Below are 113,500 nucleotides of genomic sequence, written 5' to 3' on the forward strand. Positions count from 1 at the left end.
CATTACATCCATTACTACAATCACGAACGCATCAAACTGACACTAAAAGGCCTGAGCCCTGTTCAGTACAGGGCCCAGGCCTTAAACGCCGGCTAAGTGAATCGTCCAACTTTATGGGGTCAGTTCACTGGCTGCTTTGGGTCGATTGCAGTCATTCGCCCAGCTTGTCGCATTCACGCATCTCATCAGGCACCCATTAGCCTTTCGCACCACCTTGTAACTCTAGGTAACCCAGATCCCGTCGTACCACAACCCCGCCAAAAGGCTGTCAGCGATCTCTTACAAGACCGCGTCGTTCATAATTTCCCCTTTCCACATCATTTGTTATGTTATAACCTTTGCCTCCGTTTCAGGAGATCGTCATGTCACACCGTCACCGGCACCGCCCCGATGGGCCGTGCCATTTTTCGTTGATGTCGCTGGGCGCCGGGCGGCGCGTGTTGCTGGCGCTGTTGCCGCTGGCCATGCTGTGGCTCGTCGCGGGCTGGGCTGCCGGGGTGTTCGGTTGATGGGGCAGTGGAGAACAGAGGCGCTGGATGAGCCCAACACCCTGCTGACGCTGGAAGCGTTATCGCTGGCGCAGGGCAACCGCATGGTGCTGGAGGGTATCGAGGGTCATTTCGAGGCCGGCACCATTACCGCGTTGGTGGGTGCCAACGGGGCCGGCAAGAGCACGCTGGTCCAGGGGATCATGGGCGAGCTGCGCCCCGTCAGCGGTCGGGTTCACTGTCGGGTACCCAATGCCCGGCGCGCCTGGCTGCCGCAGCAGCTGGCGCTGGACCTGACCTTCCCGATGAGCGTCGAGGAGCTGGTGATGAGCGGCTGCTGGCCGACCCACGGCAGTTTCAAGCGCTACGGCCCGACGGGGTACCGTCGCGGCCAGGCGGTGATGCAGCGCCTGGGCCTGCAGGCGTTCGAACATCGCCCGCTGGGCGAGCTTTCCGGCGGCCAGCGCCAGCGCGCCCTGCTCGGCCGTACCTTGATGCAGGAAGCCCAGTTGCTGCTGCTGGACGAACCGTTCGCCAATGTCGATGCCGCCACCGTCGAGGTGCTGATCGAGGTACTGCAGGACATGGCGGCCAAGGGCGCGGCGATCATCATCGTGCTGCACGATCACGATCAGATGACCCGGCTGGCCGATCGGATCCTACATCTGGAACGCGGGCATGGCACCTGGTCGACGCCCGCCCGGGTCGGCGGCTCCCCCTCCACGGCGGAGACGCTGGCATGATCGACTGGCTGTTCTCTCCGTTGATCGATTTCGGCTTCATGCGCCGCGCGCTGGTGGCCGGCCTGGCACTGTCGCTGGTGGCGCCGCCGCTGGGGGTTTTCCTCACCCTGCGCGGCATGAGCCTGGTCGGCGACGCCATGGCCCACGCCGTGCTGCCCGGCGTGGCGGTGGGTTTCCTGCTGGCCGGGTTCTCGCTGCCGGCGATGAGCTTTGGCGGCCTGATCGCCGGGCTGTTGGTGGCAGGGCTGGCGGGCAGCGTGTCGCGCCTGACCGGCCATCGCGAAGACTCCGCCATCGCCAGCTTCTACCTGATCTCGCTCGCCGCCGGGGTGATGTTGATCTCGATGCGCGGCAGCAGCGTCGATCTGACCCACGTGCTGTTCGGCTCGATCCTGGCGGTGGACAGTACCGCGCTGTGGCTGATCGTCAGCGTGTCGAGCCTGACCCTGATCGTGCTCGCCGCGATCTTCCGCATCCTAGTGGTGGAGTGCCTCGACCCGCTGTTCCTGCGCGGCCAGGGCATTCGCGGCGGCGCCGTGCATGGCCTGTTCCTGGGCTTGATGGTGCTCAACCTGACGGCCGGCTTTCAGACGCTGGGTACCCTGATGGCGGTCGGCCTGATGATGCTGCCGGCAACGGCGGCGCGCTTCTGGTCGAAACGCCTCGAGGGCCTGATGGGGCTGGCCATCGCCATCGGCATGATCTCGAGCGTGGGAGGCCTGCTGCTCTCCTATCACGCCGGCCTGCCCTCCGGCCCCTGCATCATTCTGCTCGCCGGCATCATCTATCTGTTTTCCGCGCTGTTCGGGCGGTACCACAGCGTCTTTGCCCGCTGGCGCCGACGCGTGGAGCCGATACTGCCGCCGGACGCCCACGGCTAACGCGGCACTCCACCCTTCAACTCCACACAAGGAATGCAAGATGTCCCGCCAATCGATCTCTTCCGCGCTGCTCAAGGGCCTCATCGCCGGTGGCCTGAGCGTCGCCGCCCTGTCACCGATCTACGCCCAGGCGGATCCGCTCAAGGTCGTCACCAGCTTCAGCATCCTCGACGATATGGTCGAAACCATCGGCGCCGACCATGTCTCGGTCACCTCGCTGGTCGGCCCGGATGGCGACGTGCACGCGTTCTCGCCCAAGCCTTCCGACGCGCAGTCACTGGCCGATGCCGACCTGATCGTGGTCAACGGCCTGCAGCTCGAAGGCTGGATCGATCGGCTGATCGACGCCAGTGAATACGATGGCGACATCGTGGTCGCCAGCGACGGCATCAAGACGCGGCCGTTCGAGGGGCATCACGACGAGGGTGACGATCATGGTCACGGTCACGACGACCACGACCACGACCACGACCACGACCACGACCACGACCACGACCACGACCACGACGATCATGATCATGCGGCGAACGGCGGCGCGGAAGGCCATCATCACCATCATGGCGATGTCGATCCGCACGCCTGGCAGGACCTCGAGAACGGCGAGCAGTACGCCCGCAATATCCGCGATGCGCTGGTGAAGGCCGATCCGGACCACGCCGACGACTACCGCGCCAACGCCAAGCAGTACATCGAGAAGATGGAAGCGCTGGACACCGAGGCCAAGCAGCGTATGGCGCAGATCCCGCAGGAAAATCGCCTGATCATCACCAGCCACGACGCCTTCGGCTATTTTGCCGACGCCTACGGCCTCGAGCTGCTGTCGCCGGTGGGCATCAACACCCTGGCCGAGCCCAGCGCCAGCGACATGGCCCAGTTGACGCAGCAGATCGAGAGCAGCCACGCCAAGGCGCTGTTCCTGGAAAACATGAGCAACCCGGCACTGATCAATCAGCTGCACGAGGAGACCGGCGTCGCCATAGGCGGCACGCTGTATGCCGACGCGCTGACGCCCGATGGCGAAGGCAGCACCTATCTCGGCATGTTCCGCCACAACGTCGACACGCTGATCGAGGCGTTGACGGCCGACGACTGACTCGGCGAAACCGGCGGCACTTCGGCGCCGCCGGTCGCTCCTCGCACTGGTCAATCACCGCCACCTGGACGACACTGCTCTCGAACCTTCGCCGAGACAGTGTCGTTTTCATGCCGCCAGTGACTGCCCCACCCCACCGTCACCTCAGCCTCGCCCAGGCCCGGCGCCTCGCCCTGAAGGCCCAGGGATTCACCGCCTCCTCTCCCGATACCGTCAACCGCGGCCATCTCAATCGCCTGCTGGATCGGCTCGGCGTGCTGCAGATCGACTCCGTCAACGCCCTGGCCCGCTCCCACTATCTTCCCGTATTTTCGCGCCTTGGCCCCTATCCGACCGAGCACCTCGACGAAGCCGCCTGGGCGCGCAATCGCTATCGGTCGCTATTCGAATACTGGGGGCACGAGGCCTCGCTGTTGCCGATTTCGCTCTACTCCGCGATGCGCTGGCGCATGCGACGCGCGCAGGACGGTATCGGTATCTACAAGCATCTGGCGCGATTCGGGCGTGAGCGACAGGACGTGATCGAGCGTGTACTAGACAGCGTGCGTGATCGCGGTCCGCTGGGCGCGGGAGCCTTGAACACGCGAGAAGGGCCTTCGGGACCATGGTGGGACTGGAGCGATGAAAAGCATGCGCTGGAGTGGCTGTTCGCCGCCGGCGAAGTCACCGTCGCCCGCCGCCGAGGCTTCGAACGGCTCTATGACCTGCCCGAGCGCGTCTTGCCCGCGACAATACTGAATCAGGCCGAACCCGACCGGCTCGAGGCCCATCGCCAGCTGTTGCGCCGATCCGCCCTGGCCCTTGGCGTCGCGACCGAAAAGGATCTGCGCGACTACTACCGGCTGGCGCCGCAGGATACCCGTGCCGCGCTGCAGACAATGATCGAGGACGGCACCTTGACGCCGGTGTCGGTCGAAAGCTGGCGCCAGCCGGCCTATGTCATCGGCGAACCCCGAATTCCCCGCCAGATCGGCGCCTCTGCCCTGCTCTCACCGTTCGACTCATTGATCTGGTATCGCGAACGCACCGAGCGCCTGTTCGGCTTTCACTATCGCCTCGAGTTCTACGTGCCACCGGCCAAGCGGGTCTTTGGCTACTACGTCATGCCGTTTCTCCACGGCGATCGGCTCATCGGACGGATCGATCTGCGTGCCCGCCGGGCCGACGGCGAATTGACGGTGCTGGCGGTTCACCCGGAGCCGGGCATCACCTTCGACGACTCACATCTCACCGCCCTGTCACGGCAGTTCGAGCAGCTGGCAGCGTGGCTGGGTCTGCCGCGCATCCATCTCGCCTGCGAACGCCCGCTGGCTCAGAGGCTCTCTAACCACTGGCCGGTCGATGTCAGGCGGCGGCGGGAGCTGTAACCCAGGCAAGGCTACGCCGATGATAGCGCCACGAAGTGGCCCGCCTGTGGCTCTGCATAGTGGATGTCCGGCAACCGATGGCCGCGCGGCTTTATCGGATCGGGCACTTCATCGACCTGCAGCAAGGCTTTGAAATCCCGCTTGTGATCGATATCCGGCATCGGAACTGCCGAAAGCAGCCGCTGTGTGTAGGCGTGCTGCGGGTTGTGCAGAACCTGCTGACAGCTGCCGATCTCGACGATCTGACCGCAATACATGACCGCGACGCGATGACAGACCTGCTCGACCACCGCCATGTCGTGCGAGATGAACAGGTAGCTCAACCCCATGCGGTCCTGCAGCGACTTCATCAGCTCCAGCACCTGCGCCTGAACCGAGACATCGAGCGCCGAGACCGGCTCATCGGCGATGATCACTCGAGGTTCCAACGCCAGCGCCCGGGCAATGCAGATTCTCTGACGCTGTCCGCCGGAAAATTGGTGCGGATACCGCAGCGCCGCCGCGGCCGGTAGGTCGACCTGCAGCAGCAGCTCCTCGACTCGCTGTCGCCGTTGAGCGGCGTTCGCCAGGCCATGCACCAGCAGGGGCTCCGCGATCAACTCGCCGACCGTCTTGCGCGGATTCAGCGCGGAAAAGGGATCCTGGAAAATCATCTGGATATCCCGGCGTACCGCCTTGAGAGCCTTTCCCTGAAGGCCACTCAGCTCGCGGCCGTCGAGTTTCACGCTGCCCGAATAGGTCAGCATGTTCATCAAGGCCTTGCCCGTCGTCGACTTGCCACAACCGCTTTCTCCCACCAGCCCCAGTGTTTCCCCCGCCCCCAGTTCGAAACTCACGCCCTCTACCGCACAAACCTCCGTCGCCGGGGCAAACGGCGACTGCCGTCTGATGGGGAAACGCACCCGAAGATCGCTGACCTCGAGCACTCGCGCCGCCTGCGCTCTTGAAGGCAGCGTCACGGCCGCTCCCAGTCGCGGCACGGCCGCCAGCAGTTTGCGGGTGTATGGCGACTTAGGCTGCAAGAAGAGTTCGCGTGCCGAGGCCTGCTCTTCGACGACACCCTGATTCATCACCACGACGTCGTCGGCCATCTCGGCGACGACGCCCATGTCGTGGGTAATCATCAACAGCGCCGTGTCGAACGCCTGCTGCAATTCGCGCATCAATTCGAGAATCTGTGCCTGGATCGTGACATCGAGGGCCGTGGTCGGTTCGTCGGCGATGAGCACCTTGGGCCGGCACACCATTGCCATGGCGATCATCACGCGCTGGCGCATGCCGCCGGAGAGCTCGTGCGGGTACTGCTTGAGACGTTTCTCGACATGCGGTACGCGCACCGCGTCGAGTATCTCCCAGGCTCGACGTTTCGCCCCGCTACCCTCGTCCAGCTTGTGACGACGAATGGTCTCCTCCAGTTGCTGGCCCACACTCATCAGCGGATTGAGCGAGGTCATCGGCTCCTGGAAGATCATCGCGATGTCGCGACCGCGAAGCCGAGACATCTGTCTATCCGATAGCTCGGTCAGATCACGATCCTGATAGAGAATCGCCCCACTCGGCAGCCTTGCCACCTTCGGCAACAGCCCCATGATGGCGAGCGACGACAACGACTTGCCACTACCGGACTCTCCCGCAATACAAAGCGTTTGACCCGCATGCAGCTGAAAGCTCAAGTCATCAACGACGCGCTGCGTTTCATGCTCATGCGAAATGTCGATCGACAGGCGCTCGACGGAGAGCACGCGAGAGGCACGGGAATTATCGGGAAGCGACATGTTGGCGGTTACTCGAAAACGATACGCGGGACATAGAACGACACGACCCAATTGGGTTGATCGACGATCTCGCTGATGCGCAGGTCTCCGCAGACCGAGCAGAGCATATAGGCCTGCTCGGCCGGCATATTGCGGGTCTTAATCAGCCATTCGATCGCGCCTTCCAGGGCCTGACGTGCGCCGGTCATCAAGTCACTGCCGATGCCGGTGAAGACCTCGTAACCGGCGCCATCCAGATGTCGGGTGACCGGCCCCGGCGTCGAGAAGCGCGGCATCGCCAGCGGTGTCTGCTTGATCAAATTCAGGGTCAGCGTGACGTCCATCGCACTCTCGAGTGCGGTACCACAGACTTCGCCGTCGCCCTGGGCGGCATGGGTATCACCGATCGAGAACAGCGCCCCGGCCACCTCCACCGGCAGATAGAGCGTGCAACCTGCAGCGATGTCGCGCACGTCGAGATTGCCCCCCACCCGGCGCGGGGGAACGATCGAATGGAGACCCGGTGCCGCCGGTGCCACACCGAGGGTCCCGGCAAAAGGCTTTAGCGGAATCCTGGCGTGCTTGCCGAACGCTGCCGGCGTCATGGTCTGCGTGTCGTAGTGCCACAACGCCAGTGCCGGCTCGGTGAACTGATCCGACAGCAGCCCGAAACCGGGGATATTGGCCGTCCAGCCGAAGCCGGACGGGGTGAACTCCTCGATGGTTATCGCCAGTATGTCGCCAGGCTCGGCGCCGTCGACGAAGACGGGGCCGGTTACCGGGTTGATACGATCGAACGGCATGGACGCGACCGACTCCAGCGTCGAAGCCGCCGTGAAATGGCCACCGGACGAATCATTGCACTCGAAGCTGACGGTCGTCCCCGGCGTGACCTGCATGACCGGAGTGTTGGCATTGTCCCAGCCCAGATGACTCTGATGGCCGTGGATGGTCTTGATCAGTCCGTGATCACACATCATTTCACCCAGATGTAGTCGTAATTGACCGGCACGTGCACCGGATCGACGTAGAGTGCGTCTTCTCCACCCATACGCGCGGAGTGCACGGTATAGCGCTGCTCGTTGAAGATCGGCACCCAAGGCGCATCGTCCATGGCCGTGGTAAAGATTTCCCCCCAGCGTTCGGCGCGCGCTTCCTGCTGGTCCGGCTTGACCATCGCATTGGCCGCATCGGCCTCGGCATCGAGTTTCTCGTTGCAGTACCACGCCCAGTTCCAACCGCCCGGTACGGCGCCCTCACAGCCGAGAATCGGCCCCCAGAAATTGGAGGGGTCCGGAAAATCGGCGATCCACGCCATGCCGCCAGACCAGATCATCGGCGCCTGATCCTCCTCCCCCCCGGCGGCGATCACGTTGGCCTGCGCCAGCGACTTGATCTGCGCCCGAATGCCAATCTCCGACAGGTCCTGCTGGATGGCCTGGGCGATGCGTGGCTGGGGGTCGGTATTCATGACGTAGAGCTCGGTATCGAAGCCATCGCCAAAGCCGGCCTCCTCGAGCAACGCCTTGGCTTTCTCCGGATCGTAGGGGTAGCCCTGATAATCCTTGTCGTAGCCGGGCATCGCCGGTGGAAGAGGTTGATTGGCAGGGGTCGCTCGGCCATTGATGACGCGCACGATGCGATCCTTGTTGATTGCCATGTTGATGGCCTGACGCACCTTGAGGTTATCCAGCGGCGGCATGGTGACGTTCAACGTGACATAACCGGTATGCAACTGGTCGCCAACGACCATCAGCTTCTGGAAATCAGGATCGTTCTTGAACTGCAGGAACTGGGCAGGCGGTATGCCATCACCCGCGATATCGACTTCGCCTCGCTGCAGACGCAGCAGTGCCACGTTGGGGTCCTGCCCGATCTGGAAATCGATCTGATCCAGATAGGGAATGCCCTGACGGTAGTAGTCGTCGTTCTTGACGAAGGTCAGATGTTGCCCCAGCGCCCAATCCTTCAGTTTGAAAGCGCCGGTACCCACCGGATGCTTGCCGAAGTCCGGCCCCCACTTTTCGACGGCCTCCTTGGGAACCACGGAGGCGAAGTTGAGCGCCATGACGTGCAGGAACGTCGCATCCGGCGCACTCAGCGTGATCTCCACCGTGTAGTCGTCCGGGGTGGAGATACCGCTCAAGGTAGTGGTGGCACCGCTCGATGCCTCATCGAAACCGACGATCGAGGAAAAGAAGCCGGCGCCGGGGCTCTGGGTCTTGGGATTCACCGTTCGCTCGAGCGAATATTTGACGTCTGCAGCGGTCATTTCGCGACCGTTATGGAATTTGACGCCGTGCCGCAGATGGAATGTGTAGGTGAGACCATCGTCGGAAATCTCATAGCGCTCGGCGAGATCCGGCACCAGATTGGTGGTGCCCGGCTCATAATCCATCAGCCCATCGAAGAGCGACTTGATCATCGACCAGTTCTGCCAGTCATAGCCGATGGCGGGATCGAGCGTGGCGACGTCGTTCTGATACGTCACGATGACGTCTCCCCCGGGTTTCGGGGTGTCCTGCGCTTGAACCGCGCCGCTGATTGCGGCGGCCAATGCCGCCAGCGCAAATCCCTTGAGAATCTTTTGCATGTCGATTTTTCCTTGTTGTACGAAGACTACGAAGACTACGAAGACCCAGTGCTATGAAGACCGGTGCTACTAGACCACTATCAGCTGTGCTTCACGTCGATGCGGGGATCGACGAAGAGCACGGCGATATCGGCAATCAGATTGCCCACCACGATGGCGACCGCCGAGAGTGTGGTCACGCCGACGATGATCGGAATGTCCACCTGCTGGATCGCCTGCCAGGCAAGCTGACCGATGCCTGGCCACCCAAAAACGGATTCCACCACCACCAGACCGCTCATGAAGATGCCGATATCGATGCCGATCATCGGGATGACGGGAATGATGGCGTTGGGCAGGACGTGCCTCAGCAGAACGCGCACGCGTGTCAGCCCCTTGGCGCGCGCGGTGCGAATGAAGTCCTGGTGCAGCACGTCGATCATCGAAGAGCGCACCATGCGTGAATACCAGCCACTGCCCAGCACGCCCAGCGTGATGGCCGGCAGCAGCAGATGCTCGATGCCGCCATACCCTCCCAGCGGAAACCAGCCGAGTTTCACGGCAAAGAAATAGAGCGCGAGCATCGCCGCAATGAAGTGCGGCGACGAGACACCAATGAACGAGAACGCCATCAGCATCCGGTCCAGCGCCGAGTTGCGCTTGATTGCCGCCACGATGCCCAGCGTGATGCCGATCACGAGCTCGACCCCGATCCCCGCGGCCATCAATTGCAGCGTCGGCCCGATGCGCGCGGCCATCAGATCGGAAACCTGCGAACGCTGCACATAGGAGCGCCCCAGATCACCCTGCAGCAGGTTGCCCAGATAGCGCAGGTATTGCTGATAGAACGGCAGGTCCAGCCCCAATTGATGGCGAATATTGGCGACGACTTCTACTGTCGCACTGCGGCCCGCAATCTGACGCGCCGGATCCGCCGGAATCAGATACATCAGGAAATAGGTGATGAACGTCACCCCGAGCAGGATCAGCACCGCGTAGAACAGTCGTTTGGTAACGTACCAGGCCATTTACAGCCTCCCCTTCAACGTCGGATCGAGTTCGTCACGCAGCGCATCGCCGACCAGATTGAAGCTCAGCGACAGCGCAATGATGGCGACACCCGGAAACAGCACCAGCCACAGCGCCGACGTGAAGTAGGTTTGGCTCTCGAAAATGATGTTGCCCCAGCTTGGCATCGGCGGCTGCACGCCCACCCCCAGAAACGACAGCGTTGCCTCAAGCAGCACCGTGGTGGAGATGCCCAGCGTCGCCCAGACCAGAATGGTGGGCAGAAGATGCGGAAGCAGGTGAGAGAACAGAATGCGCAATGAGCTGGCACCGATCGTGCGCTCCACGGCGACGAAATCCTTAGCCGCGATGGAAATCGTCTCCGAATAGATCACCCGCGCGATCTGCACCCAGTTCACCATGGCGATGACCAGCGCCACGATCCACAGACTGGGCCTGAGAATGGCGGCCAGGGCGATTGCCAATAACAGCGCCGGGAAGGACATCATCAGATCGGTGAAGCGCATCAGTAACGAGCCGGTCCAGCCGCGCACGAAGCCTGCCGTGACCCCAACCAATGTCCCGATGATCACGGCAATGCCATTGGAAACCACACCGATGATCAGAGACGTCCTTGCGCCATAGATAATGCGCGATAGCAGGTCTCGTCCCAGCAGATCCGTACCGAAGTAGAAATCGCTATTGGGCGGCAGCGGCGCACCTTCGATGGTCAGGCCATCGAAGAACTGTTCGGTGGGATCATAGGGGGCCAGCCACGGGGCGAACACTGCCGCTACCACCACGATCAGAATGAACAGCAGCGACAACGCAACACTCTTGCGCTTCAACAGGGCCATCAGCAGCGTCATCAGGAATGCCCCCGCTGGCGCCAGCGTTCGCTGTCTGTCTGCAACAGCCGCTCGGCGGCGTGACCCAACGTCAATTGCTGTTCCATGGCGTGGCTGCGCAAGCGCTCGTAGGCCTGCGTCTCATCGCAGCTCAGCGTTACCATCAACCGAGCCACGGCGCGGGAGACCACTCCCTGGGATTCGAGACGTCGAGCCAGCTCATGGTTGGCCGTTTCCAGTGACTGCGTCTGTTGCCGCAACTCCTTGGCCATCGCCAGCGTGGTGTAGACCATGCTCTGGGTGATCGGCTTGTTGAGGATCGCCGTGGCGCCCAAACTTATGGCCCGCTGGATCTGGGACAGCGTCTGATGGTGCGTCATGGCGATGATCGGAATACCCGCACCGCGAACCCGCGCCAGAAGCCGGTCACTGTTGAAATGGTCAAGCTCGACGATCACGCCACTGACATTATCCAGTGCCGCGGGCGAATCCAGGTAAACCGTTTCCGAGCGCAGCCCCAGCCGATCGAGACTCTTCAACAACATTGCCAACGAGCGAGCCTCGCAATCGACCAGCAGAAGGTGCGGAGACAGCACGTGCGAATTCATTTCACCACCCTCAAGTTGGGCGCCGCCAATGGGGCCGCAAGCTCATGGAATTGCGCCAGTGGCGTGCGCGTCAGATAGGGATCGGCCTCGAGCGCCGCGGGTTGCCGATGGACGATATCGAATCGCCCGTCGCGCGCTTCGGCGATACAGTTGGGCAGCGTGAGATGATTGTTGTGAGGCTGAAGCGAGAGCGTTCCCAATGGCGTGGCCTGAGGCTGATTCTGCAACCAGGCCAGCACGGCATCGGGATCGTCGTTACCGATGGCCTGGCAAGCCCGAGCCAGCATCGTGACGGCAGTGTAGGCGCAGGTATAACAACTGGAGAAGGTGCCCTCGACGCCGCCGACACGCTGACTGGCGCTGAAGGCGTTACCGGCAACGTCGAACCAGGGGCCGCTCGAGAGCAACCGCAAGTGGTTCAGGTGGGGAATCGCCGGCAATTCGCACTCCGTGAAATTGCAACTGAGAACCGGCAGCCGACGACCGGCTCGGGCGCATGCCGTATTGAGCTGTTTCAGAAAGAAATAGGAAGATTCACCCACCAGGTTGTTGAGCACGAAATCGGTATCGCTTTGCAGGATCTGCTCGGTCACGCTGGTAAAATCCGCATCGCCGAAGTGGAAATAACGCTCGGCGACGATCTCTCCAGCCGCCGCACCAATCAGTTCGCGAGCGATGCGGTTGCTTTCCCAGCCCCAGACATAGTTCGAACCGACCAGCACACCACGTTTACCGTGCTCGCGCAGCACATAACCCAGCAGCGGCACGAGATTCTGATTGGGACTGCCGCCCAGGTAGACCACGTTCTCACTGCATTCGAACCCTTCGTAGGGGCTGGCGTACCAGAGCAGCGCCGCGGCACGCTCCAGATCAGGAACGATATCCTTCCGACTGGCGGACGTCGTGGTCCCCACGATATGACGCAGCCCTCGCTGCAGTAGCGATTCCACCCCTTGATGGTAAGCGTCGAGTTCGCCTCGAGGGTCGAACTCGTGCACCTCCAGCCGGATACCCTCCGCCTGGCGATTGATATCCTCGACGGCCCGCAATGCCCCATTCCGCGCATGGTTGCTGATGCGCTGGTAGGTGCCTGAAGTCGAGTAGAGCACCCCGATGGGGAGCGTCAATGTCATAGTGATTCCCACAAAAAAAGCCCGGACGTCGAGAAGACATCCAGGCTTCATTGCCAAGCGCCGATCGGCGCACTGTTCTGTTCAAGATTTACAGGCGTTACGCCACACTTGCCGAATCAGGTCATAGAAAAATCGCGCCACTTTTCACATTAATCTTAAAAAACAGATTATTAATCGAACTCTCCATAGTCTGTAAGACGAACCCTTTCTTCGGCAACGTGGCCAGAATGCACCGTTTTGGCTTACCTAGTTGGCGATGCGCACCACGACGGATCATGCAAAGAATACCTTGCGACAAATAACCACATTAAGTATGTGGTTATTCAGACGTAGGCTAATGTCGATGCCACGGTCTGCGTCGATCGCGGCAAGTCCACCAAGGGTTGATAAGGGAACGCCACTCATGAACACGATCCTACGCCGCTTGAGCATCGCCGGACTGGCGGTCGCCACAACGCTCGGCGCCAGCAGCGCCTTCGCCTACGGTGCCGGCGACTGGTTCACCCACTTCGGTATCGCCAAGGTCTCGCCCAAGAGCGACAACGGTAACTTCGATGCCATCGGCGTCGACAAGATCGACGTCGACGACGAGAGCGGCTTCGCTTTCACGCTCGGTTATCGCTTTCTGGACCACTGGGGCGTCGAACTGCTGGCCGCCCAGCGCTTCGAGCACGACATCACTCTGGATGGCACCCAGATGGCTTCCACCAAACATCTGCCGCCGACCCTGACACTGCAGTACTACCCGCTCGGCGGCACCGACTCCCGGGTTCAGCCCTATGTCGGCGCCGGCCTGAACTACACCCACTTCTCCGACGAGAAGGTCGACAGCGGCAGTCTGGACATGGACGACTCCTGGGGCGCCGCGGCGCAACTGGGCGTCGACCTGCTGATCGACGATCACTGGTCGTTGAATGCGGCGGCCTGGTACCTGGATATCGACTCCGACACCACCGCCACGATCAGTGGCGAATCCTACGACACCACGGTACATATCGACCCCGTCGTGGTCATGGGCGGCATCGGCTATCGCTTCTGAAGCGAGCCGCCGCCACGCGACCGGATCGTCCCTGGCCATCGTCCGGTGGCCAGGCAATATGGCTCGCCGAATGGATAATCCCACCGAGATTTTTGCCCAAAACTCTAGACTTACGTCGAAGAGCATGTGATCATTCGCAGACTAACTTTTATTCCGCTTCACTACTGACCCATGGGTGACCGCTCTCATGGGCGCTGGTCATTCATGATTCGAATCCCCGCCGATCACTGGCTACTGGCGTTGCGAACGGTACTGGCCGTCTGGCTGGCCCTGTTCCTGGCCATGCGCCTCGATCTCTATCAACCCGCCTGGGCGATTCTGGCGGTCATGATCGTGACACTGCAGCCGGTGATGTTTACCGGGGGCACGCCGCCGATCGGCATCATCATCGGGCGCAGCATTGCCCGCCTGTTCGGCACCCTGTTTGGGGCGATCGTCGGGTTGGTGCTGATTGCTCTGTTCGGCCAGCAGCCCATGCTTTATCTGCTGTTTGCCGGTGGTTGGCTCGCCTTCTGCATGTATTGGGTTATTCTCGAGCAGGACGAATACGTCGGCTATGTGATGATGCTCAGCGGTTACACCTCGACGCTTGTGTCGCTGACCGCGATCGGGACCGGCGTCGAGAATATCTGGTCGGTAGCCCAGGGGCGTTTCAGCGAAACGGCGCTGGGCATTGGTTGCGGCCTGCTGATGCACGTGATCATCGCGCCGCGCTTCGGCAGCCGCGCGCTCCCGGGCGCGCTCTCCGGGTTTCTCTCGCAGGCCGCGACCGAAACACTGGCAACGCTGGCCGAGCCCCGCCCTCGCGAAAGCCGCGACGCGCAGTTGAAAGTGCTATTCCAAAGTTACCAGCAGTTCGAGAAGCTGCGCGGCCTGGCACGATTGGAAACCCGACGCCTGAGCCAGTTCATTCCCGCGCTGGATCGATTTGCCAGTGATGGCCTGGCGCTGATCACTGCCGTGCGGGAGCTGGAGACGGCACTGGACTATCTCCGCGCCTGTGAGGGCGGCGAGCGCTGGCTGGATGAGTTGAGCCAGCAGGCGCTCCCCCTGCTTAGAGCGGTCGAGGCCAAACCGGAGGGCCAACCCAGCGAGCGTCTTCTGCTGGCCGACTTCGACTGGAACGAAGCAACGGTGGAGCCCCGCACCCGTGCCCGGGCGGAGCTGGTCCGTCAGCGCCTGGGAGAGGTCCTCGGGCTGCTGCAGCATGGACGTCGGCTGCGCAACGCGCTCAACGATCCGACCTCGTCGAAGGTCAAGACGCTACCTCGCGAGCGCCGCGAACGTACCCAGCACAACGAACACTTCGTCGCCCGTTTCAACGCCCTTCGTGTGTTCATCGCCTTCGAACTGCTGGGTCAACTCTGGATTCACAGCGGCTGGCAGTCCGGCTATCTGGCCATGATGTTGCTCGGGGTCTTTACCATGCTGTTTGCCAAGGCACCGAACCCGGCAGCCGTCGTCTACCAGTTCCTGTGGGGGTCGATCGCTGCGGTCATTCTGGGGGGGATTCTGCTCTTCCTGGTGTTACCCGTGATCAGCGGTTTCCCGCTGCTGGCAATTGCTCTTGGCATCCCCGTCGCCATTGGTACGCTGATGACCCCCCATCCGCGCTGGTCGCTGATCGGGCTGGCAGGCGCGATCACCATGATGACGCTGCTGAACCTGCACTCGACCTACACGTTTTCTCCCTCGAGCTATATCAACGGCGGTCTGGCCTCCATCATCGGCACCATCGCTGCCATGATCACCTATTCGCTGTTTCGCCAGCGCTCTCCCGGCGAGCGTATCGAGACGCTGATGGCCGCTTACTGGCACGGCCTGAGTCGGCTTCTTCGGAAGAAGTCGCTCCCCAATCGGGCGCGCCTGGAAAGTCGGCTATACGATCGCCTGGGCCGGCTGGTCGCACTGGGCGGCAGTGATCGCGCCGTGCGCGAGGCCATCGAACTGAACGCCCTGGCACTCTGTGTGTGGCGAATCCGGCGTCTACGCGGTGCCCTTGGCCCCCATCGTGCAGAGATCGAGGCCTGGCTCGAGGGTATCGGCACCCGCGTGATCGCGCGCCGGCGACACGATCCCGTCGTCTGGCGCCAACTCGCGGACGAGGCCATCGCCTGGGTCGAGCGTCTCTATCACGAAGCCCACCTGCCGATTGCCAGTATCGGCGAAATCGCCATGCTGGGTCATCTGATGCGGGACGCACCGGGTGTCGAGCTGGAAGCCCGCGCCAGTGATGATCTCGCTACGGCTGCGGCAACGACCGGAGACACCCGACATGCTGACTGAATGGTCATTCCTGGGGTTCCTGATACCCCCGTTGACGATACCCATACTGGTGGCGCTGGGACTCTACCTGATCCTGCGGCGCGTGTTCGTGCGCCTCGGGCTCTATCACTGGTTCTGGCAACCGGTGCTCGCGGACATCGCGATTTACGCTCTGCTGTTGTGGTCGGTACTCGCCCTGACAGGCTCACTGCCGATCGCTGAATGAGGAAACAACCTTGATGAATTGGCCTATCGGACTCCGCAAGACTTTACGCGCGCTGTTGACCGCGGTGCTGGTCATCGCCGCGATCGTCGCCATTGCCCAGCTCTGGGACCACTACATGCACGACCCGTGGACCCGCGACGGCCGTGTCCGTGCCGATGTGGTCAATCTAGGTACCGATGTCGCCGGACTCGTCGACAGCCTCGAGGTGCACGATAACCAGTTGGTGGAGAAAGGCGATGTGCTGTTCACCATCGATCAGCAACGCTACCGATTGGCGCTGGACGATGCCAAGGCCAGCCTCAACCAGTTGGAACAGGAGCGCGACGAAGCGCAGGCGGCCAATGGCCGTCGCCAGCGTCTGAAGAACTACGTGTCCCAGGAGGACAAGGACAACGCCCGCTTTGCGCTGAACACCGCGCAGGCCGCGGTCGAGCAGGCCAAGGTCGAAGTCAACCAGGCCAAGCTGGATCTGGAACGTGCCACCGTACGCGCCCCGGTCGACGGTTACGTCACCAACCTGCTGTTGCGCCCCGGCCAGTACGTGACCGTGGGCACCGATGCCATGACACTGGTCGATGCTCACAGTTTCTACGTGCTGGGTTACTTCGAAGAGACCAAGCTCGACAGCATCGATGTCGGCGCTCCGGTGCGTGTCCAGTTGCTCTCCAGCGAAAAGGCCATCTGGGGTCATGTCGACAGCTTCGCTCGCGGTATCAGCGACAGTAGTCTGAGCAGCCAGGAAAACGGCCTTGCCTCGGTCAACGCCTCGTTCGACTGGGTACGCCTCTCCCAGCGGATCCCCGTGCGCATCGCGCTGGATGACATTCCCGAAGGCACCAAGCTCTCCGCCGGCCTCACCGCCACCGTCTACCTCGACAGCGACCGTCAGGGCCGCGAGGAAGCGCCCGACTGGTGGAAGCCGATCCGCCAATGGTGGGAAGGTTTGATCAGTATCTAGAGGGGGCAAAAGAGCCAGCAGGATCCCTGACGATCGACGAGCGGGGCGGCAGAAGATTCTGCCGCCCCGCTTTCGTGAGTACCGAGATCCCCCTACCTCTGGAGATCGCTGTCGTCCGTGCTTATTGCAGCGCCAGACACGCCTCGTCGATCCGGCGACACGCTTCCAGCAGGCGCTCGGTGTCGGAGGCGAACGAGATACGGAAATGCCCCGGCAAACCGAACGCGCTGCCCGGCACCACCGCGACCCGGGCGGTGGTGAGCAGATACCGCGCCAGCGCCTTATCGTCGTCGATCGTCTCGCCGGTCGGCGTCCGGCGACCCAGCAGCCCTTCGCAGTTGGGGAACAGATAGAACGCCCCTTCCGGCATCCGGCACGTCAACCCGCGGGTAGCGTTGAGCGCGTCGAAACAGAGGCCGCGACGCTCGGCAAAGATCACGTTGCGGGCGCGAATATCGTCGAGCGGCTGACCCAATGCGACGACCGCCGCCGCCTGGGAGACGGACGCCGGGTTGGACGTGGTCTGAGACTGCATCACCGCCATGGCCTTGATCAGATCCGCCGGCCCGGCGCCGAAGCCGATCCGCCAGCCGGTCATCGCATGGCCCTTGGAGACGCCGTTGATGGTCAACGTACGCGACTTCAGGCGCGGTTCGACCTCGGCCAAGGTGCAGAACTCGAAATCGTCGTAGACGAGATATTCGTAGATGTCGTCGGTCAGCACGACGATATCGGGATGATCCAGCAGCACCGCCGCCAGCACGACGAGTTCGTCACGGGTATAACCGGCACCGCTGGGGTTTCCGGGGGAATTGAGGATCAGCACACGCGTTCTCGGCGTGATCGCGTCCTCGAGCTTCGCGGGCGTCAGCTTGAAGCCACTCTCCGCCGGACATCGAATCGCCACTGGCGTACCGCCGGCCAGACGCACCATGTCGGGATACGAGACCCAGTGTGGTGCGGCGAAAATGACCTCGTCGCCCGGATCGACCAGCGCCATCAATGCATTAAAGATCACCTGCTTGCCGCCTGCGCCGACACTGATTTCGTCGGTTCGATACGCGAGCCCGTTATCGCGGCGGAACTTCTCGACGATCGCCTGCTTGAGCGCCGGGGTACCGTCAACGTCGGTGTAGCGAGTCGCGCCGGCGTCGAGCGCCGCCTTGGCAGCTTCGCGAATGGCGGCGGGGGTCTCGAAATCCGGCTCGCCCTGGGAAAGCGAGATCACATCGATACCCTCTGCGCGCATCTTCGCGGCAAGACCGCTGATTTCGATGGACGCCGAGGGCTGAACGACGGACAAACGCTGGGCCAATCTGGTCATTGCTGAATTCCTGACGATGCACGCGACGCGACGATGTCGGCCATCGGTCGAATCTCGATACCGGCAGTCTCGAGCCGACGCCGAAGTACTGCCGCCATCTCGACGGCGCCGGGCGTGTCGCCATGCACGCAGACACTGTCGATGGCGAGCGCGATGCGCTTACCGGAAACCGTGGTGACGGCTTGCTCTTCGATCATGCGCAGTACGCGGTCGGCCGCCATTTCGGGATCGTGAATCACCGCGCCAGGCAACTTGCGCGAGAGCAGGTTGCCATTGTCGGCATAGGCGCGGTCGGCGAAGACTTCGTTACCCACCCTGAGCCCCAGTTCCTGGGCGGCGAGCGAGGTCTGCATGCCCGGCATGGCAAGATGAATCAGACCAGGATCGACCGCGGCGATCGCCCGCGAGACGGCAAGCGACATCTCCCGATCCTCGGCCGCCATGTTGCCGAGCGCCCCATGTGTCTTGACGTGGCGAATGGGGTGACCCACGACCTCGGCCATGGTGCGGATGGCGCCGATCTGGTAGATCAGCTGCTTTTCCAGGTCCGCCAGGCTTTCGCCCTCGATGCGGCGGCGTCCGAACCCGACCAGATCCATGAAACTCGGATGCGCGCCGACCTGCACGCCTCGTTCTCGGGCCTGACTCAATGTTTCGTGCATCACCATCGGGTCGCCGGCATGAAAGCCGCAGGCGATATTGGCGGTGGTCACGATATCGAGCATCGCGAGATCGTCGCCCATACGCCAGGCGGCGAAGCTCTCGCCCATGTCACAGTTCAAATCCACGCAGGTACTCATCTCGCTCTCCGGATATTGTTATGGAAAGGGCACCACACCAGTTCTTCACGCAGGTATCGAGTGGCCTCATCCCGTGGTATACCAATAGTATGCACTACGTTCATACTGGGATAAACGTCATCGTGGAATCGGGATTCGCGCTGTTGCGTTTCGATTCGTCCAATAACAATTCGAGGAGTTTCGCTTGACCGCCTTTACTTGCCTCATCGCCCAGCCCATCCATCGAGATGGTATCGAGCTACTGCACGAAGCGGGTATTTCCGTGATCGATGCACCCGCCGCTGATCCGGCGACGCTGAGCGCGATCCTGGGTGACGCCGATGCGCTGATCGTGCGTGGCGCCGAGGTCAACCGCGCGATGCTAGACCAGGCGCCGAGACTCGGCGTTATCGGCGTGCATGGTGTCGGGGTCAACGCGATCGACATCGCCGCCGCCACCGATCACGGCGTAATCGTCGCCAACACGCCCGGAAGCAATGCCCAGGCCGTCGCCGAGCAAGCCATCGCGCTGATGTTCGCCGTTGCCAGACGTGTCCCGCTGGCCGATCGAACCGTGCGCGAAGGCGATTTCTTCGCGTTCAAGTACAGCGTACCGATGATCGAGCTGGCCGGACTGACGTTCGGCGTGGTCGGTTTCGGCAATATCGGCCGACGTGCCGCGCGAATGGCCAAGGGTCTGGGCATGCGCGTGATCACCTACTCCCCCAACGCGCCGGACGCTGCGCTCGCCGACGTCGATGCCGAGCGAGTCGACTCTCTGGAAGCGCTACTGACTCGCGCGGATGTCGTCTCGGTGCACGTCGGCCTCAACGAAAGAACCCGCAACCTGATCGGGCGCGAGGCGCTGGCTCGGATGAAACCCTCGGCGCTATTGATCAATACCGGGCGCGGTGGCACGGTCGACGAGACCGCCCTGGCCGAAGCTCTGGCCGAAGGCCGGCTGGCCGGGGCCGGGTTGGATGTCTTTGCCCAAGAGCCGATGCCTTACGATCATCCGCTGCTGACGCTCGACAGTGTGGTGGTCTCGCCTCACAACGGCGGTTCCACCGCCGCCAGCATGTCGCGCACGGCGCGTGCCGTGGCTAGGCATATCATCGATGTCAGCCGTGGACAGACCCCGGCTCAGGTGCTCAACCCCGCGGCATGGACCACCAAGGTGAACTCATGAGCCGAGACGATCTTCCGAACCACGGCGCTCCCAACGGCCGAAGCGTCCCATGAAACAGACACCGATCTCTGTGGACGTTGCCGATATGGCACTGGCCGAACGGCTGTTTGCCGATCTGGCCGCGCCCTATGCCGACGAGGTCGGAATCACGCGCGATGCGTACGGGCCCGGCGAACAGCGCGCTCATGAACGGTTCATCGAAGCCGCGAAGTCGTTGGGGCTCGAACTTCACCAGGATGCCGCCGGCAATCACTTCGCACGTCTCCCCGGCAGCGATCCGACGCTACCTGCGTGGCTGATCGGCTCGCATCTCGACTCCGTGCCTCAAGGCGGCAACTATGATGGCGCCGCCGGTGTGATCGCCGGGCTGACGGTCGTCTCCAGACTCAAAGCGACCGGCATCACGCCCCGGCGAGACATGATCGTCGCGGCCTTTCGCGCCGAGGAGAGCACCTGGTTTCCGGCCTCCTACATCGGTAGCCGCGCCGCTCTGGGTCGTCTCGATACAACGACGCTATCATTACCGCGAGCGGATACCGGACGTTCGCTGGCCGAACACCTGCGCGACTGCGGTGGCGATCCCGAGGCCGTGGCGGCGGGCGATGCCTGGCTCGATCTCGACAGGCTTCATGCCATGCTCGAGTTGCATATCGAACAGGGACCGACGCTCGAACACGCCGGAATCCCCATCGGTATCGTCACCGGCATTGCAGGTAGTTTCCGCTATCGCCAGGCGCGCTGTCTCGGCGAGTGGGGACACTCCGGCGCCGTTGCCAGGACGCATCGCCATGACGCACTGATGGCATTCTGCGCGCTGGCGACAGCGCTGGAACACGAGTGGAGCGAGCTGGAAGCCGAGGGCTTCTCGGCGACCGTCACCGTGGGCCAGATCGCGACGCCACCGGATCAGCATGCGTTCAGCAAGATTCCCGGCGAGATCGGCTTCTGTCTCGATGTCCGCAGCGAATGCCCGCAAACCCTCGAACGCCTGGAGCATCGGCTGTTCGCCAGCGCCAGGCATCTTGAAGCCGAGCGCGGCGTGCGCTTCGACTTCGGCGTCCGAACTGGCAGCACCCCGGCGCCCATGAGCCCAGCCTTGACCGAACGCTGCCAGATTCTGGCCGAGGCAATCGATCTGGCGCACATGACGCTGCCGAGCGGCGCCGGCCACGACGCCGCCACCTTCGCCAATGCCGGCGTGCCTGCGCAGATGCTGTTCGTTCGTAACCAGAACGGCAGCCACAACCCGAACGAAGCGATGCGACTGGAGGATTTCGCCGAGGGCGTACGCCTGCTCGTGGCGTTGGTTCAGGAGTGACTGTTGGTGTCGGCGCCACTATTCGGTTCAGATATGCACTCGGTTCAGATATGCGCCAGGCGATTGATGATGCTCTGCCGCACATTATCGATGTGCGTCTCCATCGCCTTCCTGGCGCCCTGACCATCTCGCTCGTGCAGCCGGTCGAGAATGGCGAGGTGTTCGCGACAACCTGGCTCGAAGCGCTCGGGTACCTGCGCCAGATCGAATACCCGTGTCTTCAGGCGCAGGTCGGCGACCATCCGGGCGAGCAACTGATTGTCACTGGCCAGGGCAATGCCGTTGTGCAGCGCGTCGTCGACACGATGCAACTGCTCCGAGGTACGCGCCTCGGCCGGCGTTTCCAGCAGCGCCGTCACTTGCTGCGTGAGCACCTCGATGGCTTCGGTTCCAAGGCGTTGTGCGGCGTGCCAGGCCGATTCGCCTTCGAGCAGCGCACGCACGCGCAATATCTCCATGTACTCATGAATCGACGGCGCCTTGACCGCCAGTTGGCCTCGCGCCACGCGGATCGCAAAGCCCTCGTGCTCCAGCCGGCTCAGCGCTTCTCGCACCGGTGTACGAGAAATGTTCAGCGCCTCCGCCAGACTGCGCTCCTGGAGTAGCGTGCCGGCAGGCAGACGCCCTAGCTGGATCATCTCGAACAGCTGCTGATACGCTTGCCCCGCCAGACTCTGTATGCGCGTTCCCTGCAGTATGCGGTCGATATCCAGCGTTTGCATTGCCGCGATTCCCTGCCAGTGAATGGTTAACGTCGTTGAGGTTCGAGTATACGTAACTCAGATCGCAAGTCGCGCCAAGTAGGCTCGAAATGCCTCCTGCCGTCCGCGCCACAAGTGTTCGGCATGAGCGGGATCGATCGCTTCGAACCGTAGCCGATCTCCCGGTTTCATCTGGCCGAGCCGGGCCATATCCGCCCGAATCACCGTGGCAATCTTGGGATAACCGCCGGTCGTGCCACGATCGTTCATGGCAATGATCGGTTGACCGTCGCCGGGAATCTGAACACTGCCAGTCATCAGCGCATCGGAGACGATATTATGACCACGAGCGCTGGCGAGCACGGGGCCCGTCAGGCGATAGCCCATGCGATCAGCGAGTGTAGAGATCGTCCACTCGGCCGAGAAGAAGCGGGCGATCTTGGCACGGCTGAAGAAGTCTGACTGGGGGCCGAGCCCGACGCGAATCGGCCGCTTTTCACGTTGAGGAAGATGCGGCTCCCCCACCCGCCCCGCACACTCCTGACCGCGGGCAGCGTTACGTAGCGGCAGCCGATCACCGGCCCTTAGAGCGCGGCCATCGAAGCCGCCGACACCGGCCCGCGCCAACGTCGATACGCTACCGAGGAACGGCGTCGCGGCAAAGCCACCGCCCACCGCCAGATAGGCTCTGGCGCCGGAGAGCACGCGGTGGATCTGCAACTCGTCACCCTCGCGCAGTGCTAGCGCTCGAAACGTTTCGACAGGGCGATCGTTGACCGTGATTTCCGCGTCCCCGGTGATCGCGACCACGCAGTCGCCACCCACGAGCCGCAATCGCGGCCCCATCAAGGTGATCTCCAGCGCACCGAACGCCTGGAGGGCGTCCTCCGAAACGTTGCCTACCAGCGCGTTGGCCAGCCCCAGGCTCATGGTATCGAGCGCTCCCGACGGGGGTACGCCCAGGTGCCCCTGACCATGGCGCCCGCCGTCCTGCAATGTGGTCATCATCCCGGGTGACGCGACCCGAAACGCCACGTCAGTATTATCGCGATCGTCACTCATGGGCTCGGCCTGCCGTCATCGATCCACTCCCACTCGGGCAGCCAGTCGCGGTCGTTCCGAAGTGCCGTGAAGCGCTCACTGTCGATGGGTTCGAAGCGGATACTGTCCCCCGCTTCCATGAGTACCGGGGTCTGCCGCTCTGGAGCGAAGGTACGAACCGGGGTGCGGCCCAGAAGATGCCAGCCGCTTGGCGCTTCGACGGAAGAGACGGCTGTCTGCTGTCCGCCGACGCTGACACTGCCGGCGGGCGTTTGCGTGCGGGGTGAGTCGCGGCGCGGTGTGTGGAGGCGGGCATTCAGGCCCCCCAGATAAGCGAAGCCGGGCATGAAGCCAATCATGAAGATGCGGTAATCCGGCGCCGTGTGCAGCGCGATGAGTGCCTCGCGGTCGAGACCGTGACGCCGCGCGAAATCGTCGAAGTCGATGCCGAATTCGCCACCATAGGTCACCGGAATCCGCCAACGCCGGCAGCGCCGATGGCTCACGCGCAACGCGCCGACGAGTTGTCCGAGCCGGGATATCAGCTCGCGCTGGGTGACCATCACGCTGTCGTACTCGATCGCCAGCGAGCGGTAAGTCGGCACGATGCCGGTGATCCCGTCGATTCCGGCGACACGCACGGCGCGCGCCGCCGCGTCGATCCAGCGGTTGATCTCGATGTCGATGGTTTCGCCACAGTCGATCAACACGCCCTGATCGGCCAGCGGAACGATTTGATAGGTTGGCGTCACGATTTCAGCTCGTTGTTAGCGCAATCGAAGATCTGTTCTCAACCGCGTGTCTGTAGATGATCCGGCAACCACGTCACGATCTCCGGCACCAAGGCCAGCAGCAGCGTGAACGCGACCATGATCAGGAAGAATGGCAGCACGGCTCGTGCAATCTGGCCAATCTTCATCCCCGTGATACCGTTGATCACGAACAGGTTGAAGCCGACCGGCGGTGTAATCTGCGCCATCTCCACCACCAGTACCAGAAACACGCCAAACCAGATCGGATCGAATCCCGCCTGAATGATCAGCGGCAGCGTGATCGGCAGCGTCATGACGATGATCGACATGCCTTCGAGCAGCATGCCCAGCACCACGTAGAAGACCAGCAGCATCGCCACCAGCGCCAGCGGGGACAGCCCCAGCGAGCCGATCGCATCGGCGATGGTGCGCGGCACGTTGAGAAAACCCATGGCCACAGACAGAAACATGGCACCGACGATGATCAGACCGATCATCGAGGTGATCTGGGCCGCGCCCATCAGCGCGCTCCACAGACTTTTCCAATTCAGGCAGCGCTGCAGCACGCAGACGATCAGCGCGCCCAGTACCCCGACGGCACCCGCCTCGGTCGGCGTTGCCATACCGGTGAGCATGCTGCCGATGACAAACGCGATCAGCAGCGCCACCGGACCCAGCTGGGTCAGAGCCCGCAAGTAGTCCTGCCATTCGAGACCGCGCTGCCGCGGCGGCAACTGGCCTGGGCGAGACAGCGCGTAGACTCCCAGATAACTCATGAACGCCAAGGCCAGCAGCAGACCCGGCACGATCCCCGCGATGAACATCTTGAGGATCGACACCTGCGCCAGCACGCCGTAAATGATCATGATGGTACTGGGCGGGATCAGAAAGCCGAGCGTCCCCGCTCCCGCCAATGACCCAGCCGCGATACGCGCATCGTAGCCACGCCGCATCAGCTCGTTCGAGGTGATGCGGCCGACCGTCGCCGTGGTTGCCGCGGAGGAGCCGGAGATCGCCGCGAACAGCGTGCAGCCCAGCACGTTGGTGTGTAAAAGCCGGCCGGGAATACGATCGACCCAAGGAGCCAACCCATCGAACAGCAGTTGCGTGAGGCGACTTCGAAACAGCAGTTCTCCCATCAGGATGAACAGCGGCAGCGCCACCAGCTCTGCACTGGTGGCGGCGTTCCAGACCGTCTGCGCGAGCAGTTTCTCCACCGGCATGAAGCCACGAAACGTCTCCAGCGAAACGATCCCGACGCCCGCCAGCCCGAGCCCGACCCAGACACCACTGGCCAGCAGCGCCACCAGCAGTGTGAACGCTGTCAACATGATCGCGGTCATGGCTCACCTTCCATCGGCATCGCCGAATCCTCGGGGGTGTGCTCCAACAATCCGGGGGCAGCGATCAGCACCAGCGCCCGCACGATCAGTGTCAGCGTGAAGACGACCAGCCCCAACGCCATCAGCGCGCGCGGATAGATCAACGGAATTTGCTGCGGCGTGCTGGAAACCGTGCCGCTGTGCCAGGTCTGCAGACAGAAGCCGACGAACGCCGCGGTGAAAAAGCCGACGATGACCACGCCGATGAGCGTCGCCAGCAGATCCAGCCAGCGCATGCCGCCGTTCGGCAAGTGCTCGCGCAGCAGAGTAATTCGAATGTGCTTGTCGGTACGCAGCGTCCAACTGCTCGCCATGAAGATGATCAGACCGAGCAGATAGCCGCTGACTTCCCAGGTGAACCCAAGGCTTTTACCCAACAGGTTCCGGGAGACGATTTCCGCCAGCATCAGAATGAACAGCAGCGCCATGGCCAGCGCGGAAAACGCCGCAGCCGCCCAGGTGAGGCGGTCGCTCAGGCGCAACAAACGAGAGATCATGGGACGAAACCCCCAGAGAGAACGGACGTCCCCGGCGGGCGGCAATACCGCCCCCCGCCGGTCATGACGAAAGTGGCGTTATTTCGCGTCGCGCGCCTCGAGATAGCGCGTCATCAGCTCGTCGGCCTGGGGGCCGGCCGATTCGCGAAATTGTTGCCACTGAGGTTGCGCGGCCTCGGTGAGCTGCCGGGAGAGTTCATCGCTGGGGGCAGATATGTGAATGCCGTGATCGGCGAGAATCTGGGCGTTGCGCTTGTCCTCGTCCTGAGAAATCTGCTGGAACTCGGGTTCCATTTCTTGCGCCAGCGACTCTATCGTTTGCTGCTGCTCGTCCGTCAGCGAGTTCCAGACATCGAGATTGAGGGAGACGACGTCAGGCGCCAGTTGCCAATCGAGCTTGTTGAAGTAGTCGGTGAACTCCCAGAAGCTGCCATCGACCCCGGAAGGCGTCGACGTGGTCACGCCATCGATCGCACCAGAGGCCAGCGCGGGAACCACCTCGCCCCACGGCATCTGTATCGGAGACGCGCCCAGCGCCTTGAAGAACTCGGTGCCGTTCTTGTCGACCGTTCTCAGCTTGACGCCCTGAAGATCCTCCACGGTCGCTACCGGCGCCTGCGTGAAGACGCCCTGCCCCGGCCAGGGCACGGTGTAGAGGAACTTCTGGTTGTACTCGGCGGCGATGGCCTCGTAGTACGGCCAGGCAGTGTCTCGCAACAACGCCGCGTCGTCGGCATTACGGGTAAGATACGGTACCGATTCGATGCCCAGCAGTGGCGCTTCACCGACCTGTTGCGTCAGCAGCATGTCGGCACCCTGGACGATGCCATCGCGCACTGCCGAAAGCAGCTCCGGGCCTTTCAGGCCGAGATCGCCACCGGAGTGGATATCCAGCTCGACTTCACCATCGGTCGCTTGCTTCACCGCCTCGGCAAACTGGTTAAGCGTCTTGACCTGAAAATTTCCTTCCGGCCAGGGCGTGACGATCATCAGCTGGGTTGCAGCTTGAGCGCCAAGTGCATTGGCACCGAGAACGGCTGCCGTGCAGAGCGCGGCGAGATGAGAACGGGTCGGTTTCATGCTCGACTCCTGAGTTGTTGTTGTCGGCGACTGCTCGGGGCAGTTTCCTGGATCGAAGCGACTGGTTGTATTGTGGCGTCGCGCTGGAATATCTTTGGCATACCAAACCAGACAAGTCAATTCATCGATTGCAATTAGGCTTTGGTCTACGACGGTATCACGCTTCGGTTTGACCCGGCCCCGCCGACGACAGAAGCACCATGTTCGGGACAGGAAGCGAACCACTTCCGGCAGGAAACGCAGTGCCTGGCCGGAAGCGGTTTCTCGGGACTCAGTTCAGGCCGGCCCCCAGTCGATCGCTGCCTGGAAGCGGTTGACGCAACGACGTGCGCACTTTCGTGCATGTTGCGCGAAAAGCCGGCCCGAGCCCTATAGGGCCCGGGCCGGCGTCACGAGACTCAATCGAAGTAGCTGAAGGTCTCGCCGGGTTTGATTTCGACCAAGGTGTGGTAGATCAGTTCGATCACGTTCTCGACGTCCTGCTTGTGCACCATCTCGACGGTGGTGTGCATGTAACGCAGCGGCAGCGAGATCAACGCCGAGGCGACGCCGGAATTGCTGTAGGCGAAGGCATCGGTATCGGTGCCGGTGGCTCGCGAACGTGGCAAGCGCTGAAACGGGATTTTCTGCTCGGTCGCGACCTTGATCAGACGTTCGCGCAGCTTGTTCTGGATCGCCGGGGCATAGCAGATCACCGGGCCGTCGCCGATCTTGTTGGCCCCTTCGCGCTTGGGTTCGATCATCGGCGTCGAGGTGTCGTGGCTGACATCGGTGACGATGGCGACGTTGGGGTTCAGACGCTCGGCGATCATCTCCGCACCGCGCAGGCCCACTTCTTCCTGCACCGCGTTGACGATATACAGGCCGAAATCGAGCTTCTGCTTGCGCGCCTTCAGCAGCCGCGCCACTTCCGCGATCATGAAACCGCCGATGCGGTTGTCGATCGCGCGGCAGACAAGCTTGTCGCCGTTGAGTACGAAGAATTCGTCGGGATAGGTGATCACGCAGCCGACGTGAACGCCCAGCGCCTCGACCTCGTCCTTCGAGCTGGCACCGACATCAATGAAGATATTGTCGAGCTCGGGCGGTTTTTCCTTCGGCCCCTGGCGGCGGGTATGGATCGCCGGCCAGCCGAATACCCCCTGGACGATACCGTTGTCGGTATGGATATTGACACGCTTCGAGGGGGCGATCTGATGATCGCTGCCGCCATTGCGGATGACGTAGATCAGGCCGTTGTCGGTGATGTAATTGACGTACCAGGAGATCTCGTCGGCGTGGCCTTCGATCACCACCTTGTACTCGGCATTCGGGTTGATTACGCCGACGGCGGTGCCATAGGTATCGGTGATGAATTCATCCACGTAAGGACGCAGATACTCCATCCACAGCTTCTGGCCCTCCCACTCGTAGCCAGTCGGCGAGGCATTGTTGAGATAGCGCTCCAGAAACGTCATCGCGTCCGCATTGAGCGGCGCGGTACCACGCCTTGTCGTCTTGGTGGTTTTGGCAGACTTGGAGTTCTTGTCGGTGCTTTTACTCATCCATCTTTCCTAACGCGTCATGAAGGTGACTCTAGCTTAGCAGCCTATGAAGCCTGGATGCTCGCATCGGTGCGGGCCGGCGCCGTCACACCAAACGTCAGAGGATCATCGCGGCGATCCAGCCGAACACCAGCAGCGGCACGTTGTAGTGCAGAAAGGTAGGTACCACGCTGTCCCAGATATGGTCATGCTGGCCGTCGGCATTGAGTCCGGCGGTGGGGCCCAGCGTGGAATCCGAGGCTGGCGAGCCGGCGTCGCCCAGCGCGGCCGCCGTTCCCACCAGCGCGGTCGTCGCCAACGGCGAGAAGCCGAAGCTCAGCGCCAGCGGCACATAGAGCGAGGCGATGATCGGGATGGTGGAAAACGACGAGCCGATGCCCATGGTGATGAACAGCCCCACGAGCAGCATGATCAGTGCGGCCAGCCCTTTGTGATCGCCGATCATCGCCGCGGAGCTGGTCACCAGGCTATCCACCGAGCCGGTCGCCTGCATCACCCCGGCGAAACCCGCAGCCGCAATCATGATGAAACCGACCTGGGCCATCATCCGCATGCCTTCGGTAAAGACGTCGTCCTGCGCACGCCAGCGAAACACCCCGCTGACCGACAGCAGCGCGAAACCGAACAGTCCGCCCAGCACCATCGAGTCGGTCAACAGCTGAACGACCACCGTGCCGGCCAGTGACGCCGCCAGCACGATCTTCTGCCAGCCACGGAGACCGGCGTCTTCATCGAAGTCCGTCGCGGGCTGCTCGTCATCTCGCTGCCCCACCAGCGCCCGGTCGTCATAATGTCGTCGACGGCGATAGCTGAAAAACACGGCTACCAGCAACCCCACCGCCATGCCGCCAATCGGCATCGCCATGGCCAGCGGCACCTGGGCCGCCTCGACCTGAAGACCCAACTCCGCACCGCTGGTGTTGAGGTTGTTGAGCAGGATGTCGTTGAGAAAGATGGCCCCGAATCCCACCGGCAACAGCATGTAAGGGGCGGTGATGCCGAAGGTGATCACACAGGCCACGGCGCGGCGATCGAGTTCGAGCCGGTTCATCAGCGTTAGCAGTGGCGGCACCAGGATCGGAATGAAGGCGATATGCACCGGAATCAGATTCTGCGAACTGATCGCCGCCAGCAGCAGGCAGCCCAGCAGCGCCAGTACCACGCGACGCGGGCGAGCGCCGGCGCCCTCGAGATGGAATCGCTGGACGGCGCGCCGGGCCAGACCCTGGGTGATACCCGAACGCGAGAGCGCTACCGCGAAAGCCCCCAGCACCGCATAGGAGATCGCTACCGTCGCCCCGTTGCCCAGGCCGCCGTTGAAGGCCTCCAGAATGGCATCGAGCGGCATGCCCGCATAAAGCCCGCCCGCGATGGCGGCAACGATCAGCGCGAACACGACCGACACCCGCGCCAGACTCAACGTGACCATGATCAGGATGGCCAGCACCACAGCATTCATGCATCGCCTCTTTTCGAACCGTGAAAGGTGCCCATCGAACGCTGCCGACGGACGAAGCCGACGATGATATCGACCCAGTCACTGAACGCCAGAAAAATCCGAGCAGAGCGATGTACCCTCGCCGCCAGGTCTGGCAGGGAGACGAGTCCGCGAGTTACCGGACTCACCGCCGGTTACCAAACGCCCCAATATCGGTAAACCCGCTGACAAAAAACCTCATTCATTTTCGACCCGGGCCCCTTAAGCTCGATTGACGATAACGACCGGCGCAGGAAGCGTCGGCGGGGATGGCTCACCGGTGGAACGCCGGGAGACTCCGGGGTGATTGAAGGGGCTGATTCAGCAACTTCAGGAACGGCGACATGCACAATGCGGATCGTGCCGGCTTCGCCATCTTCTGCGTGGCGATTGCCTTCATGGCTTTCATCGGGGGCGCCTTCGTCATTCTGACGAAATCGTTCCCCTACACCTATCTCGACGATGCCCACAAGGCGGCGGTTGCCGTCATCGCGCAGCAGTCCGACAACGACCTCTATACCGATACCGACCTGTGGCGCGACGCCCGTCGGGACGACAGAGGCACCACCATCGACGATCCGGCCAAGGCCTACGAGGGCCTGACCCTCTACACCTCGGGGGACGGCACCTACGCCAACCTGGTCGACATGCGGGGAAACGTCGTGCACCGCTGGGAATTGCCCTACAGCGACGTCTGGGACACCAGCCCGACCGGCCGCGCCCCCCGCCCCGACGATCGCATGTACTGGCGCAAGGCCAAACTCCTGCCCAATGGCGATCTGGTAGCCATGTACATCGCCGACAACGACACCCCGTGGGGATACGGCATCGTCAAACTCGATCCCGATTCACGGGTCATCTGGAAGTATCACGCCAGTACGCATCATGACCTGGATATCACCCCGGACGGCGATGTGATCACGCTGACCCACGAGTTCACTCAGCGGAAGGTGCCCGACTTCCAGGCGCTCTCCTACCCGTGGCTCGACGATTACCTGGTCAGGCTGGACGGGGAGACGGGCGAGGAGATCAGCAAGGTGTCGCTGGGCGACGCCTTCATCGACTCCCCTTTCGCCGGCCTCTTCTACTCGGTGCCGAGCTTCGCCACGGAAGATCCACTCCACACCAACAGCGTTCAGTATCTGGACGACGAACTGACCCGCAATTTCGCGCCGGCCGACGGCCGCAGCGGCCAGATCATGCTGTCGTTCCGGCACCCCGGGGCCGTGGCGCTGGTCGATCCGGACTCGGGGGAGATGACCTGGGCCATGAAAGGGCCATGGCTGGGCCAGCATTCGGCCCGTGTCCAGCCCAACGGCCACTTCACGCTGTTCGACAACCTTGGCAATTTCGAGCGGGGCAATCGCACCCGCATCCTGGAAGTGAACCCGAACGACGATGCGATTGTCGCAAGCTATAGCGGCAATGATGAACATCCCTTCGACAGCGGCCTGCGCGGTGCCGCGCAAACGCTGCCCAACGGCAACCGGCTGATCACTGAATCCGATGGCGGCCGGCTGTTCGAGACGACTCCACAGGGGGAGATCGCCTGGGAGTTCATCAATCCCGCTCGCGGGGGTGACAAGGAGCAGTACGTCCCCGTGGTCTCATCGGGCCAGCGCATCGCCATTGCAAACCTCGACGCGGATTTCCGCGCCGATCTCGACACCACTGGGAGGTGATCGTCATGACGCGTTTGACCAAGCGATACGACAAGTTCCTGCCGACGGGCGTGCTGGCCGTCGGCGCCATTCTGCCGCTCACGGCCGAGGCCTACGTCGGCCCGGGCGCCGGCCTGAGCCTTCTCACGGCCCTATGGGGCATCATCGCCGCCGTCGGCATGGCTCTGTTCTTCGTCATCATGTGGCCGATCCGTCGCATGCGCCGCCGCCGCAAGGCCGAAGCCGCCGCGGCCTCGACGGGCGATTCATCCACGGCTCAGGCCCGCACCGCTCAGGATCCCGAGTCGCCGCCGACCACCACCCGCGTCGAACACGCGCAGCGCGAGACGCCGCAAACCGACCACCGCTCGTGAATTCGGGGTGACGGGTCGGGACCTCCCGGCTCGTCCCGATCATCGGTCGCGACGCGCGCAACCCTTCGCCATGAAACGTCACCACTCTCTTCGGCGCCGGACAACGCGCCGAAGACGGGCTCGTGTCAGGAGGACACATGGGTTTACTGAATCTGCCGGATCCGATCTTCGGCGCCATCGATGGCGGGATGGAGTCTTTCCTGCCGGCGACCGTGCGCTTGATCGTATGGGCGACGATCGCCGGCATCGGCACGCTGTTCCTGTATCGACTGGTATCGCCGCAAAGCAGGATCGGCAACGCCAAACGCGAGGCCCGCGCCGCACGCCAGCGGCTCAACGAGTTCGACGGTGAGTTCAGCGACGCCGGTCCCCTGATCCGCAACCAGTTCCTCAGCGCCTTCAAGCATCTCGGACTGGTCTTTCTGCCCACGCTCGTCTCGATCCTGCCCCTCCTGGCGCTCCTGACCTGGCTGGAGAGCTACTACGCCCACGCGATGCCGGCGGATGGCGCTACACCGACCGTGCAGGTCACGCCGGATACCTACGACGCGCAGTGGGTCCAGCAGAACGATGCTCCCCACGTGATCGTCAACGACAGCGATAGCGAGTTGGCCAACGTCGCCATGACGGCGCCGATCCCGGTGATCGAGCAACGCCAATGGTGGAACTGGCTGGCCGCCAACCCATTGGGTTATCTGTCCGCGGAAAGCGGTATAGAGCGGATCGTCTTCGATCTGCCGGAACCCGAGTACCTTCCGTTCGGGCCGGGCTGGATGCGCCACTGGCTGGCGGTCTTCTTTCCGATCATGACGATCGTCTCTCTCATCACCTATCGCTGGGCGAAAATCGAATGAGCCACTTTGATTCCGACGATTCGACGCCCCGAGCTGCCAGGGCAGGCAACGCCAAAAACGACGCGGCCGCCAGCGGAGACATCAGCGATCCGGGCTTCGTGGTCCCCGGCTGGATGCACTGGCTGGGTGGCTGGATTCACCGCAAGCCCGGGACCTGGATCAAGCTCGGCAATCTGGAAACGCGAGCGGTGCAGGATGCGATCGCCGACAAGCGCGTCGACCGCCCCGTCTACGTCGCCGGCCTGGCACGCTCGGGCACGACGATTCTGCTCGAGCACCTGGCCTCGCACCCGGACGTCGCGACCCACCGCTACGTCGACTTCCCTCCCCTGCTGACGCCCTACTGGTGGAACCGCTGGCTCGCTCGAGTCCCCAATTCCCAGGAGCAAGCCCAGGAGCGCGCCCACAAGGACGGTATCGAAGTGACATCGCAGAGCCCGGAGGCGTTCGAGGAGATGCTGTGGATGGCCTTCTTCCCCGATATCCACGACCCGACCCAGAGCTCGGTGAAAGGACGCGATGCCGAGCATCCCGCCTTCGAGCGCTTCTACGACGACCACGTGCGCAAGCTGCTTGCCATACGTGAGCGCCAGCGCTACGTCGCCAAGGGCAACTACAACCTGGTGCGACTGGGCTATCTGCACCGACTCTATCCGCGGGCGAAATTCATCCTGGTGATTCGCGACCCGGTCTGGCACATCGCCTCGCTGATGAAGCAGCAGAAGCTGTTCGTCGCCGGCGAGACCAGCGAACCGCGAGCGCTGGAGCACATGCGCCGGGTGGGACATTACGAGTTCGGCCTCGACCGGCGGGCGATCAACGTGGGCAACGACGAGGAGACCCGACACATTACCACGCTGTGGGAATCCGACAACGAAGTCGAGGGTTGGGCTCGCTACTGGGCAGCAATCTACGCCCACGTCGCCGATACGCTGGATGCCGATCCCGAGTTGAAAAAGGCGTGCCTGATCGTGCGTTACGAAGCGCTCTGCGGCCAGCCCCATGACAAGCTGCAGGCCGTCTTCGATCACGCCGAACTGACCCTCGACCCCGAGACGCTGGCCGAAGCCGCCAGCGGCCTGCACGCGCCAACCTATTACCAACCCGGGTTCAATGAGGCGGAACTGGCCATGATCGCAGAGATTACCGGCCCCGTGGCGACGCGATTCGGGTACTAGTGGCGGGCGATCAGCCGCGAGCTGCACGAGGGTAGCCGGTATCAGAATGGCGCTGAAATTCTGAAAAAGCGGGGCGGCCCAAGGCCGCCCCGCTTTCTTCTTGCAACTCGTTGACCGGCCTAGACTGCCGCGGGATGTGCCGGATACTCCCGCTCGTCCGGCGGAGTCGGGAAGTACTGGAAGAGCCAGGTTTCACTCACCGTGTTGCCGTCGGCGGAGAGGTTCAGTCGCATATTGATCGGGTCGGTGGAATCACTGGTCGGATACCAGTCGAACTGTATGCGGAAACCCTGAATCTCTTCGATCCACAGGATGTCGAGCTGCTTGACGTCGCCCTCCGGCACATCGAGCTGGGTCTTGATGTCGATGCCATTATCGTAGAAGTGCTTGAGCTCGCCACCGGTGAAATCCACCGCGATGCGTTTGGCCCAGACTTTCGGATAGTGCTCGCCCGGTGCCCAACCCTCGGGGAAACCGCCGATACCGGTGAACGTCTTGCGTACACGGGCCAGGTCGGGCTTCACCGGCGGCTGCGCGCTCCAGTAGAGCTTGTAACCATAATTGAGTTCCTGCCCCGGCTCGATTGCCTTCTCGGGCTTCCAGAACGCCACCACGTTGTCCATGGTCTCGCCGGTGGTAGGGATCTCCAGCATCTGGATCTCGCCCTTGCCCCACTGCCCCTTGGGCTCGACCCACAGACTCGGACGCTTGTGGTAGTTGGCGACGATGTCTTCGTAATGGCTGAAATCGTGATCGGTCTGCAGCAGCCCGAAGCCCCTGGGGTTGTCATCGCCGAAGGTGTTGAACTGGACCCGCGGCGGATTGTTGAGGGGGCGGCAGACCCATTCGCCGTTGCCGAGCCACATCGACAGCCGGTCGGAGTCGTGAATCTGCGGATGGAAGGTCAGGCACATGTCGCGCTGCTGGGTACCGCAACTGAACATGCTGGTCATCGGGGTGATGCCGAGCTGGGCGATCGACTTGCGCGGGTAGAGATGCTTGTCGATATCCATGACTACACGCTCGTCCTCGCAATGGATGACGAAGCGATAGGCACCGGCCAGGCTCGGGGCATCCAGCAGCGCATAGGCGGTAAAGGTCGTCGCACCGGGCTTGGGCGTCTCGAACCAGAAACGGGTAAAGGCCGGAAACTCCTCGGTCTTGCCGTCGCTGTAAGTGTTGACCGTCACGCCGCGGGCGGACAGACCGTACTGATAGGTGTCATCGACGGCACGGAAGTAGCTGGCTCCCAGAAACGAGACGATATCGCGCTCGGTCAGCGACGGCTCCTTGAACACGCGGAAACCGGCGAAGCCGAGGTCGCCCTGCCCCTCGAGCTGGGAGACATCGACGTCGGCCCGGGAGTAATCGAACAGGTCTGGCCGGAAATGGATCTCCTTGGCCTGCTGAGTCTGCGGATCGATGGAGTACATCCGAACCGGCTGGTTGAATCCCATGCCAACGTGAAAGAACTGGATATCGAGCGGACCGTTCATGCTGTTCCACAGCGAATGAGCGGGATCGTAGCCGATGGCGTTGTACTTCTGCGGTGTGAGGTTGGCCAAGGTCGGAGGTAGCTGCTCGACGGTGCTCTGATAAGCCTTGGCGGCCAGCTCCCGGGCAAATCCCTGCAGCCACTCGAAACTGAAAGAAGAAGCCTCGCCATCGGCGATATCACTGGTGGCGCGCGCCGCCGCGAACAGCGGCGCCGAAGGCAACCCATACCAGGCAGCCAGGGCAATCGCGCTTTTCAGCACACTTCTACGATCCATGAACACCCCATCCTTTGTCTGTCGGCAGTCGAACTGAGAGCATACCCGATCGTCTCGGATCAGGCCGCATCGGAGAAAATCCCTCTTCAGACGCCAATGCCATCCGAGGGTTCCCCGGCGGCAAGCCGGCCTGGCCCCATCCCGCGCACCGGTATTCGCCAGCCCCGTCGACTCGCCGTTGGTGGCATCGTCGACCCATGGTTGGCGTGCTAGGGTTTCGTACGAAAAGTCGGCGAGCGATGACCAGACAAGGCAAAAAACAGCGAAGACGGACCGGGCTGGCGCACCAGTTTACGGGGTGTAAATGAGTACTTTGAGCTGTTTTTTAACGCCGTATGGCCGAGCGCAGGCAGTTTTCGTACAAAGCCTAACGTCGATTCCATCACTGTTCTGCCAACATCGAGAGACCCCGTGAAACGACGCTACTCCTCGCACTATGCCTGGCGCCGCGCCCAGAGCACCGATGAACTCGCCTGGATGGCACGCCAACGTCTTCCAGCCTTCGCCTGGGAGTATGTTCACGGCGGCTCGGAAGACGAGATCACGCTCGGCGACAACCGCCATGCCTTCGCTGCCTGGGGTTGGCAGCCGCGTACGCTGATCGACGTCGAAGCCAGAGACAGCCGCACCCAGTTGCTGAATGGCCCTGCCGAACTGCCGTTGGCGATTGCCCCGACCGGCTACAACGGCATGCTGTGGCGCGATGGCGATATCGCGCTGGCCCGTGCGGCCGCCAGCCGAGGTATACCGTTCACCCTGAGCACCGTCTCCTGCACGAGCCTCGAAGACCTCAGGAAAGCGGTACCGGACGTACGACTGTGGTTTCAGCTCTACGTGCTGGATGATGAAGCCGTTCGCAACGACATGCTCGAGCGGGCGAAGAACGTCGGCGTCGAAACGCTGATGGTCACGACGGACACCGTGGTGCTGGGGCGTCGCGAATGGGATTCGAGAAGCTACCTCAATCCCCGGCGCCTGGCGCTGCCCTATCTGCTGGATGCCGGCCTGCATCCGCAATGGGCCTATCGCGCGCTCTGGCCTCGAGGGCTGCCGACGCTGGGCAACCTGATGAAGTATCTACCCAGGGAACAGCAGAGTGCGGGCAGCGCGGCTGGCTACATCAACCAGCGCATGACGCGCCGACTGACCTGGGAGGTGCTGGCCGACATTCGCCAGCGCTGGCCCGGCAAGCTGCTGGTCAAGGGGATTCTCAATGCCGAGGACGCACTCGAGGCCAGGCGCATCGGTGCCGACGGCGTGATCGTCACCAACCACGGCGGCCGCCAGCTCGACGGCGCGCCGGCGACGCTGGATGCGCTGCCCGAGGTCGTCGACGCGGTGGGAGATTCGATGCACGTGCTGCTCGACAGCGGCATTCGCCGCGGTAGCGACATCGCCAAGGCCGTGGCGCTGGGCGCCGAAGGCGTGCTCTGCGGCCGCGCCACGCTCTACGGCCTGGCGCTGGGCGGAGAGGCCGGGGCGGCCCATGCCATCGACCTGCTCAAGGATCAGTTGCACAACCTGATGGCGCAGCTGGGACGGCCATCCCTCGAGCAGATCGACCGCCGCTGCCTGCGGCGCTCCCCCTATGCATCGACCCGGGGCGATCTACCCCAACGCCCTAGCGACACCCTGCCGGGTGGAGAGACGCCGGGGGACGTGCCTTGAGCGCCATCCGCGCATTCGATGGCGAGCAATCCTGTAGAGCGGTATCGGATGTTCGGCTCATAACAGAGCCGTCAACGCTGGCACGGTCAATACGGCGATGTAGAACCCCATGAACTGCACCCCGATATTGAAGCCCAACAGACGTGACAGGAATCCGCCTACCAGCCCCACCGTGACGACGACCAGCAAACCCAACAGGCCACCCTCCCAGAGACCGATCACCAATATGAGCCCGACGAAGGTGCCGATGATCGCTTCGTGGCTGATGTTGCGGGATACGAAGGAGGCAGCACGGCGGGCGTAGTTCATCGAGAAGGGGTAGGCGATCAGCAGCGCCAGCACGACCGCCAGTAGCCCGTAGATCAGAAACTCCCAAGTCCCGAGCAGATTGTGCAGGTTGTTCACCTGGCCGCTGGCGCTATCCACGGTGAAACGGGGTGGCGCGTTGAACAGCGGCGCCGCCGGACCCGCAGCGACCGGACTCAATGGCAGGCCGAATGCCATCAAAGGAATGAGGGCCTCGGCGATATAGGTCGACTCGGTCACGCCATTGCGAACCGCCAGCGTCGTCGTCAAGCGGTGATAGACATGTCGAATGCGGCTTGATACCACCTCACCCATGATGACAGTCATGGCTACCGGGCTGAACACGAAGGTGAGACTGGAGGCCACGGCAGTGCCTATCGTCCAACTCGCCTGGCGGGAATCCAGGACCTTGAGGGGGTTGGGGAAGTAACCGCTCCAGCGTTTGACGTCGGGTGCCAGCGAAAACCGGGCAGGTCGATCCCGTTTCCGCCGGGCTCGCTCGGCAGGCGACAATACCAGAAACAGGTCGGAAATCAGCGGCCCGATGGCAATGCCCAGGAAATAGCTGACGCCCAACTTGACGCCGTGGGCGGCGGTGAGATTCTGCAGCGCGACGATTATCAGCACGAACGGCCCCAACGCCAGTACCGCTGCCCAGCGACCAGGAGAAAAGTAGGCGATGGCCAGTGCGGCGATCAAGAAGAGGTAGGGCGCGGTGTGCTGCACGAAGCCACCGAAAGGCGCCAGCAGGAGCGCGAAGACCACGGTCACCGGTACCGCGATCAGGGCAGCGATGACGCCACCGGAGATCATCTTGCGCAAAGCGATGTGCGGCACACCCAGCTGACGCAAATAGTTCGCCTCGCGCATCATTGGCGTGGCCATGGTGTCGCCGGGAATCCCCAGCAGTGCGGTGGGTACGGCATGGGTCATGTGTTTGGATACCGCACCTGCCAGGAAGAAAGTGTACACACCGGCGGGCGGAACGCCGATCAGCACGACCAGTAACGTCAAGGGCGCGATGGTCGTGGTCTCGTCACTGCCGGAGATGAGACCTATCGCTGAAAATACCACGGCCCCGATGATGCCCATGCCCAATGCGACGGGAAGCTGTGCCAACAAGGCATCCATCATGACTTCACTCCTTCCCGACCCGCCCGCCCGAGGTCATGCTCGGCCAGCGCAACGGCGTCGCCTTGGACATGATCACGCTCATAGACCAGAAAGGCCTCTTCCAATTCGAGCTCCCTCAACTCCGATCGGACGGCCTCCGGTAAATCCTCCACGCCGCCCCTGCTGCCGTAATCGGCGTAGAGTGCAGCCAGCACCCCTTGCAGGTTTTCCGTGTCGACGGTGTCTTCGACGACTTCCCGCTTGGGCCGGAAGAGGCATGCGCAAATCGCGCCGCCTACCACGCAACCGATGATGCCGAACAGCATGGCGTAGGTCCGCGCCATTCGAGGGTCATCGATGAACATGCCAAGCAGCCACTCGGCCGCCTGAAAAGCGCCCAAGCTGACCGCCCCACCGATGATCAGCGAGCCGATCAGGTGATGACCATCCACCGTGTCATTCCAGACCTCGAGCAATCGGTCATTTCTCATTGTCATAACCCTCCTCTTGCTGGTTGCCGCGATGGTCGCCTCGACCACGATTGGCGCGGATGGCCCTGGCCACGGGTGAAGGCATGCGCCGTGACAGCTTGCGGTCGACCCACTCGGCAACATCGACCAAACGCTCCAGGTCGATGCCGGTATCGAACCCCTGACTCTCGAGCAGGCGTACCAGGGATTCGGTCGCCACGTTACCCGTGGCACCCGGTGCGTAGGGACAGCCCCCCAGAGCCGAGACCGAACCATCGAAGACCCGCACGCCGGCCTCCAGCGCAGCCTGCACGTTGGCGACGGCCATTCCCCAGGTATCGTGGAAATGCCCCGCCAAGGCGCCGACGGGCAGCTGCCGTGCACAAGCCTCGATCAATTCACGAGTGCGGCGTGGTGTGCCGATGCCAGTCGTGTCCCCGAGACTGACCTCGTAGCAACCCATGTCGAATAGCTGCCGGGCAATCGTCGCCACTTTCCGCGGGTCGACATCGCCGGCGTAGGGACAACCCAGCACACAGGAGATGTAACCCCGGACGCGGATGCCGGCCTGCGCAGCCAGCGGCATGATGGGCTCGAACCGCGCCAGGCTCTCGGCGATGGAACAGTTGATATTGTGATGGGCAAAGGCTTCGGAAGCCGCCGTGAATACCGCGACCTCGTCGACCCCCGCGGCCCGTGCAGATTCGAACCCTCTCGAATTGGGTACCAGTACGGAGTAGGTAATGTCCGGTCGCCGATTCAGCCGGCCGAGCACCTCCCGAGTCTGCTGCATCTGGGGTACCCAGCGCGGGGAGACGAAGGCACCGGCTTCCAGATGGCGAAAGCCCGTATCGGCCAAGCGTTCGAGCAGTTCGACCCGCATCGCGACAGGCAGCACCTCCGACTCGTTCTGGAGGCCATCTCGGGCGGCAACCTCGACGAGTCGCACCGGCTCCCCGGTCGTCATGAGATCGTTCCGCGCTGCTGCCGCAGCAGTTCCGAAGCACGATCTGCGCTGACGCGCCCCTCCTCGACCATTCGCCGCACGATGAGGTCGAGCTCGCCCCCCGTCGCGCCGGCTGTCAGCGCGATATTGCGTGCATGCAGCGCCATGTGTCCTTTTTGAATGCCCTCCGTCGACAACGCCCGGAGGGCGGCCAGGTTCTGAGCCAGGCCCACTGCCGCCGCGATTTCGCCCAGCTCGCTGGCGGTTTCGACACCCATGAGCTTCAGCGACAGCTGCGCGAGCGGATGCGTACGGGTCGCGCCGCCGACCAATCCCACCGGCATGGGTATTTCGAGCGTCCCCACCAGATCACCTTGGGTATTCTTCTCCCAGGTCGATAGCGAGCCGTAATGTCCATGGCGGCTGGCAAAGGCATGCGCCCCGGCTTCGACGGCGCGCCAGTCGTTACCGGTAGCGATGATCAGGGGATCGATGCCGTTCATGATGCCCTTGTTGTGGGTCGCCGCCCGGTAGGGGTCGATCGCCGCGAGCCGGTATGCCTCGACGATTCCCTCGATCACGGCTTTGCCGTCGAATCTCGAGGTGGTCAGCTGGTCAGCGGAGAGCCTGACCTGGGCTCTCGCCAACCGGAGATCGGCCAGGTTGGAGAGGATACGCAGGCAGGCGCGACCGCCGCTCAGGCTTTCGACAAGAGGGGCGACGGCTTCCGCCATGGTATTGACCGCATTGGCTCCCATGGCGTCCCGAACATCCACGATCAGATGCGCCACCACCATCGGCCCGCTGGCCGTATGGGGAAAAACATGAACCTCGACGTCCCTGCACCCCCCGCCCAGTCGATTGAGCAGGCCATCGCAGGCGTTGGCCTTGTCGATGATCTCCTGCTTGTTGGCGAGAATACTCAGTCGAGCGTTATGCGGGTCGGGAATGTCCAGCAGCTGGATTTGTGCTCGCATCAACGGCTCGCTACAGGACGTGGTGAAGCCGCCGCTATCTCGGGCCAGCCTGGCCATATAGGAGGCCGCAGCAACGACCGAGGGCTCTTCCACGGCAAGGGGAATCAATACTTCTCGACCATTGACGATGAAATTGGTGGCGACTCCCACCGGCAACTCGAAAGTCCCGATGACGTTCTCGATCATGCCATTGGCTGTCTCGAGCCCCAGGACGCCGGGACTCATCAACTTTGTCGCCTCGTCATCTGACAAAGCCTCTATTTCCACGAGCTTCTGGAGGCGATCACGAGGTGAAAGATTGCGGAAATCAGCGATACGCGAGCAGGTCATGGCGACAACTCTGTGGTGAACGAATAGCGCCAGACTAACGGAACATCACCACCCCACATACTGTACCTATGTCTTGGTAACAGTATGATGGGTACACTCCTGTCGACGGAATGAACAAGGCTGGAGAAGGAGCGGTGTCGAGGATATTCCTGCTACTTTCGACGAGGATAACGCTTTGTCAGTGCGTCAAAAACAGACTCTTACCGAACGCGCCATTGAGATCGTTCGCCGTCAGATCGCCAGCGGATCGTTACACAAGGGCGACCGCTTACCCTCGATTCGGGAATTCATGGCGCTACATCGAATGGCGAAAAACACGGTGCTCAACGCTTATGGCCGGTTGGTGAAGGAGGGGCTGATCGAAAGCCGCCACGGCGCTGGCTTCTTCGTTACCGGCCTTGCCACCCAACGTATCGATGACAGTGACACACCTCGCGAACTCGACCGGGCCATGGACAATATCTGGCTAATGCGGGAACAGCTGGTGAGAAATCCCGGTCCCTCACGACTGGGAGAAGGATTTCCGCCCGCGCACTGGCTCAAGGAGATCGCGCTGGAGCGACATTACCGGAAAGCCATCAGTGGAGGATCGCTTTCCGCCATTCGCTATGGTTATCACGGCGGTTATCCACCACTACGAGAGCAGTTGGCACAGAAGCTGGCGGATCACGAAATCGATGCCTCTCCAGACAATATCTTGACCACGTCCGGTGTCAATTCGGCACTGGACCTGATCATCCGCTTTTCGCTGGCCCCCGGTGATAGCGTCATGATCGACGATCCGGGCTACTACTTGCTTTTCGGAAAGCTCCGGTTGGGCAATGTCAGAATGCTTCCGGTTCCACGCCTGGCCGATGGTCCAGACCTGGATGCGGTTTCTCGGTGGGCGACACAGGAAAGGCCGAAGTTATTCTTCACCCAGTCGGTCTCTCACAATCCAACGGGGTCCACGACATCTCCATCGAAGTCCAGGACCTTGCTGGCACTGGCAAGAAAACACAACTTCACCATCGTGGAGAACGACGCCCTGGCAGAATTCGGTCCGCCTGAGAGCCGGAGAGTAGCGTCGCTGGGCGGGTTCAGCCACTGCATCTACGTAGGCAGCTTTTCGAAATCGATATCTGCAGGTTTACGCTCGGGATTCATTGCCTGCGATCGCACGTTGGCCGAAGGCTTGGCAGACCTGAATATGCTCATCAACGCCAGCACTTCGGAAATCTCCGAGCGAACTCTGGCATTGATTCTGGAGGAGGGAAGTTTTCGCAGACACGCCCTGCACCTGGCCGAGCATGCCACCCGTGCAGTCAAGCATGGTCTCGCCAAGTTCGATGAAATGGGTGCCGAAGTGTTTTGCAGACCGGAAACCAGCCTCTACCTCTGGGCTCGTTTTCCCGGCATCGACGATGCCGATGCCCTTGCCCGTTACATGCTGGAGCAAAATTTCGTCCTGGCTCCCGGTTCGATCTTCTCTGTCGCTCTCCGGGAGCCAGTCGCCTGGTCACGCTTCAATGTCGCTTATGTGGACAACCCTGATTTCCGAAGAATGATCGAAAGTTATCGTGACCAGGGCGGTGAAGCATGACCTGCTTGGTTTGAACTGGATTCGGTAACTACTCGAATCGGGAGCATGACCAGGATCAAACTTGTCGTTTCCACGTTCACGGAGTCCCGATCTTCAAGGCTCAAGCGCTTCGCGACACCGCCGCTCCCGAATCTCGTCCCAGCCCTTTCGACAGAGAGGGCTGCACGACTTCGATCCAGTAACCGTCGGGGTCCTTGACGAAAATCACGTTCTTCATCTTGCCTTGATCCGAGCGTTTCTTGAACTCGACATTGTGGGTGTCGAACCACTGCTCCGCTGCTACGAGATCCGGTACCGAAAAACAGATGTGCCCGAAACCCTGCGGCTCGGCATTGCCGTCGTGATACTGAAGCTCAGCATCGTTCTCGCTGCCCCAGTTATGCGTCAGCTCCAGCACGCCCTTCTGCGAAAAGGTATAGGCAGTGCGCTCGCCGTCGTCTTCGGGAATGGCGCTCACATCGTCGACCCGCGCGAGGAAGTAGAGCGTGAACTGCATCTCGGGGAAATCGAGCTTGCGCAGCAGACGCATGCCGAACACCCGTGTGTAGAAGGAAAGCGAAACCTCGGGGTCCTTGGCACGCAGCATGGTGTGGTTGAGCACGAACCCGTGGGTTTCCGCCGGGGCGCTGTGTACGCCGGGGACCCGATCTTCGGCGATGGCCATGAAAGGCTCCTGATGGAAGGTGAATGGAATCGGAAAACGTTATCAGACAGTGGGGGCAGAGGCTGCCCGGCACAAGCTGCCGAGCAGCCGGAAGAGATGCCGGACATCTTTCGATCAGGAAAACTGGATACCCCCGTCGATCATCACCGACTGTCCGGTCATGTAGTCCGAATCCGGCGAGGCAAGATAGGAGACGTAGCTCGCGACATCTTCCGGCACCGAGACACGCCCCAACGCAATCGCGCCCGAGTAGGTCTTGAGCGCCTCGCCCTTCTGCCAACCCTCCTCGGCAGCGAGCTTTTCGTCGATCAACTCCCACATGTCAGTACCGACGATACCCGGGCAGTAAGCATTGACCGTGATACCGTGCCTGGCCCACTCCATCGCCGCCGCCTGCGTCAGGCCGCGCACCCCCCATTTGGAGGCCGAGTAGGGCCCGAGCAGCGCGAACGGACGATAGGCGACGATCGAGGCCGCGCCGATGATCTTGCCGCCGTTGCCCTGCTTGATCATCTGCTTGGCCGCGGTCTGGTAGCAGAGAAAGACACCACGCAGGTTGACCGACATCACCTTGTCCCAGTCGTCGGCGTCGAGTTCCAATAGCGACTGCACGTGCGCGATACCGGCGTTGGCGATCATCACGTCCAGCGAGCCGAGATCGGCGACGGTTTGGGTCACCATGTCCTCCACTTCACCCTGTTGGGATACATCCGCGATCGCCGCCGAGCTCCTGCGTCCCTGGTCGCGAATCTCGCCGACGAGTCCCTGCAAGGCATCGCGATTGGCGGACACATCGTTGACCGCCACATTGTGGCCATCCTCGGCCAGACGCAGGGCGATGGCGCGACCGATGCCACGAGCGGCGCCGGTCACCAGTACGTTGCGGGGTTTCTCTTGATTTTTCGTGGGGGTAGCCATGTCGTCTCTCCTGTTGCTGGTGGTTCCTGCACTCGATATCCGCCCCTTTGCCGGGCGGAGAAGTCGATGAATCTCGCATTCCCGTTGTGGTGTTCTGCACCTCGTGTTTTTCGTCGCGATTCTTGGGCTTCGGGCGTTCGCTCGCGGCTACCGCCTATATGGTCCTAGACTTCATCTGCTCTCCGATATGTTCTGCCTGCCGCATCGCCATCGCGATAATCGTCAGTGTCGGATTTTCCGCCGCGGAGGTGGTGAACTGGCTGCCGTCGGCGATGAACAAGTTGTTCACTTCGTGGGTCTGGCCGAAGCCGTTGCAGACACCGTCTTCCGGCTTCTCGCTCATGCGGCAGGTACCGAGGTTATGGGTCGAGGGATAGGGCGGCACTTCATAGACGTCCACGGCGCCAGCAGCGCGGTAGACATCGCTGCCCTGCCGGTAGGCGTGGTTGCGCATGGCGACGTCGTTGTCGTGATCGTCGTAGTGGACGTTGGCGACGGGCAGGCCGTGCTGATCGCGTACCTCCTGGTTGAGCGTGACTCGGTTGGTGTCGCGCGGCATGTCCTCGCCGACCAGCCACATCGCGGCGAGGTGGTCGTACTGGTCGATCATGCGGGTGAAGTCGCGCCCCCAGGCGCCTGGATTGAGGAACGCCGCCGCCAGCGGCAAGCCCAGCGCGATGGTTTCCATCTCGTAGCCGCCGGCGAACCCCCGGCTGTCGTCATGACGCGATTCGTCGGGAATGATTCCTGCCATCACGGTGCCGCGATACATGTGCACCGGCTGTTCGAAAGCGGCGTAGACCGAGCCGGTCATGTGGCGCATGTAGTGCTTGCCGACGTGGCCGCTGCCGTTGGCCAGGCCGTCCGGAAATAGCGTCGAAGCTGAATTGAGCAGCAGTCGCGGCGTCTCGATCGAGTTGCCGGCGACCGCCACCACGCGGGCCTTTTGATGGCGTAGCTCTGCGTTACCGTCGAAGTAGCTGACACCGGTTACCTTGCCACTGGCGTCATGGGTGATTTCGGCGACGTGTGCACGGGTACGCATCTCGCAATTGCCGGTCGCCAGCGCCTCGGGGATCTCGGTGTTGAGCGTCGACCACTTCGCACCGGAGCGGCAGCCCTGGAAACAGAAGCCTCGCTGCTGGCAAGGATCGCGGCCATCCGCCTGACGGCTATTGATCGCCATACGTCCGGTATTGCACTCGTAGCCGAGCTTCCGGGCGCCGGCGTACATCACCTTGAAGTTGTTGTTGCCCGGCAGACCCGGAATATCGTTGGTGCGGGTCACGTTGAGCCGCCTTTCGGCACGATCATAGTACGGTGCCAGATCGTCGTAGCCGATCGGCCAATCGAGCAGTGTCGTCCCTTCGATCGCGCCATACCGAGTGCGCGCTTCGAATTCGTGAGGTTGAATACGCAGACTGCAGGCGCTCCAGTGGCTGGTGGAGCCTCCCACCGTCTTGCAGATCCATGCCGGCAGATTGGGGAAATCCTGCGCCACGCGCCAACTGCCCGATGTAGTGCGCGGATCGAGCCAGGAGAGTTGCTCGTAGGCACGCCACTCGTCGGTATGGAAATCGGTGCGGGTGTGCAGGCCGCCGGCCTCCAGAAGCACCACCTTGATCCCCTGCCGGGCGAGCCCGTTGGCCAGCGTGCCACCACCGGCACCGGAACCGATGACCACCACGACGCCATCGTCGTCATGGTCGAAAACGCGTTGATTGGTGTAGTCCGTCACGCCGTTTCTCCTCTTCGTGATTAGCGCCGCCCCGAGGTCAGGCCGAGGTCGAGTCAGCGGGAAGCGTCCCGCTCGCCGCGTTGGGCGGCTCCGGTAACCAGGCGATATCGTCAAAGCCGCGATGCAGATAGCCCGAGTCATCCACGCCGCCGCCGTAGCCGAAGTGGGCGAATGCCAAAGGGTTGTTGTAGAGCGCGACGATGGCGCTCCCGTGAACGGTCTTGAAGAACGGCGAGCCGACGATTGCCTCTACCTGATCCTGGCGAGCGCCCTCGTCCAGCGAGAGCCATTCGCCATTGGACTGGCGGTCCAGCGTGGCGATGCCGTGGGTGAGTTGCTGGCGCATCTCCGGGTCGGCGGCCTGGCGATCGAGATCCTTGACCACCAGCGCATAGACTGCGTCCTCGAGCTTGTCGTGGGGCAGCAGATGGCGAGTGAAAACGAGCAATGTGCGGGCCTGATGATCGTCGAACTGTTCCGTGATCACCGCCCAACTTCGCTCAGGTGCCAGCATGGCGATGGCGCCGTTGGTATACGCCAGCGTACCGACCAGGGTTCCACCACTGGCTTTCAAGAAAACGCGACGCGAGAGAGAGGGGGTTGTCATGGCGCACTCCTGTCTGACTGGAATCGTCACCGTCGACGATCTGGACTCAGAGTAAGCAACGCCGCTGGCACGTGGGTATTAGCGGACTACTACTGCGGCTAAGGTGGTAGACAGAGATCACGATACGATCGTCATGGGCGACTCAAGTCGCATGGTCAAGCGGGCGTTTAGACGGCTAACTTTGATCACTCGCGTGACGGCTATCGTCGCGCATCGCCACAGGAGGTCGTTATGTGTCATCTCTACGCCAGTACCGACACACGGCGCTATGACAACATCACCCGCTCTGTTCGTCTGCAGGGTTGCGTGACGAGCGTGCGACTGGAGAACGAATTCTGGGAGATTCTCGATGCCTTGGCTGCGAGCCAGCAGCTCTCCACGGCGCGCTTCATTAGCCAGCTCTACAGCGAAGTCATTGCCGAAAAAGGCGAGGTCAGCAACCTTGCATCGCTATTGCGCGTGGTCTGTGCGGTACATCTACAGCAGCGCCAGGCAATGATGCCGGCTCCTTTGCCGCGTTCGGTCTGTCTCTGAGCGTGGTCACTTCCTCGCTTTTACGCCAAGGCCATCCAGGCTAGACATAGTCCCCGACAACGACTTTGCAGCCTCGAGGCCCTGCTCTACACTCGAGTGAAACCGGTAGACAGGGCCCACGGGCATGGCGACAGGCACGACCCCATACCTTTTCACTCGATGCGCCATCGCGCGACACCCCCCTCGCCCCGGCGTTTGCCGACTGCTGCCTCTTTCTCGTCTGAGTCTGTTGTGTATTGGTCTGTTGCTGCTTCTGCTGGCGGGCTGCAGTTCGCAGAAAACGATCGCCACTCGCGACGACGGGCCTGCCATCGATGGCAACAACCTCTCCATCGATCGCATTCTGGTGATGTCCGCCGCCAAGGATGCACTGGGCACGCCCTATCGCTGGGGTGGGAGCACGCCTGCCGGTTACGACTGTTCGGGACTGGTTCAGATGGCCTACGGCAAGATCGGGATTTCACTGCCGCGAACCTCCAACGATCAGTTCCACGCCCTCGACGAGATCGACGTCGCCCGCCCCGGCGACCTGCTGTTCTTCGGTTCCGGCAGCCGGGCCACCCATGTGGGTATCTACATGGGCGATCGCCAGATGATCCATGCTCCGGGTAGCGGCCGCACGGTGACCGTCTCTTCGCTGGATATCCGCTACTGGCGTCAGCACTATCTGGGGGCCGCCGCGCCCGCCAACTAGTGACGCTCTATCCTAAAAGCCCCTTGAGAAAACCGCTGCCGGCTACCACGTTGAGAGTAGGATACGGCGGCGGCCTTTCGCGAAACGAATGGAATGGCATGTCGTTAGCGCGATCCATTGTTTCACAACCCCGCTTCGACTCGTCATGATGAGAGTCAATCTCAAAGGCTCCGACTGGGAGCCGCCACGGACTACAGGAGAAAGTCATGGCTTTGCAACTCGGCGATATCGCTCCCGATTTCACCCAGGAAAGCACCGACGGACCGATCAACTTCCACGAGTGGGCCGGCGACAGCTGGGTCATCCTGTTTTCTCATCCCGCCGATTTCACGCCGGTCTGCACCACCGAGCTGGGCGAAGTTTCACGTCTCAAGCCGGAATTCGAGCGCCGCAACACCAAGGCGATCGGCCTCTCCGTCGACCCACTGGACGATCACACGCGCTGGGTCGGCGATATCGAAGAGACCCAGGGCTGTGGGCTCAACTTCCCGTTGCTGGCCGACGCCGATCGGTCGGTGAGCGAGGCCTACGGCATGATCCATCCCAACGCCAGCGGCACCAACACCGTGCGTTCAGTATTCATCATCGACCCGGCCAGGAAGGTCCGCCTGACCATCACCTATCCGCCCAGCACCGGCCGCAACTTCGCCGAGATCCTGCGCGTGCTCGACAGCCTGCAGCTGACCGACAGCCACAAGGTCGCCACGCCGGTCAACTGGCAGGATGGCGACGACGTGATCATCGTGCCTTCGATCGACAACGAGAAGGCCAAGGAACTCTTCCCCAACGGCTGGGACGAGAAGAAGCCTTACCTGCGCGTCACCAAGCAGCCGAATAAATAACGGCTACGGCATCACCTCGGCGATGCCGGTCAAAAACCGGATATCATTGTTTATCGAGGAGCATCATATGATGCTCCATTCCTTAGACATTGCCCGTGTTGCGACCTTTCATGCTTCCGTGACTTCATATTGAGCAGAGAGGACGCGCTCACGAGGGAGATAGCCGACTCTACCACCGTCAGCGCCAACGATATCCAAACCATCGAGCCGCTCCGCCAGTATCAGCGAAAGCGCCGCGTGGAGGTTGGCTTCCTCAGAGATCGAGCGAGTCACACCGACATTTCGGGGAGGTTCCATCATCTGTCTGACGTTGATCAGCGCCAGGCGCTTGATCGCCCTGTCCTGACCCAGAAAACTTTCCACGAAGTCATTGGCAGGATTGGCGAGGATGGCTTCCGGCGTGTCGTACTGCAATAGTCGACCGTCGCGCATGATAGCAATGCGGTCGCCCATCTTGATCGCTTCATCGAGGTCGTGGGTCACGATGACCACCGTTTTACTCACCTTCCGCAGAATCTGTCGGAATTCATCCTGGAGACGCACCCGGGTGATCGGGTCAATGGCACCGAAGGGCTCGTCCATCAACATGATGTCGGGATCCGCTGCCAGCGCGCGGGCGAATCCTACGCGCTGACGCTGACCGCCCGACAGCTCATGCGGAAGACGCTTTCGCATGACGTCCGGGTCGAGCCCGACGAGGTCCAGGAGTTCATCGATCCGGCGTTCGGTTTCCGCCCTTTCCCAGCCCAGCAGACGTGGCACCGTAGCGATATTCCTTTCGATCGACATGTGGGGAAACAACCCCACTTGCTGGATGACGTAACCGATCGTTCTGCGTAGCGCCTTCGGGTCGACGTGCGCAATATCGTGACCGTCGACCAGAACCCTGCCACGGGACGGCGTCTCCAGACGGTTGATCATGCGCATAGTGGTAGTCTTGCCACAACCGGAGGGACCGATCATGGTAACCGTGGAGCCGCTTTCGATCTCCAGATCAAGATTTTCTACGGCATACTGATCGCTGCCAGGATAGACCTTGGTGATATGTTCGAGCTTGATCATCGGATGGTAATCCTTGTCTATCGTTTTTGTGTGAAGCGACGTTCAAGCCAACCGAAAAGTATCTCGGCGACAATCGCCAGCAGCGCGATGGGTAGAGCACCTACCAGCAAGCGAGGCATGTTCATGAGCGCGATGCCGGCGTTGACGAAGTCGCCGAGCCCGCCGCCACCGATGAACGAGGCCAGTGCCGCACCGCCGATAACCTGGATCGCACTGGTTCTCACACCCGTAATGATCGAGGGCATGGCCAGCGGCAATTCGATCTGCCACAGGATCTCTCGCCGCCCCATCCCCATGCCTTTGGCCGCATTGAGTACCGCCGGATCGATTTCACGGATACCGAGAATTGTGTTGAGCAGCAATGGCGGAATGGCGAGCACGATGAGGGCAACCAGCGAAGGCAGGAGCCCTATGCCGAGAAACGGCATGGTGGCGGCAAGTATCGCCAAGCTGGGAATCGAGCGCAGCGAACCAGCGGTGTTGACCGAAACGAATGCGGCTCTCGGCGAGCGCGCGACCATGAATCCCGTTGGGATAGAGATGAGTGCAGCAAGGCCCAGCGAGATGACACACATCAGCATGTGCCGGTTGAAGGCGACCATGAACGTGGAGCGATTGTCCAGAATCCAGGTAATGGCATCGGTGACTATCATCGAGCCTCCCTCCCAGAACGACGGCGTAAGCGGTCTTCGAGAGCGGAGAGCAGATAGTCGGTAGACAACGCCAGCAGCGCAGTCAGCACGCCACTGGCAATGATCTTCTCGGAGAACCGTTGGTTGATGCCTTCGAAGATGATCTCGCCAATCCCGCCGGCGTTGATGTAGGCCGCTACAGTGGCAATACCGATCAGGGTCACCGTGGCAATGCGAATGCCACCGACAATGAAAGGTAGTGCCAATGGCAGCTCCACCTCACAGATACGTCGCCAGGTCCCATAACCCATGCCATGAGCAGCCTCGAGCACTTCTCGGGGGATGGACTGAAAGCCAAGGCCGATGTTGCGTACCAGAATCATCAGCGAATACGCCGCCAGTCCGATGATGGCTGGTGCCTTGCCGATACCGAGCACAGGAATAAATAGCGCGAACAGCGCCAGGCTCGGGATAGCGAACAGGATCCCGGTGATGATCACGGTGACGTTGAAAGCACGCGGACGCCGTGCGACCCAGATACCCACGGTCAGGGAAATGATGAGGGCAATGGCAATCGAGGAGAACACCAGATAGAGATGTTCGATCAACGCTTCGAGCAATCGGTCGAGATTGTTGGGAACCCATTTCATCGCATAAGCTCTTGTTGTTCGGGAGAATAGTCCAGCCAGCGTCTCACCAGCTACCGCCGAGTTGGCAAGTGGCGATCTCGGCTCGGGCCGATAGCTCACGGATTGCCGCCATATCAGGCAACTCGAATCGACGAATGCCGAGCGCTGCCATACGCCTCCGCCCCTCGCGATCCTCGTGAGCCATCAGTAACGACTGTCTCAACGCATCGACGACCTCATCCGGCTGCGACCGCGATGCCACCAATGGTGGAAAAGGCGCCGGACGGGTGATATCGAGAATGGCGAGCGAAGCCAGGATGTCGGGATCGTGACGCCGCAGGAGCTCATAACCGAAGGCATCGACGGCACCGATATCGACGACGCCACGGTGAATGGCATCGATCATGCCCCGAGGGTTGAGTAGCGGGCCATGCGCCGCAGGCCCCGGCATCCGCCCACAGGTCAGGGCCAGATACTCGCGAGGGGCATGGTAGCCGGACTGGGAATCCGTCACCGTCCAGCCCCATCGTAAAGCGGTCAGATCGGCAGACGAGATATTCCCGCCAGCCCGCGTCACCAGATAACTGGCATACTGCGCCCGACCCTCGCTCCACTCGGCGTTGGGGACGGCCGACACGAGCGCATGCGGTTGTTCCTCTTCCGGCAATTGGGAATAGGGGTAACCACACATGAACGCCATGCCGAGATCCGTGCGCTGCCACAACGCCGACAGCGATGCCGGGGCCGCGTGACCGATAATCTCCAGCGCCACCCCACTGACAGCGGCAAGCCAATGGAACAGTTCATCCCAGCACTGGCGGCTCAGCGGACTGACGTTGTACATGCGGGAACAGGCGACGACCGCCCCGCGACTGACGGTAGCCATCAGGCGAAGCGAATCTTCTGACCGAGGTTCATCGACTTCGCCTTGTCGAGCATCGCCACGCCCAGCGCGATATCGCTCGTACTGAGTCCACGGTGCCAGAACAAGAGGGTCTCGTCGTCGCTCTCGCGCCCCGGCCTTAGACCGGCGACGATCTGGCCGATTTCGGCATGCAAGGACTTCTCGGTCACCTTGCCACTGTCGACATGGTAACGCAGGGCTCCGTAGGGTCGCCCCGGGGCACACTGTCCCCAGTCGTCGACGACCACCTTGTCCATGACATCGGTAATGTCGTTCTCCAACGCGCTCATAGTGCCGTAGGGGATGACCAGCGCGCCCTTCTTGATCCACTCGGTCTTGAACAGCGGCGTAGGCTCCGGCAAGCGGCTGGCCTCCAGCATGATGTCGGCCCCGTCGAGACAGTCCTGCCAGTTATCGGTCACAACGATCTTCTTGCCGAGATCGGCTTCCAGACGTTCGGCAAACATCGTGCGACTCTCTTCCCGGCGCGAGTGAACGCGAATCTCATCGAAATCGAACAGATGGTCGAGCAGGCGCACGTTCCAGTAGGAAGTGCCTCTAGCTCCAACATGACCGAGTATCCGGCTGTCGCTGCGAGCGAGGTATTTGGCTCCCAGTGCGGTCAGGGCACCAGTGCGCATATCGGTGATGGCAGTCGCATCCACGATGGCACGTGGCATCCCGGTCTCCGGATCGAACAGGTTCAGCACCGCCATCTCTGACGGAAGCCCCTTCTTGTAGTTGTCCACGAAGTCGCCGACGATTTTGACCCCGGCCACTCCCAACGGCTTGATGTAGCCCCGCAACACATTGAAATGGCCTTTGTCGGAACTCTCGGGCACTAGATGGACCCGAGGTTCGATCACCGTTTCACGACGGCCTTGCGCAGCCAGGGAAGCCTCGACTGCCGAGAGAATCTCATCGTTGGTTAGATCGAGCGCGGCGGTGTCGAGGGCATTGAGGTAGTCGATCCAGATTTCCTGCATGTTGTTGTTCCCGAGGTTCTTAAAGATAGTGGCTTGAAAATGGATGCTCTGTCGGAAGCCGAAACCGGTCAATCGACGAGACCTTCCTCATGCAGGAAATCAGCGACGATATCGGCCGGTTCCTCATGATCCCGTTCGAATTTCGCGTTGAGTCGACGCATGATGGAGTTATCGAGATGGGAACCGACCGACTCCAGAATTTCCTGGATGTCCGGATGCGCATCGAGCACCTCCTGACGCACTACCGGCGCCACGTAATAAGGAGGGAACAGTCCTTTGTCGTCATTCAGTACCTTGAGATCGCCGCTGTCGAGTTGCCAGTCGGTGGCATAACCGTTGGAGACGTCGATATCTCCCTGGTTCAGAGCGTCATAACGTAAGCCAAGATTGGTGAATTGCCGGAATTCCTTGAACGTAGCGCCATAGACCCGCTCGAGCCCGGGAAGGCCATCGGCGCGCTCGGGGAACTCCGGCCCCCCACCGAACACCATGTCGCCAGCGACGCTGGCCAGATCCGATAGAGACTCGAGGCCGTCTTTCTTCGCTGTTTCATCACGCATGATGATCACATAGCCATTATTGATCCCGGTCGGCGCAAGCCAGCGCAGGTTCAATTGGTCCGCGTAGTAGTCGCTAACCTCGTCGTAAACCACCTGCTCGTCGGTCGAGATGGTGCCATGGACCACCGATGTCAGCGCGGTTCCGGTATACTCCGGGTAGAGATCGATGCCCCCCGAGGTGATGGCTTGGTGGGCAATCAGCGTACCGCCAAGATTGATCTTCCTTTCGACCTCATAGCCGGCATTCTCGAGTAGCTCGGCATAGATTTCGGCGAGAATGTACTGTTCCGAGAAGTTCTTGCTGCCGACCACGATCGGGTCTGCCATGGCCTGTGTCGTGGTCAGCGACGATGTCAAAGCCAATGCTGAAGCCATCGGAATAATGAATGTTTTCATTGTTTTCCTCCTGGAGCGTTATTGTTGCTGTCGTGTGAGGTGAGTTATGGATCCAGATCAGCCGTCGGCGAAATTTGTTTTGTTATCAAACGATTGATCGTTTCGAAATCACAGTTGTGAGGTCTGTCTTCATGCAAGGCAGCGACATGTTCGCGCACGAAAGCCAAGGCTTTCCGGGTACCATGACCGAGGGCATTGGACGCACTACGCAAATCCACCGCCTGGGCGGAAACCACCAACTCGATCGACACCAGCCAGCGCATGCGCTCGACGACTTCCGCGACGTTCGCCAACGTGCTGGGAGCAAGTGAGGCATGATCCTCGACTCCATCAGCGACGGGGATGGCAGACATTGGCATAGGAGCGGCGAAGTGACGAATCTCCGCTTCGAGCATCGAGACGGTCTTCTGCACAGTGGCAAAACCGGTACGACTCTGACCCAACGGAGTGAGAAAACGCGGCAATCCGGAATCGTGCGGCGACATCAGCTTCATGATGCGATGAGCGGTGGCATTGGCACTTTGCGCTATGGCCAGAGCAAGCCGCGCCCAACTCAATGTAAAGGCTGTGGTATCGAAGTTGCCGTTCGGTAGCACCAGTGCCTCATCCGCCAGGATGACCGGGTTGTCACCGCCGCTTGCCAGCTCGATACGCGTCGCCTCGCGCGCTTCGTCGAGCGCGTGCATGACAGCGCCCAGAATCTGCGGCAGGCAACGATAACTGAGCGGGTCCTGAAGCTTCCTCGCAGTCCCTTCTGCCATCAGCTCACCACCGCGAAGATGAGCGAGTAATCGAGAGGCTGCCTGCCGCTGACCAAAGGCCGGGCGAACCGCCATGGCCCGTTCATCGAAGGCATTGGTGTTGGCGCGGAAACCTTCGCAGTTCAGGGCGGCGGCAAGACAGGACCAATCCAGCAAACGCCCAATATCCGCCAGCCGCAAGCAGGCTTGGCCAACCGAGAAGCTGTTGGCAGCCACCAGGGCATGCCCATCCCGGGGGCCCAACTCCAGGGGTACGAGACCAGCGCGGGCGAGTGCCTCCCCGGCATCGAGCACCTGGCCCTGCCATTCCACTCGGCCATCCCCCATCAGCGCCCGGGTCATTTGCGCAAGCTGTGCCAGGTCCGCCGCCCCCAGCGAGCCGTGCCGAGGGATGACTGGATGAAAGCCCGCATTGATGGCGTCGATCAGTCGGGTCAGCACGATCGGAGAAACGCCACTGCCACCTGCCGCCAACCCGCAGGCCCTTGCCACCATCATCGCTCTGACGGCTTCGCGTGGCACACTGTCACCAACAGCTACGGAACGTGCCAGGGGAACCCGGTTCTGGAATGCAACCAAATCGTCGGCGTCCAGTGTCGTATCGACCCCAGCGCCCAAGCCGGTCGTCAATCCGTAGGTGGGTAACTGTTCCGCAACGCTGCGTTCGACGACCCAACGCGCCGCCGCGAGTCTAGACTCGATCTCGGGAGAGACGGTCAACCAGGCTTTTCCGCAGGCGATAGCCGCGACATCGTCAACATCGAGTGGCAACGTATCAGGGAGGAGCCGATACGAAGGAGCTGATGCAAAGGAACTCATGTAATGCTACCTCCATGTCGGCCACTCACTGCTGAGAGGTGCCGGCAATTTGATTATTGTTGTCTTTGCGGTGGAGCTTCAACGCGACCACTATGTATATACAATCACTCTTTCAGTGGAGCTGCAACAGCAATCAAGCTGTCCTCGTAACGAGGTCATGGAGGTCATTGCATGAGTTCAATATTTGAGATTATTTGTATATACAAATAAAAACCATAACCCCTCACCGAGATTTCATTACATCGTCCAAGTATCGAGCCGTAGGGCTTACCAATGCCCAGTGCCGGCGCCGTCGTCAGGCGCGCGGGCGTTTTCATGGCCGACCCCAGCCATGAGAATGAACCGTCACGGGTTCCAGCCATCGTCAAACGAATGCTAGCACTGTGGCGGCCGCCACTGCGTCAAGGCGAGCAGCAGCCGCTCGAGCACCGGCTTAACACATCCGGCACGTGCCGCCCGATAAGGAAACAAAGATGCGGCGTCATACGCCTGATCGCTCTCGGGCTCGTCCATGTAGGTAGCCTGGGAAAGCTCGAGTTGTACCGCGTGCACGTAATCGGCGGGATTGCCATAACAGCGCGTGATATAGCCACCCTTGAAGCGACCGTTGATCACCCAAGTGTAGTCATTCTGCCCCTTACAGATCGTCTGCAACTGCTCTGCCAGCGTCGGATCACAGCTGGCACCATCGAACGTGCCAAGGTTGATATCCGGTAGTTGTCCCTCGAACAGGCGTGGTACCCGCGAACGGATCGAGTGCGCATCGAACAGCACAACGTAGCCAAAGCGCTGCCTCAGTCGTTCGAGCTCGGCTCTCAGCGCTTGGTGATAAGGCCGCCAAACGTGTTCCAGCGCCCAGGCACGGGCCTCGGGAGAGGGTTCCCCTTGCCCCTGGTAGAGTGGCTGGCCGTCGAAGTCCGTCTCGGGGAACAAACCCGTGGTGGCACCAGCGTAGAGCGGGGTGTCATCCGCCGGTCGATTGAGATCGATCACGTAACGGGAGTATTCGGCCTGCAAGCGGCTGCAGCCCAGCGTTTCGACAAAATCGTAAAGCCTAGGGATATGCCAGTCCGTATCCAGCAGCGAACGTGCTCGCGCCTCCAGATTTCCTTCCATTCCTGGCGCCAGACGAACACCGGCATGTGGCATGGAGATCAGTAGCGGCGTGTCACCCCGAACAAGCCGATAACTCTGTGTCATGACTGCACCTCCCGTCCTGCCTTGAACCGGGTCACCGGCAACTGTCCTCCCATCCAATAAGCCAACTCGGCCGGCCCGGTCACGTCCCACGCCACTGCGTCGGCTACCTTGCCAACCTCGAGCGAACCGTGGGTCTCGTCTATACCCAGCGCCCTGGCAGCATTGAGTGTCACTCCCGCCAAGGCCTCCTCCGGCGTCAGGCGGAACAGCGTGCAAGCGAGATTCATCATCAGCCGCAGCGACAGCACCGGCGAGGTGCCGGGATTGAGGTCACTGGCCAGCGCTATGGCGACGCCGTGCTCGCGAAACGCCTCGATCGGCGGCACCCGGGTCTCCCGCAGCGTCAGAAACGCGCCGGGCAGCAGCACGGCGGTGGTGCCGCTGGCTGCCATGGCCCGTGCATCGTCGTCGTTGGCGTACTCGACGTGATCGGCCGACAGCGCGCCGAACTCGGCCGCCAGCTGGCAGCCCCCCAGGCGCGACAGTTGCTCGGCGTGCAGCTTGACCGGCAGGCCGAGCCGGCGTGCCGTCTCGAATACCCGCCGCATCTGTGCCGGAGAAAACGCAATGCCCTCGCAGAAGCCGTCGACGGCATCGATCAGCCCCTCTCCCGCCAGCGTCGGCAGGATCGTCTCGCACACCAGCTCGATGTAGTCATCGCTGCGCTCGGCATACTCCGGCGGCAGGGCGTGGGCGGCGAGGCAAGTCGTCTTTACCGTCACGGGCAGGCGTTTGCCCAGTTCGCGGGCGACCTGCAGCATGCGCCGTTCGCTGTCGAGATCGAGACCGTAGCCGGACTTGATCTCGAGCGTGGTAACGCCTTCGGCCAGCAGCAGCCGCGCTCGCGCTTCGGCACTCGCGTAGAGCGTCTCGAAGTCGGTCTCCCGGGTCGCTCTGACACTGCTGACGATCCCGCCGCCCTGACGTGCGATCGTCTCGTAGTCGACACCCTCCAGACGCTGCTCGAACTCACCGCTGCGGTCGCCCCCGAACACGAGATGGGTGTGGCAGTCGATCAGCCCCGGCGTCAGCCAGCGACCACCGAGGTCGTGGATGGCATCGAACGCCTGCGCGGCCAGATCGTCGGCTTTGCCGATCCAGTCGATCCGCCCATCGACAATGACGAGAGCCGCGTCAGTGATGAGGGAGTAGCGGCCGTCAGCCATGGTGATGGCGTGACAGTGGTGCCAGAGCTGGGTCATGGGCGATTGCCTCCATTCGGTCGGGGATGATTACGTCAGGGTGAGGGCGCGCGTTTCCGGCGGACCACTCAGGGTCGTCGCCACGGCTTCTGGGATCGCGGCGGAGCGCATCGCCGAGAAGGCTCGCTCGATATCCCGGGAGAGCGGATGCTCCTCCTCGTAGATGTCGACCAGGGCGCGCAGCCATCGCCATGCCGCGCTGGTACCGGTCGCGAAGCGCTCGCTCGGCAGCAGATCGAAGGCCTGCGCCGCGCACAGCCACTCGATGGCGATGATGCGAAAGGCGTTGTCCAGCGCGGCATCCAGCTTCAGCGCGGCGCTGTCGCCGAGGCTGAGGTGATCCTCCTGCAGTGCGGAAGTCAGGTAGTTGTCGATCACCGCCGGCTGCGCCAGGCGCTTGTTGTCGGCGGCGAGCGAAGCGGCCGTGTACTGCGCGATCATCAGCCCGGACTTCATCCCGCTCTCGGCGGAGAGAAACGGCGGCAGGCCACTGTGAAGACCACTCACTTCGGGCGTCACGAGACGGTAGATGCGCCGCTCCGATATCGCGCTCCATTCCGCCACCGCCATCGCCAACTGGTCGCAGGCCAGGGCGATCGACTCGCCATGGGGATTGGCTTGCGAAACGACCCGGTAGCCTTCGGCGTTCTTCAGCAGCAAAGGATTGTCGGTGGCGCTGTTCAACTCGCGGTCGATCTGTTGTGCCGCGTGTGCCAGCTGGTCGCGACAGGCGCCGTGGACCTGAGGGATGGCACGCAGACTCAGGGCGTCCTGCAGATGCCCGCCGCGTCGAGCAGCGAGCCACGGACTATCGTGCAGAAGCTCGCGCAGGGTGGCGCCGCAGATCTGCATACCCAGTTGGGGCTTGAGTGCGAGGACATCGGCATCGAACGCCGCCAGTTGACCACCCAGCGCATCGAAGCTCATCGCCGCGCCGACGTCCGCCCAAGCGCTCAAGCGATTGGCGCCATCCAGTGCCAGGCAGGCCAACCCCGTCATGGCCGGGGTGCCATTGACCAGACTCAAGCCGTCCTTGGCGCCCAAGGTCACCGGCGCCTTGCCGATCCGCGCCAGCGCTGCTTCGGCGCTCATGACGCCGCCCTCGTGGCGAACCTCGCCGATGCCGATCATCGCCAGGCCGATATGCGCCATGTGGGTGAGATACCCCACCGAGCCCTGTCCCGGCACCACCGGCGTCACCCCATGGTTGAGAAAGTCGAGGAGCCGCTCGACGATCTGGGGACTGATTCCCGAATGACCGTGGCTGTAATTGACCACGGCGGTCGCCATGATCGCGCGGACCTGATCGTCGCGCAGGGGGGCACCGACGCAACAGGCGTGACTCATCAGGGTGTGGTAGGAGAGACGCTGGAGCTGGTCCGGCGCCAGGCGCACGTGGCAGAGCGCACCGAGGCCGGTATTGATGCCGTAATAACGCGTCTCCTCCCGAGCGAACGCCTCCACGGCCTGGCGAGCCTCTCGGACCTTGGTCCAGCGCCCTTCATGGAGCGCCAACTGCGCGCCATGGCGGGCCACGTCGACGATGGCGCGCCAGGAAACTGTCTCGTTGCCAAGCGTGACGGTCTTCATCGCCTCAACCCTCGATCGCCGTTGTGGAGCCGCTGGCCGCGTCCTCGGGCAGCGCCGTGGCGATGGCGCTTTCACGTCCGTAGATCAGCGCCTTGACGCTCGCGGCGAGCACGAGAACGAACAGGAAGACCACGAAGAAGCCACCCGCCGCCGCGAGATACTTGATGCCATCGACGCCCTGCTCACCACCCCCGAAGGCAACCATGACGTAGGCGATGACGCTGATCGACACGCCCCACAGAATCTTCTGGAAGGTGGGCGATTCATCCTCGGCGGTCATGCCACGAGTACAGATCGTGGCGATGGTCGCCGACATGGAATCCGCTGCCGTGGCGAACGACAGAATCAGCGCCAGAATCGTGGCCGGCACCAGCAACCAGGCTAGCGGCAGTTGATGCAGAAAGCCCCACAAGCCAGCCACGGCGCCATCCTGATCGATGATCGAGGCCAGATCGAGCGTGCCGTCCAATTGCCACTTGATCGCACTGCCGCCCCAGACCGTGAACCAGACGATGCCGAAGATCGCCGGCAGAACCCAGTTGATCATCAGAAATTCGCGCAGCGTCCTCCCGTAGGAGATGCGCGCCAGGAACAGGCCCATCAGCGGCGCGTAGGCGATCCAGATCGACCAGTCGTACATCGTCCACCAGGTCACCAGCGCTTCACCGCCCAGCTCCTTGGTGTCGAAAGACCAGGTGAAGAAGTTGTTCAGCCAATATCCGATGCTGGTGGTGGACAGGTTCAGCATGTAGACCACCGGCCCGATAATCAGCAACAGAGCCAGCATGCCGTAGTAGAGATAAGCGTTCAGCGAAGACAGGTAGCGGATGCCGCGCTTGAGCCCCGACACCGAGGAGGCAATGAAAATCACCGTGATGATGGCCACCAGCACCAGCCAGGTCGTCGGGCCAACGCTGATGCCGTATTCCTCCTGCACCCCTGAGCCAATCAGAGCGACGCCGGCACCCAACGATGAAGCCAGACCGAGCGCAATCGCCAGTACCGAGACGATGTCGATGATGGCGGTGACCGTCGGTCGCCGATGATGATCACCGATGATCGGAGAGATCGCCGCGGATATCGAGAATCGCTGACGGCGGTTGTAGTGCATGTAGGCGATCATCATGCCGACCACGGCGTACATGGCGTAGGGAATGAAGCTCCAGTTGTGGAAGCTGCGTGCCAGCGCGAAAACCGCCGACTCGCCGCTACCCGGCGCGAAGCCCTGATTGTCGATTTCACCGTAGACATTACCCATGTAGATAATGGGTTCGTTGACGGCGTAGGTCACGACCCCCGTCGCAATACCGCCGGTCAGCGCCATCGCGAAGGTCGACATCAGCGAGAATTTCGGCTTCGCATCCGGCCCGCCGAGACGAATATTGCCCACCTTCGAGCAGAAGACGTATCCGACCACGGCCAGAGCCGACACGGCGACCAGTTGATAGAGCCAGGCAAAGTCGGAAAGCGTCAGGTAGAAAATATCCTGTGTGACGTCGATCAGCAGTTCGTTATCGACCAGACCGATGATCGCAGCGACGGCAACGATCAAGAACGTCGGGATGAACACGCTGAGCTTGATGCTTTTCGGTGCGGGTTTTGACATTTTTATACCCTGAGATGAAGGTTTAGAACGGCGCGTAAGCCCACGACGAGTGGGTGATATCAGCAGTCGGGGTCTCGCGGAAACCGGCACCCCAATGCGGCTGCCGGCCCGAATGCGTTACTTGACCATTGGCAGGTCGAGACCCTGCTCCCTGGCGCAATCGATGGCGATGTCATAACCCGCGTCGGCATGACGCATGACGCCAGTGGCCGGGTCGTTGTGCAGAACGCGAGCGATACGCCGAGCCGCGTCGTCGCTGCCGTCACAGACGATCACCATGCCAGCGTGCTGAGAGAAGCCCATGCCGACGCCGCCACCATGATGGAGCGAGACCCAGGTGGCACCGCTGGCAGTGTTGAGCAGCGCGTTGAGCAGCGGCCAGTCGGAAACTGCGTCAGAGCCATCCTGCATGCTCTCGGTTTCTCGGTTGGGGCTGGCCACCGAACCGGAGTCGAGATGGTCGCGACCGATGACCACTGGCGCGGAGAGCTCGCCGCTGCGCACCATTTCATTGAACGCCAGCCCCAGCTTCTCGCGCAGGCCCAGACCGACCCAGCAGATACGTGCCGGCAGCCCTTGGAAGCTGATGCGCTCTCGTGCCATGTCGAGCCAGCGATGCAGGTGCGCGTCATCGGGGATCAGTTCCTTCACCTTGGCATCGGTCTTGTAGATGTCCTGCGGATCGCCGGACAGCGCGGCCCAGCGGAACGGGCCAATGCCCCGGCAGAACAGCGGCCGGATATAGGCGGGAACGAAGCCTGGGAAGTCGAAGGCGTTGGCAACGCCCTCCTCCTGCGCCATCTGGCGGATGTTGTTGCCGTAGTCGAAGGTGGGGATGCCCTGCTCGGCAAACGCCAGCATAGCGCGCACATGTTCGGCCATCGACGCCTTGGCCGCCTTGACCACCGCCTGCGGCTCGGTCTTGCCACGCGCGCGATAGTCCTCCCAGCGCCAACCGGCCGGCAGATAACCGTTGAGCGGATCGTGGGCACTGGTCTGGTCGGTGACCATGTCCGGGCGTGCGCCACGGCGTACCAGTTCAGGCAGAATTTCAGCCGCATTACCATGCAGGGCGATGGAAACCGCCTTGCCTTCGACGGTGTAGCGCTCTATCCGGGCCAGGGCATCGTCCAGATCTTCCGCCTGTTCGTCGACATAGCGTGTACGCAGGCGAAAGTCGATACGTGATTGCTGGCACTCGATGTTGAGCGAACAGGCGCCCGCCAACGTTGCCGCCAGCGGCTGCGCGCCGCCCATCCCGCCGAGCCCCGCCGTCAGGATCCAGCGCCCGGCGAGCTTGCCGTCGTAATGCTGGCGCCCCGCCTCGACGAACGTCTCGTAGGTCCCTTGAACGATGCCCTGGGAGCCGATGTAGATCCACGAGCCCGCGGTCATCTGGCCGTACATCATCAACCCCTTGGCATCGAGCTCGTTGAAATGCTCCCAGTCGGCCCAGTGTGGAACCAGGTTGGAGTTGGCAATCAGAACCCTCGGCGCATCGGCATGCGTCCTGAACACGCCGACCGGCTTACCCGACTGCACCAACAGCGTTTCATCCGTCTCGAGCGTTTTCAGCGTGGCAACGATCGCGTCGAAACATTCCCAATCGCGTGCCGCGCGGCCGATGCCGCCATAGACGACCAGTTCTTTCGGGTTCTCGGCCACGTCCGGGTCGAGGTTGTTCATCAGCATGCGCATCGGCGCCTCGGTCAACCAGCTCTTGGCAGTCAACGTCGAACCGTGAGGGGCGCGAATGTCGATATCACGAAAACGAGAATGAGTCATGAGTACTCCGGGCAGTCGATAACGGGACGAGAACGTTGGCCGAGACGGCGAGCTCTACCATTGAATATGTATATACATTACCCTGTCAAATGTCGGCAGCCAAGTGTGTCATCAAAAATCGAGTAATTCCTGATTTCTCCAATTATGGTGCATAAATGGGCATTAACCGCACCAAAACAATGCAGATCGAGACGCTTGAATCCTGCCACCGGACACGCTATATGTATATACAATAAATTGCACCAAAGAGGCCCGGGATGCCAAAGACCTACTTCGCTACTGCCGCACTGCTGCCCGACGGATGGCGACACGACGTACGGATCCGTGTCGATGACAGAGGGTTCATCGACAACGTGACCGCCGATGCCACTGCAGACGAGGCGGAACGCCTCGGCGGACCCGTGCTGCCCGGCATGCCCAACCTCCACTCTCACGCCTTTCAGCGCGCCATGGCCGGTGTCGCCGAGATCGCCTCTGACAAGGCGGACAGTTTCTGGAGCTGGCGTAACCACATGTATGGCCTGGTGGATCGCCTCACACCTGAAGACGTGGGCGTTATCGCACGCGCACTCTACGTCGAGCTGCTCAGAGGGGGCTACACCCAAGTCGGCGAGTTCCACTATCTGCATCACGATCCGCAGGGCCACGCCTATGCCGACCCGGCGGCGATGTCGCATGCCTTGCTGGAAGCGGCGGATGCCAGTGGAATCGGCATGACCTTGCTGCCGGTACTCTACGCCCACAGCGATTTCGGCGGTCAACCACCCAGCCACGGCCAGCGGCGTTTCATCCACTCGCCGGAAACCTACCTCGAATTACTGGCGCAGCTCACACCACGGTGCTCCGAGAACCCGCGTCTGTGCCTGGGCACGGCGCTGCACTCGCTCCGCGCGGTGACACTCGAGGAGATCGAAACGGTGCTTGCAGCCAATCCCGCCGGCCCGCGTCACATCCACATCTCCGAACAGGTGAAAGAGGTCGAGGCAAGCATCGCCTGGAGCGGCCAACGTCCCGTCCAGTGGCTGCTGGACAACGTCGAGCTCGACTCAAGGTGGTGTCTGATTCATGCCACCCATCTCGACGACGCCGAAGTGCGGGGTATTGCCGCCAGCGGTGCCGTGGTCGGTCTCTGCCCCACCACCGAAGCCAACCTCGGCGACGGTGTCTTCCCCGCGGCGCGTTACGCTGAGCTAGACGGGCGCTGGGGCATCGGCTCGGACAGTCATGTCTCGCGGAATGTGGTCGAGGAGCTACGTTGGCTCGAATACGGTCAGCGTCTGATGACACACCGGAGGAACGTACTGCATGACGTCGAGCGGAGAGGGGTAGGCGATTGGCTCTACCGACAGGCGGTGACCGGCGGCGCCCTCGCCTCGGGGCAGCCGATCGGAGAGTTGGCGGTCGGCAAGCGCGCCGACTGGCTCGTGCTCGATGGGCAAGATCCCGATCTTGCCGCCAGCGACGACGCCTCGCGCCTCGGGCGTTGGCTGTTCGGGGGGTCCCGCTCGCAGATTCGCGACGTCATGGTCGCCGGTCACTGGCAAATCCGTGATCACCGGCATGCGCTGGATGACGTCAATCGACGCGAACTGGGTGCACTGCTCAAAACACTCGCCTGAGGCCCCACGCAACGATACCCACGCTCGCCAATACAATAATCGACAACGGTAACGACGATGGATACGACCGATAAGCCTTTCGAGCCCACGCTGCGAACACGGGCAAAAATGATCATGCCGAGCGCACTCGGCATTCTCATCTTCTTCGTTCCGATATCGATCGCCGGTACCCGCACGATACTGCTCGATCATCTGGTGACGGCCATTCGTCATGGTCTTGGCTCCAGCGTCAATTTACTTGCACTGGCCGTTATCGTCGCCGGGGCCATCCATCCGCTCTACACCGGACGCTGGCGGCAGAGCCGAACCGAAGCCGTTCTGACGCTCTTCAAGGTGATGGGCACGCTGGTCGCGGGCATGGCGATCAGCGGTATCGGCCCAGAGGCACTGTTCGCACCGGACATGCTGCCTTTTCTGTTCGATAAACTGGTGATCTCGGTGGGCTTGATCGTTCCCGTCGGCGCAGTCTTTCTGGCGTTGCTGATCAACTACGGGCTCATGGAGAGTGTCGGCGTGCTCTGTCAGCCATTGATGCGTCCGCTATGGCGTACGCCGGGGCGATCGGCAATCGACGCGGTGGCGTCTTTCGTCGGCAGTTACTCGATCGGGCTGCTGATTACCAACCGCGTGTACCGGGCCGGACGATATTCGGCGCGTGAAGCGGCCATCATCGCCACAGGTTTCTCGACCGTCTCGGCCACCTTCATGATCATCGTCGCCCGAACGCTCGACCTGATGGCGATCTGGAATCTCTACTTCTGGATCACCCTACTGATCACGTTCATCGTTACCGCCATCAGTGTACGGTTGCCTCCGCTGGCGCGGATGGATGATCGCGTGGCAGTCGCGGAGGCGAAGACATTTTCCGGCTCTCGTCTACGCCATGCCTGGGAAGAAGGCCTCAAGGCAGCGGACCGCGCGCCCCGACTCGGCGAGAGCGTCGTGACCAACCTGAAGGAAGGCCTGCTGATGACCATGAGTATTCTCCCGACCATTCTGTCGGTGGGCTTGCTCGGACTGCTGCTGGCCAAATACACGCCGGTGTTCGAATGGCTGGGCCTTCTGTTCTATCCGCTGATCGCGCTGTTCGGACTAGAGGAAGCGCGAGAGCTATCCCAGGCAGTGGCGTCCGGCATGGCGGAGATGTTTCTGCCCGCCCTGCTGATGGCGGATGCCTCGTTGCCGGCGCGTTTCGCTGCTGGGGTCGTGTCGGTATCGACGATCCTTTTCTTTTCCGCGTCCATTCCCTGCATCATGTCGACGCAGATTCCGCTGTCGGTGGGAAAGATCCTGGTGATCTGGTTTCAGCGCACCTTCTTGAGTGTGGCGCTTGCGGTTCCCGCCGGCTATCTCGTCGCTGCCTGGGTCAGTTGAAACCGCGGCCACTGTCCAACCGACTCAAGCCGTTGGTGCGTGCGCCATGGAACGCAGCTTGTAACGGTCACCGGGATGGATGAGATGCGCGTAGCTGATCAGGCGATCGCCGGACCAAGTGCGCCGTCGCACGCTCAGACACGGCATGGCTTCTGCGACATCGAGTTGTAAGGCGATCTCGATGTCCGGGAGGATCGCCTCGACGATATGTTCCATATCGCTGATAGGACAAGCCGCTACCAGTACCTCATTGGGCGTGTGGCGGTGAAAGTCAGCCTCCAGATAGGCCGGCACCCAACGCGGGTTGACGTAACGATTCTCCAACTGGATCGGCCGACCATTTTCGAGATGAATCAGGCGCGAGTGATAGAGCCTGGTGCCAACCTTGACCCCCATGCGCATGGCAATCTCGTCGTCAGCCACAACGCTCTCCAATGTCAGCACACGGCTGGCATATTCGTGACCGCGTCCCCGCACCTCGTCGGCGATATTGTTGATCTCGACCAGTGGCGATTCGGAACGGCGGTCGGCAACGAAAGTACCAATACCCGACTGGCGCCAGAGATACCCCTCCTGCACCAGGTCGCGGATCGCTTTATTGGCGGTCATGCGACTGACGCCGAATGTCTCCGCCAGCGCCTCCTCTGGCGGGATCTGGTGGTCCACGGGAAACTCACCACTATGGATCCTGTCGAGCAGATACTGCTTGATAACTTTGTAACGTGGAGGCTGGGGGCTCACTTACGCTCCTTCGATGATAGCTGTGCCGGGTAGATCGCGATCAGAAAACCGGCAACGGACGTGTCTGCCAGAACCGTAGGCGCAGGGGCATCGAAGCATCGTTCGTTGCGCCTCGCGGGATGGCTTTTCAAAACCAGCGTATCGCCTGCCATCCAGGTACATCCGCCCTGACTCGGCTGCGTCGGGCAGGCGGCCAGCACGAACCAAGCCGCCTCACAACCTTTGGGGCAGACGACGTCATCCCAGTGGCACGGCTTCATGCTGCCATCCCATCGCGCTGGATCGAACATCAGGTTCAGCGCCAGGCTGGGGCCTTCTGGCAAGCGGCAGTCGACGGGTTCGCCTCCCGAGAAAACGACCGACTCAGCGAGCGATAGCCCAACCTCGCGGTCACCGAAGGCCAGCGTGACGGGATGACGACCAAGCACGCCAAAGCAGCGCTGCCAACCGCTGAAAGAAGAGAACGGGCCGGCCCGGTCCAGATCGGCAATCGACAGGCGCCAGCCGGGCTCGCTGGCACTGGCATCGCATGCCACTTCACGAGTCGTACCACCGCCATTCTTCCAGCGCACCGCCTCCAGATTGCGCCATGGCAAGCAGTGAACGGTTTCCAGCGACAAGGTCATACGCGTCTCGATCCGATAGTGGGTCATCTGTTTCAGCCGCGCTTGCATGACACGGCTGACACGATGATCGAAGCATTGAAATTAATGTATATACATTATATAAACATTCGACGCGTGACCCCAGTCACTACCGTACCTTTTCAGACAACAACATCAATAAACCAAAAAGGATGTCGCATGTCCCCTTTCAAAAATCTACTGGTCGGTGGCGGTCTCCTCATCGCCGGCATGAGCATGAGTGCCGTGAGCGCGGCGAATACCCCGATTACCATCGGTACCAACAACTGGGCCGAGAATATCGCCATTTCCCACATGTGGCAGCAACTGCTCGGTGAAAAGGGATTCGATGTCTCGCTCAGCGAAGTCTCCAAGCCGATCCTGTTCGGCGGGCTGGCGGCGGGCGATATCGACATCTCGCTGGAAGTCTGGCTGCCGAGCGACAATTCGTTCATCGAACCCTACAGCGATCGCATCGATCTCCATGGCACCTGGTACGACGATGCTCTCGACGCGCTAGTCGTGCCATCCTACGTCGACGATATCAATTCCGTTGCCGATCTCGAGCGTCATGCCGAGGATTTCGAGTATCAGGGCGAGCCGACGATCTTCGGCATCGAGCCCGGCTCGACCATCGCCGACGAGACCGACGCTGCCATCGAACAGTATCAACTGCCATTCCGTCAGCTCAGCAGCAGCGAATCGGCGATGATGGCGCAGCTCAAGGAAGCGTATCGCGAGAAGCAGCCGGTTGCCGTCACCCTGTGGCAACCGCACTGGGCATTCGCCGAGTACGATCTGAAGATTCTCGACGATCCGAAGAAGACCTTCAGCGCCGGCGAGCAGATCAAGTGGGTATCGCACCACGGTTTCGGCGATGACAACCCCGGGCTCAAGGCGATGCTGGATGCCTGGCACATGACACCGGAACAGCTGTCCCAATTGATGCTGGAAATCGAGAACACGGGCGACCCGGACAAGGGTGCGGCACAGTGGATCGCCGCCAACCGCGATCTCGTCGATGGCTGGCTCGCCGCCAGGCCATAACCGCGTTCATCACCAGCGCAAAAAAATCCTGGCCATCAGCCAGGATTTTTCATGCCGACAACTCGGCGATCATCAGCAGCGCGTGCAGTGCTTCAGGGTTTCGGCCTCGTCGCTCTCGAGCCGCGGGGTGCGTCGCGGCGATGCCGGCGACCGGCGCAACGGATGCAGCAGCACATTCGAACGCAGCATCGTCGACAGCATGGCGCGAACCACGTGCGCGAGCACGTAGACAACCACGGCCATAACGATCAACGCCTTGATGCGCCCTGAAATCTTCACGCTGCTTCTCCTTGAATGGGGGGTATCGGGGGGAATGACACGGAGGATATAACCACACGACTGTGACGAAAAATTGAAGGCGTCGATAACCGGTATGCGAGTCATCGATGTCGGTGGTCTATGCTGAAGCCACAGTATCGGCCGAGAGGTACCTGGCTTGAGACCGTCGAAGACCGATTTTCCGCTGGACCAATGCCGCTGCCATCTGGAAACGGGGCCGATCGTGCTGGTCGGCTCCCACTGGCGGGGCGAACGCAATCTGATGGTGATGGGCTGGCACATGATGCTCGGCTTCGCGCCGGCACACTTCGGCTGCCTGATTACCGCCGGCAACCACAGCCATCGTCTGGTGCGCGAAAGCCGCGAATGCACGATCAACGTGCCCACGCTCGAGCTCGTCGACGCGGTCGTCGGTGTCGGCAACAGTGACGGCGACGCGATCGACAAGTTCGATGCCTTCGGTCTGACACCGGAGGAGGGAGAGATCGTCTCGGCACCGCTGGTCGCCGAGTGTTACGCCAGCTTCGAATGCCGTCTGGCCGACGACAGCCAGATCGACCGCCACGAGCTGTTCATCTGGGAGATCGTCAAGGCCCATGTCGACACTTCGATCGAGCTTCCCCGCACGCTCCACTACCGCGGCCATGGCCGCTTCATGGTCGCCGGCGACGAAGTCGACCGATCGGGGGACTTCCGGGTGCAGAATCTGTAGAAGCCATCGCGGGCAGCTATGTTTTCAACAGCCCCGCGAAAAAGCTCACCGCGTTGGCCTCGAGCCCTTCCAGGTAGTAGCCGCCCTCCTGCACCACCAGCGTCGGCAGGTCGAGACCGGCGATGGCGCGACCGAGCTTGCCGAATCCCGGCGTGGAGACCGACACCCTGGCCTGGGGATCCTTCTCGTGGATATCGAAGCCCAACGCCAGTACCAGCGCATCCGGTTCGAACAGACGAATCGCCTGGCAGGCTTGTTCGAGACGCTCGAAGAACACCGCTTCGGGTGAGCCGTGGGGCATCGGTAGATTGAGGTTGTAACCCAGCCCCGCGCCGCGCCCGCGCTCGTTCTCGAAGCCGGTGACCGCCGGGTAGAAGTTGGTGGTGTCGCCATGGATCGAGATGTACATGACGTCATCGCGCTCGTAGAAGATCTCCTGCACGCCCTGGCCGTGATGCATGTCGGTGTCGAGCACGACGACGCGCGGATAGCGCGAGGTCAGATGCTGCGCCGCGATGGCGGCGTTGTTGAGAAAGCAGAAGCCCCCGGCGGAGTCGATGCCGGCGTGGTGCCCCGGCGGGCGCGACAGCGTATAGGCGAAGCGCTCGCCCGCCAGCAGCGCTTCGGCGCCGGCCGCCGCGCTCTGGGCCGCCCAGTAAGCCGCCTGCCAGGTGTGCTCCCCCACCGGGGCGCTGCCATCCGCCAGATAGCGCGCGGCTTCGGCGAGAATCCCGCGCAGCGCATTGGGCGAGCGCACGAAGATGCTGGAGATCACCTCTTCGCCCCAATCTTCGCCCCCGTTCTCGCTGACATCGTGCCAGCGTCGATGGGCACTCTCGAGAAAGCGCAGGTAGGGCAGCGAGTGCACCGCGCGCAGCGGCGCGACGCCACGATCCGGAGGCGTCTGAATCTCGAAGCCGAGACGTCTGGCCGCCGTCAGCAGGTGCTCGGCGCGGTCGCGAACTTCCTGGGGTTGGCGCATCTTGCCGCGGGAAAAATAGGTCTGCGGCTGGTGCAGCAACTGGTCGTCGTGGAAGAAGGTCTTCATCGATGTTGTCCTTGTCATCCGCAGTCCACCTGATCCTCAATAGCCCGCGTGGCGATCCACGACGCTTGCCGGCAGCTGGCCGTCACCCATCCGCGCCATCGCTTCGGCGACCTCTTGAGCCACCTGGTTCGGCGTCGAATCGCAGGCGTCGTGGGGCGTAATCACGATCCGCTGGTGATGCCAGAACGGGTGAGCCTGCGGCAGCGGTTCGATCGCGAACACGTCCAGCGAGGCTGCCGAAAGCTGGCCGTTCTCCAGCGCCGCGAGCAGGTCGGCCTCGATGAGGTGCTCGCCGCGACCGACATGGACCAGCGCCGCCCCCGAAGGCAGCCGCGAGAACAGTTCGGCATTCAGGATACCGCGGGTTTCAGCGGTCAGTGGCAGCAGATTGATCAGGATGTCGCTGCGCGCCGCGAGCCGTTCGAGACCGTCGGTGCCGCTGAAGCCCTCGACGCCAGCCGGCAGATTGCGCCCGCTGCGGGAGTGGATCGCGACGTCATAATCCAGCGCCGTGAGCGCCCTCGCCACCGCGCCACCCATCTTGCCCGCCCCCAGCAGGCCGATGCGGACATCGCCGGCATCGCGCTTGGGCAACCGCTGCCAGTGCCGCTGGCGCTGATTGGCCAGATAGTCGCCGAAGCGGCGGTGGTGCCACAGCACGTGCCAAGTCACGAAACCCGCCATCATCTGCGCCTGGGACTCGCCGGCAATGCGCATCAGCGGCACGTCCCCAGGCAGGCTCGCACTCGCCAGGATGCCGTTGACGCCGGCCGCGATCGACGACACCAGGCGCAGGTTGGGATAGGGCCGAAAATCGTCGGCACCCGGGTCCCACGCCAGCGCCAGCGTCACCGCTTCTGGGTCGACGACCTCCTGCGGCAGCGCCAGACGGATATGCGGCGCCGTGCGTTCGAAGGCAGCGATATAGTCGCGCATGATCTCCGGGGAGCCCAGCAGCACGCCTTGAATCGTCCGCGCCATGCTCAGCCCTCTAAGTCCGGCTGGATGCGCTTCAGCAGCCGCAGGTAGGCGTCCCACTCCGGATCGTGGTCGGTGACGCCGTGATCCGAATCCCACTGTTCATACTGCCGGGCGGTATGCTCGGCCAGCGCATCGTCCACGCGCCGAACCTTCATGCCGCTGCCCATCAGCGCCAGCTGTGCCTGGCAGCTGCGCTCCAGATTGTGCATCCGCTTGAACGCCTCTCCCACGGTACGCCCGCACACCAGCATGCCGTGGTTGCGCAGCACCATGATCGGCTTGTCGCCGAGATCGGCCACCAGCCGCTCGCGCTCGGCCAGATCCAGCGCGATGCCCTCGTAGTCGTGGTAGGCGGTGCGGCCATGGAACTCCATCGACCACTGGTTCAGCGGCAGCAGCCCCTCTTCGAGACAGGAGACCGCCACCCCGGCCACCGAGTGCGTATGCAGCACGCAGTGCACGTCCGGTCGTGCCTCGTGGATCGCGCTGTGGATGGTGAAGCCGGCCTTGTTGACCCCCGCGCCCTCTGGATCGTCGATCACGTTGCCTTCGAGATCGATGGTGACCAGATTGGCCGCGGTCACCTCCTCGAAGCGATAGCCGTAGGGGTTGATCAGGAAGTGCTCCTTGCCGGCCTCGGCCCGCGCGGAGATATGCGTATAGATGCTGTCGTCGAGCCCGAAGTGGGCGATCAGCCGGTAGGCGGCCGCCAGATCCCGGCGCGCTGCCTGCCGGGCCGTGTCATGAGGCGCATCGGTCACCATGTTCATCGTCGATCTCCTGGTTGGCGCTGGATCATCGTTGTGCTTGTGGGAGGGTCGCCGGCCGCCGTTACCATGACGGAAGCGGTGAGAGATAACCTATCAGGCAACTTTCAAACTGTCGACACTCGACAGTCGACCCTAATGGCAATTTGAGCGATAGTGCGACGACCGGAAACCGAGCAGAACGAGACGCCATGACCACGACCACAAGTGGATTCGCCACGATCCAGCAGCGCGACCTGGTCAACCAGATCGCCGACATGCTGACCGAGGCCCTGCTCAAGGGGGACTTCGCGCCGGGCGTGCATCTGGCCGAAGCGCAGCTGGCACGGGACTTCGGCGTCAGCCGCGCCCCGGTGCGGGAAGCGGCACGCCTGCTCGAGAGCCGTGGCATGCTGGTCTCCCAACCCCGGCGCGGCTTCTTCGTTCGCACCTTCAACGCCGCTGAACTCGACGATGTCTACGACCTGCGCCTGTGCCTGGAGCGCCATGCCGTGCGCCTGCTCGCCGGCAAGCTGACGGCCGAGATGGAGGCGGCGCTCGACGCCCAGCTCGAGACCATGCGCCGGGTCGCCAACGACGGCACGGCGCTCCAGCAGATCGAGGAAGACGTCGCCTTTCATCGCATGCTGTGCCAGTTCAGCGGCAACCAGCGGCTGGTGCGCGTTTTCGACGAGCTGTGCCACGAGATGCGCTTCTGCATCCTGCTGATCGGCCAGCTCTACGACGACCCCGCCCAGGTCGCGGAGAGCCACCAACCCGTCATGGACGCCCTGCGGACACGAGATGCGAACGCCTGCGAGGCCGCGCTCGACTACCACATCGGCATTGCCCAACAGCGGGTCGGAGAGATGTTTCGGGAGCGGGAGGGGCAGTAGTTGCTGAAGCCAAACAAGGCGGATATCGCGAACTGATTCGCCTCCAGATCGACACTTGGCCTGCGATGCTTTTACTTCTGCAACGCCTTATATTCCTGCACCAGCATATTGAAAATAATACGGCAGGCCTTGTTGGCGATTTCTCCGCCTTCCAGTAATGGCATTGCCATTTTTTCGTTATCACTCATCGCATCCAAAACGACGTCATTGAACCGTGCGGGCAACAGTCCATGCATAGCCTGATCTTCGCTATGAGAAACCACTTGCTGCATTAGCGGTTCATCCTTCGATAATCTTCCCGCTAAACCCCGGAAGAAGTGCAGCTTGTCGTCGTCACTGACCTCGGCACCGTAGAGATCGTTGAGCCGGTCGATGATCTCGGCCAGGCGCTGCTTCTCAGGATCGTGAGGCTTGCCGGAGCCCACCTCGCTGACCGGGGTCAACCCGTAGTCGCCCTCGGCCTCTTCCAGGCGCAGGCGTTTCTCTTCGCGCTTGGTAAAGCGGTAATGGGTCAACTCAAGCTCGCTGACGTCGACGCCTTCTTCTTCCAGCAAACGGTCAGTTCTCAGTAGCGGATAAAGGCCACGCGCGAAGACACAGAGCTGCTCGAGCTCGGCGTCGTCGAAATGAACAATCTGGCTGAGGAATTCGTAGCTGCGCACGAAGCTGTTCAGGTTCTTGCGGAACAGTTCGAGTTCGTCGCGGGTGGTACCGGCGTCCTTGAGCTCCTGCTCGGCACGTTTCAGGCCCTTGTCGTCGCCATTGCGCTCGGCTGTCTGGCGAGCCTCACTCCAGGCCTGAAACTGATCCAGAGCCAGCCGATAACGCTGTTTGAAGCGCTCCTGCGCCGGTCGGCAATGGTAGCTGAGACTGGAGGCAGACGCCTTGGGATCGAAAAACGCTCTTGCGAAGGCCTCCACTTCGGGCCATTGATAGATACCACTGGCATCCAGAGTGCGCTGGAGGTCATAAACCACCTGCGGATCGGAGACATCGGCCAGCTCGGCCTTGCGATAATAGGTCGCGAAGGCGTCAAGGATATCCTGCTCATCGTTGTAGAAATCGAGAACGAAAGTCTCTTTGCCGGGGAAAAGGCGATTGAGCCGCGAGAGGGTCTGCACGCAGTCCACGCCCTGAAGCTTCTTGTCCACGTACATGGCGCATAGCTTGGGCTGATCGAAGCCGGTCTGGAACTTGTTGGCCGCGATCATCACGTTGTAGTCGTCGGTATCGAACGCTTCACGCATGTCACGCCCATTGAGTCCCGGGTTGAGCCACTGACTGGTCTCCGTCACCTCCTCGGGGATCGCCTCGTCCGGCGGCACGCTGCCGGAGAACGCCACCATCGGATGAACGTCGTCGTAACGCTTCTCCTGGATGTACTCACGCATCGCCAGTTGATAGCGCACCGCCTCCTGCCGACTCGCCGTGACCACCATCGCCTTGGCCTGCTTATCGAGTAAGTGATGCACGTTCTTACGATAATGCTCGACGATCACTTCGACCCGCTGCGCAATGTTGTAGGGGTGCAGGCGAACCCACTTCGCCAGCGTCCGTGACGCCTTTTTGGAATCCACCTCCTGCTCCTCGCCATCGGGATGGGCGAGCTTCCACGCCGTGCTGTACGTCACGTAGTTCCGGAGGACGTCCAGAATGAAGCCCTCCTCGATGGCCTGGCGCATGGAGTAGAGATGGAACGGCTGAGGCTTGTTCGCTGTGCTGGCTGGCAGATCCGGCTCCGGCTTGCGACCGAAAAGTTCGAGGGTCTTGCCCTTGGGTGTGGCAGTAAAGGCGTAGTAGCTGATGCGCTCATTGGGTCGGCGCGAAGCGACGGCAGCATCGAGCATGGCCTCAGCGGTTATTTCCAGCTCGCCATTGCCCTCGCGCTCTTCCAGCTCGCCGTTGCCGTCCTCATCCATCGATTCCCCGGCGGCAGCCAGCAGTGCCTTGAGCTTGCTGGCCGAGCTGCCCGTCTGTGAGGAGTGAGCCTCGTCGGCGATCACTGCATAACGGCCCTCGGCCAGCTTGGGGCGTTTTTCCAGAGCATCGAACAGCGCCGGGAAGGTCTGGATCGTGACGATGATGATTCGCGTGTTACTGGCGAGCGCTTCGGCAAGTTGTTCCGACTTGCTCTGATTGCCGACCTCACGGGTGATCGGGCAGACCACGCCATGGGCATGCTCGAATTGATAGATGGTTTCCTGAAGCTGACTGTCGAGCACCGTGCGATCGGTGATCACGATCACCGAGTTGAACAGTTTCCGGCCATCGTCTGCATAAAGGTTGGCCAGTTGGTGAGCCGTCCAGGCAATGGAATTCGACTTGCCGGAACCGGCACTGTGCTGCACCAGATAGCGCTGCCCGGCGCCCTCCGCCAACGTGGAACGAATCAACCGATTGACCACGTCCCATTGATGGTAACGCGGAAAGATCAGCGTCTCTTTCGTGCTGCGACGACCATGGAAGTCTTCAGTGGTCTTCTGCTCGAGATGCAGAAAACGGCCGAGAATCTTCAACCAGGCATCCGGCGCGAACACCTGCTTCCATAGGTAAGCGGTCGCGTAAGTCTGATCATCATCGGGCTGCGGATTGCCGGCACCGCCCTCTTCCGTGCCACGATTGAACGGCAGAAAGAAGGTGTCCTTGCCCGCCAGCTTGGTGGTCATCGCCACCTCCGCCTGACTGACGGCGAAATGGACCAGGGCACCACGTTTGAATGCCAGCAGTGGTTCCACCTTGCGGGTGACCGGATCCTTGAGCGGTCGGTCCTGGCGATACTGCCGCTTGGCATTTTCTACCGTCTGCTTGAACTGGCTCTTCAATTCCAGCGTCGCGACAGGAATGCCGTTGACGAACAGCACCAGATCCAGACGCGGGTCATAGCCTTGGCCAGCGTCTTTGTCTCGGGTGTGAGGGGAATAGGAGACTTCCGGCACCACGCGCAAACGGTTGGCACGGTAGCGGGCAAGCGAATCCGGATTCATGCCGTGATCGGGCTGGAAGCTGCACAGATCGAATTTGACGCCCGGCACCTTGAAGCCATGACGCAGAACCTCGAGCGTGCCGGCCTGCTCCAGCTCACGCACGACCTTACGCACGAATACGGTCTCGGATGCCTGCGGATTGCTCTGGCAGAACTTCTCCCAACGCGCCGGCCAGGCCTCCTTGACGTAGCCAAGCAAGTCCTCCGTGTAGAGCGCCGTATGGCGGTCATACCCGCTGCCTGCGCCGGTTCGCCACCCGCCGACCACCATGGCGTCGATGATGTCCCGCTGAAAACGGGCTTCTCTGCTGTCCGCCATGTCATCCCCTGCGCTCGGCGTGATCGTTGGTTGTGTTCGTTTCGTAACAGACTAGCGTTTCAGAAGGTTAAGGAGAAAGCCACTATGTCGCTGCGGACCGATTAAGCTTATCCATGAGACTTTCGCTGAAGCCCGCTCAACGCCTGCGCCAGTGACTCGATAGAGCGCCGATGCTTTTCCTCGCTCATCCGCTGGATATTGGCCAGCTTCCAGCGCACCGCCGGTAACTTATCGACGCCTCCGATCGATAGAAGCGACCAGTCTGGCGTTCCCTGCTTGAACGACAGCAGAAAGCGAACGTCTTCATCGGTGATCAGTTCTCCCAGCCGGGCCAGTAATGCCCGCCGAGCCGCTTCCAGTTCCGCCAGCGGAACCTCGGTTCGCGCCATACCGGCGAACTCTTGGTGGTAGATGGCATCCAGCGGCTGCAGCCGCGGATTGAGGACCTCGCTCAAGGGTCGCGGATGACCGAGCAGATAGACGAGGAACCCCTCGAAGAGACTCCGATCCAGACCGCCTTGGTCCAGCAGTTGCTTCACGTCAAAGAGATCCCGGGGATGCTGACGGTCCAGCGCCGCGCAGAGCTTACCGCCGTACAAGTCAGGTAGCGAAACCACCTGTACAGCGGCAAATCCGTACTCGTCTTCCACGGCTTCGACGACATCGCGCTCGTCGGGCAGGTGCACGGTTCCGCGCAGTACGGGAGATACTTCGATCTTGACCTGGCTCTGGCCCCGGCGAACCAGAATCCGCAGCTCGTCACTGCGGTTGTTCTGAAGAGCGGCCCTCGCACCCGGTACTCGATCATTGATGGCTCGCGCCAGACGCTGAAGCGCCTGGCGGCAGCAGATCAGCGCTTCCTCGCGAGGCTCCAGCGGCAGGTAAGCAAGATCGATATCGACCGAGAGTCTGGGAAACGGTTGAACGAACAGATTGATAGCCGTTCCGCCCTTGAGCGCGAAGCACGGCTCGTCATTCAGAAACGGCAGCAACGAGACCAGTAGCCGCACCTGCTCGTGGTATCTCGGCTCAATGGGCATCGGTGAATGTCTCCGGCACGGTCACCTGGAACTCCCTGTCCAGCTTACCGCCCTGGCAGAGCTGACGCTTGCCCCGGCCGAGATCCAGGCGATCCAACGCCAGCCGCCGGTACCAGGCATGGCCTGCGTGACGCGCCAACACCAGAAACGCGCGCTTGGTCCTTATCGAGCGACATCCTTCCAGCAGTGCCTGCAGGCGGCGTGGCCGCAGCGTGTTGAGTCCATCGAAGGTATCCACCAGCTCGCTGCTGAACAACAGCTCGTTCGGTGTAACGGCAACCCATTCCAGAATGGCCCGTTCGGGGGTCGAGATCGTCAAAGCGAACGTCTTGCCCGACGGCTCGACGCGCTCGAAGCTGCCGGCAAGCGACGCCGGCAAACTGCCATCGGTGTGAAACGCGATTCGTCCCGCCCAGTCGGCGTCTTTCAGCCAGCCGGGAAGCCGAGTCGCGGATACGCCAAACAGATGCGTCGTCCCACTCCCCAGCGGTAGATAGTGGGCAAAGCCTTGCAGCGCCAACGCCGTCTGGCCGCCCGGCCAGAGGGACGGCGATTCCGACTCGCCGCTCGACTGCAGCGCGAAGACCACGCTCTCCCAGGAGAGGGGATCACCGGCACGGCTGTAGGCGCCGTGCCCCACGCGCTGTAGCCAGCCGCTACTGGCCAGCTTGCGAGCCTGATCCGCGCTGACGCCATGCGCGGTAAGCCACGCCGTCGTCACGATGGCGCCATGCGGGATCTGCTGCCAAAGTTGGTTTATTTTCATACCCAAAAGCGGCCTTGACCGGCGATTTATTACCTCAAGGTAAACCAATAGGGTTTATCAACAAACCTGAAACGGAATTCAGGACCGTTTTTTAACCTATAGGTAAACTGAAAGCCGGAATCGGCTGCCGTAGGTGACCCTGGAAATCAGTCCAAAGGAGAATTGGATTCAGCTTCTGTCGCCGCAGCGCTCACTTGCTGGTCCTGCCAACCGGCGTAGGTCTGGCCAGTCCCCTCGACCTTCCACTGCTCCCGCCCGTTGGCACTTCGCCCGGACACGACCGCAGCGGCCGCGCTCGGGCTAGAGAACGCGTAGTCGGCCGCGAAACGCCGGAGACTGCCCTCAGCCGCGACCAGCACATTGTCGTCACAGAGCTGCTGAAAGAGCGCCTTGTAGCCACCATTGACGCCGACCCACTGGTCACGAGCCATCGAGCCCTCGAGTACGAAGAACTCTCCATCGACCTCCTGCCCTTTTGCCTTGATGCCATGGCGCGGCACTTCGAGGACGAATTTGGGCGATTGAGGCAATACTTCCGGTGCCCCGGCAAGCTGCTGACTCACCGGCGTGGCGCGTCCACGCAGAAAATCGAAACCCAACACCGGCAATACCGTGCGAATCTGCTCGGTGAAGAACGCCATATCGGCACGGTCGGATTCGGGTAAATTGATGTACTCATGGGCGGTGCCGTTGATCAACTTGCAGCGCCCGACGTCACCCGCGTTTTTGATCAGCAGACTCTCCAGATATTTGACGTGCGCCTTGGTCAGGTTCTGGTCCTTGCTGGTGATCAGGCAGACCCGCTCCCAGAAATCCTTGCCACCACCCGGCCCGGCCACTTCCGGCCGGTTGTGCTGCTTGAGGCGCGTACTGACATCGTCGCTTTCGCCGATATACACCAGCGGTCGCAGGCTGTTGTCCGGGTCCGGCCCGACCAGAAAATAGATACCGGTACGCCCGCACTCCGGCCGCTGCACCAGTTCGCTCAATTTGGTGCGCGGCCCGGTCAGCACGTGGCCGGTCCAGTTCATGATCTCGGCTGTCAGCAAACCATTAGGCGTACCGTCCACCAGAAAGAGTCGAATACTGCGGCCCTGCGTCATCATCATTCCTTGTTATTGGGATTCGGCTATCCGAGTTCAGCTATAGGTGGCGTGCGCTTCGGCGACCATTGGTAGCTCCGGTTGTTCGATCGATTGCTCGGGCTGCCAGTTGCGGACATCGATTTTACCGGTAACGGCGGCGGAGATCAGGGCGGAGCGGCGTTCTTTAAGTCTTTCTTCGAGTTCGATAGCCTCCCCCACCATATCGAGCAAACTCCATGTTTTTTTGACGATTTCGTCGCGAATTTCAATCTGTTCTTCAACTGGAGGGCACGGGAGTGTCATTTCAAGTACCGTTCCCTGCCCAATATTCAGCATCGAACTACTTGCTCCTGTCGCCTCTAGCTCGATTTGCTTTCTAGTTTGTGAAGCCCCCATAAAAAAAGCTAGGAACAATGGATCAGCGACTGACTTATGGAGACGAAGGCGAAACAACTTGTCCGACAACATCAAGTTGGGATAGTCAATGGTAGGAACCGCACAGCTACCAACCAGTTCCCGCGTATTAGCGCGAGAGATCAGAACGTCATCAGTTTTAACAGTCAAATCATGCCTGGGAGAAAGGTTGTCGGGAAGCTTCTTATTCTCTTGGCAATCAAACCTACCATGATTGACGCACCCTACTTTAAGCACACCCCATTCTTTCTTGCTTCCAACAGGGACATTCTCGCACTGCGGGCTCCAACCTTGCTCAAATGAACATACGACATGCTTGATTCGCTTGACTCTCCAATGCGCCGGCACCTCGCCCAGCCACTCCACTCCGGAGTCCTTCATCGGCACATCAGGATCCAGCCCTTTGGCGACGGCATGAGAGATCACCGCCTGGCGCTTCTCCTTGAGCAGCTCGATCAGGCGCTTTTGCTCGTCGATCAGCGCGTCGATGCGGGCGGTTTCGTGGTTGAGAAAGGAAGCAATTTTTTTCTGTTCTTCCCATAATGGAACTGGAACGGGCAAGACCACCAAGTCTGACGCATTGATCGCCGGATAACTGACGCCAACGGAACGGGCGATGATATTTGAGATAAACCACTCAGCTCTGAGCGTATATCCCAGCAATTCGGAATGATATACATCAGACACAGGCCGAATGGCAGCAAACCCTGTAGAACCTACAAGATTCTCAGGTGGCTCTTTCACCGGAGCAATAGCGCGCAAATAGGTGCGCACGGTCGAGATCAGGACATCTCCATCCTTCAAAATCCGACGCGCCCTTGAGGGTGCCGATAAAAAAGAATGTTCTGACCAGCCGGTGATGCCGAGCTGCTCATCCACATCCGAAATTTCAACATACTTGATGAGATATTCGTCAGGCGTGCTTTCCGACAACACCTCGTCATTGAAAGTCGCAACGTACTTCAGAGGTTTTATGTCCCAATGGGCCGGCACCTCATCCAACCACTCAACACCGGAATCCTTGTATTCGGGATAGGCGGAAAAGGTACTCGGGCTATCCCTGCCCTCGCCCTTCGGGCCAGTCGCTTCGCGCCTGTTCGAATTTGTTCCCGACAAATTTGTCATGCCGACATCCCCTCGATCATCTGCTTGATCCGGTCGGTGCAGGCCTTGAGGTCGGCGTCGATCTCTTCCAGCGGACGCGGCGGCGTGAATTGATAGAAGTGTCGATTGAAGGGGATCTCGAAGCCAACGATACCAATACGGCCGTCCTGCTCATCGCGTTTTTCTTCGTCGATCCAGGCATCCGGCACGTGAGGCTGCACCTCGCGCTTGAAGTAGTCGAACACGGACTCACCCAACGGCACGTTTTCGTTATCGCGCAGGCTGCTGTCCGGCTCCGGGTTGCCTTTACTGTCGAGACAGATGTCCGCTTCCGGATCGCGCTCGGAAAGCGCATTGAGAATGGCTTTCTGCACCGGCGCGCCGATTTTCAATCCGGCGGCTTTCAACGCCTTGGTGAAAGCGTCGCGGTTGACATGGATCTGCTCGGGATCGAGCGTTGCGCAGGCAGCTTTGAGCGCTTCGCGCTCCGGCTTGGGAAGTTTCTGGATCGGCTTTTCTTCATCCAGCTTGGCCAGCCGTTCGGGACTTGCCTGAAAGTTGAGACGCAGCGGGCGCTCCACGGTGATGCGCCGGTAGCCGAAGGCGTCGACCGGGAAGATCTTGCTCTCTTCACCCTCGAGGTTCTGGCCGTAGAGCCTTACGATCGCCTCGATGTCTTCATCAGCGACGTACTGGCGCTTGCTGCCCAGCGATTTACGCATCTTGCTGGCACGGCCGGTAGCGTTGATCAGTTGCACCTTGCCACGACGCTCGGCCGGCTTGGCGTTCGAGAGAACCCACACGTAGGTGGCGATTCCGGTGTTGTAGAACATGTCGGTGGGCAGGCCGACGATGGCCTCGACCATGTCGTGCTGGAGCAGGTAACGGCGAATCTCGGACTCACCGCTCCCCGCGCCGCCGGTGAACAGCGGCGACCCGTTGAGGATAATGCCGATGCGCGAGCCGCCCTGCTGCGTGGGGCGCATCTTGCTGACCAGATGCATCAGGAACAGTAGCGAACCGTCGGAGACGCGCGGCAACCCGGGGCCGAAACGCCCATTGAAGCCTTTCTGCTTATGTTCGTCGGTGACCTGCTTCTGAACTTTCTTCCATGCCACGCCAAACGGCGGGTTGGAAAGCATGAAGTCGAAGTGCTCGCCGGCCAGTTGGTCGTTGGCGAGCGTATTGCCCAGCTTGATCTGTTTGACCTCCTGGCCCTTGACAAGCATGTCCGCCTTGCAGATCGCGTAGGACTCGGGGTTCAGCTCCTGACCGTGTAGCGACACGCTCATGCCGCCGCTGACCTGCTGCATGTACTCGTCGCTTTCGGAAAGAAAGCCGCCCGTGCCCGCTGTCGGGTCGTACACGGTGACGATGCCGCCGCTCTTGAGCCTGGCATCCTGATTGGTCAGCACCAGCGAAGTCGTCAGGTGCACGATATCTCGTGGGGTGAAGTGTTCACCCGCCGTCTCGTTGGAGCTTTCCGCGAACTTGCGAATCAGCTCCTCGAAGACGAGCCCCATGCCGAAGTTGGAGAGACTTTCCGGGCTGAGATCCGTCTTGGCGAACGCCTCGACGACCTTGTAGAGCAGATCGTTGGCGCTGAGCTGCTGGACGAAGTTCTCGAACTCGAAGTGCTCGAAGATCTCCCGCGCGTCCTGGCTAAACGACTGCACGTAACTCATCAGGTCGTTGGCAGTCTGCGTGCTGGAGAGTGTGCCCAGCGTCAGCTTTGAGGCATTGAAAAAAGGCTGCTTGGCCGCTCGCAGCAGCAGTTGCTCGCGTACCGCGTCCGGCTTGTCGCGATGCTGGTGAGCGGCGTCGACCACCTCTTGCTTCGTGGGCACCAGGACGCACTCCAACCGGCGGAGCAGGGTGAACGGCAGGATGATACGACCATACTGGGACTGCTTGAAATCGCCGCGCAGCAGGTCCGCGACGGACCAGATGAAGGCGGCCTGCCGTGAGTGGCTTTCGGTATTCATGATGTTCTGAAGTATCCCTGCGTCTCGATGCACTGTTCGTGTAATGCAGGGAATCATACAGGTGACGCGAAAACCATGGCATCCGGCGACCTGGCGAAAACACTGACACGCTACGTTAAGCCCCTGCACCGACTGTCAGGACAAATCGAGCGCTCGATAACGCAAAGCTGTCGCCAAATGGCATGATGACCATTATTCAATCGACGAGTGACGTGATGCCTCCCTCATCTCCCCCGACCGACCTTCATTCTCTCTCCACCCTGACCCACTGGGCCTTCGACATGGATGGCACGCTCACCCTCGGCGTGCACGATTTCCCGGCGATCCGGCGTGAGCTGGAGATCCCGGACGGCGCCGATATCCTGCATCACCTGGAGACGCTGCCCGCCGCCGAGCGCGATGCCAAGCACGACTGACTGCTCGAGCATGAGCGGGAACTGGCGTTGCGCTCGACCGCGGCAGCCGGCGCGGTCGAGCTGGTTCAGGCACTCTGCGAGCGCGGCTGTCGTCTGGGTATCCTGACCCGCAATGCCAAGGAGCTGGCGCATATCACCCTGGAAGCCATCGGCCTCGACGGCTGCTTCGCTCCCGATGACGTTCTCGGACGCGACGAGGCGCCGCCCAAGCCGCATCCCGGCGGCCTCGACCATTTCATCCATCGCTGGCAGGTCGAACCGTCGAGCGTGGTGATGGTAGGCGACAGCCCAATGGACCTCGAGTGCGGTCGCGCCGCCGGTGCCCGCACGATTCTGGTCAACGTCGCGGAAAACCGCTGGCCGAACCTCACCGACTGGCACCATCGGGATTGTCGACGGCTGCTGGCGCAACTTTGAGCCCAACGCCAGCGGGGCGTGATCCGCCCCGCTCCCGCCTCCTTACCGGTCTCCGCGTCGAACCTTTCCCTTTTCGAATGACATCGCATCCCCCTTCACAGCCGAATCAACCAATGCTATAAATCGAAACCAAAGGAACACTGTTTAACCAGGGTAAAGAAAGAAATCATGCTAACGTTTTGCGCTCGAAAGCCTTCGAACGGCGAGCGCGATGCCCTGGCCAACCTCCACTCGATCGGAGCCGCTCATGCCCGGGATTGTCTGTCGACGTTCGCCCCTGATGTGCTTGATGGCCATCGCAATGTTGGCGCTTGCCCTGCCCGCCGGCGCGAATGAAGCCGCGCAGCAGAAGTTCAAAGCCGTGACCACCTTCACGGTGATCGCGGACATGGCCCAGAACGTGGCCGGCGATGCCGCCACGGTGGAGTCGATCACCAAGCCGGGCGCGGAGATCCACAACTACTCGCCGACGCCGGGTGACATCATGCGCGCCCAGGGTGCCGACCTGATCATCTGGAATGGCCTCGACCTGGAGCGCTGGTTCGAGAAGTTCTTCCAGCATCTGGACAACGTACCCAGCGTGATCGCCTCCGAGGGCGTCGAGCCCATCGGCATCACCTCCGGCCCGTATGACGGTAAACCCAACCCCCACGCCTGGATGTCGCCGAGCAATGCGCTGATCTACGTCGACAATATCCGCGACGCCTTCATCAAGTACGATCCGGACAACGCCGAGACTTACCGCAACAACGCCGAACGCTACAAGCAAGAGATCGAAGCGGCCGTCGCCCCGATCCGCCAGTCGCTGGCGCAGATCCCCGAGGAGGATCGCTGGCTGGTGACGAGCGAAGGGGCCTTCTCCTATCTGGCACGGGATTTCGGGCTGCGCGAGCTCTACCTGTGGCCGATCAATGCCGACCAGCAGGGCACGCCGCAACAGGTTCGCCACGTGATCGACAGCGTTCGCGAGCATGATATTCCCGCGGTCTTCAGCGAGAGCACCGTCTCCGCCAAGCCGGCCCAACAGGTCGCCCGCGAGACAGGCGCGCTCTACGGTGGCGTGCTCTACGTCGACTCGCTGAGCGGCCCGGACGGCCCGGTCCCGACCTATATCGATCTTCTCGAGGTCACGTCCCGCACCATCGCCGACGGTCTCACCGAGGGAACCAGCCAGTGATCGAACCCGGAGCGCCCGAGCAGCCGGCCACCGCGACCGCCTCCCGACAGCGTGGGGGCGGCATCTCCGTCACTGGCGCCACCGTGACCTACCGCAATGGACACACGGCGCTTCGCGACACCAGCTTCGAGATCCCCACCGGCACGATCACCGCGCTGGTAGGCGTCAACGGTTCCGGCAAGTCGACGCTGTTCAAGGCGATCATGGGGTTCGTGCGTCTGGCCCAGGGCGACATCCGGGTGCTGGACCTGCCGGCCAAAACCGCGCTCAAGCGCAACCTGATCGCCTATGTACCGCAATCCGAGGAGGTGGACTGGAACTTCCCGGTACTGGTCGAGGACGTGGTGATGATGGGGCGCTACGGCCATATGGGCATGCTGCGCATTCCCAGGCGGGCCGATCACGAGGCGGTCGCCGCCGCGCTGGAGCGGGTCGGCATGAGCGAGTTTCGTCGGCGCCAGATCGGCGAACTCTCCGGCGGCCAGAAGAAGCGTGTCTTCCTGGCCCGCGCTCTGGCCCAGGATAGCCGGGTGATCCTGCTCGACGAGCCATTCACCGGTGTCGACGTCAAGACCGAGGAGCAGATCATCGCCCTGCTGCGCGAACTGCGCGCCGAGGGGCGGGTCATGCTGGTTTCGACCCACAATCTCGGCTCGGTGCCGGAGTTCTGCGACCGTACCGTACTGATCAAGGGCACGATACTGGCGTCCGGCCCCACCGACGAGACCTTCACCCAGCACAATCTGGAGCTGGCGTTCGGCGGCGTGCTGCGTCACTTCGTGCTCGACCAGTCCCACCCGGCCGGCGCGCCACCCCATGCCGTGGGTGTCTTCACCGACGACGAGCGGCCGCTGGTGCTGCAGAACGGCATCGCCGCGCGGCGCCACCGCGGTCCCGGAAAGGGAGGCTCCCGTTGATGGATCTCCTCCTGCCACTCGCCTATTTATCCGAGCCCTTCGGTTATGGCTACATGCGTAACGCCATGTGGGTATCGGCGCTGGTGGGCTGCGTCTGCGCCTTCCTCTCCTGCTATCTGATGCTCAAGGGCTGGTCGTTGATCGGCGATGCGCTCTCCCATTCGATCGTGCCCGGCGTCGCCGGGGCCTACATGCTGGGGCTGCCGTTCTCGCTCGGCGCCTTCTTTGCCGGCGGACTCGCCTCGGCGGCGATGCTGTTCCTCAACCAGCGCAGCAAGTTGAAAGAAGACGTCATCATCGGCCTGATCTTCACCTCGTTCTTCGGCCTAGGGCTGTTCATGGTCTCGCTGTCGCCGACGTCGGTGGATATCCAGACCATCGTGCTGGGCAACGTCCTGGCGATCACGCCCGCCGACACCCTGCAGCTGGCGGCGATCGGCGTGATATCGCTGATCGTCCTGCTGGCCAAGTGGAAGGACCTGATGGTGACGTTCTTCGACGAGAACCATGCCCGCTCGATCGGCCTCAACCCCACCGCGCTCAAGATCCTGTTCTTCACGCTACTGGCGGCATCGACCGTCGCGGCGCTGCAGACGGTGGGCGCCTTTCTGGTGATCTGCATGGTCGTCACCCCGGGCGCGACGGCCTATCTGCTGAGCGATCGCTTCCCGCGTCTGCTGGTCATCGCGGTGACGATCGGCTCGCTGACCAGCTTCCTCGGCGCCTACGCCAGCTACTTTCTCGACGGCGCCACCGGCGGCATCATCGTAGTGCTGCAGACGCTGATCTTCCTCATGGCGTTCGTGTTCGCCCCCAAGCACGGGATGCTGGCGGCGAGACGCCGGGCCGCAGCGTCGCTGGCACGGACGCCAGTGGCCGAAGCGGCGGAGTCGCGATCATGAGCTGGCTGGACACACTGCTGATGCCGTTCCAGTTCGGCTTCATGGTCAACGCCATGGTCATCGCCGTGCTGGTCACCGTGCCGATGGCCCTGCTCTCCTGCTTCCTGGTGTTAAAGGGCTGGTCGCTGATGGGGGATGCCATCTCCCATGCCGTCTTCCCGGGCGTGGTGATCGCCTATATCGTCGGCATCCCCTACGCCATCGGCGCTTTCGCCGCCGGCATGTTCTGCGCCATCGCGACCGGATTCCTCAAGGAGAACAGCCGGATCAAGCAGGACACGGTGATGGGGATCGTCTACTCCGGCATGTTCGGCGTCGGCCTGGTGCTCTACGTCAAGATCCAGTCGACGGTGCATCTCGATCACATCCTGTTCGGCGACATCCTTGGCGTAGCCTGGCGTGATATCGGCGAATCGGCGCTGATCGCTCTTGTCACCGTCGGCGTCATCGGTCTCAAATGGAAGGACTTCCTGCTCCACGCCTTCGACCCGACCCAGGCCCGGGCGGTGGGTCTGCGAACCGGCCTTCTGCACTACGGCCTGCTCTGCCTGATCTCGCTGACCATCGTCGGCGCCCTGAAAGGGGCGGGGATCATCCTGGCCATTGCGCTGCTGATCGCCCCCGGCGCCATCGCCTTTCTGCTGACCCGGCGCTTCAGCACCATGCTGCTGCTATCCGTTGCCCTGTCGGCGCTCATCGCCTTTTTCGGCGTCTACCTCTCGTTCTTCCTCGACAGCGCCCCGGCACCGACCATCGTGCTGCTGTTCTCGATCGCGTTCGGCGTGGCCTTCGTCATCTCGGCAAGGCGTACGACGCGGCGCGAGCGTGCCCAGGACGACGCCTTCCCGGCAGCGAGGCGCTGAGCGACGGTCGTCGCCCTGGGATGTCCCGACGACGGCCGGTGTCACCGACAAATTTGGTTATGTTATAACGTATGCGTGGTAACTTTTTTCCTTATCATGTTTACGGATATTCACCATGGACAGAAGGCGCTTCATCACCACGCTCTTGGCCACCTGTTTGCTCCCCAGTACCCGGGCGCTGGCCGGCAACCCGCTGATCCCCTTCACGCTGACCGAGGACGACGAGAGCGCCAGCTTCGTCATCGAACTGGAGGGCAGCAACGAACACAACGTATTTACGCTGGATCATCCACCGCGCGTCGTCATCGACCTGCCTCAGGTCACGCGGGTGGCATCCTCCAGCGCCGCCCTTCACCAGCATGCCGGCATCGTCGAGGATGTGCGGACCGGCCAACGGGCGGGCGGCATTCGCATCGTGCTCGATCTGAAGACGCTCAAGCAACCGAAGACGCATATCCGCCAGTTGGGCGCCAATCGCTCGCAACTGATCGTCAGTATCAACGACCCCGACCCGCTGATGGCCGCGGTGACGGCCGAGGCGCAGTCCCACAACCAGCCGCGCAAGGCGATCATCGAGATCGACGCCGGCCATGGCGGCAAGGATCCCGGCTGCATCAGCGCCGACGATCACTACGAGAAATACGTCGCCATGGGGGTCGCCGACTATCTCAAGGGGCGCCTGGACACGGATCCCAGGTTCGAGCCATCGCTGACACGGGACAGCGATATCTTCATCCCACTGCACCAACGTGTATTGATGGCGCGGAATCACCACGCCGACCTGTTCATCTCGATACACGCCGACGCCGCACCGACCACCAAGGCCGCAGGCGCCTCCGTCTATATTCTCTCGGAACACGGAGCCAGTTCGGCCACGGCCCGGTGGCTGGCCGAGAGCCAGAACAGCTCCGACCGCTACGCCTCGACCCGGGACAGCGAGATCTATTCGGACGATCCCGACGTGCAGTCGGTGCTCATCGACCTGTCGATGCGCGGCACTGACGTCGCCAGCCAAAAACTGGCCAGGACGACGTTGAACCAACTTGGCAGCGTGACCGCGCTGCACAACGATCGCGTCAACAAGGCGGCTTTCGCCGTGCTCAAGTCGCCGGACATTCCCTCGATGCTGGTCGAGACGGGCTTCATGTCCAATCGGCAGGACTGCCGCCGGCTACTGCGCAGCGCCCACCAGCAGGAACTCGCGGAGGCACTGCATCAGAGCGTGGCCGATTTCTTCGAGGCCAACCCGATACCGGGCTGAGTGTCTGCAGTGAAGGCGAGCTTGAGCTGACGACTCGAGCCGACCCAATCGGGTCGGCTCGAAGCGTCGAGAGCCTCCGCGTGGCTCCTCCTACGGCAATACGCTGGCTAGGGAGCCGGCGCCGTCGCCACCGCACGCGGCCGACTCAGCAGGCTCACGCCGATCAGCGTCACCGCCGCCAGCGGCATCGCCACCAGCACGCTGTTCCAGCCCATCGGCTTGCCCAGCGCGATCTCCCACACCAGCGTCATCACGCCGCCGACGATCATCGCCGACAGCGCGCCGGCCGGCGTAGCGCGAGGCCATAGCAGCGCGGCCAGGAACACCGGGGTGATCGCGGCGCCGTACATGCCGTAGGAGTACATCTGCATCGCCAGCACGCTGGGGAAGAACGCCCCCAGCACCCAGGCCAATACGCCCAGCACCACGACGGTCAGGCGATTGACCAGCAGCGCCTTGCCTGCCGGGATATTCAGTTTCAGCAATCCACCGAGAATGTCCTGGGTCAGGCTGGCCGATGCCGACAGCAGGTAGCTGTTGCCGGTGGTCAGCAGCAGCGCCACCAGAGACGCCAGCAGCAGCCCGCCGACCACCGTCGGCAGCCCCTGCTGGGCCAGGGTCATCATCGCGGTCGATGGCGTGATATCGGGATACATCACCCGCGTGGCGCAGACCAGCAGGGTGATCAGCGAGGTACATACGATCGAGGCGATGACCAGGCCCATGGCGGCTTTCTTGGCCGTGGCCGGGTCCCGCGCGGCGGCGAAGCGCTGAAACAGGTTCTGGTCGCCCAGGATCAGCAGGAACAGCGGCAGGAAATAGCCCAGCGCCTGCCACGGGGTGAGACCGCCGAGCAGCGTCCGGTGCGTGGCCGGCAGCGCGTCCATCATGTCGCCGAGACCGCCCAGCCGGGTCAGCACCAGCGGCAAGGCGATCAGCATGCTGCCAAAGATGATGATCGCACTCAGGTAGTCGGTGTAGGCCACCGAGACCAGCCCGCCCATGGTCGCCAGACCGATCATCACCAGCGCGGCGATCACCACGCCCTGCCACACCGGCAGGCCGAACGCCAGGTTGAGCGCCTGCCCCGCTCCGGTGAACTGGTACGAGACGATGCCGACGTAGGCCAGCAGGATGATCAGTGACGCGATCGAGCGCGCCGTGGGCCCGAACCGCTCCTCGATCAGACCGGGAATCGTGGTCGCCCGCGAGCGGCGCATCTTGCGCGCCAGCAGGAAGTAGACCACCAGCGCGGCGATCGGCGTGCCGGCGAAGAAGAAGATCGCCGCGCCCGGGCCGTGCTGGAACACGAAGCTGGCGCCGCCGACGATGGAGCCCGACCCCACGAAGGTGGCCAGCAGCGTCGCGGTGAGCACCAGGGTGGAGAGCGAACGCCCCGCCACGATGAAGTCGGTATCGTCGTGGACCTTGCGTCGCGAGAAGTAGAGCCCGATGACGACCATCAGTACGATATACGCGATGACGAAGAATGCCTGCATGATCGCAGCCTCCCGTTCTTGATTGTTATACGTCGTGATTGTTATGCGTGTCGTCTTGCCGACCCGGTGCGAACGCTCGCCCCGGGGCGGCGGGACATCAGCGGTTCAGGCGATCCTTGACCGCGCGGCCGCCCTGCATGATCAGCGACAGGTGCTGGCCCTGGCCGGTCAGCAGGCTCATGTCCTCCAGCGGGTTGCCGTCGACCACGATCAGGTCCGCCCACGCCCCCGGCGCGACACAGCCGATCTCGCCCTCCATCCGCAGCAGCTTGGCCGCGGTGGAAGTGGCACTGCGAATCACCTCGTGGGGCGGCAGCACCTGGGAGCGGATCACGAACTCCTCCGACTGGTGCGGATGCATCTCGCCGAGCAGGTCGGTGCCGTAGGCCATCTCCAGCCCCGCTTCGCGCATGGTGACCAGACTTTCCAGTCCTGCCAGTCGTACGTCGTCGATCTTGGCGACGGATTCCGGCTTGAGTCCGTAGTCGGCGCCTTCGATCTTGAGCCGTTCGTAGGTCACCAGCGTGGGGCAGGCCATGGCGCCGCGCTCGGCGGCCAGGCGGGCGGTATCCGCCTCGATCAGGTTGCAGTGTTCGAGCGATCGCACCCCGGCCTCGACGGCGCGGCGAATCGCCTCGTCGGTGTAGAGGTGCGCGCTGACGTAGGTCTGGGCGTTGCTCGCCTCCTCGACGATGGTCCTGAGTTCGTCCACCGAGAAGCTCAGGAAGTCGATCGGATCGCTGGGTGAGGAGACGCCGCCGTTGGCCATCACCTTGATGAACTGGGCACCGGCCTTGATCTCCTGACGCACCGCGCGGCGCACCGATTCGACGCCGTCGCAGATCCGCCCCATCGAACCCAGGCGCCGGGTCTGGTACTGGTCGTCGCGCTCGTCATAGAAGCCGCGGTAGTCGTTGTGACCGCCGGTCTGGGAGAGCGCCTTGCCGCAGATCACCAGCCGCGGGCCGACGAAGAGCCCTTCCGCCACCGCCTGCTGGATGCCGCGGTCGGCACCGCCGACGTCGCGCACCGTGGTGAAGCCGCGCATCAGCATGCCTTTCATGATCGGCGTTGCGCGGGCGGCGACCAGCGCGTCCGGCAGCAGCGCGTTGGCGCCGAGATCGGCGGTGGTGGCGATGACGTGGACATGGCAGTCGATCAGGCCGGGCATCAGCGTGCGCCCCTCGAGATCGATCACGCGGGCGTCCTGGGGCGCCTCGATCGGCGCATCGGAGACCTGGGCGATGCGGTCGCCCTCGACCAGGACATGCACGCCGGTCCGCGGCTGCGGGGAGGAGCCGTCGACCAGGCTGGCGTTTCGGAACAGGACAGCTTGCGAGGAGAGTGCGGAGGAGCGTTCGGTCATGGCTTGGGCTCTTGTGGGTGACTCGAATACGGCTTGAGCCTACCCAGCGCCTCGAGCCCGTGAAAAGCGCTAAAAACGCATGGCAGCATGCGGTCAGCGCATCGATCCCCCGATCACTCCCCCTGCGGCGATATTTCCAGCAGCCAGCGCTTGAAACAGCGCGTGGCGACGTTCTCCCGGCGCTCGTCCGGGGTGATGAGATAGTAGCCGCCGCCGTGGCTCGCCCAGTGGTTTGACGCCACCACCAGGCGCCCACGTTCGATCTGGCTGTCGATGACGTGGCGCCAGCCCAGCACGATGCCCTGCTCGAACACCGCCATCTCGACCAGCGTCGGGTAGTGATTGAAGATCACGGCCTGGGTCGCCGGCGAGATCGTCACATCGTGATATCGAAACCAGTCGCGCCATGAAATCCACAGGCTCTGGGCATCCTCCAGGGTCAACAGCGTCTCCTGCAGAAGGTGCTCGGGCTCGAGCTTCTGATGCTCGCCGAGACCGTAACGCTCGCGGCACGCCGCGAGGTAGGCGGGTGCGCAGACCGGAAAGACTTTCTCGGGAATCGCATAGGTGGTCTCGAATCCCGGCAGCGCCGCCTGCTTCAGGTAGTAGAGCCCGATGTCGAACTCGAACGACGACAGCGAGGTCACGCCGTCGCGTACGATCAGGCGCAGCTTGAAGTTGGGGTACTGGCGCCGGAAATCGCCCAGCCGGGGCGCCATCCAGAACTGGGCCACCCCGGCGGTACAGGCCACCGTCAACTCGTTCTCGCCGGTGCTCTTCATCACCTCGGCGGTGGCGTTGACGCAGTCGTCCAGGATCGAGCGCACCTGCAGCGCGTAGGTTTCGCCCGCCCGGGTCAGCGTCAGCTGGCGCTGCTCGCGGATGAAGAGCTTGCGGCCCAGAAACTGCTCGAGATGGACGATCTGACGACTCACCGCGCTCTGGGACAGGTTCAGCTCGACGGCGGCACGGGTAAAACTCATGTGTCTCACCGCCGCTTCGAAAGCGATCAGAGCGTTGAGCGGCGGCAGCGGCGACATGCGCATGAGAAGCTCCAGGGAGGCGGCGGAGAGGGCCAGGATACGTCATCGCGCCGGCGGGAACGCTAGTCGTGATCGCGGATGAAGTCGATGAAGGCGCGCAGCGGGCCGGGTACCAGCCGGCGATCGGCGTAGTAGAGATAGGGGCCGGAAAACCGTGGCCACCAGGGTTCGAGTACCGGCATCAATGCACCGCTTTCCAGGTCGGGCCGGAGCCACTGCTCGAACAGCATGATCAGGCCGACGCCCTGCCGCGCGGCGTCGACGCCGAGATCGACCCCGCCACCGATACTGACCTCCAATGGCCCATGGGGCTCGATACGGATCAACTCTTCGCCTTTTTCGAACTCCCAGACCGCCAGGTTGCCATTGGTGAAACGGCCGTAAATGCAGGCGTGGTCGAGCAGATCCCGGGGATGTTCGGGGGTGCCGCAGCGGGCCAGATAGTCGGGCGACGCGACCAGCGCGAAACGCTGCTCGCGCGGGCCGATGGGCACGGCGATCATGTCCTGCTCGAGGCGCTCATCGTAGCGAATGCCGGCGTCGTATCCCGCCGCGAGAATATTGGTCACCGCGCTGTCGGCGGTGATCTCCACGCGGATCTCCGGGTAGGCCTTGAGAAAGTCGGGCAGGATCGAGGGCAGCACCAGTCTCGATGCGCTGACCGGCACGTTGAGCCGCAGCGTACCGGCCGGGCGATCCTTGAAGCCGTTGACCGCATCCAGCGCGCTTTCCACCTCCGCCAGCGCGGGCGACAAGCGCGCCACCAGCGCCTCGCCGGCTCGCGTCAGCGTCACCGCCCGAGTGGTGCGATGGAACAGTCGAATGCCGAGTGCGGTCTCCGCACGCCGCACCGCATCGCTCAAGCGCGAGGCGCTGGTACCGCTCAGTCTCGCGGCTTCCCGAAACCCCTTGGCTCTGGCCACCGCCAGCACGACCTGAAGATCACCGAGATCGGCGCTCATTGTGCACTTTCCCGTACGCCCTGTATGGATTGAACGGAATAGTCGCACAGCATCGGCAGGCCTACCATGCAGGACTCACAAGAGCGTCCACCATTCGTTATTCGATACAGGAGTGAACCATGTCTCTCATCGACAAGGCCGGTACATATGCCCTCGGCGATCGTCGGGTCAAGCGCCTGGGCTACGGCGCCATGCAGCTCGCCGGCCCCGGCGTGTTCGGTCCGCCCAGGGATCCGGCACGGGCGTTGCAGGTGCTCGAGGAGGTCATCGCCGCCGGTATCGATCATATCGACACCTCGGATTTCTACGGCCCCCACGTCACCAACCAACTGATCCGACAGGCACTGCATCCTTATCCCGACGATCTCTGCATCGTCACCAAGGTCAGCGCCCGACGCGATGAAACCGGCGCCTGGCTGCCCGCGCTCTCCCCAGCCGAGCTGACCCAGGCGGTGGAGGACAACCTGCGCAACCTGGGCCTGGAACAGATGGAGGTCGTCAACCTGCGCAGCATGCTGGACGTCCACGGCCCGGCGGAAGGCTCGCTGGAGGCGCCGCTGACGACCCTGGCCGAGCTCCGCGAGCGCGGCCTGATCAAGCACATCGGGCTGAGCAACGTCACCGCCACCCAGGTCGCCGACGGACAGAAGATCGCCCCCATCGTCTGCGTGCAGAACCAGTACAACCTGGCCAATCGCGCCGACGATGCGTTGATCGACCGGCTCGCCGCGGACGGGATTCCCTACGTGCCGTTCTTCCCGCTAGGCGGCTTCACGCCCCTGCAGTCGGAAACACTGTCCGAGGTGGCGCAGACCCTCGACGCCACCCCGATGCAGGTGGCGCTGGCGTGGCTGCTCAAGCGCTCGCCCAATATCCTGCTGATCCCCGGCACCTCGTCGCCCGAGCATCTGCAGCAGAATATCCAGGCGGCCGCGCTGGAGATACCTGATGCTCAAATGGCATTGCTCGATCGTATCGGCAGCGAGTAACGCGGCCGACATCGGGGCATCCGGCTCAGCGTGACGGTCTAGGGCAACGTCGCCAGGCGCTGCCAGAATTCCTCGGCAGCGGCAGGCAGCGCCGCCCTGGCCCGGGCGATGTGAATCTCGACCGGTATGTCCCAGGCCGGTCCGAGCGCCCGGACCAGTTGACGACCGCGCCACTCCGACTCCGCCAGGATGAGCGGGAGCCAGGCCATCCCCTTGTTCTCCAACGCCATCGACATCAACACTGCCGCCAGATGGCTCGAGAACAGCGGCGCGCGCGAGGCGAACTCGGCATCGCTGCGCAGGCGGTGGGAAACGATGCGCCCCAGTCCGGAAGCGTCGGTGTAGGCCAGATACGGAACGGCGGGATCGTCCGCCGGCAGGAATTCGGGATCGAAGCCCGCCGCTGCGTCCTTGCCCTCGCCGAGTTTTCTGCCCAATTCCGCACCGATCAGTGGTACCAGCGTGTCCTGCGCGATCCTTCGACTCTCGAATCGGCCCGGATCGAGTCGCGTGGGCACCTCCGGGTGACGGTGGCTGAGCAGAAAATGCACCCGCCCCTGCATCAGCCTCTGCTCGCATTCCGCCATGCTCTCGGTGTGCAGCTGCAGCGCCTCGAGCGGCGCGCCCTTCTCGATCTGACGAATCCAGCGCGGGAAGAACGTGAACGACAGCGAGTGTGTCGCCGCAAACTGCAGGGTTCGCGCGGTCTTGCCCGCCACCTCCCGAACCTCTTCGCGCAACCGATGCAGGCGGGTGGCGGACTCCAGCGCACCGCGATGCATCGCCCGCCCGGCTTCGGTCAGCGACGTCCCCTGGGGCATTCGCGTGAACAGGGTGACGTCCATCCACGCCTCCAGCGCGCGTATTCTTCGGCTGAAGGCCGGCTGGGTGATATGGCGCGCCTCGGCGGCGCGCACGAAGCTGCCGTGCTCCGCCAAGGCGATGAAGTCCTCGAGCCAGACCAGTTCCATGGGTGGAGTCCTGTGAGAGGGTTACCAATGGCAATGCCGTTTCGGCATGTCAAACCCCGTTAATAGCATTGGCTGGCGAGTCGACGCCACCGTTATCGTGGCCTCTCCTTCCTCCACGAGTGTTCAGCCATGCGTATCGTCGATATCCGCGAACAGACCGCATCGATCGCCTCTCCCATCGCCAATGCCTACATCGATTTCTCCAAGATGACCTGTTCGGTGGTCGCGGTGGTCACCGACGTGATCCGCGACGGCAAGCCGGTGATCGGTTACGGCTTCAACTCCAACGGTCGCTACGGCCAGGGCGCGCTGATGCGCGACCGCTTTCTGGCCCGGGTGCTGGAAGCCGACCCCGAGACGCTGATCGATCACGAACACGACAACCTGGACCCGTTCGCCATCTGGAAGACGTTGATGACCAACGAGAAGCCCGGTGGCCATGGCGAGCGCTCGGTGGCGGTCGGCACCATCGACATGGCGGTCTGGGACGCCGTGGCCAAGATCGAGGGCAAGCCGCTCTATCGGCTGCTGGCGGAGCGCTACCGCGATGGTCAGGCCGACGACAAGGTCTGGGTCTATGCCGCCGGCGGTTACTACTATCCCGGCAAGGACCACTCGAAGCTGCAGGAGGAGATGCGCGGCTATCTCGATCGCGGCTACAGCGTGGTCAAGATGAAGATCGGCGCCGCACCGCTGGATGAGGACCTGCGCCGGATCGACGCGGTGCTGGAGATCGTCGGCGACGGCAGTCGACTGGCGGTCGATGCCAACGGCCGCTTCGACCAGGCGACGGCCATCGCCTACGCCGAGGCACTCAAGCCCTACAATCTGTTCTGGTACGAAGAGGCCGGCGATCCGCTCGACTACGCGCTGCAGGCGGAGCTCGCGAACCACTACGAGTTGCCGATGGCGACCGGCGAGAACCTGTTCTCGCACCAGGATGCCCGCAACCTGCTGCGCTACGCCGGCATGCGCCCGGATCGCGACTACCTGCAGTTCGACTGCGCGCTCTCCTACGGTCTGGTGGAGTATCTGCGCACGCTCGATGTCATGGCCGGGATGGGCTGGTCCAGCCGTCGCTTGGTACCCCACGGCGGCCACCAGATGTCGCTCAATATCGCCGCCGGCCTGCACCTGGGCGGCAACGAATCCTACCCGGACGTGTTCCAGCCCTTCGGCGGCTTTGCCGACGGCATCCGGGTGGAAGATGGCTACGTCGCTCTGCCCGACGTCCCGGGCGTCGGGTTCGAAGCGAAGTCGGCGCTCTACCAGGTCATGCGCGAACTCGGCGGCGAGTGAAGGTTGTGCGCATCGACGTCAAAAGATATGTTATAAAATAACATTAATGATATCGATGAGCACTCATGAACCTCACCCTACCCCCGCTACCGGATGTCGCCGCTGGGCGCGAACCGGAACCGTCCCAGGGCGCGTCATACCGCGCCCTGCAACATGTCGGCATGCAGGGCATCGCCATCCGGCTGCAATGGGAGGATGGCACTCGGCTGCCGGCCACCGCCGACGTCGGTGTCGATCTCGCCGCCGGCCAGCGCGGCATCCATATGTCGCGCCTCTACCGCCTGCTCGACCGCCTCGACGAAGCGCCGTTGACGCCGGACCGGCTGGACGCCCTGGGGCATGCCCTGCTGGATAGCCAGCACGACACCAGCCAGCGCCTCTATCTGGCGCTGCGTCTCGATCTGCCGCTACGGCGCCGTGCCCTGCTCAGTGACGCCAGCGGCTGGCGCCACTACCCGCTCACGCTGGCCCTCGAGGGCAGCCATCAAGGTCTGACCCGGACCCTGACCCTCGAGCTCGACTACGCCTCCACCTGCCCCTGCTCGACGGCACTGGCCAGGCATGCCATGGCCCGCGACTGGCGCCACTGGGCCGAGGAGCAGAACACCGCGAACCTCGATGCGGACACGGTGGCCGACTGGATCGAGCACCGCGGCAGCTTCCCCACGCCCCACAGCCAGCGCAGCCGGGCCGCGATCGCGCTGCGCCTGGCCGATGCCGCCCCCTTCGCGCCGGCGGCGCGCATCGACGCCTTCGAGCAGACCCTGCAGACGCCGGTGCAGACGCTGGTCAAGCGCATCGACGAGCAGGCCTTCGCCGAGCGCAATGGCGCCAACCTGATGTTCTGCGAGGATGCCGCACGACGGCTGGCCGAGCAGTGCGAGGCGCAATCCGACGTGCTCGGCTATCGCGTCGACGTCACCCACGCCGAGAGCCTGCACGCCCACGATGCCGTGGCCCGGGCCGAGCGCGATTTCGAATCCCGATGACACCACGGGAGTGACGCCAGCGTACCGGGCGTGCCGGCACGCCACGCCGGGTTCGGCGTCCATTCGTCGAACCTAGCCGATGGTCGGACGGTCGTCGGGCCTTCCCCCTCATACAGTGTCACCAAGCCCCGGCGAGATGGGCCGGGACAGGCACTGCAGCGGGAGGGATCCATGAGTCGCTATCAGGACGAGTACCGCACCTCGATCGAGGATCCGGAAACCTTCTGGATGCGTCAGTCGCGACGCCTTCCCTGGTTCGCGCCACCGTCCCGGGCGCTCGCCTACGACGCGAGCGGACACGCCCGCTGGTTCGGCGATGGCGAGCTCAATCTGTGTCACGCCGCCCTCGACCACCACGTCGAGCAGGGGCACGGCGAGCGCACCGCGATCTACTGGGACTCTCCGCTCAGCGGCCAGCAGCGGCGCTACAGCTATCGTGAGCTGCGCGACACCACCGCCCGCTGCGCCGGCGCGCTACGCGGGCTGGGCGTCACCCCGGGCGATCGCGTGGTGATCTACTTGCCGATGGTGCCGGAAGCGCTGATCGCGATGCTGGCCTGCGCGCGTCTCGGCGCCATCCACTCGGTGGTGTTCGGCGGTTTCGCGCCGCGGGAGCTGGCCGCGCGGATCGAGGATGCCAAGCCCAGGGTGGTGATCGCCGCCTCCTGCGGGCTCGAACCCGACCGGGTGATACCCTACCAGCCGATCGTACGCGAGGCGCTGTCGCGCAGCGCCCATGCGGTGGCCCACTGCGTCTATCTGCAGCGCGACGCCTGCCGCGCCGAGATCGGCCCCAACGAAGCGGCCTGGGAGACGCTGATGACGGCGGCCGAGCCCGCCGACTGCGTACCGGTGAAGGCCACCGACCCGCTCTACATCCTCTACACCTCCGGCACCACCGGAAAACCCAAGGGCGTGGTGCGCGATACCGGCGGCTACGCGGTGGCACTGCACTACTCGATGGAGACGATCTACGACATTGCCCCGGGAGACGTCTTCTTCTCCGCCTCCGACGTGGGCTGGGTGGTCGGCCACTCCTACATCGTCTACGGTCCGCTGCTGCGCGGCGCCACCAGCGTGGTCTACGAGGGCAAGCCGGTGCGTACCCCCGATGCCGGCGCCTTCTGGCGGGTGATCGACGAGTATCGGGTGAAGAGCTTCTTCACCGCCCCGACGGCCTTCCGCGCGATCAAGAAGGAGGATCCCGAGGCCCGCCAGATGGAGGGCTACGATCTCTCCTGCCTGCGCTCGCTGTTCCTGGCCGGGGAGCGCCTCGACCCGCCCACCTACCACTGGCTCAAGGCGCATCTCGACGTTCCCATCGTCGATCACTGGTGGCAGACCGAGACCGGCTGGGCGATCGCCGCCGATCCGCTGGGGCTCGACCCCGTGCCGACCCGCGCCGGCTCAGCCACCTTTCCGGTGCCGGGCTACGATGTGCGCATCCTCGACCGCCACGGCGAGGAGGTGGGCGCCCTGACCGAGGGCAGCGTGGTGATCAAGCAGCTGCTGCCGCCGGGCTGCCTCGCCGGCATCTGGGGCGACCCCGAGCGCCTGCACTCGGCCTACCTGGCGACCTATCCGGGTTACTACCTCACCGGTGACGGTGGCTATTTCGACGAGGACGGCTACCTGTTCGTGATGGGCCGTACCGACGACGTGATCAACGTCGCCGGCCACCGGCTCTCCACCGGCGAGATGGAAGAGGTGCTCGGCTCGCATCCAGCGGTGGCCGAGTGCGCGGTGATCGGGACGCAGGACGCGCTGAAGGGGCAACTGCCGCTGGGCCTGGTGATTCCCAAGGATGGCTTCGATGGCGACGAGGCGAAGCTGGAGCGGGAGCTTATCGCCCTGGTGCGGGAACGGATCGGCCCGGTGGCGAGCTTCAGGCAGGTCCGGGTCGTGGATCGGCTGCCCAAAACCCGCTCCGGCAAGATCCTGCGTCGCGCGCTGCGCCAGCTCGCCGACGGGGAGACCTTCGACGTGCCCGCCACCATCGACGACCCGACCAGCCTGGAGGACGTTCGCCAGGCCATCGCCACTCTGCATGGGGCCGAATCCGCGGAGCGGGATGATTGACGCAGCAGGCCGTTCGGTCAGCATGCGGATCGCTGCCGAACATCACCACCCCGAGCTCGATTTCCACGAGGCGGCCCTGGCGCCTACCCTGGAGGCGCCGGACGTCTCCGGGAACGGCCTAGCCGAATAGCCCTTTCAAGGTATGCGGCTGGCTACGCAGATACTGCTTGGGCGCGTGCACGCTGGCGCCGAGCTTGGCGGCGGCGTGCCACGGCCAGCGCGGATCGAAGAGCATGCCGCGGGCCAGCGCCACGGCGTCGGCTTCACCGCTGAAGACGATGCCTTCGGCCTGCTCCGGCTCGGTGATCAGACCCACCGCGATCACCGGCATGGCGATCTCCTGCTTCATGCGACGGGCGAACGGCACCTGATAGCTGGGGCCGACATCGAGCGCCTGACGTGGATCGAGACCGCCACCGGAGCAATCGATGAAGCTACAGCCTCGGGCATCGAGGGCCTTGGCCAGGGTCACGCTCTGCGCCAGATCCCAGCCGCCCTCGACCCAGTCGCTGCCGGAGATACGGATACCCACCGGCTTGTCTGCCGGGAACACCTCGCGCACGGCATCGAAGATTTCCAGCACGATCCGCATGCGATTCTCGAGGCTGCCACCGTATTGGTCATCGCGCTGGTTGGAGAGCGGCGACAGGAATTCATGCAGCAGATAGCCATGGGCCGCGTGGAGCTCGATCAGATCGAAACCCAGGCGATCGGCACGCCTGGCTGACGCGACGAAGCCCGCCTTGAGCGCTTCGATGTCGTCGAGCGTCATGGCCCTCGGCGGACGCTGATCGTCCTGATAGGGCACCTCGGAAGGCGCCACGGTCTGCCATCCTCCGGCTTCCAGGCTCAACTGCGCGCCGCCTTCCCAGGGTGCCTGGCAGGAGGCCTTGCGGCCGGCGTGGCCGAGTTGAATGCCGATCGGCATCGGCGAATGGGCCCGTACCGCCTCCAGCGTGCGCGCCATCGCCTGCTCGTTGGCGTCGGAATAGAGCCCGACGTCCCCCGGGGTGATGCGCCCTTCCGGCGCCACCGCCGACGCCTCGATCACCAACAGCCCGGCGCCGGAGAGCGCCAGGTTGCCGAGATGGATGGTGTGCCAGTCGGTCATGTTGCCGTGCTCGTCGGCGGAGTACTGGCACATCGGTGAAATCATGATGCGATTGGCCAGCTCGAGCCCGGCGAGTTCGAGCGGCGTAAACAGCTTGGGAGAGGCCATGAATCCTGTTCCTGAGATGGATGATGGCGAAAATGTAGCTTGCTAATAATTCTTTGGCAATGCCTGCCTCTCGATGACGAAAACAAAAACCCACCTAGGTGGTCGTCGAGGTCGCGAAGTGGGCATCCGGAGAACGGCGACCATAAAAAACCCCGGTGAAGCCCACGAGGGACTACCGGGGAAGCTCTGGTGGAGACCAGACCACAGCGAGGCGGCACCAGCGAGCCGCCACGATGGACTCAGGCGGCAGCGGCCCACTCGGGAAAGGGGTCGGGCAGCGTCATCCAGTAATCCTTGCCGCGCGACAGTTCATCGTCGGTGAGCAGGCAAGCCTCGAGGCGCCGGCGAATCTCGACGGCATCCAGGCCCTGGCCGATGAAGACCAGCTCCTGGCGCATGTCGCCGAAGGGTTCCTGCCACTTCTCCAGGATCGAGGCACGGTACTCAGGATCCTGAGGCCAGCGCGACTCGGGCACCGCACGCCAGAACAGGCCGGCGAAGCCGTGGTGGGCAATGCCGCCGGCCTGGCTCCACTGGCCGGCGTACTGCGGCCGGCTGGCGAGCCAGAAGAAGCCCTTGGAACGCAGCAGACGACCGTCGCCCCAGTCGCCGTGCAACAGCTCGAAGAAGCGCTGGGGGTGGAACGGGCGGCGCGCCTCGAAGCTGAAACTGGAGATCCCGTACTCCTCGGTCTCGGGGACGTGCTCGCCGCGCAGCTCCTTGAGCCAGCCGGGGGCGAGCTGGGCCTTCTCGAAGCTGAAGCGGCCGGTGTCGAGCACCCGATCCAGCGCGACCTGACCGTGACTGATGGGCAGGATCTCGGCCTCGGGGTTGAGGCTTTTCAACACCGCCTCCAGTTCGCCGAGGGTACGCGTATCGATCAGATCGGATTTCGAGATCAGCAACACGTCGCAGAATTCGATCTGATCCACCAGCAGGTCGGCGACGTTGCGCTCGTCCTCTTCGCCCAGGCTTTCGCCGGCTTCCGCCAGCGACTTGGCCTCATGGTATTGCGAAAGGAAGTTGGCGCCGTCGACCACGGTGACCAGGGTGTCCAGTCGGGCGACCTGGGACAGGCTGCGCCCCTGTTCATCCTCGAAGGTGAAGGTCTCCGCCACCGGCAGCGGCTCGGAGATGCCGGTGGACTCGATCACCAGGTAGTCGAAGCGTCCTTCCTCGGCGAGCCGATTCACCTCGATCAGCAGATCCTCGCGCAGCGTGCAGCAGATGCAGCCGTTGCTCATCTCGACCAGTTTCTCTTCGGCACGGTTGAGATCGACCTCGCGCTCCACCAGGGCGGCATCGATATTGATCTCGCTCATGTCGTTGACGATCACCGCGATGCGCCGGCCGTCGCGATTGTTGAGCAGATGATTCAGCACCGTCGTCTTGCCGGCGCCGAGAAAGCCGGACAGCACGGTAACGGGCAATGGGTTCATGGATTCCTCCAGCAAGGTAGGTCCGGGTCGGCCTCGGTATCGAATGGGCCATGGATGTTGGGGTCGCCGGCACTCGGCGTGTCAGGCGCTGTGCCGCCTGGCGTAGTGATGCTCGCGCTGCTCCTGACGCTGCTTGGCCTCGAGACACAGCGTGGCGGTGGGTCTCAGCAGCAATCGCCGCAGGCCGATGGGCGCGCCGGTCTCTTCGCAGAAGCCGTAGTCGCCCTCATTCAGCCGCTTCAGCGTGCCGACGATCTTGCGCAGCAGGCGTGTCTCGCGGTCGGCCTGGCGCAGCAGCAGACGCAGCGTCTCCTCGTTGGCGGCCAGATCGGCTTCGTCGCCAGCACCACGGCTGTCGACGATGGTGCGGCGGGTCTCTTCCAGCGCGGCTTCCAGCTCAGCCTGCTCCGCCAGTAGACGCCGCCTGAAGAAGTCGAGCTGAGCCTCGTTCATGTAGGCGCCTTCGGGCATTGCCAGCAGTTGGCTCTCATCCTCGATAAACGGTAACGGCATGGCGGCCTCCTCGGGAGCGTCTCGACCATTTAATGTTATAACATAACATTAAAAACGCCAACACTCTTCTCTCCCTGCTCGGAAACGAACATGAAATGCAGTCATTAGCGAAAGTCGAATGCGCTTTGCGGCGGATTTTGCCCACACTGTGACAAAACCATGACACCGAAAGCGTCCCTAAAGGAAATACTGAATAAATCGACGAGCAGGATGAAGCGCAAGGCGCACGGAGCACAGAAGGCGAGACATAACATGGGGTTAGGCGAGTCTTCGAGCACCGCGCAACGCAGCAATTCGCCTGCGCAGGCATTTATGCAGTGTTTCCTAAAAAGATCGACAACTCGCGCGGTCGGTGTCGCCTATAACAACCTCCGTCCCAGGAGATCCGCCATGCCACGACGTCTCGAACCCTCCAGCTCCCTCTCGCTACGCCTGCCGCTTTCCCTGTTGGCCACGCTGCTACTCGGCTGCGGCCTCAGCGTTGCGGCACAGGCCGCCGAGGAGTGCCCGCAGCGCGGGGATCTGGCGCCCATGTACTGCGATGCCGACGGCGACCTGGTCGCGGATGCGCCGAGCGACGAATCCCAACTCCTCGATCCCGATCCGCTGGTCTTCGCCTACACCCCGGTCGAGGATCCGGCGATCTACGCCGATATCTGGGAACCGTTCATCGAGCACCTCCGCGACGTGACCGGCAAGGACGTGCGCTTCTACGCCGTGCAGTCCAACGCCGCCGAGATCGAAGCGATGCGCAGCGGGCGCATCCAGGTCGCGGGCTTCTCCACCGGGCCGACGCCATTCGCGGTCAATCTCGCCGGGGCGGTGCCGTTCGCGATCATGGGCAGCGACGATGGCGAGTTCGGCTACACCCTGCAGGTCTACACCCGCAAGGACAGCGGCATCGACGAGCTGAGCGACCTAAAGGGCAAGCGCGTCGCGCACACCTCGCCCACGTCCAACTCCGGCAACCTGGCGCCACGCGCCCTGTTCCCCGAGCAGGGCATCACCCCCGACGAGGACTACGAGGTGGTCTATTCGGGCTCTCACGATCAGTCGATGCTGGGCGTGGTCGCGGGTGACTATGACGCCGCGCCGGTCGCCTCCGAGGTGGTCGATCGCATGGCCGAACGCGGTCTCTACGACCCGGAAGAGGTCAAGATCGTGTTCGAATCCAAGCGTTTCCCCACCACCTCCTATACCTACGCCTACAACCTCAAGCCCGAGCTGATCGACAAGATCAAGGAAGCCTTCTTCAGCTTCGACATGAAAGGTACCGAACTGGGCGAGGAGTTCGACGGCGTGACCAAGTTCGTCCCGGTGACATACCAGAAGGATTGGGAAGTGATTCGTGACATCCAGGATGCCAACGGCGTCGTCTACTCACAGGAAAACATCGAATAGCCCGGTCACAGGAAAACATCGAATAGCCCGGTTCGTGATTTAGCACGGTCATGCTGCAGAAAAACCGGACGGCGCCGACACTCGGCGCCGTTTCTCCACGAGGATCCCTCATGCTGCGCATTCAGAATCTGGTCAAACGGTACGGCCATGGCGAGCCGGTGCTGCGCGGGCTCGATCTCGACGTTCCCGGCGAATCGGTGGTGTCGATCATTGGCGCCTCGGGAGCCGGCAAGAGCACCCTGCTGCGCTGCATCAACCGCCTGGTGGAACCCACGGGAGGCAGTATCGAGCTCAACGGCCTGGAGCTGACGTCTCTCAAACGCGAAGAGCTGCGCAAGGCGCGCCGGCGAATCGGGATGATCTTCCAGGGCTTCAACCTGGTGGACCGGCTGACGGTGATGGAGAACGTCCAGTGCGGGAGGCTGGGCTACATCCCCTACTGGCGGGCGGCGCTGCGCAAGTACCCGGCGGAAGACATCGAGCGCGCCTATCACCTGATGGAGCGCGTCGGCATCGCCCACTACGCCAACAAGCGCGCCGATGCGCTCTCCGGCGGCGAGCGCCAGCGCGTCGGCGTGGTGCGTGCGTTGATGCAGCAACCGGAAATTCTGCTCGCCGACGAACCCACGGCCTCGCTGGACCCGGTCAGTTCGCGCCAGATCATGGAGCTGCTGCAGAATCTGTCCCGGGAGCTGTCGCTACCGGTACTGATCAATATCCACAACGTGGCCGAGGCACGGGAATACACCCAGCGCATCGTCGGCATGCGCTTCGGCAAGCTGATCTTCGACGGCGTTCCCGCCGATCTGGATCAGGAAGCGATGGACGCCGTCTACAGCGGCACGCCGGGCGACGAGCGCCAACAAGCCGACGCTGGCCCGGCGCAGGCCAGGGCGGTGGTGTCATGAGCACGGGCACAGACCGGACAGCGCCTCCATCGCCACGACACTGGCGCAAGCCACCGTTCATCGCCAACCCGCTGCTGCGCTGGGGCCTGGTCGTCGGCGTCGCGATCTATGCCATCTGGGCGATCTCGATCCTGCCTTTCGATCTCGATCGCATCAGCCAGGGCATGACCCGAGCCGCACGCATCTTCTCCGGCGCCTTCCCGCCCAACTTCGACCGGTACGAACTGCTCATCGACGGCTTTCTCGAAAGCCTGCAGATCGCCATCCTGGCGACGCTTCTGGGTCTCGCGTTGAGCCTACCCATCGCGTTCATGGCGGCCCGCAACATCGCCGCCAGGCCGATCTACGTGATCGGGCGAGCGATCATCATTCTGGCGCGCAGTTTCCATCCGGTGATCGTGGCGATCCTGTTCGTCAAGGCCGTCGGTTTCGGTCCGGTGGCCGGCATCCTGACGCTGACGCTCTACTCGATCGGTTTCGTCGCCAAGATGCTGGCCGAACGGATCGAGGAGATCGACTGGGGTCAGGTGGAAGCGCTTCGGGCCAGCGGCACCCGCTATATCGGCGTGCTGCAGTTCGCCGTGCTGCCGCAGATCATGCCGCGCCAGATCGGCCTCGGCATCTATCAACTCGACAGCAACCTGCGGGCCTCGGCGGTGGTCGGCATCGTCGGCGCCGGCGGCATCGGCTCCACGCTGATGAACGCCTTCGGCCGCTACGACTACGACTTCGCGCTGGCGATCACGCTGGTGATCATCGGCGTGATTCTGGTCAGCGAAGCGATCAGCGGTCGGATCAGGAGGAACATCGGATGACGCAAACCGTTGCCGAGCGCGCCTGGGCGCGCTACACCCCGCAACAGCGCTGGAAGCGCTTCGCCACGATGCTAGTGGTTGCCGCTGCCGTGGTGTGGGCGGTGGAGAGCATTGATATCATCTGGCCGTGGGTGTGGGATGCCCCGGCCCAGGTCGGCGACCTGTTCGGACGCATGGTGCCGCCGGACGTGAGCAATCTGCGAGCGATTCTGTGGGCACTGGTCGAGACGCTCAATATCGCCACGATCGCCACCTTCGTGGCCGTCTTCGTGTCGCTGCCGATCGCCTACATCGCGGCCCAGAACACGACACCCAACCGTTTCACCCTATGGCTGGGGCGCTTCATCCTGGTCTCGAGCCGGTCGGTCAACACGCTGATCTGGGCGCTGCTGTTCGTGGCGATCTTCGGTCCCGGCGTGCTGGCCGGCATCATCGCGATCATGTTCCGGTCGATCGGCTTTCTCGGCAAGCTGCTGGGCGAGGCGATCGAGGAGATCGACCGCCGCCCGGTGGAGGCGCTGGAAGCGACCGGCGCCTCGCGGGCCAAGGTGGTGCTCTACGCCATCGTGCCGCAGGTCATGCCGACCTTCTTCGCGGTCGGCATCCTGCGCTGGGACATCAACCTGCGCGAGTCGACGGTGCTCGGCTTGGTCGGCGCCGGCGGGATCGGCGTGATCCTTCAGGGCGCCATCGACACGCTGGCGTGGCAGACCGTCGCCACCATCCTGCTGGCGATCATCGCCCTGGTCATCCTGGGCGAGGCACTGGCCGCCTGGCTGCGCAAGAAGGTCATCTGATCCGGGACCTGCTTTTCCCGGCGTTCACGCGCCGGGGAAGGTCGCTTCGGCTTTTCCTAAGCATGACCCTATGTAAATGCTGGTTTCGCCGTGGCGGCCGGGATGCAAAGCTTGATCCATCCCGATCCTCGAGAGTCGCCCGGCATGCCCACCCATACCCGCATTCGCATGTTCAACACCAAAGAGACCTATCCCAATCAGTCGCTGGACAACGACCTGTGCCAGGCCGTACGGGCGGGCAATACGATCTACGTTCGCGGTCAGGTCGGCACCGACTTCGACGGCATTCTCGTCGGCCTGGGCGACCCTAGGGCCCAGGCAGAGCAGGCGATGAAGAACGTCAAGCAGTTACTGGAAGAGGCCGGCTCAGACCTCTCGCACATCGTCAAGACGACCACCTACCTTATCGATCCACGCTACCGTGAACCGGTCTATCAGGAGGTCGGCAAATGGCTGAAGGGCGTCTATCCGATCTCCACCGGGCTCGTGGTCTCGGCACTGGGACAGCCGCAGTGGCTGATGGAGATCGACGTCATCGCCGTCATCCCTGATGACACCGTTCCCTCTGACATTTCAGCATTCTGACCCTCCCACTTTCCAACAATCGGAGCTGCCCGTGGCGACCGTATCCCAGAGTCCACCTTCCGCCGCCCCGGCGTTCGCCGTCGGCTCGCCAGCCACCATACCCGAGCGTGTCGCGGTGCAACTCGACGGCATTCTCAAGCGCTTCGGCGATGCGATCGCGCTGCAGAGGATCTCACTGAAGATCCGCGAGGGTGAGTTCGTCACGCTTCTCGGCCCATCGGGCTGCGGCAAGACAACGCTCTTGAATCTCATGGCCGGCTTTCTCGAAGCCGACAATGGCGAGATATTCATCGATAACCAACTGGTCACCGAGACTCCGCCCTACCAAAGGGAAATCGGCATCGTGTTCCAGAACTACGCGCTCTTCCCGCACATGAGCGTGGTCAAGAATGTCGGCTATGGGCTGCGCATGCGCGGCACGCCGAAGGCAGAGATCGATGAACGGGTCGCCCAGGCGCTGGCGCTGGTGAAGCTTGAGGGCTTCGGCGAGCGTATGCCACGCGAGCTCTCCGGCGGTCAACAGCAGCGAGTCGCCCTCGCCCGTGCACTGGTGATTCGACCCAAGGTGCTGCTGCTCGACGAACCCTTCTCGGCGCTGGATAAGAACCTGCGCCTGTCGATGCAACTCGAGTTGAAGGAGATTCAGCGCAAGCTGGGCGTGACCACGGTCTTCGTCACCCACGACCAGGGCGAAGCGTTGAGCATGAGCGACCGCGTGGTGGTGATGTCCGCCGGGCACGTGCGCCAGATCGGCACGCCGGATGCCATCTATCGCTCCCCGGAGGACCCGTTCGTGGCCGGTTTCGTCGGTGATGCCAACGTGCTCCCGGGGCGCTATCTGAGCCGTGACGACGCCGCCAATATCGAGCTGGGCGACGCCACGCTGCGCCTGCCCGCCGATCGCATTCATGCTTCGGTGGGCGCGCGTCTGGCGGTCTACGCTCGTCCCGAAAACATTCATCTGGTACCGCTGGACGGCGACACGCTACTGACCGGCACGGTGGTCAACCACGTGTTCCAAGGCGATCACGTCGACGTTCACCTGGACGTGCCGTCACTGGATCAGGCGCGTCTGTTCGTACGCCGCTCGGGGGTCGAATCTCTGACTCGCTGGCCCGTGGGCGCGGTCGTCGGCCTGGCCTTCGAAGACGACGGCATCTGCGCCTTCGCCGCCGACGCGACGTCTGCTTGATCGACACGCCATTCTCAATACGATAAGCGCTGAACAGGAACGCCTCGCCATGCCTCTATCCGATACCATGCTGGCCGTGATCGCCCGCCAACCGGGCGCCCCCAACGTTCTCGCCTGTGTACAGCGAGCGCTACCCACCGTGGGTCCAGGCGAGATCCTCATCCGTGTCGCAGCGGCCGGCGTGAACCGCTCGGACCTGATGCAGCGCAGCGGTGCGCCGCTACCGCCAGGCACCACCGACGTGCTGGGTCTGGAAGCCGCCGGCACCGTCGTTGCCGTGGGTGACGGCGTGACCGACATCAGTGTCGGCGAACGCGTCATGGCACTGCTCGGCGGCGGCGGATACGCCGAATACTGCATGGCCGTCGCCGCTCACTGCCTGCCCGTGCCCACCGGCCTCTCTCTGGAGGTCGCCGCGGGCGTTCCCGAAGCGGCCTTCACCGTTTGGCACAACCTGTTCGAGTGCGGGCGGCTGACGGCGGGCGAGACCGTCCTGATTCACGGCGCCGCCAGCGGCGTGGGAACCTTCGCCGTGCAGTGCGCTCATGCCGCCGGCGCCCGCGTGATCGCGACCGCAGGTGACGCGGTCAAGATCGCCGCGTTGCAAAAGCTCGGCGTCTGGCGCGCCGTGGATCGCCACGAGGAAGATTTCGTCGATGTCATCGCTGACATGACCGAAGGCCGCGGCGTCGACGTGGTACTGGACAACGTCGGCGGGCCCTACGTGGCCAGGAATCTGGCGGCCATGGCCCCGGGCGGGCGCCACGTCAGCCTGTCGTTTATACAGGGTCAGCACATTGAGCTGGATCTATCGGTGCTGATGCGCAAGGGCCTGAGCCTGACTTCCTCGACGCTTCGCCCCAAGAGCCATGAGGAGAAGTCGCGGATGGCCGCGGCCATCCGCCAGCATCTGCTGCCGTGGCTAGCATCGGGCGACGTGCGTCCATTGATTCACGCCGCGCTACCGCTAGCGCGAGCCGCCGAGGCTCATCGCTGCCTCGAAGCCAACGAGAACATCGGCAAGGTGCTGCTGGTCCCCGCCGGCGCCTATTGAAGGTCAGCACTGCGCCCGACAAGAACAAGGAGCCCACATGAGCGATTCGACTCGTTTCCTGTTGTACTACGCCTCGACTTCCGCCTTCGTGCGCAAGGTCATGATCAGCGCTCAGGTTCTTGGTCTGACCGATCGCATCGAGCGACTCGACTCCGCCGCCCACCCGGTGGAGCGCGACGAGCGCATCGCCGCATTCAATCCGCTGGCCAAGGTCCCGGCGCTGCGCACCCCCGAGGGCATATCGCTCTACGACAGCCGCGTCATCTGCGAATACCTGAACGCCTTCGCCGGCGGCTTGCTGTTCCCCGCTGAAAGCGATGCACGCTGGATCAGCCTGACACGTCAGGCGCTGGGAGACGGCCTGATCGATGCCGCGTTGCTGGCGCGCTACGAATTCACGGCCCGCCCGGCGGCGGCTCAGTGGTCGCCCTGGGCCGAGGCACAGTTGACCAAGGTTCGCGCCGCACTGGCCGAGATCGACTCGCAGGCGCCCATCCTCAGCGACCAGCCAGACGACATCGGCGTGATCGCCATCGGATGCGCCTTAGGCTATCTCGACTTCCGCTTCGCCGATCTCGACTGGCGACGCGACCATCCTCGCGCCGCGGCCTGGTTCGAGCGCTTGAGCCAGCACCCAGCCCTGCGCGCCACGCAGCCCTCGGCCTGAGATTCCGGAGCCCCCATGCCCCATCGCGTCTACTTTCTCAACGGTCCCAATGCCAATCTCTATGGCCTCGACAAGCACGGCACTTACGGCAGCGAGAGCTTCGCCAGCATAGAGCAGGGTTGCCAGCGCCACGCCGGCGCGCTCGAACTGACACTCGAGTTTCGCCAGAGCAACCACGAGGGCGTGCTGGTGGACTGGATTCAGGAAGCGCGTCATAGCGCCGATGCCATCATCATCAACGCGGCGGGGCTCACCTACAGTTCGGTACCGATTCTCGACGCGCTGCTCGCTTTCGACGGCCCGATCATCGAAGTCCACATGAGCAACATCTGGCAGCGCGAAAGCTTTCGCCACCACTCCTACGTGTCGAAGGCAGCGACCGGCGTTGTCGCAGGCCTGGGCGCCACCGGCTATCGCCTGGCGCTGTCGGCCGTGGCGGAGCTGCTGGAGGACCGGGCATGACGCCGACGCTGGTGTTCTACAGCCAGTTCGACAGCTTCGAGGCGTGGCGCAATCTGCTCTCGCCGCTGCTGCCACAGGTACGAATCCGTCAGGCGGCAGACGTCGACGACGCGGACAGCGTGCTCTATGCGCTGGCCTGGAAACCGCCTGAGGGTTTCTTCGCCCGCTACCGTAACCTGAAGCTGCTGGTGAACCTGGGCGCCGGCGTCGACTCGCTGGTCGGTCGCAACGACCTGCCGGCCATTCCAATTACCCGCGTCTCCGACCCCGACATGGGGCGGATGATGGCAAGCTATGTGCTCTTCGCCGTCCTCCGCTACGCCCGCGACATCCCCGCCTTCGAACGCGCCCAGCGCGAGCGACGCTGGCACTATCTGCACCCCCGGCTGCCGGATAGTATCCGCGTCGGCGTGCTAGGACTCGGTGAGCTGGGCGCCTGCGCCGCGCAGGAGCTGGTCCGTCAGGGATTCGATGTCCGCGGCTGGTCGCGCTCGCCCAAACGGCTGGAAGGTGTGACCTGCGTCGATGGCATGTCACGGCTCGACGACTTTATCGGCGCGAGCGATATCCTGGTCACGATGCTGCCGCTAACGCCCGAGACCCGTGGGCTTCTAAGTGCCAAGCGCCTGGCGCTGCTACCTCCGGGGGCCTGCTTCATCAACGTTTCCCGAGGCGCGATCGTCGACCAGCGGGCACTGACCGAGGCTCTAACCAGCCGGCGCATCGCCGAGGCCACGCTGGATGTGTTCGACCGTGAGCCGCTGCCGCCGGAAGATCCCTTGTGGCAACTGGACAACGTGCTAATCACGCCGCACCTCGCCTCGGTGGCCATTCCCGAGTCCGCCGCGCGCCAAATCGCCGACAATATCGGCCGTCTCGAGCGCGGCGAAGCCGTGTGGCATCAGGTGAATCCGGCTCGCGGCTACTAGATCCACGGTTACTGGATTCACGACGACTGCCCTACGATTCAGGAACCGTCCCGAGCCCGCGCCACTCTCAATCCCCGATGTCAGCCCAGTGTTCGCTGTCGCCGGCGCCCTCAGCCGATATCCTCGATCGCACGGACCGAATGCGGGTCGAAGAAGCTCGGCGCCGCCATACCGGGAATGTACTGGTCGGACACAAACATCCGGCAGCGCTCGGCGAAGGCGCTGACCACGCGCGACAGCTGCGCGTTCCTGGCGACAGCGTAGCCCAACTGCATGGGCCGGTGCTCGCCGGCCAACCTCACTCGAATCAGACGCTTGCCGTCCAGTGACAGATTGGCCTTGGGACGCACGTTGGCGATGCTGTAGCCGACGCCGTTGGCGACCATCGCCCGTACCACCTCGAGATTGCTCGACCGCATCACGATGTTCGGCGTGACGCCGGCAGGCAGGAACAGACTGAGGAAGTATTCCCGGCTCCACGGCATGTCCAGCAGGACCATGGGGTGGGTTTCCAGATCGTCCATCGTCACCGCCGACAGATTCGCGAACGGGTGATGCTCTCCCACCATCACGTAGGGCGGCAGCCGGGCCAGCGGCTGGAAGTCGATATCGTCGTTCGACACCAGATCGTAGGTCAGGGCAATGTCGATCTCCGCGCTTCGCAGCTTGGCCAATAGCTGCTCGTAGTCGCCCTCGAACTGACTGATGCGAACCCCTGGAAACGCCCGCCCGAAACCGAATACCAGCTCGGGCGTGATCATCGGTGCCAGCGAGCCGAAGCAGCCGACGCGCAGGGGCCCCCGAATGGTGTTCAGCGACTCCGAGGCGATGGTGTAGAGGTTGCTCACCTGGTCGAGAATCAGCTTCGCCTCTTTCATCACCTCGCGACCAATCGCCGTGAGCGAGACCCCCTGGGCGTGATGCCGCACGAAGAGTTGAACCCCCAGCTCGGACTCGATATGGCTGATCGCGGCCGAGATCGAGGGCGAGGAGACATGCAAGCGCTCGGACGCGCCATGCAGACTGCCTGCCTCGCCGGAGGCGACGAAGTATTCGAGTTGGCGTTGTGTGATTCGACTGAGCATGGCGGGTTCTCGATACGAAGATAGCGCTTTCGAAGCGACGATGGCGAGTTCGCAAGACGGCGCATGCAGCAGTGGCCGCGGCGTTTGACCACGAG

The 113,500-nt window shown here is 62.6% G+C and carries 107 protein-coding genes; 48 read left to right on the forward strand and 59 right to left on the reverse strand.

Going from position 1 to position 113,500, the window contains the following annotated elements; genetic code table 11:
* The 6 genes from F0A16_RS10305 to F0A16_RS10325 form a co-directional block, all read left to right on the forward strand.
* Positions 1 to 96 (forward strand): IS3 family transposase (locus F0A16_RS10305; RefSeq protein ID WP_149435321.1); only part of this gene is annotated, 96 nt, incomplete at its 5' end.
* 266 nt (positions 97 to 362) lie between these two features.
* Positions 363 to 509 (forward strand): hypothetical protein, encoded by a 147-nt coding sequence (locus F0A16_RS21705; protein WP_187775972.1) that lies wholly within the window; start codon positions 363 to 365, stop codon positions 507 to 509.
* Positions 509 to 1,231, forward strand: a complete 723-nt coding sequence (locus F0A16_RS10310; RefSeq protein WP_149435322.1) for a metal ABC transporter ATP-binding protein — start codon at positions 509 to 511, stop codon at positions 1,229 to 1,231. The genes F0A16_RS21705 and F0A16_RS10310 overlap by 1 nt, the downstream gene beginning before the upstream one ends.
* Positions 1,228 to 2,112, forward strand: coding sequence for a metal ABC transporter permease (locus F0A16_RS10315; protein ID WP_149435323.1), 885 nt, complete (start codon positions 1,228 to 1,230; stop codon positions 2,110 to 2,112). The genes F0A16_RS10310 and F0A16_RS10315 overlap by 4 nt, the downstream gene beginning before the upstream one ends.
* A 40-nt stretch (positions 2,113 to 2,152) precedes the next feature.
* Positions 2,153 to 3,205, forward strand: a complete 1,053-nt coding sequence (locus tag F0A16_RS10320) for a metal ABC transporter solute-binding protein, Zn/Mn family (protein WP_149435324.1) — start codon at positions 2,153 to 2,155, stop codon at positions 3,203 to 3,205.
* A gap of 110 nt (positions 3,206 to 3,315) precedes the next feature.
* On the forward strand, positions 3,316 to 4,572 hold the full coding sequence (locus F0A16_RS10325) for a winged helix-turn-helix domain-containing protein (protein WP_149435325.1): 1,257 nt from the start codon (positions 3,316 to 3,318) through the stop codon (positions 4,570 to 4,572).
* Positions 4,573 to 4,583: 11 nt separating this feature from the next.
* Here F0A16_RS10325 and F0A16_RS10330 read toward each other — a convergent pair whose 3' ends face one another.
* From F0A16_RS10330 to F0A16_RS10360, 7 genes are all read right to left on the reverse strand, one after another.
* Positions 4,584 to 6,347, reverse strand: coding sequence for an ABC transporter ATP-binding protein (locus F0A16_RS10330; protein ID WP_149435326.1), 1,764 nt, complete (start codon positions 6,345 to 6,347; stop codon positions 4,584 to 4,586).
* 8 nt (positions 6,348 to 6,355) lie between these two features.
* Positions 6,356 to 7,303: an acetamidase/formamidase family protein gene (locus F0A16_RS10335; RefSeq protein WP_149435327.1), complete on the reverse strand. Its 948-nt coding sequence runs from the start codon at positions 7,301 to 7,303 to the stop codon at positions 6,356 to 6,358.
* Positions 7,303 to 8,919 carry an ABC transporter substrate-binding protein gene (locus F0A16_RS10340; RefSeq protein ID WP_149435328.1) on the reverse strand — a complete coding sequence of 539 codons (1,617 nt, stop codon included), beginning with the start codon at positions 8,917 to 8,919 and terminating at the stop codon, positions 7,303 to 7,305. The genes F0A16_RS10335 and F0A16_RS10340 overlap by 1 nt, the downstream gene beginning before the upstream one ends.
* 80 nt (positions 8,920 to 8,999) lie before the next feature.
* Positions 9,000 to 9,926: an ABC transporter permease gene (locus F0A16_RS10345; protein ID WP_149435329.1), complete on the reverse strand. Its 927-nt coding sequence runs from the start codon at positions 9,924 to 9,926 to the stop codon at positions 9,000 to 9,002.
* Positions 9,927 to 10,775, reverse strand: a complete 849-nt coding sequence (locus F0A16_RS10350) for an ABC transporter permease (protein ID WP_149435330.1) — start codon at positions 10,773 to 10,775, stop codon at positions 9,927 to 9,929.
* Positions 10,775 to 11,362, reverse strand: a complete 588-nt coding sequence (locus F0A16_RS10355) for an ANTAR domain-containing response regulator (protein WP_149435331.1) — start codon at positions 11,360 to 11,362, stop codon at positions 10,775 to 10,777. Before F0A16_RS10355 ends, F0A16_RS10350 begins: the two co-directional genes overlap by 1 nt.
* Positions 11,359 to 12,495, reverse strand: a complete 1,137-nt coding sequence (locus F0A16_RS10360) for a transporter substrate-binding protein (RefSeq protein ID WP_149435332.1) — start codon at positions 12,493 to 12,495, stop codon at positions 11,359 to 11,361. Before F0A16_RS10360 ends, F0A16_RS10355 begins: the two co-directional genes overlap by 4 nt.
* Positions 12,496 to 12,898: 403 nt before the next feature.
* Here F0A16_RS10360 and F0A16_RS10365 point away from each other — a divergent pair, with 403 nt between their 5' ends.
* The 4 genes from F0A16_RS10365 to F0A16_RS10380 all read left to right on the forward strand — a co-directional run bounded on the left by F0A16_RS10365 (position 12,899) and on the right by F0A16_RS10380 (position 16,983).
* A complete protein-coding gene (locus tag F0A16_RS10365) occupies positions 12,899 to 13,534 on the forward strand; it encodes an OmpW/AlkL family protein (RefSeq protein ID WP_149435333.1) in 636 nt (211 codons plus the stop codon).
* A gap of 204 nt (positions 13,535 to 13,738) precedes the next feature.
* Positions 13,739 to 15,820, forward strand: a complete 2,082-nt coding sequence (locus F0A16_RS10370; protein ID WP_187775973.1) for an FUSC family protein — start codon at positions 13,739 to 13,741, stop codon at positions 15,818 to 15,820.
* A complete protein-coding gene (locus tag F0A16_RS10375) occupies positions 15,810 to 16,025 on the forward strand; it encodes a DUF1656 domain-containing protein (protein ID WP_149435335.1) in 216 nt (71 codons plus the stop codon). The genes F0A16_RS10370 and F0A16_RS10375 overlap by 11 nt, the downstream gene beginning before the upstream one ends.
* A gap of 13 nt (positions 16,026 to 16,038) precedes the next feature.
* Positions 16,039 to 16,983, forward strand: a complete 945-nt coding sequence (locus F0A16_RS10380) for an efflux RND transporter periplasmic adaptor subunit (protein ID WP_149435336.1) — start codon at positions 16,039 to 16,041, stop codon at positions 16,981 to 16,983.
* Positions 16,984 to 17,104: 121 nt separating this feature from the next.
* On the opposite strand, the gene F0A16_RS10385 is transcribed toward F0A16_RS10380, so the two are convergent.
* Both F0A16_RS10385 and F0A16_RS10390 read right to left on the reverse strand, forming a co-directional pair.
* Positions 17,105 to 18,307, reverse strand: a complete 1,203-nt coding sequence (locus tag F0A16_RS10385; protein ID WP_149435337.1) for a pyridoxal phosphate-dependent aminotransferase — start codon at positions 18,305 to 18,307, stop codon at positions 17,105 to 17,107.
* A complete protein-coding gene (locus F0A16_RS10390) occupies positions 18,304 to 19,095 on the reverse strand; it encodes a LamB/YcsF family protein (protein WP_239023784.1) in 792 nt (263 codons plus the stop codon). Before F0A16_RS10390 ends, F0A16_RS10385 begins: the two co-directional genes overlap by 4 nt.
* A 196-nt stretch (positions 19,096 to 19,291) precedes the next feature.
* Here F0A16_RS10390 and F0A16_RS10395 point away from each other — a divergent pair, with 196 nt between their 5' ends.
* Both F0A16_RS10395 and F0A16_RS10400 read left to right on the forward strand, forming a co-directional pair.
* Entirely contained in the window at positions 19,292 to 20,275 is a 984-nt protein-coding gene (locus F0A16_RS10395) for a hydroxyacid dehydrogenase (RefSeq protein ID WP_149435339.1), read from the forward strand.
* A gap of 49 nt (positions 20,276 to 20,324) precedes the next feature.
* A complete protein-coding gene (locus tag F0A16_RS10400; RefSeq protein ID WP_187775974.1) occupies positions 20,325 to 21,593 on the forward strand; it encodes a Zn-dependent hydrolase in 1,269 nt (422 codons plus the stop codon).
* 44 nt (positions 21,594 to 21,637) lie between these two features.
* Here F0A16_RS10400 and F0A16_RS10405 read toward each other — a convergent pair whose 3' ends face one another.
* The 8 genes from F0A16_RS10405 to F0A16_RS10440 all read right to left on the reverse strand — a co-directional run bounded on the left by F0A16_RS10405 (position 21,638) and on the right by F0A16_RS10440 (position 30,049).
* Positions 21,638 to 22,315: a GntR family transcriptional regulator gene (locus F0A16_RS10405; protein ID WP_149435340.1), complete on the reverse strand. Its 678-nt coding sequence runs from the start codon at positions 22,313 to 22,315 to the stop codon at positions 21,638 to 21,640.
* Between the two features lie 57 nt (positions 22,316 to 22,372).
* Positions 22,373 to 23,356 carry a 5-oxoprolinase subunit C family protein gene (locus F0A16_RS10410; protein WP_149435341.1) on the reverse strand — a complete coding sequence of 328 codons (984 nt, stop codon included), beginning with the start codon at positions 23,354 to 23,356 and terminating at the stop codon, positions 22,373 to 22,375.
* Positions 23,353 to 24,087 (reverse strand): 5-oxoprolinase subunit PxpB, encoded by a 735-nt coding sequence (pxpB, locus tag F0A16_RS10415; RefSeq protein WP_223119760.1) that lies wholly within the window; start codon positions 24,085 to 24,087, stop codon positions 23,353 to 23,355. Before pxpB ends, F0A16_RS10410 begins: the two co-directional genes overlap by 4 nt.
* A gap of 38 nt (positions 24,088 to 24,125) precedes the next feature.
* A complete protein-coding gene (locus tag F0A16_RS10420; RefSeq protein ID WP_149435343.1) occupies positions 24,126 to 25,430 on the reverse strand; it encodes a TRAP transporter large permease in 1,305 nt (434 codons plus the stop codon).
* Positions 25,427 to 25,966 carry a TRAP transporter small permease subunit gene (locus F0A16_RS10425; protein WP_149435344.1) on the reverse strand — a complete coding sequence of 180 codons (540 nt, stop codon included), beginning with the start codon at positions 25,964 to 25,966 and terminating at the stop codon, positions 25,427 to 25,429. The genes F0A16_RS10420 and F0A16_RS10425 overlap by 4 nt, the downstream gene beginning before the upstream one ends.
* Positions 25,967 to 26,044: 78 nt before the next feature.
* On the reverse strand, positions 26,045 to 27,046 hold the full coding sequence (locus F0A16_RS10430) for a TRAP transporter substrate-binding protein (protein WP_149435345.1): 1,002 nt from the start codon (positions 27,044 to 27,046) through the stop codon (positions 26,045 to 26,047).
* A 398-nt stretch (positions 27,047 to 27,444) separates the two neighbouring features.
* Positions 27,445 to 28,590 carry a M42 family metallopeptidase gene (locus F0A16_RS10435; protein WP_223119761.1) on the reverse strand — a complete coding sequence of 382 codons (1,146 nt, stop codon included), beginning with the start codon at positions 28,588 to 28,590 and terminating at the stop codon, positions 27,445 to 27,447.
* A 97-nt stretch (positions 28,591 to 28,687) separates the two neighbouring features.
* A complete protein-coding gene (locus F0A16_RS10440; RefSeq protein WP_149435346.1) occupies positions 28,688 to 30,049 on the reverse strand; it encodes a Na+/H+ antiporter family protein in 1,362 nt (453 codons plus the stop codon).
* Between the two features lie 362 nt (positions 30,050 to 30,411).
* On the opposite strand from F0A16_RS10440, the gene F0A16_RS10445 reads away from it, so the two are divergent.
* The 4 genes from F0A16_RS10445 to F0A16_RS10460 all read left to right on the forward strand — a co-directional run bounded on the left by F0A16_RS10445 (position 30,412) and on the right by F0A16_RS10460 (position 34,134).
* Positions 30,412 to 31,749, forward strand: a complete 1,338-nt coding sequence (locus F0A16_RS10445) for an arylsulfotransferase family protein (RefSeq protein ID WP_149435347.1) — start codon at positions 30,412 to 30,414, stop codon at positions 31,747 to 31,749.
* Positions 31,750 to 31,754: 5 nt separating this feature from the next.
* Positions 31,755 to 32,102 carry a hypothetical protein gene (locus F0A16_RS21710; RefSeq protein WP_187775975.1) on the forward strand — a complete coding sequence of 116 codons (348 nt, stop codon included), beginning with the start codon at positions 31,755 to 31,757 and terminating at the stop codon, positions 32,100 to 32,102.
* Between the two features lie 137 nt (positions 32,103 to 32,239).
* Positions 32,240 to 32,956: a hypothetical protein gene (locus F0A16_RS10455; protein ID WP_149435348.1), complete on the forward strand. Its 717-nt coding sequence runs from the start codon at positions 32,240 to 32,242 to the stop codon at positions 32,954 to 32,956.
* The gene (locus F0A16_RS10460) at positions 32,953 to 34,134 is read left to right on the forward strand and encodes a sulfotransferase family protein (RefSeq protein ID WP_223119762.1); all 1,182 of its coding nucleotides are present in this window, start codon (positions 32,953 to 32,955) and stop codon (positions 34,132 to 34,134) included. The genes F0A16_RS10455 and F0A16_RS10460 overlap by 4 nt, the downstream gene beginning before the upstream one ends.
* Before the next feature lie 119 nt (positions 34,135 to 34,253).
* Here the strand turns inward: F0A16_RS10460 and F0A16_RS10465 are convergent, their stop codons facing one another.
* The gene (locus F0A16_RS10465) at positions 34,254 to 35,906 is read right to left on the reverse strand and encodes an OpgD/OpgG family glucan biosynthesis protein (RefSeq protein WP_149435349.1); all 1,653 of its coding nucleotides are present in this window, start codon (positions 35,904 to 35,906) and stop codon (positions 34,254 to 34,256) included.
* Positions 35,907 to 36,317: 411 nt separating this feature from the next.
* Here F0A16_RS10465 and F0A16_RS10470 point away from each other — a divergent pair, with 411 nt between their 5' ends.
* Positions 36,318 to 37,574, forward strand: a complete 1,257-nt coding sequence (locus F0A16_RS10470; RefSeq protein ID WP_223119763.1) for an alpha-hydroxy acid oxidase — start codon at positions 36,318 to 36,320, stop codon at positions 37,572 to 37,574.
* 57 nt (positions 37,575 to 37,631) lie between these two features.
* Here the strand turns inward: F0A16_RS10470 and F0A16_RS10475 are convergent, their stop codons facing one another.
* Genes F0A16_RS10475 through F0A16_RS10490 form a run of 4 tightly spaced genes read right to left on the reverse strand, consistent with a single transcriptional unit; the run spans position 37,632 to position 41,716 of the window.
* The gene (locus F0A16_RS10475; RefSeq protein ID WP_149435350.1) at positions 37,632 to 39,014 is read right to left on the reverse strand and encodes a tripartite tricarboxylate transporter permease; all 1,383 of its coding nucleotides are present in this window, start codon (positions 39,012 to 39,014) and stop codon (positions 37,632 to 37,634) included.
* Entirely contained in the window at positions 39,011 to 39,469 is a 459-nt protein-coding gene (locus F0A16_RS10480) for a hypothetical protein (protein WP_149435351.1), read from the reverse strand. The genes F0A16_RS10475 and F0A16_RS10480 overlap by 4 nt, the downstream gene beginning before the upstream one ends.
* Positions 39,470 to 39,473: 4 nt before the next feature.
* Positions 39,474 to 40,430, reverse strand: coding sequence for a hydroxymethylglutaryl-CoA lyase (locus F0A16_RS10485; RefSeq protein ID WP_149435352.1), 957 nt, complete (start codon positions 40,428 to 40,430; stop codon positions 39,474 to 39,476).
* The gene (locus F0A16_RS10490) at positions 40,427 to 41,716 is read right to left on the reverse strand and encodes a hydroxymethylglutaryl-CoA reductase, degradative (protein WP_149435353.1); all 1,290 of its coding nucleotides are present in this window, start codon (positions 41,714 to 41,716) and stop codon (positions 40,427 to 40,429) included. Before F0A16_RS10490 ends, F0A16_RS10485 begins: the two co-directional genes overlap by 4 nt.
* Before the next feature lie 181 nt (positions 41,717 to 41,897).
* Here F0A16_RS10490 and F0A16_RS10495 point away from each other — a divergent pair, with 181 nt between their 5' ends.
* Positions 41,898 to 43,298 (forward strand): aminotransferase-like domain-containing protein, encoded by a 1,401-nt coding sequence (locus tag F0A16_RS10495; RefSeq protein WP_149435555.1) that lies wholly within the window; start codon positions 41,898 to 41,900, stop codon positions 43,296 to 43,298.
* Between the two features lie 100 nt (positions 43,299 to 43,398).
* Here the strand turns inward: F0A16_RS10495 and gloA are convergent, their stop codons facing one another.
* The 4 genes from gloA to F0A16_RS10515 form a co-directional block, all read right to left on the reverse strand.
* Positions 43,399 to 43,962: a lactoylglutathione lyase gene (gene gloA / locus F0A16_RS10500; protein ID WP_149435354.1), complete on the reverse strand. Its 564-nt coding sequence runs from the start codon at positions 43,960 to 43,962 to the stop codon at positions 43,399 to 43,401.
* 114 nt (positions 43,963 to 44,076) lie between these two features.
* On the reverse strand, positions 44,077 to 44,880 hold the full coding sequence (locus F0A16_RS10505) for an SDR family NAD(P)-dependent oxidoreductase (RefSeq protein WP_149435355.1): 804 nt from the start codon (positions 44,878 to 44,880) through the stop codon (positions 44,077 to 44,079).
* Between the two features lie 154 nt (positions 44,881 to 45,034).
* Complete coding sequence (locus F0A16_RS10510; protein ID WP_239023785.1) at positions 45,035 to 46,618, reverse strand: GMC family oxidoreductase; 1,584 nt, start codon at positions 46,616 to 46,618, stop codon at positions 45,035 to 45,037.
* A gap of 37 nt (positions 46,619 to 46,655) precedes the next feature.
* Complete coding sequence (locus F0A16_RS10515) at positions 46,656 to 47,225, reverse strand: tat (twin-arginine translocation) pathway signal sequence (RefSeq protein ID WP_239023786.1); 570 nt, start codon at positions 47,223 to 47,225, stop codon at positions 46,656 to 46,658.
* Positions 47,226 to 47,456: 231 nt separating this feature from the next.
* On the opposite strand from F0A16_RS10515, the gene F0A16_RS10520 reads away from it, so the two are divergent.
* The 3 genes from F0A16_RS10520 to F0A16_RS10530 all read left to right on the forward strand — a co-directional run bounded on the left by F0A16_RS10520 (position 47,457) and on the right by F0A16_RS10530 (position 49,295).
* Positions 47,457 to 47,759 carry a ribbon-helix-helix domain-containing protein gene (locus F0A16_RS10520; protein WP_149435358.1) on the forward strand — a complete coding sequence of 101 codons (303 nt, stop codon included), beginning with the start codon at positions 47,457 to 47,459 and terminating at the stop codon, positions 47,757 to 47,759.
* Between the two features lie 229 nt (positions 47,760 to 47,988).
* The gene (locus F0A16_RS10525) at positions 47,989 to 48,453 is read left to right on the forward strand and encodes a C40 family peptidase (protein ID WP_239023787.1); all 465 of its coding nucleotides are present in this window, start codon (positions 47,989 to 47,991) and stop codon (positions 48,451 to 48,453) included.
* 206 nt (positions 48,454 to 48,659) lie between these two features.
* Positions 48,660 to 49,295 (forward strand): peroxiredoxin, encoded by a 636-nt coding sequence (locus tag F0A16_RS10530; RefSeq protein WP_149435360.1) that lies wholly within the window; start codon positions 48,660 to 48,662, stop codon positions 49,293 to 49,295.
* 108 nt (positions 49,296 to 49,403) lie between these two features.
* On the opposite strand, the gene F0A16_RS10535 is transcribed toward F0A16_RS10530, so the two are convergent.
* From F0A16_RS10535 to hutU, 12 genes are all read right to left on the reverse strand, one after another.
* Complete coding sequence (locus tag F0A16_RS10535; RefSeq protein ID WP_149435361.1) at positions 49,404 to 50,357, reverse strand: ABC transporter ATP-binding protein; 954 nt, start codon at positions 50,355 to 50,357, stop codon at positions 49,404 to 49,406.
* A gap of 17 nt (positions 50,358 to 50,374) precedes the next feature.
* Positions 50,375 to 50,959, reverse strand: a complete 585-nt coding sequence (locus F0A16_RS10540) for an ABC transporter permease (RefSeq protein ID WP_223119764.1) — start codon at positions 50,957 to 50,959, stop codon at positions 50,375 to 50,377.
* A gap of 47 nt (positions 50,960 to 51,006) precedes the next feature.
* Entirely contained in the window at positions 51,007 to 51,639 is a 633-nt protein-coding gene (locus F0A16_RS10545; RefSeq protein WP_149435363.1) for an ABC transporter permease, read from the reverse strand.
* A gap of 43 nt (positions 51,640 to 51,682) precedes the next feature.
* A complete protein-coding gene (locus F0A16_RS10550; RefSeq protein WP_223119765.1) occupies positions 51,683 to 52,504 on the reverse strand; it encodes a phosphate/phosphite/phosphonate ABC transporter substrate-binding protein in 822 nt (273 codons plus the stop codon).
* A complete protein-coding gene (locus tag F0A16_RS10555; RefSeq protein ID WP_149435364.1) occupies positions 52,504 to 53,508 on the reverse strand; it encodes an ornithine cyclodeaminase family protein in 1,005 nt (334 codons plus the stop codon). Before F0A16_RS10555 ends, F0A16_RS10550 begins: the two co-directional genes overlap by 1 nt.
* Positions 53,509 to 53,576: 68 nt before the next feature.
* Positions 53,577 to 54,464 carry a glycine betaine ABC transporter substrate-binding protein gene (locus F0A16_RS10560; protein WP_149435365.1) on the reverse strand — a complete coding sequence of 296 codons (888 nt, stop codon included), beginning with the start codon at positions 54,462 to 54,464 and terminating at the stop codon, positions 53,577 to 53,579.
* A gap of 44 nt (positions 54,465 to 54,508) precedes the next feature.
* On the reverse strand, positions 54,509 to 56,044 hold the full coding sequence (locus tag F0A16_RS10565; protein ID WP_149435366.1) for an HAL/PAL/TAL family ammonia-lyase: 1,536 nt from the start codon (positions 56,042 to 56,044) through the stop codon (positions 54,509 to 54,511).
* A gap of 375 nt (positions 56,045 to 56,419) precedes the next feature.
* Complete coding sequence (hutG, locus tag F0A16_RS10570) at positions 56,420 to 57,244, reverse strand: N-formylglutamate deformylase (protein WP_149435367.1); 825 nt, start codon at positions 57,242 to 57,244, stop codon at positions 56,420 to 56,422.
* Entirely contained in the window at positions 57,241 to 58,446 is a 1,206-nt protein-coding gene (gene hutI / locus F0A16_RS10575) for an imidazolonepropionase (protein WP_149435368.1), read from the reverse strand. The genes hutG and hutI overlap by 4 nt, the downstream gene beginning before the upstream one ends.
* Before the next feature lie 30 nt (positions 58,447 to 58,476).
* Positions 58,477 to 60,036, reverse strand: coding sequence for an HAL/PAL/TAL family ammonia-lyase (locus F0A16_RS10580; protein WP_149435369.1), 1,560 nt, complete (start codon positions 60,034 to 60,036; stop codon positions 58,477 to 58,479).
* A 4-nt stretch (positions 60,037 to 60,040) separates the two neighbouring features.
* Positions 60,041 to 61,642, reverse strand: a complete 1,602-nt coding sequence (locus F0A16_RS10585) for a BCCT family transporter (RefSeq protein ID WP_187775976.1) — start codon at positions 61,640 to 61,642, stop codon at positions 60,041 to 60,043.
* 117 nt (positions 61,643 to 61,759) lie between these two features.
* Positions 61,760 to 63,427, reverse strand: coding sequence for a urocanate hydratase (hutU, locus tag F0A16_RS10590; protein WP_149435370.1), 1,668 nt, complete (start codon positions 63,425 to 63,427; stop codon positions 61,760 to 61,762).
* Between the two features lie 257 nt (positions 63,428 to 63,684).
* On the opposite strand from hutU, the gene F0A16_RS10595 reads away from it, so the two are divergent.
* Entirely contained in the window at positions 63,685 to 65,046 is a 1,362-nt protein-coding gene (locus F0A16_RS10595; protein ID WP_149435371.1) for a formimidoylglutamate deiminase, read from the forward strand.
* A gap of 57 nt (positions 65,047 to 65,103) precedes the next feature.
* Complete coding sequence (locus tag F0A16_RS10600) at positions 65,104 to 66,420, forward strand: YjiH family protein (RefSeq protein ID WP_149435372.1); 1,317 nt, start codon at positions 65,104 to 65,106, stop codon at positions 66,418 to 66,420.
* A gap of 24 nt (positions 66,421 to 66,444) precedes the next feature.
* Here the strand turns inward: F0A16_RS10600 and hutC are convergent, their stop codons facing one another.
* Both hutC and F0A16_RS10610 read right to left on the reverse strand, forming a co-directional pair.
* Positions 66,445 to 67,161: a histidine utilization repressor gene (hutC, locus tag F0A16_RS10605; protein ID WP_149435373.1), complete on the reverse strand. Its 717-nt coding sequence runs from the start codon at positions 67,159 to 67,161 to the stop codon at positions 66,445 to 66,447.
* Entirely contained in the window at positions 67,158 to 67,835 is a 678-nt protein-coding gene (locus F0A16_RS10610; protein ID WP_149435374.1) for a HutD/Ves family protein, read from the reverse strand. The genes hutC and F0A16_RS10610 overlap by 4 nt, the downstream gene beginning before the upstream one ends.
* A gap of 129 nt (positions 67,836 to 67,964) precedes the next feature.
* On the opposite strand from F0A16_RS10610, the gene F0A16_RS10615 reads away from it, so the two are divergent.
* Positions 67,965 to 68,831, forward strand: coding sequence for a glycine betaine ABC transporter substrate-binding protein (locus F0A16_RS10615; RefSeq protein WP_149435375.1), 867 nt, complete (start codon positions 67,965 to 67,967; stop codon positions 68,829 to 68,831).
* Between the two features lie 72 nt (positions 68,832 to 68,903).
* Here F0A16_RS10615 and F0A16_RS10620 read toward each other — a convergent pair whose 3' ends face one another.
* Positions 68,904 to 69,110, reverse strand: coding sequence for a hypothetical protein (locus tag F0A16_RS10620; protein ID WP_149435376.1), 207 nt, complete (start codon positions 69,108 to 69,110; stop codon positions 68,904 to 68,906).
* 157 nt (positions 69,111 to 69,267) lie between these two features.
* Here F0A16_RS10620 and F0A16_RS10625 point away from each other — a divergent pair, with 157 nt between their 5' ends.
* A complete protein-coding gene (locus F0A16_RS10625) occupies positions 69,268 to 69,822 on the forward strand; it encodes a flavin reductase family protein (RefSeq protein ID WP_149435377.1) in 555 nt (184 codons plus the stop codon).
* 16 nt (positions 69,823 to 69,838) lie between these two features.
* On the opposite strand, the gene F0A16_RS10630 is transcribed toward F0A16_RS10625, so the two are convergent.
* Genes F0A16_RS10630 through F0A16_RS10640 form a run of 3 tightly spaced genes read right to left on the reverse strand, consistent with a single transcriptional unit; the run spans position 69,839 to position 72,621 of the window.
* Entirely contained in the window at positions 69,839 to 70,870 is a 1,032-nt protein-coding gene (locus F0A16_RS10630) for a histone deacetylase family protein (RefSeq protein ID WP_149435378.1), read from the reverse strand.
* A gap of 36 nt (positions 70,871 to 70,906) precedes the next feature.
* Complete coding sequence (locus F0A16_RS10635) at positions 70,907 to 71,851, reverse strand: 2-hydroxyacid dehydrogenase (protein WP_149435379.1); 945 nt, start codon at positions 71,849 to 71,851, stop codon at positions 70,907 to 70,909.
* Between the two features lie 2 nt (positions 71,852 to 71,853).
* Positions 71,854 to 72,621, reverse strand: a complete 768-nt coding sequence (locus F0A16_RS10640) for a class II aldolase/adducin family protein (RefSeq protein ID WP_239023788.1) — start codon at positions 72,619 to 72,621, stop codon at positions 71,854 to 71,856.
* Between the two features lie 188 nt (positions 72,622 to 72,809).
* Here F0A16_RS10640 and F0A16_RS10645 point away from each other — a divergent pair, with 188 nt between their 5' ends.
* A complete protein-coding gene (locus F0A16_RS10645; RefSeq protein WP_149435380.1) occupies positions 72,810 to 73,493 on the forward strand; it encodes a GntR family transcriptional regulator in 684 nt (227 codons plus the stop codon).
* 71 nt (positions 73,494 to 73,564) lie between these two features.
* Here F0A16_RS10645 and F0A16_RS10650 read toward each other — a convergent pair whose 3' ends face one another.
* From F0A16_RS10650 to F0A16_RS10675, 6 genes are all read right to left on the reverse strand, one after another.
* A complete protein-coding gene (locus tag F0A16_RS10650; protein ID WP_149435381.1) occupies positions 73,565 to 76,795 on the reverse strand; it encodes a type I restriction endonuclease subunit R in 3,231 nt (1,076 codons plus the stop codon).
* Positions 76,796 to 76,902: 107 nt separating this feature from the next.
* Positions 76,903 to 77,835, reverse strand: coding sequence for a nucleotidyl transferase AbiEii/AbiGii toxin family protein (locus F0A16_RS10655; RefSeq protein WP_149435382.1), 933 nt, complete (start codon positions 77,833 to 77,835; stop codon positions 76,903 to 76,905).
* Positions 77,825 to 78,601 carry a type IV toxin-antitoxin system AbiEi family antitoxin domain-containing protein gene (locus F0A16_RS10660; RefSeq protein WP_149435383.1) on the reverse strand — a complete coding sequence of 259 codons (777 nt, stop codon included), beginning with the start codon at positions 78,599 to 78,601 and terminating at the stop codon, positions 77,825 to 77,827. Before F0A16_RS10660 ends, F0A16_RS10655 begins: the two co-directional genes overlap by 11 nt.
* 146 nt (positions 78,602 to 78,747) lie before the next feature.
* Positions 78,748 to 79,704 (reverse strand): GIY-YIG nuclease family protein, encoded by a 957-nt coding sequence (locus F0A16_RS10665; protein WP_149435384.1) that lies wholly within the window; start codon positions 79,702 to 79,704, stop codon positions 78,748 to 78,750.
* A 36-nt stretch (positions 79,705 to 79,740) separates the two neighbouring features.
* Positions 79,741 to 81,225, reverse strand: coding sequence for a restriction endonuclease subunit S (locus F0A16_RS10670; RefSeq protein WP_149435385.1), 1,485 nt, complete (start codon positions 81,223 to 81,225; stop codon positions 79,741 to 79,743).
* Positions 81,222 to 83,189 (reverse strand): type I restriction-modification system subunit M, encoded by a 1,968-nt coding sequence (locus F0A16_RS10675; protein WP_149435386.1) that lies wholly within the window; start codon positions 83,187 to 83,189, stop codon positions 81,222 to 81,224. Before F0A16_RS10675 ends, F0A16_RS10670 begins: the two co-directional genes overlap by 4 nt.
* Before the next feature lie 215 nt (positions 83,190 to 83,404).
* Here F0A16_RS10675 and F0A16_RS21890 point away from each other — a divergent pair, with 215 nt between their 5' ends.
* The 7 genes from F0A16_RS21890 (at position 83,405) to F0A16_RS10705 (ending at position 89,142) form a co-directional block, all read left to right on the forward strand.
* Positions 83,405 to 83,605 (forward strand): hypothetical protein, encoded by a 201-nt coding sequence (locus F0A16_RS21890; RefSeq protein ID WP_223119766.1) that lies wholly within the window; start codon positions 83,405 to 83,407, stop codon positions 83,603 to 83,605.
* Positions 83,606 to 84,022, forward strand: coding sequence for an HAD family hydrolase (locus F0A16_RS21895; protein ID WP_275401759.1), 417 nt, complete (start codon positions 83,606 to 83,608; stop codon positions 84,020 to 84,022).
* A 289-nt stretch (positions 84,023 to 84,311) separates the two neighbouring features.
* Complete coding sequence (locus F0A16_RS10685; protein ID WP_275401757.1) at positions 84,312 to 85,199, forward strand: metal ABC transporter substrate-binding protein; 888 nt, start codon at positions 84,312 to 84,314, stop codon at positions 85,197 to 85,199.
* Positions 85,196 to 86,116 (forward strand): manganese/iron ABC transporter ATP-binding protein, encoded by a 921-nt coding sequence (locus F0A16_RS10690; protein WP_275401758.1) that lies wholly within the window; start codon positions 85,196 to 85,198, stop codon positions 86,114 to 86,116. Before F0A16_RS10685 ends, F0A16_RS10690 begins: the two co-directional genes overlap by 4 nt.
* Entirely contained in the window at positions 86,116 to 87,018 is a 903-nt protein-coding gene (sitC, locus tag F0A16_RS10695; protein WP_149435561.1) for an iron/manganese ABC transporter permease subunit SitC, read from the forward strand. Before F0A16_RS10690 ends, sitC begins: the two co-directional genes overlap by 1 nt.
* Positions 87,015 to 87,881, forward strand: coding sequence for a metal ABC transporter permease (locus F0A16_RS10700; protein ID WP_149435387.1), 867 nt, complete (start codon positions 87,015 to 87,017; stop codon positions 87,879 to 87,881). Before sitC ends, F0A16_RS10700 begins: the two co-directional genes overlap by 4 nt.
* Before the next feature lie 115 nt (positions 87,882 to 87,996).
* Positions 87,997 to 89,142 (forward strand): N-acetylmuramoyl-L-alanine amidase, encoded by a 1,146-nt coding sequence (locus tag F0A16_RS10705; protein ID WP_149435388.1) that lies wholly within the window; start codon positions 87,997 to 87,999, stop codon positions 89,140 to 89,142.
* Positions 89,143 to 89,249: 107 nt separating this feature from the next.
* Here F0A16_RS10705 and F0A16_RS10710 read toward each other — a convergent pair whose 3' ends face one another.
* The 4 genes from F0A16_RS10710 to F0A16_RS10725 form a co-directional block, all read right to left on the reverse strand.
* Positions 89,250 to 90,641, reverse strand: coding sequence for a sodium:solute symporter family protein (locus tag F0A16_RS10710; RefSeq protein WP_223119768.1), 1,392 nt, complete (start codon positions 90,639 to 90,641; stop codon positions 89,250 to 89,252).
* A gap of 97 nt (positions 90,642 to 90,738) precedes the next feature.
* On the reverse strand, positions 90,739 to 92,007 hold the full coding sequence (locus tag F0A16_RS10715; protein ID WP_149435389.1) for a metal-dependent hydrolase family protein: 1,269 nt from the start codon (positions 92,005 to 92,007) through the stop codon (positions 90,739 to 90,741).
* A 113-nt stretch (positions 92,008 to 92,120) separates the two neighbouring features.
* The gene (locus F0A16_RS10720; RefSeq protein ID WP_149435390.1) at positions 92,121 to 93,053 is read right to left on the reverse strand and encodes a LysR substrate-binding domain-containing protein; all 933 of its coding nucleotides are present in this window, start codon (positions 93,051 to 93,053) and stop codon (positions 92,121 to 92,123) included.
* A gap of 59 nt (positions 93,054 to 93,112) precedes the next feature.
* Positions 93,113 to 94,012, reverse strand: coding sequence for a LysR family transcriptional regulator (locus F0A16_RS10725; RefSeq protein ID WP_149435391.1), 900 nt, complete (start codon positions 94,010 to 94,012; stop codon positions 93,113 to 93,115).
* Between the two features lie 119 nt (positions 94,013 to 94,131).
* Between F0A16_RS10725 and F0A16_RS10730 the strand changes: the two genes are divergently transcribed.
* The gene (locus tag F0A16_RS10730; RefSeq protein WP_149435392.1) at positions 94,132 to 95,001 is read left to right on the forward strand and encodes an aldo/keto reductase family oxidoreductase; all 870 of its coding nucleotides are present in this window, start codon (positions 94,132 to 94,134) and stop codon (positions 94,999 to 95,001) included.
* 38 nt (positions 95,002 to 95,039) lie between these two features.
* Here the strand turns inward: F0A16_RS10730 and F0A16_RS10735 are convergent, their stop codons facing one another.
* On the reverse strand, positions 95,040 to 95,972 hold the full coding sequence (locus F0A16_RS10735; protein ID WP_149435393.1) for a LysR family transcriptional regulator: 933 nt from the start codon (positions 95,970 to 95,972) through the stop codon (positions 95,040 to 95,042).
* Between the two features lie 129 nt (positions 95,973 to 96,101).
* On the opposite strand from F0A16_RS10735, the gene F0A16_RS10740 reads away from it, so the two are divergent.
* The 4 genes from F0A16_RS10740 to F0A16_RS21715 all read left to right on the forward strand — a co-directional run bounded on the left by F0A16_RS10740 (position 96,102) and on the right by F0A16_RS21715 (position 100,469).
* Positions 96,102 to 97,271: a mandelate racemase/muconate lactonizing enzyme family protein gene (locus tag F0A16_RS10740; protein ID WP_149435394.1), complete on the forward strand. Its 1,170-nt coding sequence runs from the start codon at positions 96,102 to 96,104 to the stop codon at positions 97,269 to 97,271.
* Between the two features lie 65 nt (positions 97,272 to 97,336).
* On the forward strand, positions 97,337 to 98,260 hold the full coding sequence (folE2, locus tag F0A16_RS10745) for a GTP cyclohydrolase FolE2 (protein ID WP_149435395.1): 924 nt from the start codon (positions 97,337 to 97,339) through the stop codon (positions 98,258 to 98,260).
* A 171-nt stretch (positions 98,261 to 98,431) separates the two neighbouring features.
* On the forward strand, positions 98,432 to 100,339 hold the full coding sequence (locus F0A16_RS10750; protein WP_149435396.1) for a propionyl-CoA synthetase: 1,908 nt from the start codon (positions 98,432 to 98,434) through the stop codon (positions 100,337 to 100,339).
* A complete protein-coding gene (locus F0A16_RS21715; RefSeq protein ID WP_187775977.1) occupies positions 100,332 to 100,469 on the forward strand; it encodes a hypothetical protein in 138 nt (45 codons plus the stop codon). Before F0A16_RS10750 ends, F0A16_RS21715 begins: the two co-directional genes overlap by 8 nt.
* Here F0A16_RS21715 and F0A16_RS10755 read toward each other — a convergent pair.
* The 3 genes from F0A16_RS10755 to dksA form a co-directional block, all read right to left on the reverse strand.
* The gene (locus tag F0A16_RS10755; RefSeq protein ID WP_149435397.1) at positions 100,458 to 101,558 is read right to left on the reverse strand and encodes an NADH:flavin oxidoreductase/NADH oxidase; all 1,101 of its coding nucleotides are present in this window, start codon (positions 101,556 to 101,558) and stop codon (positions 100,458 to 100,460) included. The two genes, F0A16_RS21715 and F0A16_RS10755, sit on opposite strands and share 12 nt — an antisense overlap.
* Before the next feature lie 239 nt (positions 101,559 to 101,797).
* A complete protein-coding gene (gene zigA, locus F0A16_RS10760; protein ID WP_149435398.1) occupies positions 101,798 to 102,997 on the reverse strand; it encodes a zinc metallochaperone GTPase ZigA in 1,200 nt (399 codons plus the stop codon).
* Between the two features lie 81 nt (positions 102,998 to 103,078).
* Positions 103,079 to 103,510 carry an RNA polymerase-binding protein DksA gene (gene dksA / locus F0A16_RS10765; protein ID WP_149435399.1) on the reverse strand — a complete coding sequence of 144 codons (432 nt, stop codon included), beginning with the start codon at positions 103,508 to 103,510 and terminating at the stop codon, positions 103,079 to 103,081.
* A 390-nt stretch (positions 103,511 to 103,900) separates the two neighbouring features.
* Between dksA and phnD the strand changes: the two genes are divergently transcribed.
* The 10 genes from phnD to F0A16_RS10815 all read left to right on the forward strand — a co-directional run bounded on the left by phnD (position 103,901) and on the right by F0A16_RS10815 (position 112,320).
* The gene (gene phnD / locus F0A16_RS10770) at positions 103,901 to 104,911 is read left to right on the forward strand and encodes a phosphate/phosphite/phosphonate ABC transporter substrate-binding protein (RefSeq protein WP_149435400.1); all 1,011 of its coding nucleotides are present in this window, start codon (positions 103,901 to 103,903) and stop codon (positions 104,909 to 104,911) included.
* 110 nt (positions 104,912 to 105,021) lie between these two features.
* Positions 105,022 to 105,819: a phosphonate ABC transporter ATP-binding protein gene (gene phnC, locus F0A16_RS10775; protein ID WP_149435401.1), complete on the forward strand. Its 798-nt coding sequence runs from the start codon at positions 105,022 to 105,024 to the stop codon at positions 105,817 to 105,819.
* Complete coding sequence (phnE, locus tag F0A16_RS10780; RefSeq protein ID WP_149435402.1) at positions 105,816 to 106,634, forward strand: phosphonate ABC transporter, permease protein PhnE; 819 nt, start codon at positions 105,816 to 105,818, stop codon at positions 106,632 to 106,634. The genes phnC and phnE (F0A16_RS10780) overlap by 4 nt, the downstream gene beginning before the upstream one ends.
* Positions 106,631 to 107,431 carry a phosphonate ABC transporter, permease protein PhnE gene (phnE, locus tag F0A16_RS10785; RefSeq protein ID WP_149435403.1) on the forward strand — a complete coding sequence of 267 codons (801 nt, stop codon included), beginning with the start codon at positions 106,631 to 106,633 and terminating at the stop codon, positions 107,429 to 107,431. The genes phnE (F0A16_RS10780) and phnE (F0A16_RS10785) overlap by 4 nt, the downstream gene beginning before the upstream one ends.
* A 102-nt stretch (positions 107,432 to 107,533) precedes the next feature.
* Complete coding sequence (locus F0A16_RS10790) at positions 107,534 to 108,016, forward strand: RidA family protein (RefSeq protein ID WP_239023789.1); 483 nt, start codon at positions 107,534 to 107,536, stop codon at positions 108,014 to 108,016.
* Between the two features lie 31 nt (positions 108,017 to 108,047).
* On the forward strand, positions 108,048 to 109,208 hold the full coding sequence (locus tag F0A16_RS10795) for an ABC transporter ATP-binding protein (protein ID WP_223119769.1): 1,161 nt from the start codon (positions 108,048 to 108,050) through the stop codon (positions 109,206 to 109,208).
* 49 nt (positions 109,209 to 109,257) lie between these two features.
* Complete coding sequence (locus F0A16_RS10800; RefSeq protein ID WP_223119770.1) at positions 109,258 to 110,262, forward strand: NAD(P)H-quinone oxidoreductase; 1,005 nt, start codon at positions 109,258 to 109,260, stop codon at positions 110,260 to 110,262.
* A gap of 37 nt (positions 110,263 to 110,299) precedes the next feature.
* Positions 110,300 to 110,929, forward strand: coding sequence for a glutathione S-transferase family protein (locus tag F0A16_RS10805; RefSeq protein WP_149435405.1), 630 nt, complete (start codon positions 110,300 to 110,302; stop codon positions 110,927 to 110,929).
* Between the two features lie 15 nt (positions 110,930 to 110,944).
* Entirely contained in the window at positions 110,945 to 111,391 is a 447-nt protein-coding gene (locus tag F0A16_RS10810; protein WP_149435406.1) for a type II 3-dehydroquinate dehydratase, read from the forward strand.
* On the forward strand, positions 111,388 to 112,320 hold the full coding sequence (locus F0A16_RS10815) for a 2-hydroxyacid dehydrogenase (RefSeq protein WP_149435407.1): 933 nt from the start codon (positions 111,388 to 111,390) through the stop codon (positions 112,318 to 112,320). Before F0A16_RS10810 ends, F0A16_RS10815 begins: the two co-directional genes overlap by 4 nt.
* Positions 112,321 to 112,430: 110 nt before the next feature.
* On the opposite strand, the gene F0A16_RS10820 is transcribed toward F0A16_RS10815, so the two are convergent.
* Positions 112,431 to 113,405: a LysR family transcriptional regulator gene (locus tag F0A16_RS10820; RefSeq protein ID WP_149435408.1), complete on the reverse strand. Its 975-nt coding sequence runs from the start codon at positions 113,403 to 113,405 to the stop codon at positions 112,431 to 112,433.
* Positions 113,406 to 113,500: the final 95 nt, after the last annotated feature.

Source organism: Salinicola corii, assembly GCF_008298015.1.
Classification (GTDB): Bacteria; Pseudomonadota; Gammaproteobacteria; order Pseudomonadales; family Halomonadaceae; genus Salinicola; species Salinicola corii.

What these genes read in the sequence shown, in the direction of transcription:
- F0A16_RS21705 (WP_187775972.1), top strand. Translation starts at nt 363, where the DNA reads ATGTCACACCGTCACCGGCACCGCCCCGATGGGCCGTGCCATTTTTCG.
- F0A16_RS10310 (WP_149435322.1), top strand. Translation starts at nt 509, where the DNA reads ATGGGGCAGTGGAGAACAGAGGCGCTGGATGAGCCCAACACCCTGCTG.
- F0A16_RS10315 (WP_149435323.1), top strand. Translation starts at nt 1,228, where the DNA reads ATGATCGACTGGCTGTTCTCTCCGTTGATCGATTTCGGCTTCATGCGC.
- F0A16_RS10320 (WP_149435324.1), top strand. Translation starts at nt 2,153, where the DNA reads ATGTCCCGCCAATCGATCTCTTCCGCGCTGCTCAAGGGCCTCATCGCC.
- F0A16_RS10325 (WP_149435325.1), top strand. Translation starts at nt 3,316, where the DNA reads ATGCCGCCAGTGACTGCCCCACCCCACCGTCACCTCAGCCTCGCCCAG.
- F0A16_RS10330 (WP_149435326.1), bottom strand. Translation starts at nt 6,347, where the DNA reads ATGTCGCTTCCCGATAATTCCCGTGCCTCTCGCGTGCTCTCCGTCGAG.
- F0A16_RS10335 (WP_149435327.1), bottom strand. Translation starts at nt 7,303, where the DNA reads ATGTGTGATCACGGACTGATCAAGACCATCCACGGCCATCAGAGTCAT.
- F0A16_RS10340 (WP_149435328.1), bottom strand. Translation starts at nt 8,919, where the DNA reads ATGCAAAAGATTCTCAAGGGATTTGCGCTGGCGGCATTGGCCGCCGCA.
- F0A16_RS10345 (WP_149435329.1), bottom strand. Translation starts at nt 9,926, where the DNA reads ATGGCCTGGTACGTTACCAAACGACTGTTCTACGCGGTGCTGATCCTG.
- F0A16_RS10350 (WP_149435330.1), bottom strand. Translation starts at nt 10,775, where the DNA reads ATGACGCTGCTGATGGCCCTGTTGAAGCGCAAGAGTGTTGCGTTGTCG.
- F0A16_RS10355 (WP_149435331.1), bottom strand. Translation starts at nt 11,362, where the DNA reads ATGAATTCGCACGTGCTGTCTCCGCACCTTCTGCTGGTCGATTGCGAG.
- F0A16_RS10360 (WP_149435332.1), bottom strand. Translation starts at nt 12,495, where the DNA reads ATGACATTGACGCTCCCCATCGGGGTGCTCTACTCGACTTCAGGCACC.
- F0A16_RS10365 (WP_149435333.1), top strand. Translation starts at nt 12,899, where the DNA reads ATGAACACGATCCTACGCCGCTTGAGCATCGCCGGACTGGCGGTCGCC.
- F0A16_RS10370 (WP_187775973.1), top strand. Translation starts at nt 13,739, where the DNA reads ATGATTCGAATCCCCGCCGATCACTGGCTACTGGCGTTGCGAACGGTA.
- F0A16_RS10375 (WP_149435335.1), top strand. Translation starts at nt 15,810, where the DNA reads ATGCTGACTGAATGGTCATTCCTGGGGTTCCTGATACCCCCGTTGACG.
- F0A16_RS10380 (WP_149435336.1), top strand. Translation starts at nt 16,039, where the DNA reads ATGAATTGGCCTATCGGACTCCGCAAGACTTTACGCGCGCTGTTGACC.
- F0A16_RS10385 (WP_149435337.1), bottom strand. Translation starts at nt 18,307, where the DNA reads ATGACCAGATTGGCCCAGCGTTTGTCCGTCGTTCAGCCCTCGGCGTCC.
- F0A16_RS10400 (WP_187775974.1), top strand. Translation starts at nt 20,325, where the DNA reads ATGAAACAGACACCGATCTCTGTGGACGTTGCCGATATGGCACTGGCC.
- F0A16_RS10405 (WP_149435340.1), bottom strand. Translation starts at nt 22,315, where the DNA reads ATGCAAACGCTGGATATCGACCGCATACTGCAGGGAACGCGCATACAG.
- F0A16_RS10410 (WP_149435341.1), bottom strand. Translation starts at nt 23,356, where the DNA reads ATGAGTGACGATCGCGATAATACTGACGTGGCGTTTCGGGTCGCGTCA.
- F0A16_RS10420 (WP_149435343.1), bottom strand. Translation starts at nt 25,430, where the DNA reads ATGACCGCGATCATGTTGACAGCGTTCACACTGCTGGTGGCGCTGCTG.
- F0A16_RS10425 (WP_149435344.1), bottom strand. Translation starts at nt 25,966, where the DNA reads ATGATCTCTCGTTTGTTGCGCCTGAGCGACCGCCTCACCTGGGCGGCT.
- F0A16_RS10430 (WP_149435345.1), bottom strand. Translation starts at nt 27,046, where the DNA reads ATGAAACCGACCCGTTCTCATCTCGCCGCGCTCTGCACGGCAGCCGTT.
- F0A16_RS10435 (WP_223119761.1), bottom strand. Translation starts at nt 28,590, where the DNA reads ATGAGTAAAAGCACCGACAAGAACTCCAAGTCTGCCAAAACCACCAAG.
- F0A16_RS10440 (WP_149435346.1), bottom strand. Translation starts at nt 30,049, where the DNA reads ATGAATGCTGTGGTGCTGGCCATCCTGATCATGGTCACGTTGAGTCTG.
- F0A16_RS10445 (WP_149435347.1), top strand. Translation starts at nt 30,412, where the DNA reads ATGCACAATGCGGATCGTGCCGGCTTCGCCATCTTCTGCGTGGCGATT.
- F0A16_RS21710 (WP_187775975.1), top strand. Translation starts at nt 31,755, where the DNA reads ATGACGCGTTTGACCAAGCGATACGACAAGTTCCTGCCGACGGGCGTG.
- F0A16_RS10455 (WP_149435348.1), top strand. Translation starts at nt 32,240, where the DNA reads ATGGGTTTACTGAATCTGCCGGATCCGATCTTCGGCGCCATCGATGGC.
- F0A16_RS10460 (WP_223119762.1), top strand. Translation starts at nt 32,953, where the DNA reads ATGAGCCACTTTGATTCCGACGATTCGACGCCCCGAGCTGCCAGGGCA.
- F0A16_RS10465 (WP_149435349.1), bottom strand. Translation starts at nt 35,906, where the DNA reads ATGGATCGTAGAAGTGTGCTGAAAAGCGCGATTGCCCTGGCTGCCTGG.
- F0A16_RS10475 (WP_149435350.1), bottom strand. Translation starts at nt 39,014, where the DNA reads ATGATGGATGCCTTGTTGGCACAGCTTCCCGTCGCATTGGGCATGGGC.
- F0A16_RS10485 (WP_149435352.1), bottom strand. Translation starts at nt 40,430, where the DNA reads ATGACGACCGGGGAGCCGGTGCGACTCGTCGAGGTTGCCGCCCGAGAT.
- F0A16_RS10490 (WP_149435353.1), bottom strand. Translation starts at nt 41,716, where the DNA reads ATGACCTGCTCGCGTATCGCTGATTTCCGCAATCTTTCACCTCGTGAT.
- gloA (WP_149435354.1), bottom strand. Translation starts at nt 43,962, where the DNA reads ATGGCCATCGCCGAAGATCGGGTCCCCGGCGTACACAGCGCCCCGGCG.
- F0A16_RS10505 (WP_149435355.1), bottom strand. Translation starts at nt 44,880, where the DNA reads ATGGCTACCCCCACGAAAAATCAAGAGAAACCCCGCAACGTACTGGTG.
- F0A16_RS10515 (WP_239023786.1), bottom strand. Translation starts at nt 47,225, where the DNA reads ATGACAACCCCCTCTCTCTCGCGTCGCGTTTTCTTGAAAGCCAGTGGT.
- F0A16_RS10520 (WP_149435358.1), top strand. Translation starts at nt 47,457, where the DNA reads ATGTGTCATCTCTACGCCAGTACCGACACACGGCGCTATGACAACATC.
- F0A16_RS10530 (WP_149435360.1), top strand. Translation starts at nt 48,660, where the DNA reads ATGGCTTTGCAACTCGGCGATATCGCTCCCGATTTCACCCAGGAAAGC.
- F0A16_RS10535 (WP_149435361.1), bottom strand. Translation starts at nt 50,357, where the DNA reads ATGATCAAGCTCGAACATATCACCAAGGTCTATCCTGGCAGCGATCAG.
- F0A16_RS10540 (WP_223119764.1), bottom strand. Translation starts at nt 50,959, where the DNA reads ATGGTCGCCTTCAACCGGCACATGCTGATGTGTGTCATCTCGCTGGGC.
- F0A16_RS10545 (WP_149435363.1), bottom strand. Translation starts at nt 51,639, where the DNA reads ATGAAATGGGTTCCCAACAATCTCGACCGATTGCTCGAAGCGTTGATC.
- F0A16_RS10550 (WP_223119765.1), bottom strand. Translation starts at nt 52,504, where the DNA reads ATGGCTACCGTCAGTCGCGGGGCGGTCGTCGCCTGTTCCCGCATGTAC.
- F0A16_RS10555 (WP_149435364.1), bottom strand. Translation starts at nt 53,508, where the DNA reads ATGCAGGAAATCTGGATCGACTACCTCAATGCCCTCGACACCGCCGCG.
- F0A16_RS10560 (WP_149435365.1), bottom strand. Translation starts at nt 54,464, where the DNA reads ATGAAAACATTCATTATTCCGATGGCTTCAGCATTGGCTTTGACATCG.
- F0A16_RS10565 (WP_149435366.1), bottom strand. Translation starts at nt 56,044, where the DNA reads ATGAGTTCCTTTGCATCAGCTCCTTCGTATCGGCTCCTCCCTGATACG.
- hutG (WP_149435367.1), bottom strand. Translation starts at nt 57,244, where the DNA reads ATGACACAGAGTTATCGGCTTGTTCGGGGTGACACGCCGCTACTGATC.
- hutI (WP_149435368.1), bottom strand. Translation starts at nt 58,446, where the DNA reads ATGACCCAGCTCTGGCACCACTGTCACGCCATCACCATGGCTGACGGC.
- F0A16_RS10580 (WP_149435369.1), bottom strand. Translation starts at nt 60,036, where the DNA reads ATGAAGACCGTCACGCTTGGCAACGAGACAGTTTCCTGGCGCGCCATC.
- F0A16_RS10585 (WP_187775976.1), bottom strand. Translation starts at nt 61,642, where the DNA reads ATGTCAAAACCCGCACCGAAAAGCATCAAGCTCAGCGTGTTCATCCCG.
- hutU (WP_149435370.1), bottom strand. Translation starts at nt 63,427, where the DNA reads ATGACTCATTCTCGTTTTCGTGATATCGACATTCGCGCCCCTCACGGT.
- F0A16_RS10595 (WP_149435371.1), top strand. Translation starts at nt 63,685, where the DNA reads ATGCCAAAGACCTACTTCGCTACTGCCGCACTGCTGCCCGACGGATGG.
- F0A16_RS10600 (WP_149435372.1), top strand. Translation starts at nt 65,104, where the DNA reads ATGGATACGACCGATAAGCCTTTCGAGCCCACGCTGCGAACACGGGCA.
- F0A16_RS10610 (WP_149435374.1), bottom strand. Translation starts at nt 67,835, where the DNA reads ATGCAAGCGCGGCTGAAACAGATGACCCACTATCGGATCGAGACGCGT.
- F0A16_RS10615 (WP_149435375.1), top strand. Translation starts at nt 67,965, where the DNA reads ATGTCCCCTTTCAAAAATCTACTGGTCGGTGGCGGTCTCCTCATCGCC.
- F0A16_RS10630 (WP_149435378.1), bottom strand. Translation starts at nt 70,870, where the DNA reads ATGAAGACCTTCTTCCACGACGACCAGTTGCTGCACCAGCCGCAGACC.
- F0A16_RS10635 (WP_149435379.1), bottom strand. Translation starts at nt 71,851, where the DNA reads ATGGCGCGGACGATTCAAGGCGTGCTGCTGGGCTCCCCGGAGATCATG.
- F0A16_RS10640 (WP_239023788.1), bottom strand. Translation starts at nt 72,621, where the DNA reads ATGAACATGGTGACCGATGCGCCTCATGACACGGCCCGGCAGGCAGCG.
- F0A16_RS10645 (WP_149435380.1), top strand. Translation starts at nt 72,810, where the DNA reads ATGACCACGACCACAAGTGGATTCGCCACGATCCAGCAGCGCGACCTG.
- F0A16_RS10650 (WP_149435381.1), bottom strand. Translation starts at nt 76,795, where the DNA reads ATGGCGGACAGCAGAGAAGCCCGTTTTCAGCGGGACATCATCGACGCC.
- F0A16_RS10655 (WP_149435382.1), bottom strand. Translation starts at nt 77,835, where the DNA reads ATGCCCATTGAGCCGAGATACCACGAGCAGGTGCGGCTACTGGTCTCG.
- F0A16_RS10660 (WP_149435383.1), bottom strand. Translation starts at nt 78,601, where the DNA reads ATGAAAATAAACCAACTTTGGCAGCAGATCCCGCATGGCGCCATCGTG.
- F0A16_RS10665 (WP_149435384.1), bottom strand. Translation starts at nt 79,704, where the DNA reads ATGACGCAGGGCCGCAGTATTCGACTCTTTCTGGTGGACGGTACGCCT.
- F0A16_RS10670 (WP_149435385.1), bottom strand. Translation starts at nt 81,225, where the DNA reads ATGACAAATTTGTCGGGAACAAATTCGAACAGGCGCGAAGCGACTGGC.
- F0A16_RS10675 (WP_149435386.1), bottom strand. Translation starts at nt 83,189, where the DNA reads ATGAATACCGAAAGCCACTCACGGCAGGCCGCCTTCATCTGGTCCGTC.
- F0A16_RS21890 (WP_223119766.1), top strand. Translation starts at nt 83,405, where the DNA reads ATGCCTCCCTCATCTCCCCCGACCGACCTTCATTCTCTCTCCACCCTG.
- F0A16_RS10685 (WP_275401757.1), top strand. Translation starts at nt 84,312, where the DNA reads ATGGCCATCGCAATGTTGGCGCTTGCCCTGCCCGCCGGCGCGAATGAA.
- sitC (WP_149435561.1), top strand. Translation starts at nt 86,116, where the DNA reads ATGGATCTCCTCCTGCCACTCGCCTATTTATCCGAGCCCTTCGGTTAT.
- F0A16_RS10700 (WP_149435387.1), top strand. Translation starts at nt 87,015, where the DNA reads ATGAGCTGGCTGGACACACTGCTGATGCCGTTCCAGTTCGGCTTCATG.
- F0A16_RS10705 (WP_149435388.1), top strand. Translation starts at nt 87,997, where the DNA reads ATGGACAGAAGGCGCTTCATCACCACGCTCTTGGCCACCTGTTTGCTC.
- F0A16_RS10710 (WP_223119768.1), bottom strand. Translation starts at nt 90,641, where the DNA reads ATGCAGGCATTCTTCGTCATCGCGTATATCGTACTGATGGTCGTCATC.
- F0A16_RS10715 (WP_149435389.1), bottom strand. Translation starts at nt 92,007, where the DNA reads ATGACCGAACGCTCCTCCGCACTCTCCTCGCAAGCTGTCCTGTTCCGA.
- F0A16_RS10720 (WP_149435390.1), bottom strand. Translation starts at nt 93,053, where the DNA reads ATGCGCATGTCGCCGCTGCCGCCGCTCAACGCTCTGATCGCTTTCGAA.
- F0A16_RS10725 (WP_149435391.1), bottom strand. Translation starts at nt 94,012, where the DNA reads ATGAGCGCCGATCTCGGTGATCTTCAGGTCGTGCTGGCGGTGGCCAGA.
- F0A16_RS10730 (WP_149435392.1), top strand. Translation starts at nt 94,132, where the DNA reads ATGTCTCTCATCGACAAGGCCGGTACATATGCCCTCGGCGATCGTCGG.
- F0A16_RS10735 (WP_149435393.1), bottom strand. Translation starts at nt 95,972, where the DNA reads ATGGAACTGGTCTGGCTCGAGGACTTCATCGCCTTGGCGGAGCACGGC.
- F0A16_RS10740 (WP_149435394.1), top strand. Translation starts at nt 96,102, where the DNA reads ATGCGTATCGTCGATATCCGCGAACAGACCGCATCGATCGCCTCTCCC.
- folE2 (WP_149435395.1), top strand. Translation starts at nt 97,337, where the DNA reads ATGAACCTCACCCTACCCCCGCTACCGGATGTCGCCGCTGGGCGCGAA.
- F0A16_RS10750 (WP_149435396.1), top strand. Translation starts at nt 98,432, where the DNA reads ATGAGTCGCTATCAGGACGAGTACCGCACCTCGATCGAGGATCCGGAA.
- F0A16_RS21715 (WP_187775977.1), top strand. Translation starts at nt 100,332, where the DNA reads ATGATTGACGCAGCAGGCCGTTCGGTCAGCATGCGGATCGCTGCCGAA.
- F0A16_RS10755 (WP_149435397.1), bottom strand. Translation starts at nt 101,558, where the DNA reads ATGGCCTCTCCCAAGCTGTTTACGCCGCTCGAACTCGCCGGGCTCGAG.
- zigA (WP_149435398.1), bottom strand. Translation starts at nt 102,997, where the DNA reads ATGAACCCATTGCCCGTTACCGTGCTGTCCGGCTTTCTCGGCGCCGGC.
- dksA (WP_149435399.1), bottom strand. Translation starts at nt 103,510, where the DNA reads ATGCCGTTACCGTTTATCGAGGATGAGAGCCAACTGCTGGCAATGCCC.
- phnD (WP_149435400.1), top strand. Translation starts at nt 103,901, where the DNA reads ATGCCACGACGTCTCGAACCCTCCAGCTCCCTCTCGCTACGCCTGCCG.
- phnC (WP_149435401.1), top strand. Translation starts at nt 105,022, where the DNA reads ATGCTGCGCATTCAGAATCTGGTCAAACGGTACGGCCATGGCGAGCCG.
- phnE (WP_149435402.1), top strand. Translation starts at nt 105,816, where the DNA reads ATGAGCACGGGCACAGACCGGACAGCGCCTCCATCGCCACGACACTGG.
- phnE (WP_149435403.1), top strand. Translation starts at nt 106,631, where the DNA reads ATGACGCAAACCGTTGCCGAGCGCGCCTGGGCGCGCTACACCCCGCAA.
- F0A16_RS10790 (WP_239023789.1), top strand. Translation starts at nt 107,534, where the DNA reads ATGCAAAGCTTGATCCATCCCGATCCTCGAGAGTCGCCCGGCATGCCC.
- F0A16_RS10800 (WP_223119770.1), top strand. Translation starts at nt 109,258, where the DNA reads ATGCCTCTATCCGATACCATGCTGGCCGTGATCGCCCGCCAACCGGGC.
- F0A16_RS10805 (WP_149435405.1), top strand. Translation starts at nt 110,300, where the DNA reads ATGAGCGATTCGACTCGTTTCCTGTTGTACTACGCCTCGACTTCCGCC.
- F0A16_RS10810 (WP_149435406.1), top strand. Translation starts at nt 110,945, where the DNA reads ATGCCCCATCGCGTCTACTTTCTCAACGGTCCCAATGCCAATCTCTAT.
- F0A16_RS10815 (WP_149435407.1), top strand. Translation starts at nt 111,388, where the DNA reads ATGACGCCGACGCTGGTGTTCTACAGCCAGTTCGACAGCTTCGAGGCG.
- F0A16_RS10820 (WP_149435408.1), bottom strand. Translation starts at nt 113,405, where the DNA reads ATGCTCAGTCGAATCACACAACGCCAACTCGAATACTTCGTCGCCTCC.